Annotated in this window: 99 protein-coding genes, 4 tRNA genes and 4 pseudogenes (1 of these 107 cut by a window edge); 44 read left to right on the top strand and 63 right to left on the bottom strand. The window is 62.0% G+C overall.

All coding sequences use genetic code 11. The annotated features are described in order from the left end of the window. The 6 genes from kdpF to ACZ6YA_RS18185 form a co-directional block, all read right to left on the bottom strand. On the bottom strand, window positions 1-30 hold the start of the coding sequence (gene kdpF, locus ACZ6YA_RS18210; protein WP_033696222.1) for a K(+)-transporting ATPase subunit F. The gene continues 60 nt to the left of window position 1, outside the view; only the first 30 of its 90 coding nucleotides appear in the window; the start codon lies at window positions 28-30; its stop codon lies off the left edge, out of view. 228 nt (window positions 31-258) lie between these two features. Then, a complete protein-coding gene (locus ACZ6YA_RS18205) occupies window positions 259-1,305 on the bottom strand; it encodes an AI-2E family transporter (protein WP_465898481.1) in 1,047 nt (348 codons plus the stop codon). 12 nt (window positions 1,306-1,317) lie between these two features. Then, window positions 1,318-2,112: a DUF4892 domain-containing protein gene (locus tag ACZ6YA_RS18200; RefSeq protein ID WP_465898480.1), complete on the bottom strand. Its 795-nt coding sequence runs from the start codon at window positions 2,110-2,112 to the stop codon at window positions 1,318-1,320. Between the two features lie 108 nt (window positions 2,113-2,220). Further along, on the bottom strand, window positions 2,221-3,075 hold the full coding sequence (locus ACZ6YA_RS18195; RefSeq protein ID WP_465898479.1) for an alpha/beta hydrolase: 855 nt from the start codon (window positions 3,073-3,075) through the stop codon (window positions 2,221-2,223). Then, the gene (locus ACZ6YA_RS18190; RefSeq protein WP_465898478.1) at window positions 3,072-3,860 is read right to left on the bottom strand and encodes an alpha/beta fold hydrolase; all 789 of its coding nucleotides are present in this window, start codon (window positions 3,858-3,860) and stop codon (window positions 3,072-3,074) included. The genes ACZ6YA_RS18195 and ACZ6YA_RS18190 overlap by 4 nt, the downstream gene beginning before the upstream one ends. A gap of 92 nt (window positions 3,861-3,952) precedes the next feature. After that, entirely contained in the window at window positions 3,953-4,339 is a 387-nt protein-coding gene (locus ACZ6YA_RS18185) for a hypothetical protein (RefSeq protein ID WP_465898477.1), read from the bottom strand. Between the two features lie 353 nt (window positions 4,340-4,692). Between ACZ6YA_RS18185 and ACZ6YA_RS18180 the strand changes: the two genes are divergently transcribed. Next, window positions 4,693-5,364 carry an Ig-like domain-containing protein gene (locus tag ACZ6YA_RS18180; RefSeq protein WP_465898476.1) on the top strand — a complete coding sequence of 224 codons (672 nt, stop codon included), beginning with the start codon at window positions 4,693-4,695 and terminating at the stop codon, window positions 5,362-5,364. 197 nt (window positions 5,365-5,561) lie between these two features. Here the strand turns inward: ACZ6YA_RS18180 and sixA are convergent, their stop codons facing one another. The 3 genes from sixA to ACZ6YA_RS18165 are packed head-to-tail and all read right to left on the bottom strand — an operon-like array spanning window position 5,562 to window position 7,414. Beyond that, window positions 5,562-6,020: a phosphohistidine phosphatase SixA gene (sixA, locus tag ACZ6YA_RS18175; RefSeq protein WP_465898475.1), complete on the bottom strand. Its 459-nt coding sequence runs from the start codon at window positions 6,018-6,020 to the stop codon at window positions 5,562-5,564. Next, complete coding sequence (locus ACZ6YA_RS18170; protein WP_465898474.1) at window positions 6,017-6,364, bottom strand: DUF4389 domain-containing protein; 348 nt, start codon at window positions 6,362-6,364, stop codon at window positions 6,017-6,019. Before ACZ6YA_RS18170 ends, sixA begins: the two co-directional genes overlap by 4 nt. Before the next feature lie 24 nt (window positions 6,365-6,388). Further along, the gene (locus ACZ6YA_RS18165) at window positions 6,389-7,414 is read right to left on the bottom strand and encodes an NAD(P)H-dependent glycerol-3-phosphate dehydrogenase (protein ID WP_465898473.1); all 1,026 of its coding nucleotides are present in this window, start codon (window positions 7,412-7,414) and stop codon (window positions 6,389-6,391) included. A gap of 115 nt (window positions 7,415-7,529) precedes the next feature. Between ACZ6YA_RS18165 and ACZ6YA_RS18160 the strand changes: the two genes are divergently transcribed. The 5 genes from ACZ6YA_RS18160 to fabB all read left to right on the top strand — a co-directional run bounded on the left by ACZ6YA_RS18160 (window position 7,530) and on the right by fabB (window position 14,444). Continuing rightward, complete coding sequence (locus tag ACZ6YA_RS18160; protein WP_465898472.1) at window positions 7,530-9,677, top strand: TonB-dependent receptor plug domain-containing protein; 2,148 nt, start codon at window positions 7,530-7,532, stop codon at window positions 9,675-9,677. Continuing rightward, complete coding sequence (locus ACZ6YA_RS18155) at window positions 9,677-10,567, top strand: ABC transporter substrate-binding protein (protein WP_465898471.1); 891 nt, start codon at window positions 9,677-9,679, stop codon at window positions 10,565-10,567. The genes ACZ6YA_RS18160 and ACZ6YA_RS18155 overlap by 1 nt, the downstream gene beginning before the upstream one ends. Then, the gene (locus ACZ6YA_RS18150) at window positions 10,564-12,495 is read left to right on the top strand and encodes an ATP-binding protein (protein ID WP_465898470.1); all 1,932 of its coding nucleotides are present in this window, start codon (window positions 10,564-10,566) and stop codon (window positions 12,493-12,495) included. Before ACZ6YA_RS18155 ends, ACZ6YA_RS18150 begins: the two co-directional genes overlap by 4 nt. A gap of 201 nt (window positions 12,496-12,696) precedes the next feature. Then, window positions 12,697-13,212: a 3-hydroxyacyl-[acyl-carrier-protein] dehydratase FabA gene (gene fabA / locus ACZ6YA_RS18145; protein ID WP_241807037.1), complete on the top strand. Its 516-nt coding sequence runs from the start codon at window positions 12,697-12,699 to the stop codon at window positions 13,210-13,212. A gap of 11 nt (window positions 13,213-13,223) precedes the next feature. After that, the gene (fabB, locus tag ACZ6YA_RS18140) at window positions 13,224-14,444 is read left to right on the top strand and encodes a beta-ketoacyl-ACP synthase I (RefSeq protein ID WP_401083027.1); all 1,221 of its coding nucleotides are present in this window, start codon (window positions 13,224-13,226) and stop codon (window positions 14,442-14,444) included. Window positions 14,445-14,514: 70 nt separating this feature from the next. Here the strand turns inward: fabB and prpD are convergent, their stop codons facing one another. The 6 genes from prpD to ACZ6YA_RS18110 all read right to left on the bottom strand — a co-directional run bounded on the left by prpD (window position 14,515) and on the right by ACZ6YA_RS18110 (window position 22,903). Continuing rightward, window positions 14,515-15,999, bottom strand: a complete 1,485-nt coding sequence (gene prpD / locus ACZ6YA_RS18135) for a 2-methylcitrate dehydratase (protein ID WP_465898469.1) — start codon at window positions 15,997-15,999, stop codon at window positions 14,515-14,517. Between the two features lie 165 nt (window positions 16,000-16,164). Further along, complete coding sequence (gene prpF, locus ACZ6YA_RS18130) at window positions 16,165-17,355, bottom strand: 2-methylaconitate cis-trans isomerase PrpF (protein ID WP_465898468.1); 1,191 nt, start codon at window positions 17,353-17,355, stop codon at window positions 16,165-16,167. A gap of 11 nt (window positions 17,356-17,366) precedes the next feature. Continuing rightward, on the bottom strand, window positions 17,367-19,955 hold the full coding sequence (acnD, locus tag ACZ6YA_RS18125; RefSeq protein ID WP_465898467.1) for a Fe/S-dependent 2-methylisocitrate dehydratase AcnD: 2,589 nt from the start codon (window positions 19,953-19,955) through the stop codon (window positions 17,367-17,369). A gap of 156 nt (window positions 19,956-20,111) precedes the next feature. Continuing rightward, window positions 20,112-21,239 carry a bifunctional 2-methylcitrate synthase/citrate synthase gene (gene prpC, locus ACZ6YA_RS18120; RefSeq protein ID WP_465898466.1) on the bottom strand — a complete coding sequence of 376 codons (1,128 nt, stop codon included), beginning with the start codon at window positions 21,237-21,239 and terminating at the stop codon, window positions 20,112-20,114. A 60-nt stretch (window positions 21,240-21,299) separates the two neighbouring features. Further along, complete coding sequence (gene prpB, locus ACZ6YA_RS18115; RefSeq protein WP_465898465.1) at window positions 21,300-22,190, bottom strand: methylisocitrate lyase; 891 nt, start codon at window positions 22,188-22,190, stop codon at window positions 21,300-21,302. Further along, window positions 22,187-22,903: a GntR family transcriptional regulator gene (locus tag ACZ6YA_RS18110; RefSeq protein WP_465898464.1), complete on the bottom strand. Its 717-nt coding sequence runs from the start codon at window positions 22,901-22,903 to the stop codon at window positions 22,187-22,189. The genes prpB and ACZ6YA_RS18110 overlap by 4 nt, the downstream gene beginning before the upstream one ends. A gap of 293 nt (window positions 22,904-23,196) precedes the next feature. Between ACZ6YA_RS18110 and rloA the strand changes: the two genes are divergently transcribed. From rloA to ACZ6YA_RS18085, 5 genes are all read left to right on the top strand, one after another. Then, entirely contained in the window at window positions 23,197-23,733 is a 537-nt protein-coding gene (gene rloA / locus ACZ6YA_RS18105) for a retropepsin-like aspartic peptidase RloA (RefSeq protein ID WP_465898463.1), read from the top strand. A gap of 5 nt (window positions 23,734-23,738) precedes the next feature. Beyond that, window positions 23,739-25,274: an osmotic stress tolerance membrane protein RloB gene (gene rloB, locus ACZ6YA_RS18100; RefSeq protein WP_465898462.1), complete on the top strand. Its 1,536-nt coding sequence runs from the start codon at window positions 23,739-23,741 to the stop codon at window positions 25,272-25,274. Next, window positions 25,274-26,254, top strand: a complete 981-nt coding sequence (locus ACZ6YA_RS18095) for an alpha-L-glutamate ligase-like protein (RefSeq protein WP_465898461.1) — start codon at window positions 25,274-25,276, stop codon at window positions 26,252-26,254. Before rloB ends, ACZ6YA_RS18095 begins: the two co-directional genes overlap by 1 nt. Window positions 26,255-26,467: 213 nt before the next feature. After that, window positions 26,468-27,811, top strand: a complete 1,344-nt coding sequence (gene pabB, locus ACZ6YA_RS18090) for an aminodeoxychorismate synthase component I (protein WP_465898460.1) — start codon at window positions 26,468-26,470, stop codon at window positions 27,809-27,811. Between the two features lie 125 nt (window positions 27,812-27,936). Next, window positions 27,937-28,671, top strand: a complete 735-nt coding sequence (locus tag ACZ6YA_RS18085) for a phosphoadenylyl-sulfate reductase (RefSeq protein ID WP_465898459.1) — start codon at window positions 27,937-27,939, stop codon at window positions 28,669-28,671. Window positions 28,672-28,725: 54 nt separating this feature from the next. Here the strand turns inward: ACZ6YA_RS18085 and cysB are convergent, their stop codons facing one another. From cysB to ACZ6YA_RS18070, 3 genes are all read right to left on the bottom strand, one after another. Next, on the bottom strand, window positions 28,726-29,700 hold the full coding sequence (gene cysB / locus ACZ6YA_RS18080) for an HTH-type transcriptional regulator CysB (protein WP_400799623.1): 975 nt from the start codon (window positions 29,698-29,700) through the stop codon (window positions 28,726-28,728). 129 nt (window positions 29,701-29,829) lie between these two features. Further along, on the bottom strand, window positions 29,830-30,327 hold the full coding sequence (locus ACZ6YA_RS18075) for a universal stress protein (protein ID WP_465898458.1): 498 nt from the start codon (window positions 30,325-30,327) through the stop codon (window positions 29,830-29,832). 104 nt (window positions 30,328-30,431) lie between these two features. After that, on the bottom strand, window positions 30,432-31,379 hold the full coding sequence (locus ACZ6YA_RS18070) for a putative 2-dehydropantoate 2-reductase (protein WP_465898457.1): 948 nt from the start codon (window positions 31,377-31,379) through the stop codon (window positions 30,432-30,434). A gap of 314 nt (window positions 31,380-31,693) precedes the next feature. On the opposite strand from ACZ6YA_RS18070, the gene ACZ6YA_RS18065 reads away from it, so the two are divergent. Then, window positions 31,694-32,770 carry a 3-deoxy-7-phosphoheptulonate synthase gene (locus ACZ6YA_RS18065; protein ID WP_465898456.1) on the top strand — a complete coding sequence of 359 codons (1,077 nt, stop codon included), beginning with the start codon at window positions 31,694-31,696 and terminating at the stop codon, window positions 32,768-32,770. A 62-nt stretch (window positions 32,771-32,832) separates the two neighbouring features. On the opposite strand, the gene ACZ6YA_RS18060 is transcribed toward ACZ6YA_RS18065, so the two are convergent. Continuing rightward, the gene (locus tag ACZ6YA_RS18060) at window positions 32,833-33,114 is read right to left on the bottom strand and encodes a GNAT family N-acetyltransferase (protein WP_008095521.1); all 282 of its coding nucleotides are present in this window, start codon (window positions 33,112-33,114) and stop codon (window positions 32,833-32,835) included. 507 nt (window positions 33,115-33,621) lie between these two features. Between ACZ6YA_RS18060 and oprI the strand changes: the two genes are divergently transcribed. Then, on the top strand, window positions 33,622-33,873 hold the full coding sequence (oprI, locus tag ACZ6YA_RS18055) for an outer membrane lipoprotei OprI (protein ID WP_003259780.1): 252 nt from the start codon (window positions 33,622-33,624) through the stop codon (window positions 33,871-33,873). A gap of 135 nt (window positions 33,874-34,008) precedes the next feature. On the opposite strand, the gene ACZ6YA_RS18050 is transcribed toward oprI, so the two are convergent. The 3 genes from ACZ6YA_RS18050 to ACZ6YA_RS18040 form a co-directional block, all read right to left on the bottom strand. Further along, on the bottom strand, window positions 34,009-34,986 hold the full coding sequence (locus ACZ6YA_RS18050; protein WP_465898455.1) for a L,D-transpeptidase family protein: 978 nt from the start codon (window positions 34,984-34,986) through the stop codon (window positions 34,009-34,011). 132 nt (window positions 34,987-35,118) lie between these two features. Continuing rightward, complete coding sequence (locus ACZ6YA_RS18045; RefSeq protein ID WP_403132609.1) at window positions 35,119-35,400, bottom strand: hypothetical protein; 282 nt, start codon at window positions 35,398-35,400, stop codon at window positions 35,119-35,121. A gap of 58 nt (window positions 35,401-35,458) precedes the next feature. Beyond that, the gene (locus ACZ6YA_RS18040; RefSeq protein WP_465898454.1) at window positions 35,459-36,064 is read right to left on the bottom strand and encodes an arylesterase; all 606 of its coding nucleotides are present in this window, start codon (window positions 36,062-36,064) and stop codon (window positions 35,459-35,461) included. A 10-nt stretch (window positions 36,065-36,074) separates the two neighbouring features. Here ACZ6YA_RS18040 and ACZ6YA_RS18035 point away from each other — a divergent pair, with 10 nt between their 5' ends. From ACZ6YA_RS18035 to greB, 3 genes are all read left to right on the top strand, one after another. Then, window positions 36,075-36,758 carry an ABC transporter ATP-binding protein gene (locus tag ACZ6YA_RS18035; RefSeq protein WP_465898453.1) on the top strand — a complete coding sequence of 228 codons (684 nt, stop codon included), beginning with the start codon at window positions 36,075-36,077 and terminating at the stop codon, window positions 36,756-36,758. Beyond that, window positions 36,759-39,266, top strand: a complete 2,508-nt coding sequence (locus tag ACZ6YA_RS18030; protein WP_465898452.1) for an ABC transporter permease — start codon at window positions 36,759-36,761, stop codon at window positions 39,264-39,266. It begins immediately after the preceding gene. A gap of 324 nt (window positions 39,267-39,590) precedes the next feature. Then, on the top strand, window positions 39,591-40,094 hold the full coding sequence (gene greB / locus ACZ6YA_RS18025) for a transcription elongation factor GreB (protein WP_465898538.1): 504 nt from the start codon (window positions 39,591-39,593) through the stop codon (window positions 40,092-40,094). Between the two features lie 79 nt (window positions 40,095-40,173). Here the strand turns inward: greB and ACZ6YA_RS18020 are convergent, their stop codons facing one another. The 3 genes from ACZ6YA_RS18020 to ACZ6YA_RS18010 form a co-directional block, all read right to left on the bottom strand. Further along, window positions 40,174-40,482 carry a hypothetical protein gene (locus ACZ6YA_RS18020; RefSeq protein ID WP_465898451.1) on the bottom strand — a complete coding sequence of 103 codons (309 nt, stop codon included), beginning with the start codon at window positions 40,480-40,482 and terminating at the stop codon, window positions 40,174-40,176. A gap of 216 nt (window positions 40,483-40,698) precedes the next feature. Further along, window positions 40,699-41,133, bottom strand: a complete 435-nt coding sequence (locus ACZ6YA_RS18015) for a DoxX family protein (protein WP_465898450.1) — start codon at window positions 41,131-41,133, stop codon at window positions 40,699-40,701. Between the two features lie 113 nt (window positions 41,134-41,246). Continuing rightward, window positions 41,247-42,653 carry an MltF family protein gene (locus ACZ6YA_RS18010; protein WP_465898449.1) on the bottom strand — a complete coding sequence of 469 codons (1,407 nt, stop codon included), beginning with the start codon at window positions 42,651-42,653 and terminating at the stop codon, window positions 41,247-41,249. Between the two features lie 129 nt (window positions 42,654-42,782). On the opposite strand from ACZ6YA_RS18010, the gene ACZ6YA_RS18005 reads away from it, so the two are divergent. The 3 genes from ACZ6YA_RS18005 to ACZ6YA_RS17995 all read left to right on the top strand — a co-directional run bounded on the left by ACZ6YA_RS18005 (window position 42,783) and on the right by ACZ6YA_RS17995 (window position 45,618). Continuing rightward, window positions 42,783-43,580, top strand: coding sequence for a TatD family hydrolase (locus ACZ6YA_RS18005; RefSeq protein WP_465898448.1), 798 nt, complete (start codon window positions 42,783-42,785; stop codon window positions 43,578-43,580). Between the two features lie 115 nt (window positions 43,581-43,695). Next, window positions 43,696-45,174: a methyl-accepting chemotaxis protein gene (locus ACZ6YA_RS18000; RefSeq protein ID WP_465898447.1), complete on the top strand. Its 1,479-nt coding sequence runs from the start codon at window positions 43,696-43,698 to the stop codon at window positions 45,172-45,174. Between the two features lie 75 nt (window positions 45,175-45,249). Continuing rightward, window positions 45,250-45,618, top strand: coding sequence for an Mpo1-like protein (locus ACZ6YA_RS17995; RefSeq protein WP_465898446.1), 369 nt, complete (start codon window positions 45,250-45,252; stop codon window positions 45,616-45,618). A 3-nt stretch (window positions 45,619-45,621) separates the two neighbouring features. Here the strand turns inward: ACZ6YA_RS17995 and ACZ6YA_RS17990 are convergent, their stop codons facing one another. The 3 genes from ACZ6YA_RS17990 to ACZ6YA_RS17980 form a co-directional block, all read right to left on the bottom strand. Continuing rightward, window positions 45,622-46,419: an acyl-CoA thioesterase gene (locus ACZ6YA_RS17990; RefSeq protein ID WP_465898445.1), complete on the bottom strand. Its 798-nt coding sequence runs from the start codon at window positions 46,417-46,419 to the stop codon at window positions 45,622-45,624. Between the two features lie 76 nt (window positions 46,420-46,495). Beyond that, entirely contained in the window at window positions 46,496-47,275 is a 780-nt protein-coding gene (locus ACZ6YA_RS17985) for a CHAD domain-containing protein (protein WP_465898444.1), read from the bottom strand. A 14-nt stretch (window positions 47,276-47,289) separates the two neighbouring features. Next, window positions 47,290-47,568 (bottom strand): hypothetical protein, encoded by a 279-nt coding sequence (locus ACZ6YA_RS17980; RefSeq protein ID WP_346615432.1) that lies wholly within the window; start codon window positions 47,566-47,568, stop codon window positions 47,290-47,292. A 154-nt stretch (window positions 47,569-47,722) separates the two neighbouring features. Between ACZ6YA_RS17980 and ACZ6YA_RS17975 the strand changes: the two genes are divergently transcribed. Then, window positions 47,723-48,763, top strand: a complete 1,041-nt coding sequence (locus ACZ6YA_RS17975; RefSeq protein ID WP_465898443.1) for a patatin-like phospholipase family protein — start codon at window positions 47,723-47,725, stop codon at window positions 48,761-48,763. Window positions 48,764-48,916: 153 nt separating this feature from the next. Here ACZ6YA_RS17975 and ACZ6YA_RS17970 read toward each other — a convergent pair whose 3' ends face one another. The 11 genes from ACZ6YA_RS17970 to ACZ6YA_RS17920 form a co-directional block, all read right to left on the bottom strand. Then, window positions 48,917-50,788: a SurA N-terminal domain-containing protein gene (locus ACZ6YA_RS17970; protein WP_465898442.1), complete on the bottom strand. Its 1,872-nt coding sequence runs from the start codon at window positions 50,786-50,788 to the stop codon at window positions 48,917-48,919. A gap of 183 nt (window positions 50,789-50,971) precedes the next feature. Next, complete coding sequence (gene hupB, locus ACZ6YA_RS17965; RefSeq protein ID WP_054883552.1) at window positions 50,972-51,244, bottom strand: nucleoid-associated protein HU-beta; 273 nt, start codon at window positions 51,242-51,244, stop codon at window positions 50,972-50,974. Window positions 51,245-51,397: 153 nt separating this feature from the next. Then, on the bottom strand, window positions 51,398-53,794 hold the full coding sequence (gene lon, locus ACZ6YA_RS17960; RefSeq protein ID WP_465898441.1) for an endopeptidase La: 2,397 nt from the start codon (window positions 53,792-53,794) through the stop codon (window positions 51,398-51,400). 153 nt (window positions 53,795-53,947) lie between these two features. After that, a complete protein-coding gene (gene clpX / locus ACZ6YA_RS17955) occupies window positions 53,948-55,231 on the bottom strand; it encodes an ATP-dependent Clp protease ATP-binding subunit ClpX (RefSeq protein ID WP_110744985.1) in 1,284 nt (427 codons plus the stop codon). A 108-nt stretch (window positions 55,232-55,339) separates the two neighbouring features. Beyond that, window positions 55,340-55,981, bottom strand: a complete 642-nt coding sequence (clpP, locus tag ACZ6YA_RS17950; protein ID WP_400799566.1) for an ATP-dependent Clp endopeptidase proteolytic subunit ClpP — start codon at window positions 55,979-55,981, stop codon at window positions 55,340-55,342. Window positions 55,982-56,072: 91 nt separating this feature from the next. Then, entirely contained in the window at window positions 56,073-57,386 is a 1,314-nt protein-coding gene (gene tig, locus ACZ6YA_RS17945) for a trigger factor (protein WP_465898440.1), read from the bottom strand. A 246-nt stretch (window positions 57,387-57,632) separates the two neighbouring features. Continuing rightward, entirely contained in the window at window positions 57,633-57,932 is a 300-nt protein-coding gene (locus ACZ6YA_RS17940) for a DUF6388 family protein (protein ID WP_465898439.1), read from the bottom strand. 160 nt (window positions 57,933-58,092) lie between these two features. Further along, a tRNA-His gene (locus tag ACZ6YA_RS17935) sits at window positions 58,093-58,168 on the bottom strand. 36 nt (window positions 58,169-58,204) lie between these two features. Continuing rightward, window positions 58,205-58,289: transfer RNA gene (locus ACZ6YA_RS17930), tRNA-Leu, on the bottom strand. Between the two features lie 53 nt (window positions 58,290-58,342). Continuing rightward, window positions 58,343-58,418 (bottom strand) — tRNA-His (locus ACZ6YA_RS17925). A gap of 38 nt (window positions 58,419-58,456) precedes the next feature. Continuing rightward, a tRNA-Arg gene (locus tag ACZ6YA_RS17920) sits at window positions 58,457-58,533 on the bottom strand. Window positions 58,534-58,792: 259 nt separating this feature from the next. Here ACZ6YA_RS17920 and folD point away from each other — a divergent pair. Next, window positions 58,793-59,647 carry a bifunctional methylenetetrahydrofolate dehydrogenase/methenyltetrahydrofolate cyclohydrolase FolD gene (gene folD / locus ACZ6YA_RS17915; protein WP_465898438.1) on the top strand — a complete coding sequence of 285 codons (855 nt, stop codon included), beginning with the start codon at window positions 58,793-58,795 and terminating at the stop codon, window positions 59,645-59,647. Window positions 59,648-59,784: 137 nt separating this feature from the next. Next, window positions 59,785-64,578 carry a dermonecrotic toxin domain-containing protein gene (locus ACZ6YA_RS17910; RefSeq protein WP_465898437.1) on the top strand — a complete coding sequence of 1,598 codons (4,794 nt, stop codon included), beginning with the start codon at window positions 59,785-59,787 and terminating at the stop codon, window positions 64,576-64,578. A 62-nt stretch (window positions 64,579-64,640) separates the two neighbouring features. Here the strand turns inward: ACZ6YA_RS17910 and ACZ6YA_RS17905 are convergent, their stop codons facing one another. The 6 genes from ACZ6YA_RS17905 to ACZ6YA_RS17880 are packed head-to-tail and all read right to left on the bottom strand — an operon-like array spanning window position 64,641 to window position 70,559. After that, a complete protein-coding gene (locus ACZ6YA_RS17905; protein ID WP_465898436.1) occupies window positions 64,641-66,380 on the bottom strand; it encodes an ABC transporter substrate-binding protein in 1,740 nt (579 codons plus the stop codon). A gap of 38 nt (window positions 66,381-66,418) precedes the next feature. After that, the gene (locus ACZ6YA_RS17900) at window positions 66,419-66,691 is read right to left on the bottom strand and encodes a DUF2160 domain-containing protein (protein ID WP_465898435.1); all 273 of its coding nucleotides are present in this window, start codon (window positions 66,689-66,691) and stop codon (window positions 66,419-66,421) included. A gap of 12 nt (window positions 66,692-66,703) precedes the next feature. Beyond that, window positions 66,704-67,504 carry a carbohydrate ABC transporter permease gene (locus tag ACZ6YA_RS17895; protein WP_465898434.1) on the bottom strand — a complete coding sequence of 267 codons (801 nt, stop codon included), beginning with the start codon at window positions 67,502-67,504 and terminating at the stop codon, window positions 66,704-66,706. Window positions 67,505-67,507: 3 nt separating this feature from the next. Beyond that, window positions 67,508-68,371, bottom strand: a complete 864-nt coding sequence (locus tag ACZ6YA_RS17890; RefSeq protein WP_063914002.1) for a carbohydrate ABC transporter permease — start codon at window positions 68,369-68,371, stop codon at window positions 67,508-67,510. Further along, window positions 68,368-69,465 (bottom strand): ABC transporter ATP-binding protein, encoded by a 1,098-nt coding sequence (locus tag ACZ6YA_RS17885; RefSeq protein ID WP_465898433.1) that lies wholly within the window; start codon window positions 69,463-69,465, stop codon window positions 68,368-68,370. Before ACZ6YA_RS17885 ends, ACZ6YA_RS17890 begins: the two co-directional genes overlap by 4 nt. Beyond that, window positions 69,465-70,559 (bottom strand): ABC transporter ATP-binding protein, encoded by a 1,095-nt coding sequence (locus ACZ6YA_RS17880; RefSeq protein WP_465898432.1) that lies wholly within the window; start codon window positions 70,557-70,559, stop codon window positions 69,465-69,467. Before ACZ6YA_RS17880 ends, ACZ6YA_RS17885 begins: the two co-directional genes overlap by 1 nt. A 224-nt stretch (window positions 70,560-70,783) precedes the next feature. On the opposite strand from ACZ6YA_RS17880, the gene ACZ6YA_RS17875 reads away from it, so the two are divergent. The 7 genes from ACZ6YA_RS17875 to ACZ6YA_RS17845 all read left to right on the top strand — a co-directional run bounded on the left by ACZ6YA_RS17875 (window position 70,784) and on the right by ACZ6YA_RS17845 (window position 78,563). Beyond that, a complete protein-coding gene (locus tag ACZ6YA_RS17875; protein ID WP_465898431.1) occupies window positions 70,784-72,541 on the top strand; it encodes a sigma-54-dependent Fis family transcriptional regulator in 1,758 nt (585 codons plus the stop codon). 149 nt (window positions 72,542-72,690) lie between these two features. Beyond that, the gene (locus ACZ6YA_RS17870) at window positions 72,691-73,743 is read left to right on the top strand and encodes an ornithine cyclodeaminase (RefSeq protein ID WP_465898430.1); all 1,053 of its coding nucleotides are present in this window, start codon (window positions 72,691-72,693) and stop codon (window positions 73,741-73,743) included. 169 nt (window positions 73,744-73,912) lie between these two features. Continuing rightward, complete coding sequence (locus ACZ6YA_RS17865) at window positions 73,913-74,386, top strand: Lrp/AsnC family transcriptional regulator (protein ID WP_465898429.1); 474 nt, start codon at window positions 73,913-73,915, stop codon at window positions 74,384-74,386. Window positions 74,387-74,673: 287 nt separating this feature from the next. Continuing rightward, complete coding sequence (locus ACZ6YA_RS17860) at window positions 74,674-75,984, top strand: C4-dicarboxylate transporter DctA (RefSeq protein WP_465898428.1); 1,311 nt, start codon at window positions 74,674-74,676, stop codon at window positions 75,982-75,984. A gap of 44 nt (window positions 75,985-76,028) precedes the next feature. After that, window positions 76,029-76,733, top strand: a complete 705-nt coding sequence (locus ACZ6YA_RS17855; protein WP_465898427.1) for a FadR/GntR family transcriptional regulator — start codon at window positions 76,029-76,031, stop codon at window positions 76,731-76,733. A gap of 16 nt (window positions 76,734-76,749) precedes the next feature. Next, entirely contained in the window at window positions 76,750-77,424 is a 675-nt protein-coding gene (locus ACZ6YA_RS17850) for a GntR family transcriptional regulator (protein WP_465898426.1), read from the top strand. A gap of 77 nt (window positions 77,425-77,501) precedes the next feature. After that, window positions 77,502-78,563, top strand: a complete 1,062-nt coding sequence (locus ACZ6YA_RS17845) for a hypothetical protein (protein WP_465898425.1) — start codon at window positions 77,502-77,504, stop codon at window positions 78,561-78,563. A gap of 6 nt (window positions 78,564-78,569) precedes the next feature. Here ACZ6YA_RS17845 and ACZ6YA_RS17840 read toward each other — a convergent pair whose 3' ends face one another. Next, on the bottom strand, window positions 78,570-78,998 hold the full coding sequence (locus ACZ6YA_RS17840; protein ID WP_465898424.1) for a PACE efflux transporter: 429 nt from the start codon (window positions 78,996-78,998) through the stop codon (window positions 78,570-78,572). 102 nt (window positions 78,999-79,100) lie between these two features. Here ACZ6YA_RS17840 and ACZ6YA_RS17835 point away from each other — a divergent pair, with 102 nt between their 5' ends. From ACZ6YA_RS17835 to ACZ6YA_RS17820, 4 genes and pseudogenes are all read left to right on the top strand, one after another. After that, window positions 79,101-79,979 carry a LysR family transcriptional regulator gene (locus tag ACZ6YA_RS17835; RefSeq protein ID WP_465898423.1) on the top strand — a complete coding sequence of 293 codons (879 nt, stop codon included), beginning with the start codon at window positions 79,101-79,103 and terminating at the stop codon, window positions 79,977-79,979. A gap of 144 nt (window positions 79,980-80,123) precedes the next feature. After that, a pseudogene (gene mcpA / locus ACZ6YA_RS17830) lies at window positions 80,124-81,152 on the top strand (methyl-accepting chemotaxis protein McpA); the annotation flags it as partial. Window positions 81,153-81,269: 117 nt separating this feature from the next. After that, window positions 81,270-82,010, top strand: a complete 741-nt coding sequence (locus ACZ6YA_RS17825; RefSeq protein WP_400799720.1) for a methyl-accepting chemotaxis protein — start codon at window positions 81,270-81,272, stop codon at window positions 82,008-82,010. A gap of 135 nt (window positions 82,011-82,145) precedes the next feature. Further along, on the top strand, window positions 82,146-82,931 hold the full coding sequence (locus ACZ6YA_RS17820; protein WP_465898422.1) for a sulfite exporter TauE/SafE family protein: 786 nt from the start codon (window positions 82,146-82,148) through the stop codon (window positions 82,929-82,931). A 6-nt stretch (window positions 82,932-82,937) separates the two neighbouring features. On the opposite strand, the gene ACZ6YA_RS17815 is transcribed toward ACZ6YA_RS17820, so the two are convergent. Then, window positions 82,938-83,477: a histidine phosphatase family protein gene (locus ACZ6YA_RS17815; RefSeq protein ID WP_465898421.1), complete on the bottom strand. Its 540-nt coding sequence runs from the start codon at window positions 83,475-83,477 to the stop codon at window positions 82,938-82,940. 140 nt (window positions 83,478-83,617) lie between these two features. On the opposite strand from ACZ6YA_RS17815, the gene ACZ6YA_RS17810 reads away from it, so the two are divergent. Beyond that, complete coding sequence (locus ACZ6YA_RS17810) at window positions 83,618-84,205, top strand: biliverdin-producing heme oxygenase (protein WP_465898420.1); 588 nt, start codon at window positions 83,618-83,620, stop codon at window positions 84,203-84,205. A 21-nt stretch (window positions 84,206-84,226) separates the two neighbouring features. Here the strand turns inward: ACZ6YA_RS17810 and ACZ6YA_RS17805 are convergent, their stop codons facing one another. The 5 genes and pseudogenes from ACZ6YA_RS17805 to ACZ6YA_RS17785 all read right to left on the bottom strand — a co-directional run bounded on the left by ACZ6YA_RS17805 (window position 84,227) and on the right by ACZ6YA_RS17785 (window position 88,737). Then, a complete protein-coding gene (locus ACZ6YA_RS17805; protein ID WP_465898419.1) occupies window positions 84,227-84,559 on the bottom strand; it encodes a DUF3325 domain-containing protein in 333 nt (110 codons plus the stop codon). Next, window positions 84,556-85,200: pseudogene (locus ACZ6YA_RS17800) on the bottom strand (PepSY domain-containing protein); the annotation flags it as partial. The pseudogene ACZ6YA_RS17800 and the gene ACZ6YA_RS17805, both read right to left, overlap by 4 nt. Then, a complete protein-coding gene (locus ACZ6YA_RS17795) occupies window positions 85,128-86,048 on the bottom strand; it encodes a PepSY-associated TM helix domain-containing protein (protein WP_465898537.1) in 921 nt (306 codons plus the stop codon). The gene ACZ6YA_RS17795 and the pseudogene ACZ6YA_RS17800, both read right to left, overlap by 73 nt. Window positions 86,049-86,068: 20 nt before the next feature. Continuing rightward, complete coding sequence (locus tag ACZ6YA_RS17790) at window positions 86,069-86,356, bottom strand: iron transporter (protein WP_465898418.1); 288 nt, start codon at window positions 86,354-86,356, stop codon at window positions 86,069-86,071. Window positions 86,357-86,496: 140 nt separating this feature from the next. After that, window positions 86,497-88,737: a TonB-dependent siderophore receptor gene (locus tag ACZ6YA_RS17785; protein WP_465898417.1), complete on the bottom strand. Its 2,241-nt coding sequence runs from the start codon at window positions 88,735-88,737 to the stop codon at window positions 86,497-86,499. A 271-nt stretch (window positions 88,738-89,008) separates the two neighbouring features. On the opposite strand from ACZ6YA_RS17785, the gene parS reads away from it, so the two are divergent. After that, window positions 89,009-89,485 (top strand): type II RES/Xre toxin-antitoxin system antitoxin, encoded by a 477-nt coding sequence (parS, locus tag ACZ6YA_RS17780; RefSeq protein WP_465898416.1) that lies wholly within the window; start codon window positions 89,009-89,011, stop codon window positions 89,483-89,485. Continuing rightward, the gene (locus tag ACZ6YA_RS17775; protein ID WP_465898415.1) at window positions 89,485-89,961 is read left to right on the top strand and encodes an RES family NAD+ phosphorylase; all 477 of its coding nucleotides are present in this window, start codon (window positions 89,485-89,487) and stop codon (window positions 89,959-89,961) included. Before parS ends, ACZ6YA_RS17775 begins: the two co-directional genes overlap by 1 nt. A 54-nt stretch (window positions 89,962-90,015) precedes the next feature. On the opposite strand, the gene ACZ6YA_RS17770 is transcribed toward ACZ6YA_RS17775, so the two are convergent. Further along, the gene (locus ACZ6YA_RS17770) at window positions 90,016-90,873 is read right to left on the bottom strand and encodes a LysR substrate-binding domain-containing protein (protein ID WP_465898414.1); all 858 of its coding nucleotides are present in this window, start codon (window positions 90,871-90,873) and stop codon (window positions 90,016-90,018) included. Window positions 90,874-91,120: 247 nt separating this feature from the next. Here ACZ6YA_RS17770 and ACZ6YA_RS17765 point away from each other — a divergent pair, with 247 nt between their 5' ends. The 6 genes from ACZ6YA_RS17765 to ACZ6YA_RS17740 all read left to right on the top strand — a co-directional run bounded on the left by ACZ6YA_RS17765 (window position 91,121) and on the right by ACZ6YA_RS17740 (window position 96,191). Next, a complete protein-coding gene (locus tag ACZ6YA_RS17765) occupies window positions 91,121-92,785 on the top strand; it encodes a choline dehydrogenase (protein ID WP_465898413.1) in 1,665 nt (554 codons plus the stop codon). Window positions 92,786-92,804: 19 nt separating this feature from the next. Continuing rightward, window positions 92,805-93,074, top strand: coding sequence for a cupin domain-containing protein (locus tag ACZ6YA_RS17760; protein ID WP_465898412.1), 270 nt, complete (start codon window positions 92,805-92,807; stop codon window positions 93,072-93,074). A 91-nt stretch (window positions 93,075-93,165) separates the two neighbouring features. After that, the gene (locus ACZ6YA_RS17755; RefSeq protein ID WP_465898411.1) at window positions 93,166-94,059 is read left to right on the top strand and encodes a glycine betaine ABC transporter substrate-binding protein; all 894 of its coding nucleotides are present in this window, start codon (window positions 93,166-93,168) and stop codon (window positions 94,057-94,059) included. Further along, window positions 94,056-95,381 carry an MFS transporter gene (locus ACZ6YA_RS17750; RefSeq protein ID WP_465898410.1) on the top strand — a complete coding sequence of 442 codons (1,326 nt, stop codon included), beginning with the start codon at window positions 94,056-94,058 and terminating at the stop codon, window positions 95,379-95,381. Before ACZ6YA_RS17755 ends, ACZ6YA_RS17750 begins: the two co-directional genes overlap by 4 nt. Before the next feature lie 188 nt (window positions 95,382-95,569). Then, a complete protein-coding gene (locus ACZ6YA_RS17745; RefSeq protein WP_465898409.1) occupies window positions 95,570-95,890 on the top strand; it encodes a transcriptional regulator in 321 nt (106 codons plus the stop codon). Further along, window positions 95,877-96,191 carry a helix-turn-helix domain-containing protein gene (locus tag ACZ6YA_RS17740; RefSeq protein ID WP_400799488.1) on the top strand — a complete coding sequence of 105 codons (315 nt, stop codon included), beginning with the start codon at window positions 95,877-95,879 and terminating at the stop codon, window positions 96,189-96,191. The genes ACZ6YA_RS17745 and ACZ6YA_RS17740 overlap by 14 nt, the downstream gene beginning before the upstream one ends. Before the next feature lie 147 nt (window positions 96,192-96,338). Here ACZ6YA_RS17740 and ACZ6YA_RS17735 read toward each other — a convergent pair. The 8 genes and pseudogenes from ACZ6YA_RS17735 to ACZ6YA_RS17700 form a co-directional block, all read right to left on the bottom strand. After that, window positions 96,339-97,956 (bottom strand): annotated as a pseudogene (locus ACZ6YA_RS17735) (type VI lipase adapter Tla3 domain-containing protein). Window positions 97,957-97,997: 41 nt separating this feature from the next. After that, window positions 97,998-98,267, bottom strand: coding sequence for a PAAR domain-containing protein (locus ACZ6YA_RS17730; RefSeq protein ID WP_465898408.1), 270 nt, complete (start codon window positions 98,265-98,267; stop codon window positions 97,998-98,000). Window positions 98,268-98,270: 3 nt separating this feature from the next. Beyond that, window positions 98,271-99,824 carry a type VI lipase adapter Tla3 domain-containing protein gene (locus tag ACZ6YA_RS17725; protein WP_465898407.1) on the bottom strand — a complete coding sequence of 518 codons (1,554 nt, stop codon included), beginning with the start codon at window positions 99,822-99,824 and terminating at the stop codon, window positions 98,271-98,273. A 109-nt stretch (window positions 99,825-99,933) separates the two neighbouring features. Then, a pseudogene (locus tag ACZ6YA_RS17720) lies at window positions 99,934-100,197 on the bottom strand (PAAR domain-containing protein); the annotation flags it as partial. A gap of 2 nt (window positions 100,198-100,199) precedes the next feature. Next, complete coding sequence (locus tag ACZ6YA_RS17715; protein WP_465898406.1) at window positions 100,200-101,882, bottom strand: type VI lipase adapter Tla3 domain-containing protein; 1,683 nt, start codon at window positions 101,880-101,882, stop codon at window positions 100,200-100,202. Then, window positions 101,879-103,903 carry a T6SS effector phospholipase Tle3 domain-containing protein gene (locus tag ACZ6YA_RS17710; protein WP_465898405.1) on the bottom strand — a complete coding sequence of 675 codons (2,025 nt, stop codon included), beginning with the start codon at window positions 103,901-103,903 and terminating at the stop codon, window positions 101,879-101,881. The genes ACZ6YA_RS17715 and ACZ6YA_RS17710 overlap by 4 nt, the downstream gene beginning before the upstream one ends. Next, window positions 103,900-106,446: a type VI secretion system Vgr family protein gene (locus tag ACZ6YA_RS17705; protein ID WP_465898404.1), complete on the bottom strand. Its 2,547-nt coding sequence runs from the start codon at window positions 106,444-106,446 to the stop codon at window positions 103,900-103,902. The genes ACZ6YA_RS17710 and ACZ6YA_RS17705 overlap by 4 nt, the downstream gene beginning before the upstream one ends. Window positions 106,447-106,574: 128 nt before the next feature. After that, the gene (locus tag ACZ6YA_RS17700) at window positions 106,575-107,852 is read right to left on the bottom strand and encodes a Y-family DNA polymerase (protein ID WP_465898403.1); all 1,278 of its coding nucleotides are present in this window, start codon (window positions 107,850-107,852) and stop codon (window positions 106,575-106,577) included. Window positions 107,853-107,987: 135 nt separating this feature from the next. Here ACZ6YA_RS17700 and ACZ6YA_RS17695 point away from each other — a divergent pair, with 135 nt between their 5' ends. Next, window positions 107,988-109,193, top strand: coding sequence for an MFS transporter (locus tag ACZ6YA_RS17695; RefSeq protein ID WP_465898402.1), 1,206 nt, complete (start codon window positions 107,988-107,990; stop codon window positions 109,191-109,193). Here ACZ6YA_RS17695 and ACZ6YA_RS17690 read toward each other — a convergent pair. Next, window positions 109,188-109,619 carry a LexA family protein gene (locus ACZ6YA_RS17690; protein WP_465898401.1) on the bottom strand — a complete coding sequence of 144 codons (432 nt, stop codon included), beginning with the start codon at window positions 109,617-109,619 and terminating at the stop codon, window positions 109,188-109,190. The genes ACZ6YA_RS17695 and ACZ6YA_RS17690 overlap by 6 nt on opposite strands. A gap of 102 nt (window positions 109,620-109,721) precedes the next feature. Between ACZ6YA_RS17690 and ACZ6YA_RS17685 the strand changes: the two genes are divergently transcribed. Continuing rightward, a complete protein-coding gene (locus ACZ6YA_RS17685; RefSeq protein ID WP_465898400.1) occupies window positions 109,722-110,411 on the top strand; it encodes an SOS response-associated peptidase family protein in 690 nt (229 codons plus the stop codon). 123 nt (window positions 110,412-110,534) lie between these two features. On the opposite strand, the gene ACZ6YA_RS17680 is transcribed toward ACZ6YA_RS17685, so the two are convergent. Next, window positions 110,535-112,352, bottom strand: a complete 1,818-nt coding sequence (locus ACZ6YA_RS17680) for an ABC transporter ATP-binding protein/permease (RefSeq protein WP_465898399.1) — start codon at window positions 112,350-112,352, stop codon at window positions 110,535-110,537. Window positions 112,353-112,621: the final 269 nt, after the last annotated feature.

The raw sequence follows: 112,621 nt of genomic DNA, 5'->3' as shown, positions 1-112,621 counted from the left end.
AAGCAGTGACAGACCGTCGAGCATGTACATGAGTGAAACTCCCCGTTGTGCGGTTTGGACCGCTTTGAGGGAATTGTCCGAGGGAGGGGTGTAAAGGGGCGAGATTGAGGGATGGGGGTGGGTATAAAGAATGCGTAAAAATCAAGGTTTGGGAGGGTCTGTGCCGGCCTCTTCGCGGGTCACGCCCGCTCCCTCAATGGTCCTGCATACATCAATAATTGTGGGAACGGGCTTGCCCCGCGAAAGGGCCAGTACAGGTCAGGGCTGAGCCTGTACCGAATTGCGGCTCCAGTCCAACAGCAGGCTGTAACCGACAGCCAGCAAGGTCGGCCCGATGAACAGACCAATGAAGCCAAAGGCAATCAAGCCGCCGAACACCCCGAGCAGCACGATCACCAACGGCAGGTTTCCACCCCGGCTGATCAGATACGGCTTGAGCACGTTGTCCACGCCACTGATGACGAAGGTGCCCCAGATACCCAGAAACACCGCCATGCCATACTCGCCTTGCCACACCAGCCAGGCAGTCGCAGGAATCCACGCCAGCGGCGGCCCCATGGGGATCAGACTGAGCATGAAGGTCACCAGGCCCAACACGATCGCACCAGGGACGCCGGCAATCAGGAAACCGATGAGGGCCAGCAGGGCCTGCGCCGCTGCAGTACCGATCACGCCGTTGACTACCCGTTGCACGGTGCCCGCCACCAGCTCCAGGTAATACTCGGCGCGGTCGCCCACCAGGCGGTTGAGCAAACGCAGCACGAACGCTGACAGACGCGGCCCGTCGCGGTAGAAGAAGAATACGAAGATCAGGCTGAGAGTGAGTTCCAGCACACCGCTGCCAATCTGCGCACTGCGCGCCAGCAGCCAGTTGCCCACCTGGCCAAAGTAAGGCTTGGCCGAAGCGATCAATGCGGCGCCCTGCTGATCCAGCGATTGCCACCAGCGCACCAGGCGCTCACCCACCAGCGGAATCCCCCCCAGCCAGTCCGGTGCATCGGGCAGCCCGTCCACCTGCACATCGCGCACAAAGGCCGTGGCGTCGCGGATATGGTCCGCCAGGTTGAAGCCCAACCACACCAGCGGCAAGGCCACGATCAAAATCCAGGCCGTGGTCAGCAGGCTAGCCGCCAGCGTTTCGCGCCCGCCCAGTGCACGGGTGAGCAGGCGCATCAGCGGCCAGCTGGCGAAGGCCAGAATAGCCCCCCACAGCAGCGCAGAAATGAACGGTGCCATTACCCACAGGGCAGCGCCGAGCAAGGTCAGCAGGATGATCTGGATCAGCAAGCGATCATTGTTGGCCATGGTGGCGCTCACTCAACGGATCAGTTCCAGGTGCAGGCCGTCGGTGGCAGCGGTGCCGACTTCGAGCCGGTTGCTGCGCACCCCCGCCTTGACCAATTGCTCGCGCCAGGCCTCGGCTTCTTTGCCGCTGAGGCTGGCACGCAGGGTGCTGTCCAGGTTAAGGCTGCGGCCCAGCAAGGTGACCCATGCCGGCTGCGGGGTGTTCAAATCAGGGTAGTCGAGCTTGCCAGTGTCGCGCATTTCGCGCAGGACCGTGGCAGCGGTCGGCAGTAGCTCACCGAGCGGGCTGCCGGCGACGAACTCTTCAACATGCAGGTAAGCACGGCGGTTGCCGCGCGTAACGCTGTACAACGCCACCAGGGTATCGGCCTCTTCGGCGGAGCGGCGCAAGAGAATGAAGGCCTGTTGCTCGTCACCACCATTGAGGCGGGCATTGGCGAATACATCGTTGGCCCACAGGCTGGCTTCACCACAATCACGGCCCTGGCACCAGAACAGCGGGTAACCGCCATCACGCTGAAGCTCTTCCCTTGCGCTGGTGAAGGCGTCACGCGCGGTGCGTTCTACCGGCAGTTCATAGGTGACGGAGCTGACCTGACCGCGGCTTTCGACCTTGTCATCGACGCGCAGGCGGCCGCTGATCTTGCGCAGCGGGCCCATGGGGTAGATGCGTTCCTGCTCGACTGCCGGGCGCTGGTCGACCACCTTGGCGTCCACGGGGACCGGCAAGCTTCCGGCCCACAGCAACGGGCTGGCGAGCAGCAGGCAGGCACCCACGGCGGTGCGGATGGAAACGGGCGCGCTCATCGGCGGCCCAGGCGGCGACCGGCGCCGAGGTGAAGCTCCAGGATGTCTGGCAATTGCATGGTTGTCTCCCTTTCAACCCGCCAAGCCTCGACACTTGTCCGGTGCAAGTCAAGCAAAGGCAAAGAAGCTATTGATACAGTCTGCGACAAGGGCAGCACCGTGCTCATCGTTCAGATGCAAGTGATGACCGCCAGGCAGCACCGTCTGCTGGAAGGTTAGCGGCTGCAGCAATTCGGTGTGCCGCGCCAGCATACCATCGGCCGCCACCACCAGGCAGGCCGGGCAACTCACCCGACGCACGTAGGCCATGGCCTGTGCTTGGGAAAGGCGCACCGGTGATGGCAGGGTCAGGCGGCTGTCGCTGCGCCAACTGTAGCCGCCGGGCACTGGCATCAACCCACGCTGGGCGAGCAGCTCGGCGGCGTCACGGCTGACCGCGACCATGCCCTTCATGCGCGCCTGCACACCCTCTTCCAGGGTTTTGTAGACCGTCTTGCGCTTTCCATCCAGGCGCAACTGCGCCTGCAGCGCCATCCCTAGGCGCTCGCCGGCATCTTCCTCGGCGCCGGTCGGAGGAATCACGCCGTCGATCAGTACCAGATGGCTGACTCTATCCGGCAAAGCGCCAGCCAGTTGCACCGAGATGATGGCCCCCAGCGAATGCCCCAACAACGCGAACCGTTTCCAGCCCAGCTGTTCGGCAACCCGCAGCACATCGTGGGCGTAGTCGGCCAGTGCATAACTGGCGCCTGCGGGACGGTGCTCCGAATAACCATGCCCGGCCAAGTCGAGGGCGACAATGCGCAGGCCTTTCAACTTGGGCGCCAGGCGGGCGAAGCTGTTGGCGTTGTCCAGCCAGCCGTGCAGGGCGATCACCGGCAGCCCGTCTTCGGGGCCGAACAGGTGGGCGGCCAACTCGATATGCCCCAGGCTCAGGCGAATCTCCTCGACGTGCGCGCTCATGCCTGGCTCCAGCGGTCGAACAGGCCCTTGATCAGGCTGGCGGTGTCGGTGGGTCGCTCCAGCGGAAACATGTGCCCGCCCGGCACACTGTGGTATTCACCCCTGGGCATGCCACGCACGGCCAGGGTGTGATGGCGACGGATCACCTGGCTGCGGTCGCCACGCACCATGGCCAGCGGCACCTGAAGCAGGCGTGCCGGGGCCGGGCTGGTATGCGGGATGCTGCGGTAGATGCTGATTTCGGTGGCCGGGTCAAAGCGCAGGCGCAAGCCCTGCTCGGCGTCCTCGAGCCCGTGCTCCACATAGGCCTCCAGGCATTCGGGATCAAAATGCCGGAACAGGCTCTTACTGGCGAAGTAGTCGCGGGCGCTGTCGCGGTCGGCGAAAGCTTCGCGCCGGCCCAGGGTGCGGCCCGCCGGTGTGATGCGGTCGATGAAGCCGAAACGCTTGGCGGTGCGCAGCAACCATTGATCGGCACGGGTCAGCACCGGTGAGTCGAGCATGACCACGCCTCGATAGTACTCGGGGCAACGCAAGGCGGCATGTAAATGCAGGACGCCACCCAGGGAGTGGCCGACCCCCCACACTGGAGCATCCTGTTGGGCCAGGTGGTGAAGAAGTTCATCAACCAGATTCTGCCAGTTTTCGTTCACTGGAAAGCGCGGGTCGTGAGCGTGCTGGGGCAGGTGCTGCACCTGGTAGTCCGGCGCCAAGGCAGCAAACAGCTTGCCGTAGGTGGCCGACGGGAAGCCGTTGGCATGGGCGAAGAAGATCTGCTGCGACATGGCGCCGGGTCCGGAGGGGAATGATGGCCCATTGTCAGCGCTCACAGTTCGCACGGCAACGTCCGGATAGGTCATGGGCAAGGGCGATCAGGTCATGCCAACTTATCGAAACTAGCCAGCGAGCGGCGCAAACAGGCCTGCATGTAGGCCAGCTGTCCTTCCAGCGCCTCACGCGCCAAGCGCTGGTCGTGGTAATCGAGCTCCAGGCGGCGCAGCGCCAGACAGCTGGTTTGCAAGAGGTGGGAAGCGCGCAGGCAGGCATCCTGCAGCTTGCGCAATTCTTCATCCACATGCTGATGACTTGTAGCGCTCTGCCGGTTCAGATGGCGAATGTTACCCAGCAGAAAATGAAACTTGGCGTCGACAGAGTCGCGCAACACGCTGTACTGGGCGTAATCCAGACTCTCACCACCCTGCACTTTATCCAACGATGGCTGCAGGTCCAGCGAGCGCAGCAACTCCGGTATCAGCCCAATCATTTGACACTCCCTGCCAGTTTCATCCGTCGTTAATTACGGGGCAACGCTAGCAATAGATCCAATGGCCGACAACTGACAAAAATGCCAGTTGCCAACCGCTCAGGGCGCAGGAAACAGGAGCAAACTCAGCAGGCTCATCAGCCCGGCCACCAGCCACTCACTTCCCAGCAGCTCAGCCTCAAACATGGATATTCAGTGGTGACAACTAGCAGAAATGCCAGTTGTCACCGTTAGGGCACTGATCTACGTTATTAATACTGACAATACTTAAGCAGCATTACCTGATAGTGCCCGCCAGGCTCTATCTTCCAACCCCTACTTTACTTGCGCTTCACAAACAAGCAGGCAGACACATGAACAGCCAAACGAATACCGGCACACGCACCTCCTCACCGCTTTCTTTCAAAGTCGGGGAGGAACTGGTCTTTGGCGAGGACATGACCTTCGCGGCCACCAACTACATAGTTGCCGCGGGACGTAAACCGGCCTTTCCTCCTACTGGCGCTCAGTTCACCCGTACCGCACAGGGTGGGAAACCGTCCTATACGTACAGGTCAAGCGATGAAGCTATTGCAACAGTTGGCCAGACCACAGGCCAGGTGACTGTCTGGAGTAATGGCAGCGTTACAATGACCGTAACCGATGCCTTAGGCGCCATCGACAGCTATCAACTGACCGTCCGCAACGTCATGACGATCTCCTATACCAGTGATTACTTAGCATGGGGCGCAGCCGCTCAGCGGGCTATAACGTTAGGCGGGCAGCTTCCTTCCCTGACCCAATTACAAACACTTTATAAGATCTACGCTTTAGAAAACCCTGACGTTGCTTCTCTATTAGCATGGTACAACGCAAGATCCTCAAGCAATGGAGGGAAATACTTATTTGGTGTTTGGACTCTCACCCCTGGCAGCGCCGGCAGCTATTACTACATGAACATCTCCGGGACCCCAACTAACCAAGGCATCCTCTACGGCCCGCATGCTGCCGGCAACACTCGACCAGTCCTTGTATTGCGAAACTAAGAGATGCCCCTCGCTTGCGAAGCAGGAGCAATCTGACCCTTACATTTCAATATCGCTCCCCAAGGACAGGGCTTACCCAGCTTCAGAAAAATCGATATTTCAAGACGCCAAGCAAACACCTGCTACACCCAATGAGAACTAGCCTTTATTCTCAGGCTAATTCTCTGCTCTGCCGCAAAGAGCTTGCAGGCATGCCTTTATGGCGCGTGATGGAGGTTGCGCAGCGTCATCAACCCAGCCAGTGGCCAGTCCCCTTCCAGTTCTGCCAGGCTGGCGGTGCCCAGCGGCGCAGGCTGCTGAACGTGCCCATGTTCAAGCATACTCACCAGCGACCCCACCAGCGGCTGATGGCTCACCAGCAGCACATGCTCCAGCCCAAGGCGCTCGAGCTGATTGATCACCTGCTGGGCATTACTCTCCGGCGTCAACCAGGGCACGGTGCGCATCGGCTCAGCGAAGCCCAGGGTGTCATGTACCAGGGTCGCCGTCTGCTGGGCACGCACGTAGGGGCTGGCATAGATCGCCTGCAACGGCTGACCCAGCAGATGCGCCGCACTGTGCAGCACCTGCTCGCGCCCATGGGCCGTCAGGCGCCGCTCGGCGTCGGTATTGGCCCGTGGCTCCGCCTCGCCATGGCGCAGCACCCACAGCTTCACAGCTTGGGCTCCTGGTCACGTACCGGATGCGGCGCCGGGGCCACGGCGTGCGGTGCTTCGCCTTCCGGCGCGCGGGGGGCAGGCCAATCAGCGAATGGCCAAGGCTTGGTGTCAGTGTGGAAGGTGCCGAAGCGACCGATCTGTGCCAGGTACTGGCTCAGGCTATCGCCAAAGTTCATCAGGCTCGCGCTCGGCGCGCCGTAGATCAGGCGGTAGACGAGCTGCACCAGCACCAGGCCGCCGAGCAACAGCTCAGCCAGTTGCCAGACCACCAGGAATACCAGCATCCACAGCACACGCAGGATGATCGACTCACGCTGGGCGTGCTCGGGGGTATCGTTCATGTTTCGCTCCTTGATCTGCTCAGCTCAGTTGAAACCGCTGGTGGAAATGAAGTCGACGTCGGTCTTGGGCTCGGCGCGCATCAGGCGCTCGATCACCTGGTTCAACGTGCGGCCTTCGAACAGGATGGCATGCAGGCCAGCCACCAGTGGCATGTAAACCTGTACTTCTTCGGCCTTGGCCTTGAGCACTTTGAGCGTATTGACCCCTTCGGCCACTTCGCCCAGGCGACTGACCGCCTGCTCCAGGCTCAGGCCCTGGCCCAGGGCGTGCCCCACTTGATAGTTGCGGCTTTTAGGCGAGGAACAGGTGACGATCAAATCGCCGACCCCCGCCAGGCCGAGGAAGGTCATCGGGTTGGCACCCTGACTCACGGCGAAGCGGGTCATCTCGGCCAGCGCCCGGGTGATCAGCATGCTCTTGGTGTTCTCGCCCATGCCCAGCGCCACTGCCATGCCGGCGATGATCGCGTAGACGTTCTTCAGCGCCCCGCCCAGCTCGACGCCGAAGCGGTCGCTGCTGGCGTAGACGCGGAAGGTGCTGCCGTGCAAAACGGCCTGCACGCGCTGGCACAGGTCTTCATCTTCGCTGGCGACCACCGTGGCGGTCAGCGCATGCTCGGCAATCTCGCGGGCCAGGTTGGGCCCAGACAGCACGCCGATGCGCGCCTCGGGCGCGATCTCTTCGAGAATCTGGCTCATCAGCTTGAAGCTCTGCGCTTCGATGCCCTTGGTCAGGCTGACCAGGCATTTGCCACGCAGCAGGTCGGCATGCGGGGCCAGCACACTGCGCAGTGCACTCGAAGGCAGGGCGACGAACACCAGGTCGCTGGACTGCAAGGTGGCCAGCAGGTCATTGACCGGTTCGACGCCATCATGCACACGGATGCCCTTGAGGTAGCGTGGGTTCTCGCGATTGACACGCATGGCCTCGGCCTGCTCGGGGTCGCGCATCCATTGGCGCACCGGCACGCCGTTCTGCGCCAGCAGGTTGGCCACGGCGGTGCCGAAGCTTCCGCCACCCAGAACTGCAACAGGTTGCTGTTCAGTCATATTCAATCCGTTAAAGCCATAAATTAAGTGGCGACCGGGCCATTATACGGCGCACTTGCGACAGAACCAGTGTCCGTGCCGCAGATCACTGGCAAAACCTTCACGGTCAGTTAACATGCCTGTCTCAACTCTGATACAAGGCCGTATCGTGTTCCCTGGCACGCCCCCCTACCCTCGCCTGCTGCTATTGACCGCATTGCTCGGTGGTCCGGCGATGGCCGACGACCTGTTCCTCGACAACACCGACCTGCCGCAGGTTCTGACCGCCACCCGGCTGAAACAATCCCCGGCGGCCGTGCCAGGCAGCATGACCGTGATCGACAGCGACCTGATCCACGCCAGCGGCGCCCGAGACATCCCCGAGCTGCTGCGCCTGGTGCCAGGCATGATGATCGGCTACGGCGCCGGCAACCAGCCGACCGTCAACTACCACGGCACCAACGTCAACGAAGCGCGGCGCATGCAAGTGCTGATCGATGGCCGCTCGGTGTACCGCGCGGGCCTGGCCACGGTGGACTGGAGTGACATCCCGGTGGCGCTGGAGGATATCGAGCGTATCGAGGTGTTTCGCGGCCCAAATACCGTCAGCTACGGCGCTAACGCGCTGATGGCGGTGGTCAACATCCTCACCCGCAACCCCGCTGACAGCCACGGCACCCGCATGAAGTTGACCCGAGGCCAGGACGGCATCGATGATTACTACCTCAGCCAAGGTTTCGGCTGGGAGGGGGGGGACCTGCGCTTGTCGGTGTCAGGGCAGAAAGATGACGGTTTCGATGAAAACCAATACGGCCAGGACTACCGCGACAGCCGCCGCCTGAACCGCTTCAACCTGAGCGTCAGCCATAACCTGGCGCTGAATCAGACGTTGGAATGGCAGCTGGCGGCCAAGGAAGGCAGCAACCAGCGGCCCTATACGTATCAGCCCGTTTTCCCCTTCGTCACGACAAATGGTGACAACGCCGATGTCAATGCCAAGGATTATGCAGGCTCGGTGCGCTGGAACATCGATTTCAACCCGGAGCACAGTCTTTACGTACAGGGTTCGGCTCAGCACTTCGACCGCCAGCAGGTCTGGCGCGCGTGCGACGCGGCGCTGTCGTTCAGCCCAGAGCTTACCCGGCTGTGGCAGCTGAACCCGAATTTCGCCGAGCTGGTCGCACGTGGCGCCAACAATCCACCCAGCAGCAGCAATCCCGAAGAACAGGCACTGGTCGATGCAATCAAGGACCAGTGGAACAACCAGGGCGGCCGTAATGTGGTCTGCGGCGACGTTGATCAGAGCACTCGGGAAACCCGCTACGACCTGGAAATCCAGGACACCCTGAGCCTGACCGACAGTTTGCGCCTGCTCAGCGGCATGAACTACCGCTATGATCGCGCCGATTCGCAGACTTACTTTGACGGCAGCCTCGACGACCAGACCTGGCGCCTGTTCGGCCAACTGGAGTGGCGCGCCGACGAACACTGGATCGTGCAGGGCGGTGCGATGTTCGAGGACTCGCAGTTGTCCGGCAGCTCGCTGACCCCGCGCATGGCGGTCAACTACCTGATCACGCCGCGCCACGGCCTGCGTGCAGTGTACTCGGAAGCCGTGCGTTCGCCGGACATGTTCGAGAACAACGTCAACTGGAGCTACACGGTCAAGAACCTGACGCCCTCCGCGTTCGGCCAGCAGAACGGCGAGTACTTCGTCAAGACTCGTGGCCCGGGCAATCTCGTCCAGGAACGCATGCGCTCCCGCGAGCTGGGCTATAACGGCCAGTTCAGCGACTTCGACCTGAACATGGATGTAAAGCTGTTCTACGACGAGATCACCGGGATGATCAGCGAACCGTTGAAAAACAACCAGTACATCGCCAGCAACGCGAACAAGGCTCGCTTCAGCGGCAGTGAAGCGCAGCTGGACTGGCGCCCGACCCGCAGTGACCGCCTGCGCTTCACCTACGCCTACGTCGATGCCTGGGCCAGCAACCGTGCCGATAGCACCAACACGGCGCGCAACAGTGGCTCGGCGGGTTGGATGCGCGAATGGGGCCAGGGCTGGTCAAGCGCGCTGTTCTACTACGGCGACAATGCGCTCAACCAGTATCGCTTCGAGCGCCTCGACCTGCGCCTGGCCAAGCGGTTTCGTATCCAGGGCAGCAACCTGGAACTGGCCGCTTTGTGGCAGCAGCGTCTGGATGACGAACCCACGACCGCCGTTCAGAACCGTTACGACAGCCGGCATCGCCTGAGCGTGAGCGCGGAGCTGGAGTTCTGATGGCACGATTGCTGCGGCTGCTGCTGTTCTGCCTATGGCCACTCGGTTCGCTGTCTGCCAGCGAAATCCTGTTGGTCGGTGGCGAGGATCAGCCCGGCATCCGCAGCTTTGTCGCGGCGCTGGAAAGCCGCCGCAGCCACGACCAGGTGCGATTCCAGACCGTCAGCGAACTGCCCCGCCCCGGCCAACTCAACGCGGACACACGCCTGGTGCTGCTGGACAGCGCCGCGCTGGAATGGCGTCTGGACGAAACCAGCGGGCCGCCAGCGCTGGCCATGCGTATAAGCCGCGTGCAGGCCGAGCAGCGTCTGGGAAAGGCCCGCCCCGGCTACTTGACCTTGCTGTGGAGTGATGCGCCGCTGGCTCGGCAGCTGCGCCTGGCCCGCTATCTGTTGCCTCAGGCACAGCGCATTGGCGTGCTGTACGGTGAAAACAGCTATTTTCTGCTCGATGAACTGCGTCAGGCGGCCCGCCCGCTGGGTCTGGAAGTCATTGCCCAAGACTGGCCGGACCAGCGTGACAGCCGCCCTCTGCAGCATGTGCTGGGCAGCAGCGACGTGCTGCTCGGCCTCGATGACCCCTACCTGTACAACTCCAAGACCGCAAAGAATCTGCTGCTCAGCAGCTATGGCCGGCAGATGGCGCTGATAGGCCCCAACGCCGGCTTCGTTCGCGCCGGCGCCCTGGCCAGCACCTACAGCGACCAGGACGACTGGTTGGCGGTGCTCGACCAGTTGCTCGACCATCCGCCGTCGCGCTGGCCACGCAGCCTGTACCCGGCACGTTTCGGGGTCAGCGGCAACCAGCAGGTGGCACGCGCCCTTGGCCTTGAACCTATCGATCCGACCGCCACTGCCAAAGCCCTGGCCGAAGGAGAACCCACCCCATGAGCAAACGCCTGAGCTGGGACATCCACACCCGCACCCAAATCATCAGCCTGGGCCCCGCGCTGCTGCTGACCCTGCTGCTGATCAGCTTCTTCACATTCGTGCGTATCCAGGACTTGCGCCAAGAGCTCAATCACACCGGGCAACTGATCGCCAATCAGCTGGCCCCGGCCTCCGAATATGGGGTGATCTCAGGCAACAATGAAGTGCTCGAAGGCCTGATGCGGGCCACATTGAGCATCCCCCACGTGCGCTTCCTGGAGGTTCAGGACAGCCGCAACAACATCCTGGTGTATGTCGAGCAGTCCGGCGAAAGCGCCAACCGAGCGCAACGGGTGGAGGTGTTCCAGGCGCCGATCCGCCTGCAACAGATCCGGCTGGACAACGACTTCCTGCAGCAAGGCACTGCGCCACCCCCCTCGATTGGCGACGACTATCTGGGGCGGGTGATCGTCGGGATGTCGGATGACGCCTTCAGCCAGCGCCAGCAGGAAATCGTGATCAAGGCCGGCATCCTGGCCCTGTTTGCCCTGCTGTTCACCTTCCTCCTCGCCCGCCGCCTGGCCATGAGCCTGGCCAAGCCGATCAGCGACATGGGGCACGCGGTCAAGGCCATCCAACAGGGCGAGTACAACGCACCGTTGCCGGTCGTCGATGACAGCGAGCTGGGCCACCTTGCACGCCACATCAACAACCTCGCCAGCGCCCTGGAACAGGCCAGTGCCGAACAGAAGCAAGCCATGGCCCAGTTGATTCAGGCACGTGAGGAAGCCGAGCAGGCCAACGGCGCCAAATCGGAATTTCTGGCAATGATGAGCCATGAGCTGCGCACGCCCATGAATGGCGTGCTGGGCATGCTGCAGTTGCTGGAAACCACCCCGCTGACCGGTGAACAGGCCGAGTACACGGCAGTAGCCAGCGAATCCACTGGGCACTTGCTCAAGGTGATTAACGACATTCTTGATTTCTCGCGAATCGAACGCACCACGTTGCAGCTGGAACACATCGACTTCAACCTCGGCGAGTTGATCGTCAGCAGCGTGCAGCCGTTCCAGCACAGCGCCCAGCAGCAGGGCCTGGAATTGCACGTGCACCTGCCAGTCGCAAGCGATCAGGTGCACGTGATGGGCGACCCGACGCGCATTCGCCAGATCATGCTCAACCTGGTTGGCAATGCCTTGAAATTCACCGAGCGCGGCCAGGTGCAGGTCGAAGCCCGCTGGCAGGTGCTCGACAGGCAGACGCTGTGGTTTACCTGCAGCGTGCGCGACACCGGCATCGGTATCGACAGCGAGCGCCTGGAAATGATGTTCGTCGCCTTCCAACAGGCCGACAGCTCGATCTCGCGGCGCTATGGGGGGACCGGCCTGGGCTTGTCCATCGCCCGCACCCTGGCTGAACGCATGGGCGGCAAGTTGCGTGGCGAAAGCCGCGAAGGGTTGGGCTCGACCTTTACCCTGGAGATGCCGCTGGCACTGGCCAACAGCGTGCCGGCGGTATTGCCCGGTGCCACGCCAGCCCAAGGGCTGCTGGCGGAAGGTGAACGCATCCTGCTGGTCGAGGACAATCCCGTCAATCAAAGCGTTATCGAGGCCATGCTGCGCAGCCTGGGGCTGGAGGTCAGCGTGGCACACGATGGCGTTCAGGCCGTGGATCAAGTTCGCCAACAGCACTTTGCCGCGGTCCTGATGGACTGCCGCCTGCCACACGTGGATGGCTACGAAGCCACCCGGCGCATTCGCCTGCTGCCCAACGGTGGCCAGCTACCGATCATCGCCTTGACCGCCAATGCCCTGCAAGGCGACCGTGAGCGCTGCATCGCCGCTGGCATGAACGACTACTTGAGCAAACCCTTCCGCCGCACCGAGTTGCAGCGGGTATTACAGCGCTGGCTACCTGGCCGGACAGCCGCGACTGGCGATAAATGCTAAAGTGCGGCAGTCTTAAGGACTGGACAGGACCTTCGTCGGACCTGAAAATAGACGTTTCAGTGCACACCTGTACTTCTTTCGCCAGGTGCGCTGTGACTTTCACCACAACGCAATAGTCTACCTGTAGGCTGCCACCCGGAGAGATGCCGGGTTGGCCGGGAAGATTCATCCCCTGCCACAGGGGGTTATTGAGGAGCTCGCATGACCAAACAACACGCCTTTACTCGGGAAGACCTGCTGCGCTGCAGTCGCGGTGAGCTGTTCGGCCCAGGTAATGCGCAACTGCCCGCGCCGAACATGCTGATGGTCGATCGCATCACCCATATCAGCGAAGAAGGCGGCAAGTACGGCAAAGGTGAATTGGTCGCCGAGCTGGATATCACCCCGGACCTGTGGTTCTTCGCCTGCCACTTCGAAGGCGACCCGGTGATGCCGGGCTGCCTGGGCCTCGACGCCATGTGGCAACTGGTGGGCTTCTTCCTCGGCTGGCAGGGTCTGCCAGGCCGTGGCCGCGCCCTGGGTTCTGGTGAAGTGAAATTCTTCGGCCAGGTATTGCCTACCGCGAAGAAAGTCACCTACAACATTCATATCAAGCGCGTCCTCAAGGGCAAGCTGAACATGGCCATCGCCGATGGCTCGGTCAGCGTTGACGGCCGCGAGATCTACACGGCCGACGCCCTGCGGGTCGGCGTGTTCACCTCCACTGACAATTTCTAAGGGTTATTCGCATGCGCCGCGTCGTTATCACTGGTCTGGGCATCGTATCGTGCCTGGGCAATGACAAAGCTACCGTCACCGAAAACCTGCGCAACAGCCGTCCGGGCATCCGTTACAACCCGGAATACAAGGAACAGGGGCTGCGTAGCCAGGTTTCCGGCTCCATCGACCTCAACCTCGAAGAACTGATCGACCGCAAGGTCTATCGCTTCGTCGGCCACGCTGCGGCGTACGCCTACCTGGCGATGCAAGACGCGATCAAGGACGCCGGCCTGACTGAAGAGCAGGTTTCCAACCCGCGCACCGGCCTGGTGGCTGGCTCCGGCGGCGCCTCGACCCTGAACCAGATGGAAGCGCTGGACACCCTGCGCGAGAAGGGCGTCAAGCGCGTCGGCCCATACCGCGTCACCCGCACCATGGGCAGCACCGTGTCGGCGTGCCTGGCCACCCCGTTCAAGATCAAGGGCCTGAACTACTCGATCTCGTCGGCCTGTGCCACCTCGGCTCACTGCATCGGTACCGCGCTGGAGCAAATCCAGTGGGGCAAGCAGGACATCGTGTTCGCCGGTGGCGGTGAAGAAGAGCACTGGAGCCAGTCGTTCCTGTTCGATGCCATGGGCGCCCTGTCGACCAAGCGCAACGAAACACCGGAACTGGCCTCGCGCGCCTACGACGCCGACCGTGATGGCTTCGTCATCGCGGGCGGCGGCGGCATGGTGGTGGTCGAGGAGCTGGAGCACGCCCTGGCCCGCGGCGCCAAGATCTACGCCGAAATCGTCGGCTACGGTGCCACGTCCGACGGTTACGACATGGTTGCGCCAAGCGGCGAAGGCGCCATCCGCTGCATGCAGCAGGCGCTGGCCACCGTCGACACGCCGATCGACTACCTGAACACCCACGGCACTTCGACCCCAGTCGGGGACGTTGCCGAGATCAAGGGCGTTCGCGCAGTGTTCGGCGACAAGGCGCCGAAGATCAGCTCGACCAAGAGCCTGTCGGGCCACTCGCTGGGCGCCGCTGGCGTGCACGAGGCGATCTACTGCCTGCTGATGATGGAAAACAACTTCATCGCTGGCTCCGCCAACATCGACGAGCTGGACCCGGAGGTCGCCGACCTGCCAATCCTGCGCAAAACTGAAGAAAACGCCAAGATCGACACGGTCATGAGCAACAGCTTCGGCTTTGGCGGCACCAACGCCACCCTGGTGCTCAAGCGCTGGGAAGGCAAGTAAGGCCCTGCAGCGACACTGAAAACGCCCCGACTGGTTCGGGGCGTTTTTTTGCCTGCATGCCAGGCATGAATCAGATCATGAACAAGTCCACAAACCGGTGCACCGCCGTGTTCTCAAGCTGCTGTTGATCCTTGCACAACGCGAAAATATCGACACAACGCTGGCGCGCAAACCGCGTCGCCAAGTTCTCCCTGAACTTCGCCTCCAACAACGCAATGCCCTCCCCGCGCCGGCGCCGGTGGCCGATCGGGTACTCCACCACCACCTGCTCGGTACTGCTGCCATCCTTGAAGAACACCTGCAGGCCATTGGCAATCGAGCGCTTGTCCGCTTCCAGGTATTCACGTGTGAATCGCGGCTCCTCGACCACCTCCATTTTCTCGCGCAGGCGGTCGATGCTCGGATGTGCCGCATGAAAGGCGTCTTCGTAGTGCTCGGCCACCAAATGACCAAATATCAGCGGCACCGCCACCATGTACTGCAGACAATGATCACGGTCTGCGGCATTGGCCAGCGGGCCTGCCTTGGAGATGATGCGGATCGCCGACTCTTGGGTGGTGATGACGATACGGTCGACCTCATGCAACCGGTTACGCACCTGCGGATACAGGCTCACCGCAGCCTCACAGGCGGTCTGGGCATGAAATTCGGCCGGGAAGCTGATTTTGAACAGCACATTTTCCATCACATAGCTGCCCAAGGGTTGCGGCAGGCTCAGCGCTTGCTGGGCGGACGGTTTGAGTGCCAGGTCCTTGTTGGTATGACTGAACGACACGTCGTAGAAGCCCCACTGCTGTGCAGTAAGTACCCCTGGCACGCCCATCTCGCCACGCAGCGCGATGTCGGCCAGACGCACACCTCGGCTTGAGGCATCACCGGCAGCCCAGGACTTGCGCGAGCCGGCATTCGGCGCATGACGGTAGGTACGCAGCGCCTGGCCATCGACGAAGGCATGGGACAAAGCCGAGAGCAGTTGCTCTCGATCGGCACCCATCAGCTTGGAGCAGACCGCCGTGGACGCGACCTTGACCAGTATTACGTGATCGAGGCCGACGCGGTTGAATGAATTTTCCAGCGCCAGCACACCCTGGATCTCATGCGCCATGACCATGGCCTCGAGCACCTCGCGCATCAATAGCGGAGCTTCACCCTTGGCCACCCGTTTTTGCGATAAGTGATCAGCCACCGCCAGAATGCCGCCCAGGTTATCCGAAGGGTGGGCCCACTCAGCGGCCAGCCAGGTATCGTTGTAGTCCAGCCAACGCACGGTGCAGCCGATGTCCCAGGCCGCTTTCACCGGATCAAGGCGGTAGCTGGTGCCTGGCACACGGGCACCATTGGGCACCACGGTGCCCTCCACCAGTGGGCCGAGGTGCTTGGTGCATTCAGGGAAGCGCAGTGCCAGGAGGCCGCAGCCCAGGGTATCCATCAGGCAATTGCGCGCGGTGTCAAAAGCCTCCGGTGACTCGACCTGGTAAGTGAGGACGTAGTCAGCGAGGGTTTGCAGCACCTCGTCGTAGTCGGGGCGCTCGTTCAAGTCCACGTTGGCGCTCATAGTCAGCTCCTGTGCATTGGGGCTGCGTTGCAGCCCTTCGCGGGGCAAGCCCGCTCCCACAGTTATCGCACAAGCCTTGAGGTCGGCGCTGTACTGTGGGAGCGGGCTTGCCCCGCGAAGGGCACAACTCGGCCCCGTCAACGAAAGCCCAGCGCCGGTCGTGCGTCAGAAGCTATCGCCGGGCACCCTCACCCAGCCTTCCATCAGCACGCGAGCACTACGGCTCATGATTGCCTTGGTTACCGTCCACTTGCCATTCAATTGGCTAGCCTGAGCCCCCACCCGCAAGGTGCCCGAGGGATGACCGAAACGCACGGCACTGCGCTCGCCCCCGCCTGCGGCGAGGTTGACCAGCGTGCCCGGAATGGCTGCAGCGGTGCCGATGGCCACCGCAGCGGTACCCATCATCGCGTGGTGCAGCTTGCCCATGGACAATGCACGCACGAGCAAGTCGATGTCAGCCTTCGCGACCGCCTTGCCACTGGACGCAGTGTAGGTGCTCGGCGGCGCAACGAAAGCCACCTTTGGCGTATGCTGACGCCCGGCAGCCTGGTCGACATGCTCGATCAGGCCCATGCGCACGGCGCCGTAGGCACGGATGGTTTCGAAACGCGCCAGGGCCTGGGCATCGCCGTTGATGGCGTCCTGCAGCTCGCTGCCGGTGTAACCGATATCGGCAGCATTGACGAAAACGGTCGGAATACCCGCATTGATCAAGGTAGCTTTGAACGTGCCGATACCGGGCACCTCCAGGTCGTCCACCAGGTTGCCAGTGGGGAACATCGCTCCGCCCCCGCCGTCTTCATCGGCGGCCGGATCGAGAAATTCAAGCTGTACCTCAGCCGCGGGGAATGTCACCCCATCGAGCTCGAAGTCGCCGGTTTCCTGGACCTCACCCTCGGTGATCGGCACATGAGCGATGATGGTCTTGCCGATATTGGCCTGCCAGATACGCACGGTGGCCACGCCGTTGCGCGGAATACGCGAGGGATCGACCAGGCCGCTGCTGATGGCGAACGCGCCGACGGCAGCGGACAGGTTGCCGCAGTTGCCGCTCCAGTCGACGAAGGCCTTATCGATGGCGACCTGGCCAAACAGGTAGTCCACATCATGGCCGGGCTTGCGGCTTGGCGACAGGATTACCGTCTTGCTGGTGCTGGAGGTGGCGCCGCCCATGCCGTCGATCTGCTTGGCATACGGGTCGGGGCTGCCGATTACCCGCAGCAGCAGGGCATCGCGGGTCGGCCCCGGTACCTGAGCCGCTTCGGGCAAATCCTGCAGACGGAAAAACACGCCCTTACTGGTACCGCCTCGGATATACGTGGCGGGAATTCTGACTTGTGCTGCATGTGCCATGGTCTGCTCCATCAAGCGGTGGCTTCGAGGAAGTCCTGGGCAAAGCGCTGCAGCACCCCACCCGCCTCGTAAATCGACACTTCTTCAGCGGTATCCAGGCGGCAGGTCACCGGCACCTCGACCCGCTCGCCGTCGCGACGGGTGACTACCAGCGTCAGCGTTGCTCGCGGCTTGCGTTCACCAAGCACGTCGTAGGTCTCGCTGCCATCCAGGCCCAGGGTCTTGCGGTCGGTGCCTGGTTTGAACTCCAGCGGCAACACGCCCATGCCCACCAGGTTGGTGCGGTGAATGCGCTCGAAGCCTTCGGCCACGATCGCCTCGACACCCGCCAGACGCACACCTTTGGCTGCCCAGTCTCGCGACGAGCCCTGGCCGTAGTCGGCACCGGCAACGATGATCAGCGGCTGCTTGCGCTGCATGTAGGTTTCGATGGCTTCCCACATGCGTGTCACCTGGCCTTCAGGCTCGATGCGCGCCAGCGAGCCCTGCCGCACGCTGCCGTCGTCCTTGCGCACCATTTCGTTGAACAGCTTGGGGTTGGCGAAGGTGGCGCGCTGCGCGGTCAGGTGGTCGCCGCGGTGGGTGGCGTAGGAGTTGAAGTCCTCTTCCGGTAAACCCATTTTCGCCAGGTACTCGCCAGCGGCACTGTCGAGCATGATGGCGTTGGAGGGCGACAGATGGTCGGTGGTGATGTTGTCTGGCAGCACCGCCAGCGGGCGCATGCCACGCAACGTACGTTCACCGGCCAGGGCGCCCTCCCAGTACGGCGGGCGGCGGATGTAGGTGCTCATCGGGCGCCAGTCGTACAGCGGCGTGACTTTCGGCCCACGGTCTTCCTCGATGGCAAACATCGGGATGTAGACCTTGCGGAACTGCTCCGGCTTGACCGCCGCGCGCACCACGGCGTCGATTTCTGCGTCGCTGGGCCAGATATCCTTGAGGCGAATTTCCTTGCCATCGACCACGCCCAGCACATCTTTCTCGATGTCGAAGCGGATGGTACCGGCGATGGCATAGGCCACCACCAGCGGCGGCGAGGCGAGAAACGCCTGCTTGGCGTAAGGGTGGATGCGCCCGTCAAAGTTGCGGTTGCCCGAAAGCACCGCGGTGGCGTAGAGGTCGCGGTCGATGATTTCCTGCTGGATCAGCGGATCCAGCGCACCGGACATGCCGTTGCAGGTCGTGCAGGCGAAGGCGACGATGCCAAAGCCCAGCTGCTCCAGCTCCTGCTCCAGCCCGGCTTCTTCCAGGTACAGCTGCACGGCCTTGGAACCCGGCGCCAGCGACGACTTGACCCACGGTTTGCGCGCCAGGCCCAATCGGTTGGCGTTGCGCGCCAAGAGGCCTGCGGCAATCACGTTGCGCGGGTTGCTGGTGTTGGTGCAACTGGTGATGGCGGCAATGATCACCGCGCCATCCGGCATCTGCCCCGGCACCGCCTCCCACGCACCGGCGATGCCCTTGGCCGCCAGATCACTCGTGGCCACGCGGGCGTGAGGGTTGGACGGGCCAGCCATGTTGCGCACCACGCTCGACAGGTCGAAATGCAACACACGCTCGTACTCGGCCTGGGCCAGGGCGTCAGCCCACAGGCCGGTGGCCTTGGCATAGGTTTCCACCAGCTGGACCTGTTGCTCTTCACGACCGGTCAACTTGAGGTAGTCGATGGTTTGCTGGTCGATGGCGAACATCGCGGCAGTCGCGCCATATTCCGGCGCCATGTTGGAGATGGTCGCGCGGTCGCCGAGGGTCAGTGCGCGGGCACCTTCACCATAGAACTCCAGATAGGCGCCCACCACCTTCTCTTTGCGCAGGAACTCGGTCAGAGCCAGTACCAGGTCGGTGGCAGTGATGTTCGGCGCCAGCTTGCCGCCCAGCTCGACGCCGACGATCTCCGGCAGGCGCATCCACGAGGCGCGACCGAGCATGACGTTCTCGGCTTCCAGGCCGCCGACGCCGATGGCGATCACGCCCAGGGCGTCGACATGCGGGGTATGGCTGTCGGTGCCGACGCAAGTGTCCGGGTAGGCCACCCCGCGGTCGTTGTGGATCACCGGCGACATCTTCTCCAGGTTGATCTGGTGCATGATGCCGTTGCCGGGCTGGATCACGTCGACGTTCTTGAACGCCTTCTTGGTCCAGTTGATGAAGTGGAAGCGGTCCTCGTTACGACGGTCTTCAATGGCGCGGTTCTTGTCAAACGCCTGCGGGTCGAAACCACCGCACTCGACGGCCAACGAGTGGTCGACGATCAGCTGTACCGGCACCACCGGGTTGACCGCAGCCGGGTCGCCCCCTTTGTCGGCGATGGCGTCGCGCAGGCCGGCGAGGTCCACCAGCGCGGTCTGACCTAGGATGTCGTGGCACACCACGCGGGCCGGGAACCAGGGGAAGTCGAGGTCGCGCTTGCGCTCGATCAGTTGGCCGAGCGAGGCGTCCAGGGTGGCCGGGTCGCAGCGACGCACCAGGTTTTCGGCGAGCACGCGGGAGGTGTACGGCAGGCTGTCATAAGCGCCGGGCTTGATGGCCTCGACCGCAGCGCGGGCATCGAAATAGTCCAGGGCAGTGCCTGGCAGGTGTTTGCGATATGCAGTGTTCATAATCAGCTCGGTCACGGTAATCGGAAGTGAGCCGTCCTTGTGGGAGCGGGCTTGCCCCGCGAATGCGTCAGCAGCTCCACATCGGCTGCCTGGCCCGACGCATTCGCGGGACAAGCCCGCTCCCACAGGGAAACAGGCGGCCTCTCTTTAATTGTTTCAGCGCTGCGCTATCGACACGAACTGGCGCTGCTCGACGCCTACATACTCGGCGCTCGGACGGATGATGCGGTTGTTGGCACGCTGCTCGAACACGTGGGCGGCCCAGCCGGTGAGGCGCGAACAGACGAAGATCGGGGTGAACAGCTTGGTCGGGATGCCCATGAAGTGGTACGCCGAGGCGTGGTAGAAGTCGGCATTGGGGAACAGACGCTTCTGCTCCCACATGGTCTTGTCGATGGCTTCGGAAACCGGGTACAGCACCTTGTCACCCACTTCGTCGGCAAGCTGCTTGGCCCAGCCCTTGATCACCTCGTTGCGTGGATCGGACTCTTTATAGATGGCATGGCCAAAGCCCATGATCTTGTCCTTGCGCTCAAGCATGCGCAGCAACTCGGCAGTGGCCTCCTGAGGGCTCTGGAAGCGCTCGATCAACTCCATGGCCGCCTCGTTGGCACCGCCGTGCAGCGGCCCGCGCAGCGAGCCGATGGCGGCGGTGACGCAGGAGTACAGGTCAGACAGGGTCGAGGCGCACACCCGGGCGGTGAACGTCGAGGCGTTGAACTCGTGCTCGGCGTAGAGGATCAAGGACACGTTCATTACCTTGACGTGCAGCGCGCTAGGCTGCTTGCCGTGCAGCAGGTGCAGGAAATGACCGCCCAGGGTGTCTTCGTCGGTGCTGCAGTCGATGCGCACGCCATGGTGGGTGAAGCGGTACCAGTAGCACATCACTGCCGGGAACAGCGCCAGCAGGCGATCGGTCTTGTCGCGCTGGGCCTCGAAGGTCAACTCCGGCTCCAGGGTGCCGAGCACCGAACAGCCGGTGCGCATCACGTCCATCGGGTGGGCGTCGCGCGGGATGCGTTCGAGTACTTCTTTCAGTGCCTGCGGCAGGTCGCGCAGGCCCTTGAGCTTGCGTTTGTAATCGGCCAGCTCGTTATTGCTCGGCAACTCGCCATATAGCAGCAGGTAGGCCACTTCTTCGAATTCGGCGCCAGCCGCCAGGTCGCGCACGTCATAACCGCGGTAGGTCAGGCCGGCACCGGCCTGGCCGACGGTCGACAGCGCGGTCTGGCCGGCCACCTGGCCACGCAGGCCTGCGCCACTGAGTACTTTTGCTTCGGCCATGGTGTTTCTCCTTTCTTGAATTTGTTATGGATAGCTTCAGGCTGATTCGGTTGCGCGCGATTAACCTTTCTTCTGCGCAAACAGCGCGTCGAGGCTCTGCTCGAACGCGTGGTAACCGATTGCATCGTAGAGCTCCATGCGGGTCTGCATGGTGTCGATCACGTTCTTCTGCGTACCGTCGCGACGCAGCGCGGTGTAGACATTGTCGGCCGCCTTGTTCATGGCGCGGAAGGCCGACAGCGGGTAGAGCACCAGCGACACGTCGACCGCCGCCAGTTCGTCGGTGGTGTACAACGGCGTGGCACCGAACTCGGTGATATTGGCCAGGATCGGCGCCTTGACCCGATCGGCGAAGGTCTTGTACATCTGCAGTTCGGTGATGGCTTCCGGGAAGATCATGTCGGCACCCGCCTCAACGCAGGCGGCGGCGCGGTCCAGGGCAGCGTTCAGGCCCTCCACCGCCAACGCATCGGTGCGCGCCATGATCACGAAGCTGTCATCAAGGCGGGCATCCACGGCGGCCTTGATGCGATCGACCATCTCCTGCTGCGAGACGATCTCCTTGTTCGGCCGGTGCCCGCAGCGCTTGGCGCCCACCTGGTCTTCGATGTGGATCGCGGCGGCGCCGAATTTGCACATAGAACGCACGGTACGTGCAACGTTGAACGCCGAGGCGCCGAAGCCGGTGTCGACATCCACCAGCAGCGGCAGGTCACAGACGTCGGTGATACGGCGCACGTCGGTCAGCACGTCATCCAGGCCGGTAATACCCAGGTCCGGCAGGCCCAGCGAGCCCGCGGCGACACCCCCACCGGACAGGTAGATCGCCTTGAAACCGGCGCGCTTGGCCAGCAGCGCGTGGTTGGCATTGATCGCGCCAACTACCTGCAGGGGATGTTCGGCGGCAACGGCGTCGCGAAAACGCTGACCAGGGGTGCTCTTGACAGTCATTTCTCACCTCGAAGGCTATTGTTGTTGGCGTCCAGGTAGTGACGCTCGATATTGCGCTTGGACGCGCCGATATGGCGGCGCATCAGGAGTTCGGCCAGCTCGCCGTCACGCTCGGCGATGGCATCGAGAATGCGGTGGTGTTCGGCAAAGGCCTGACGAGGGCGGTTGGGCGTGGCGGAAAACTGGATGCGGTACATGCGCACCAGTTGGTACAGCTCACCGCAGAGCATCTTGACCAGGGTCTGGTTGCCGCTGCCCTGGATGATCCGGTAATGGAAGTCATAGTCGCCTTCCTGCTGGTAATAGCCCAGCCCGGCCTGGAATGCAGCGTCGCGCTCATGGGTGTCGAGCACCCGGCGCAGCTCGTCGATGTCACCCTGGCTCATGCGCTCGGCGGCCAGGCGGCAGGCCATGCCTTCCAGGGATTCGCGAATTTCGTACAGTTCGATCAGCTCGGCATGGTTGAGCGACACTACCCGCGCGCCGACATGCGGCACACGCACCAGCAAGCGCTGACCTTCCAGTCGATGGATGGCCTCGCGCAGTGGACCACGGCTGATGCCGTAGGTGCGCGCCAGCTCCGGCTCGGAGATCTTGCTGCCGGGCGCGATCTCACCCTTGACGATCGCCGCCTGGATGCGCCGAAAAACGTGCTCGGATAGTGTTTCCGTATCATCTGACGCAGCCGGAGAGGGAGTGCTGAGGTCCAGCATATTGTCGACACCTTGCTAATCTCTTGAGCAGAAACTAGCGAATCAAGCCAGATCAGTCAAAGACAAAATCAATATTGTCGACAATCGTCTAAGAACGAACTTACCCGGCCGATACGCTGTCTGATCGCGATGCGCTGGCGTCAAGACATCGGCGTGATAGAATGCCGCGCCTCCAACGGAGTATGGATAGCGTATCTGTCATCTTTTCATGTTGTTGACAGAAAACCGAGGAAGCTTGCGCAGTACCTGCCAGTCGCCTTGCCCCGAACCTTGCACAGCACCGCGCCAGGACTATGAGACTTACACCCGTTTTATTGCTGCTTTGCCTCACCCTGCTGCCGGCCCTTGGCCAGGCGGCGGGCAAGACCGTGTACGGTCTCAATGAATACGCCCAGCTGGGCGACCTCGACCTCGAAGTGGCCGCCAAGCTCGACACCGGCGCCAAGACCGCCTCGCTCAGCGCCCGCGACATCAAGCGCTTCAAGCGCAACGGCGAAAGTTGGGTACGCTTCTACCTGGCCATCGACGCCGCCCATTCGCACCCGATCGAACGCCCGCTGGCCCGGGTCAGCAAAATCAAGCGTCGCGCCGGCGACTATGACGCCGAATCGGGCAAGGCCTACACCGCCCGCCCGGTCATCGAACTCGAAATCTGCATGGGCCAGGCCCTGCGCACCATCGAAGTCAACCTCACCGACCGCAGTGCGTTCCAGTTCCCGCTGCTGATCGGTTCCGAGGCGCTCAAGCATTTCGACGCGCTGGTCGACCCAAGCCTTAAATACGCGGCCGGCAAACCTGCCTGTGCCACCGACGCTCCCAAAGCAGAGTAACCCCGATGCGCTCTCTTACCCTCCATCTGAAAGTCCTGATCACCGTACTGGTGTTGCTGGGCGTGGCGGTCACCGCTTATCAGATCTTCTTCCTCGGCATCCCGGTGACCGAGGACGAAACCGATGACCTGTGGAACATCGACGCCAAGGTCGAGTTCGTCGCCAGCACCAAGGACCCGGTCAAGATCCAGATGTTCGTGCCGCCGCTGAACCGCGACTTCGTCAGCCTCAACGAGAGCTTCATCTCCAACAACTATGGGGTGAGCGTCAACCGCGCCGATGGCAACCGCAAGGTGACCTGGTCGGCCCGTCGCGCCAGCGGCAACCAGACGCTGTACTACCGCCTGGTACTGACCAAGCGCTACAGCAACGAAAAGACCGCGATCAAAGGCCCGACCTTCCGTGACAGCCTGGCGGTCGAAGGCCCCGAGAAGATCGCCGCCGAAGCCTTGATGGCACCTATTCGCCAGCATTCGGCCGACGTCGAGACCTTCGTCAGCGAGACCATCAAGCGGGTCAACAACCTCAACGACGACAACGTCAAGCTGCTGCTGGCCGGCGACACCTCGTCGATGAAAAAAGCCCAGGTCATCGACCTGCTGCTGTCGATCGCCCACGTGCCGCTGGAAAAGGTCCACACCATCCGCCTGGTAGCCGACACCCCGCAGTCCCCGGAGTTGTGGCTGCGCAGCTTCAACGGCAACGACTGGCTGTACTTCAACCCGGACACCGGCGAGCAGGGCCTGCCCAGCGACCGCCTGCTGTGGTGGACCGGTGACGACAACCTGATCACCGTCGATGGCGGCAAGAAAGCCAACGTCACCTTCAGCATGAACAACAGCGAGATGAACGCCATCCGCCTGGCCAAGCTGACCGACGAGAACACCGACGCCGACTTCCTCGAATACTCGCTGTACGGCCTGCCACTGCAGACCCAGCAGACCTTCATGATCATGGTGATGATCCCGATCGGCGTGCTGGTGATCCTGGTGCTGCGCAACCTGATCGGCATCCAGACCCTGGGTACCTTCACCCCGGTACTGATCGCCCTGGCCTTCCGCGAAACCCAGCTGGGCTTCGGCATCGTGCTGTTCACAGTGATCACCGCGCTGGGCCTGTCGCTACGCTCGTACCTGGAGCACCTGAAGCTGCAAATGCTGCCGCGCCTGTCGGTGGTGCTGACCTTCGTCGTGGTGCTGATTGCCGCCATCAGCCTGTTCAGCCACAAGCTGGGCCTGGAGCGCGGCCTGTCGGTGGCGCTGTTCCCGATGGTGATCCTGACCATGACCATTGAACGCCTGTCCATCACCTGGGAAGAACGTGGCGGCGGCCATGCCATGAAAGTCGCCATCGGCACCCTGTTCGCCGCGTCGCTGGCGCACCTGCTGATGATGGTGCCGGAGCTGGTGTACTTCGTCTTCACCTTCCCTGCCGTGCTGCTGGTTCTGGTTGGCTTCATGCTGGCGATGGGTCGTTACCGCGGCTACCGCCTGACCGAACTGGTGCGCTTCAAGGCATTCCTGAAGAAGGCTGACGCCTGATGTTTGGCCTGATCAAGACGTGGAAAGCCCTGGAGGCCCGGGGCATCATGGGGATCAATCGGCGCAACGCGGACTATGTGCTGAAGTACAACAAGCGCAGCCTGTACCCGATCGTAGACGACAAGATCATCACCAAGGAACGCGCGCTCGCCGCCGGCATTCACGTGCCGGAGATGTACGGCATCATCGAGACCGAGAAGCAGATCGAAAAGCTTCACGAGATCATCGGCGGGCGCAACGACTTCGTCATCAAGCCGGCCCAGGGTGCCGGCGGTGACGGCATCCTGGTCATCGCCGACCGCTTCGAAGACCGCTATCGCACGGTCTCGGGCAAGATCATCAGCCACGAGGAAATCGAGCACCAGGTCTCCAGCATCCTCACCGGCCTGTATTCGCTGGGCGGGCACCGCGACCGCGCGCTGATCGAGTACCGCGTGACACCCGACCAGATCTTCAAGAGCATCAGCTACGAAGGCGTGCCGGACATCCGTATCATCGTGCTGATGGGCTACCCGGTGATGGCCATGCTGCGCCTGCCGACCCGCCAGTCCGGCGGCAAGGCCAACCTGCACCAGGGCGCCATCGGTGTGGGTGTGGACCTGGCCACCGGGGTGACGCTGCGCGGCACCTGGCTGAACAACATCATCAGCAAGCACCCGGACACCACCAATGCGGTGGACGGCGTGCAACTGCCGAACTGGGATGGCTTCATGAAGCTCGCGGCCGGCTGCTATGAACTGTGCGGCCTCGGCTACATCGGCGTGGACATGGTCCTGGACCAGGACAAGGGGCCATTGATTCTCGAACTCAATGCCCGCCCCGGCCTGAACATCCAGATCGCCAACGACACTGGGTTGACCCAGCGCACCCACGCCATCGAGGCGCACATCGAGGCGCTGGCCAAAGACGGCCTGACCGAGGATGCGGAGCAGCGGGTGAAGGTGGCCCAGAGCCTGTTCGGCCACGTGCATCCACGTTGATAGTTTGGGGCTGCCGTGCAGCCCTTCGCGGGCAAGCCCGCTCCCACATGTATCGCACAAGCATTGAGGTCGGTGCAGTACCTGTGGGAGCGGGCTTGCCCGCGAAGGGCCGCACGGCGGCCCCAAAGCGTTTAAAGTCGCGCCCAGCGCTAGTCGCATTTCCTACACGGGTCTACAATCGCCCTCCTCGCTTTTACATCGCCGTCCAAACTGATGCCGACCTGCACGCTTTACGCCCTGCCCTACCAACCCGACCCCGCCGCCTATTTCGCCCGCCTGCGCCAGGCGCCCGGTGCGATCTTGCTCGACAGCGCCCGCCCCGGCGCCGAACGCGGCCGCTTCGACCTGCTAAGCGCCTGGCCCGTGCAGCACCTGCAAGCAATGCCTGACGAAGATGGCCGGGTTTTCCTGCAACGCCTGCGCGCCTGCCTGAAACGCTTGGGCAATGCACAGCTTCCTGAAGGCATCGAACTGCCCTTCGCTGGCGGCCTGATCGGTTACCTCAGCTACGACTTCGGTCGACGCCTGGAGCACCTGCCCAGCCTGGCCGTCGACGACCTCGACCTACCCGATGCCCAGCTCGGGCTCTACGCTTGGGCGCTGGTGACCGACCACCAGCTAAGCACCAGCCAACTCGTGTTCCACCCCAGCCTGAAAGCCGCTGAACGCGAACGCCTGATTGCCCTGTTCGAAGCGCCTGATAGCTGCGCAGGTGGTGACTTCAAGCTGCTCGCCGCGATGCAAGGCGACCTGCAGCCCGAGCAGTATCAGGCCGCATTCGACCAAGTGCAGCGTTATATCCAGGCCGGCGACTGCTACCAGATCAACCTCACGCAACGCTTCCGCGCCCCCTGCCACGGCGACCCCTGGCGTGCCTACCAGGCCCTGCGCGAAGCCTGCCCGACACCGTTCTCCGGCTACCAGCAACTGGCCGATGGCAGTGCCCTGCTGAGCTTCTCGCCCGAACGCTTCGTCCGCGCCAGCCAAGGCCAGGTGCAGACCCGCCCAATCAAGGGCACGCGCCCACGCTCGGCCGACCCGGCCATCGACGCACGCAATGCCGAGGAACTGCGCCATAGCGCCAAGGACCGCTCGGAAAACCTGATGATCGTCGACCTGCTGCGCAACGACCTGGGCCGCACCTGCCAGATCGGCACGGTCAAGGTACCTGAGCTGTTCAGCCTGGAAAGCTACCCCAATGTCCACCACCTGGTCAGCTGCATCACAGGGCAACTGGCCTGCGACAAGGATGCCCTTGACCTGATCGGCGACAGCTTCCCGGGTGGTTCTATCACCGGCGCGCCGAAGATCCGCGCCATGCAGATCATCGACGAACTGGAGCCCAGCCGCCGCGCCCTGTATTGCGGCTCGCTGCTGTACATCGACGTACGCGGCGAAATGGACAGCTCCATCGCCATCCGAAGCCTGCTGATCAAGGATGGCCAGGCCAGTTGCTGGGGCGGCGGCGCGGTGGTGGCGGACTCCGACTGGCAGTCGGAATACGAAGAGTCGATCGCCAAGGTGCGGGTGCTGATGGAAACCCTGCAGCGCCTCTGAGCCTGTGGGAGCGGGCCCGCCCGTGAAGAGGAAACCGCCGATATCAGCCCGTCTATCCCGCCATTTTTTGTTACCATCACCTCATTACGAGCGCACAGCGCCACAGCCAAGATGGAAACCGCCTGATGAGCCAACCCTTCGACGTCGCCGCCCTGGCCGCGACCTACGCCAGCAAGTCCCCGCAGGACATCCTCAAGCTTGCCTTCGAGCACTTCGGCGACGACCTGTGGATTTCCTTCAGCGGCGCCGAGGATGTGGTGCTGGTCGACATGGCCTGGAAGCTGAACAAGCAGGTCAAGGTCTTCAGCCTCGATACCGGCCGCTTGCACCCCGAGACCTATCGCTTCATCGATCAGGTCCGCGAGCAGTACAACCTGCCGATCGAGATCCTCAGCCCAGATCGCGCCAAGCTCGACCCGTTCGTTAAGGAAAAGGGCCTGTTCAGCTTCTACAAGGACGGCCACGGCGAGTGCTGCGGCATCCGCAAGATCGAGCCGCTGCGGCGCAAGCTCACCACCGTCAGCGCCTGGGCCACCGGTCAGCGCCGCGACCAGAGCCCAGGCACCCGCAGCCAAGTGGCCGCACTGGAACTCGATGGCGCCTTCTCCACGCCCGAGCACCCCCTGTACAAGTTCAACCCACTGGCGCAGATGACCAGCGCCGAAGTCTGGGGCTACATCCGCATGCTCGAACTGCCGTTCAACAGCCTGCACGAGCGCGGCTTCATCAGCATCGGCTGCGAGCCGTGCACCCGCCCAGTGCTGCCAAACCAGCACGAGCGCGAAGGTCGCTGGTGGTGGGAAGAGTCGACCCAGAAGGAATGCGGGCTGCATGCCGGCAACCTGATCAGCAAGGCCTGATTCGCAGACAAAGAAAAACCGGCCCGAGGGCCGGTTTTTTCATACCTGCCGCACTCAGTGCACCGGCAGCTCGACGCCTGCGAACAGCTCTTCAAGCTCCTGCTTGTTATGGCACTGGATGGCCTTGGCCATCACTTCTCGGGTCAGGTGCGGCGCGAACTTCTCGATGAAATCGCACATGAAGCCGCGCAGGAAGGTGCCACGGCGGAAGCCGATCTTGGTGATGCTGGCTTCGAACAATTCGCTGGCATCCAGGGCCACCAGGTCGCTGTCGAGCTTGGCATCAACCGCCATCCCAGCCACGATGCCCACACCCAGACCCAGGCGTACGTAAGTCTTGATCACGTCGGCGTCGGCGGCGGTGAATACCACCTTCGGCGTCAGGCCGCGGTGATTGAACGCTTCGTCCAGCTTGGAACGCCCGGTGAAACCAAACACGTAAGTAACGATCGGGTATTCGGCGACCGCTTCCAGCGTCAACTTCGGCAGCTTGGCCAGCGGGTGGCCCTGCGGCACCACTACGCAGCGATTCCACTTGTAGCACGGCATCATGATCAGGTCGCCAAACAGCTCCAGGGCCTCGGTGGCGATGGCAAAGTCGACGGTGCCATCGGCAGCCATTTCGGCGATCTGCATGGGCGAGCCCTGGTGCATGTGCAAGGCCACTTCCGGGTACTGCTTGATGAAGCTGCTGATCACCGGAGGCAACGCATAACGTGCCTGGGTGTGGGTGGTGGCGATGGACAGCGTGCCCTTCTTCTCGTTGGAGAATTCCTGGGCGATCTGCTTGATGCTCTCGACCTTGCGCAGGATTTCGCCGGCGGTATTGATGATGCGCTCACCTGCCGGGGTGACGCGAGTCAAGTGCTTGCCGCTACGGGCAAAGACTTCAACACCCAGTTCATCCTCGAGCAGACGAATCTGCTTGCTGATCCCCGGCTGAGAGGTATACAGACTCTGCGCCGTCGCGGAGACGTTGAGGTCGTGGTGCGCCACTTCCCAGATGTAGCGCAGTTGTTGAAGCTTCATAGGTTTCCCTCGAATCAGCGGTAAGTCGGCGGCAGCAGGCAGCGACGAGATATAACTATATTAGTGGTTAACGAAATAAAACTAGAACTATTTTGTTACACGCCGCTCAGATATAGCCCATTGCCAGCTTCACGTTTTCCTACGACCGAGATGCTGCGAGAGTGGCACCATGTACACCGGCACTGGCGATAACTGCAGCAGGCGAACCGCGGTTCGGCCAATCGGCACATCCACCCCGGCGCCGGCACTATGGCTGCCGAAGATCAGCAAATCGACACTCAACCGTTGCGCCTGCTCCAGAATGACCTGGGCCGGATCGCCCTGGCGCACCCGCACCGCCTTGATCACTGCAAGGTCCGCATCCTCGCCCAACTCCTCGCGAAAATTCTCCAGCACCCGCTGTTCGATGTTCGCCATCACCGTGTTGACGCCCTCGCTGTGCAGCTCATCCAGCGTCTGTTCGTCGAGGTAGCTTTGCAGGAGAGATTCGGCGAACTGCCCCATGGGCTCCACTGCATGAATCAGATACAACTCCGCGCCGAAGGTACGTGCCAGGGCGAGCGCATGCTGCATGACAAATGGGGCATAAACACCGAGGTCGGTGGCGTACAGCATGGAGCGGATCATTCGACCTCCTCGACTGCCGTTGCGGCAGAGCAAGCTTCAGCTTAGCAGCGCGCCACAGCCTCGCCTGGCCGTCTGGCGCACTGCTGCTGCGGGCTGCAGAGGTTTCAGCCGACGCGGTTGGCGCGATCGATGAAGGCCAGCGCCTGGTAGAGCATCTGCATGCGCGGCAGCGTGCACCCGACCGCGCGCGCCCGTGCCAACGGCTCGGCATAGATGGCCTGCAATTCCAGCGGACGCTGCTCGGCGTGGTCGTGGTACATGCTTGGCCAGTAGTCGGGCATCTGCTCAGTGACGCGGAACAGGTGTTCGGCATACCCGGCGGGCAGCGTATGGCCACAGGCTGCAGCGCCCTGTACCACTTCGGCCATCAGCGCCTGGATCAACTCGCGGGTATCGATGTCGGCCATCAGCGGCGTGGTACTGGCAGACAGCAACACCGAAAGACCGTTGTAGGGCACGTTCCACACCAGCTTCTGCCAGCGCGCCTGGCCGAGGTTGTCCATGGCCTGCGAATCGACCCCTGCGGCGCGCAGCAGCTCAGCGCCCTCTTCGACAATCGCGGCACCGCCATCGCTGGCAGGCCCGCTGTGATAGCCCAGGTTGACCGCGCCCAGCGCCTGGTGGCGGATCACGCCAGGGCTCAACCGGTTGACACAGATGAAGCACAGGCCGCCGAGCAAATGAAGGCTGTCGGGTAATGCTGGGCGCAATTGGTCTTCCACGCCGAGGCCATTCTGCAGCAGCACCACCTTGGCATCAGGTGCGGCCGCCTGGACGATCAGCGGCGCCAGCTCGGCATTGCTGGTGGCCTTGGCTCCGACCAGCAGCCAATCGCAGGGCGGCATGTCGGCGGCGCTCGAATAAGCTTGTACCGGCATCTGCAGGGTGCCGTGCACCGCACTTTCCAGCTTCAAGCCTTGCTCGCTTACCACGGCGTATTCGCTGCGCAGTAGAAAATGCACATCGAAACCGGCGCGGGCCAGCAGCAGGCCATAGAAGCCTCCAATGGCACCACTGCCGATGATACCGATGCGCGGTTTGCTAGGGGTCATGTTGGGCTCCTGATTGGACGTCGATGGGCTTTTTTACAGGGGTTCGAGGGGGCTTGTCTTGGTTTCTTGGGTGCTGCGGATATCGCGCGCCGCCCGCGCGGCGCATCGCGGGGCAAGCCCGCTCCCACATTTGTTGCAACGTACCTATGCCTGTGAGGCCATGGTTGCCCGCCCGGGTACAGGGCTTAAGACTGCGGTGCCCATTGTCGCAACCCCAGTAACGCGCTAAGGTTCGGCTCCCCGCTGCGAACATTCTGCTGCTGGGCCGCACGGGGATTGCTGGCGGCCGGCACCGTGACCTGACGAGTAACACGATGGCTGATTTACCGATCGACGACCTTAACGTTGCCTCCAACGAGACCCTGATCACCCCCGATCAGCTCAAGAAGGAGATCCCCCTCAGCGCCAAAGCCCTGCAGACCGTGACTGCCGGCCGCGAAGTGGTGCGCAATATCCTCGACGGCAAGGACCATCGCCTGTTCGTCGTGGTCGGGCCCTGCTCCATCCACGACATCAAAGCCGCCCACGAATACGCCGAGCGCCTCAAGGTCCTGGCCGAAGAAGTGTCCGATACGCTGTACCTGGTGATGCGCGTGTACTTCGAGAAGCCGCGCACCACGGTCGGCTGGAAAGGCCTGATCAACGACCCGTACCTGGATGACTCGTTCAAGATCCAGGATGGCCTGCACATTGGCCGTCAACTGCTGCTGGACCTGGCCGAAAAAGGCCTGCCGACCGCCACCGAAGCGCTCGACCCGATCTCCCCGCAGTACCTGCAGGATCTGATCAGCTGGTCAGCGATCGGTGCGCGCACCACCGAATCCCAGACCCACCGGGAAATGGCCTCGGGCCTGTCCTCGGCGGTCGGCTTCAAGAACGGCACCGATGGCGGCTTGACCGTGGCCATCAACGCCCTGCAGTCGGTGTCCAAGCCGCACCGCTTCCTCGGCATCAACCAGGAAGGCGGCGTGTCGATCGTCACCACCAAGGGCAACCCGTACGGCCACGTGGTGCTGCGCGGTGGCAACGGCAAGCCGAACTACGATTCGGTCAGCGTTGCTTTGTGCGAACAGGACCTGGCCAAAGCCAAGATCAAGGCCAACATCATGGTCGACTGCAGCCACGCCAACTCCAACAAGGACCCGGCCCTGCAGCCGCTGGTGATGGAGAACGTCGCCAACCAGATCCTCGAAGGCAACCAGTCGATCATCGGCCTGATGGTCGAAAGCCACCTGAACTGGGGCGCTCAATCGATTCCGAAGAATTTGGACGAATTGCAGTATGGCGTTTCGGTCACCGACGCCTGCATCGACTGGACCGCCACCGAGAAGACCTTGCGCAGCATGCACGCCAAGCTCAAGGACGTGCTGCCCAAGCGCCAGCGCGGCTGAACGTTGCGCCGAAAAAAACGCCGGGCAATGCCCGGCGTTTTTGCATCAGATTCTGAGAGCGTTCACGCCTTGCTCGAATGGCGCTGCTGGCGCTCCATGTAGCGCTCTACATACGAGCAAGAAGGGATCACCGTGTAGCCCATCTGGTCGGCGTACTCCAGGGCCTTTTCGGTCAGCGCTGCAGCGATCCCACGGCCACGCAGGGCGTTGGGCACGAAGGTGCGATAGATATCCAGCGTCTGCTTGCCCAGGTCCATGTAAGTCAAGTAGGCACGATGACCGTCCACATTGGTCTCGAACTGATGACCAGCCTGGTCATGGTGGATGGTCAGCGCTTCACTCATCACTACTCCTCGCAGGTCTTTCGGCAGACCTTTACCTTAACCGATGGTGGTTTATCCGGCGAAGGAACCTCAACGCCACCTCTTGCCCCTTGGACCTCGGGCCGATTGCAATGGTTCTGCCGGGCCGGGCATCACAAATAGTAGGCGCGCCAGCCAGGATTGCTCAAGGTGGCTGCAGTTAAAAAGTAGCGGGGGTCAGGGGTGAGTGCCGCGCCCTGCCTGCCCCGCAACAACAGCCGGATGTTCTTGGGCTTAAGACGCTGAACGACAGTTAAAGTCACCACTAGTTCAACAAAAAGTTCCCCAACTACAGTCGGTTGCGTTTCCTACACAGCCTTTTCACAATCCCTATACAATTTTCGTCGACCAGCCCTGGAGCGACATTTTTTTTGCAGTTCTTGCGCTCAGTCAGTTTACTTACTACAAGTAATGGGTACTATGTACGCCGGCCAGTTTCTCTTTCCTGAGAGATGGCTATTTAATAGAAAGTCCTTGAAGGGGAACACGATGAACAACGTTCTGAAATTCTCTGCTCTGGCTCTGGCCGCAGTTCTGGCTACCGGTTGCAGCAGCGTATCCAAAGAAACCGAAGCTCGTCTGACTGCGACTGAAGACGCAGCAGCTCGCGCTCAAGCTCGTGCTGACGAAGCCTACCGTAAGGCTGACGACGCACTGGCAGCCGCTCAGAAGGCTCAGCAGACCGCTGACGAAGCCAACGAGCGCGCTCTGCGTATGCTGGACAAAGCCAGCCGCAAATAATCCTCACGGATTGTTAAGAAGCCGATCCACTTGTGGATCGGCTTTTTTATTGCCCCGACAAAAGCAACCGGCACAAATCAAAAAGCCTGCGCCAGGCGTAAACCTGGGCAGGCCTCGTACGTACTAGTGGAACGCTTACTGCAGTTCTGGCGGGATGCTCGACACCATCGGCGCACTACCCTGGTTATCGGCCGGCACGGCAATTTCTACCGGCATGCCATCTTCGGCAGCGACCACGTCACGCACCATGTCCCAGTTCATGCGCAGGTTGTTGGCCAGGTCTTCGCGCTTGAGCAACGCGTTGATCACGGCGGTGTGCTTGTCGACCACCGACGGGTTGCCATTGTCATCCAGCGGCGTGTGCGCCTCGAGATAAACCTTGCCAGCACTGATGCCGAACTTGTACGGCTCGTTGATGATACGCACCGGCGTGCCCACCGGAACCATCTTCGACAGCTCCAGCACATTGTTGTTGAGCATGCGGAAGCAACCATGGCTGGTGCGCATGCCGATGCCGAACTTCTTGTTCGAACCGTGAATCAGGTAACCCGGTACGCCCAGGGTGAACTTGAACGGCCCCAGCGGGTTGTCTGGCCCTGCCGGTACCACGGTAGGCAAAATGTCGCCGTCGGCGGCATGCTCGGCACGGATCGAGGCCGGCGGCGTCCAGGTTGGGTTCGGGGTCTTGGCGGTGATTTTGGTGTTGGCGATGGGCGAGCCCCAGCCTTCACGACCGATGCCCAGCGGGAAGGTGTGCACCACGTTCTGCCCTTTCGGGAAGTAGTACAGGCGGTATTCGGCAAGGTTGATGACGATGCCCTCTCGCGGTCCCGGCGGCAGCACGTAACGGGTAGGCAGAATGATCTCGGTACCGGCACCCGGCAGCCAGGGGTCGACACCCGGGTTGGCGGCAATCATTTCCAGGTAGCCGAGGTCATTGGCGGTGCCGATGTCGGCAAAGGTGTCCTCGTACTTGGCCTTGATCACCTGCACCTGGCCAACGACATCTTCACCGGGCGCCGGCAGCGGCAGCTCCAGGGCGACGGCGGGGCCAGCGACCAGCAGGCCGGCCAGGGTCAGGCAACGGGTGACGGCAGGAAAGCGCGGCAACATCCGGTAAATCCTTCGAAAGGTGGGTCAAGAGGATCGATTGTACACCCGCCCCAAGCCAAGCGGGAGGGATTGGCGGCCTACATGCGTTTCAGATGATGAAAGGCGCCCGCAGTTCCTGAGCGAAAGGCGTCCTCACAGCTCAGGCCACACCGGCCGCATGCCGCGCCGCTGGGCATCGAGAATCGCCCGGCACAGGTCGCACAAGCGACCATCACGGTAGATCGCGCGCTGCACGCCGGACCAACGAGGTTGCGCCGGCAACAGGCCTCCGCACAGGGTACGATCAACCGGTACGCCCAATTCGAGTTGACGAGCGACCAGGTGGACGCGGATTTCCTGGCAAGCGAACAGGTCGAGCTGCTCATCGGGCTCGATCAATTGGTAGGCATGCAAGGACCAGGCAGGACGCGGCATCGGGGGCTCTCGAAACGGGGGGCGCAACATTAGCCGAAAGCCGGCCCCGTTTAAAGCATCAGAGCAAGGGTTTTATCGCCGGCCAGGCATTTTCCAGCAACCGCTGCTGGGCGCCCTGTGCCGGATGGATACCATCGGCCTGCATCATCTCCGGCACACCCCCAACGCCCTCCAGGAAAAACGGCACCAATGCCACCTGCTTGTCCGCTGCCAACTGCTCATACACCTTGGCGAATGCGCTGGTGTAGCGCACGCCATAATTAGGGGGCAGGCGCATCCCCAGCAGCAGCACCTTGGCCCCTGACTCACGCGAACGCTCGATCATCGAAGCAAGATTTTGTTGCAATTGCTCTGGCGGCTGTCCACGCAGCCCGTCGTTGCCGCCCAGCTCCAGCACCACAAGGTTTGGCTTATGCGCTGCAAGCAGCGCTGGCAGCCGCGCCTGGCCCCCTGCACTGGTGTCGCCGCTGATCGAGGCATTGATCACCTGATCGTCGAAACCTTCGTCCTTGAGCCGGGTCTGCAACAAAGAGACCCACCCCTGGCGGGTATCCAGGCCAAAACCGGCGCTGATACTATCGCCAACGACCAGCAGTGTTCCCGCCGCCGCGCTCTGGGCCAGGCAATACAGGGCCAGACCGGCAATCAACCACCACACTCGCATTGGATTCTCCATGGGCCCCAGCATTCTCGTTGCGCAGCACCTTAGCAAAGTGGTCCCCAGTGCGGAAGGTGATCTGACCATCCTGCACGCGCTCTCCCTCGACCTTGCCGAGGGCGACAGCCTGGCCATCGTCGGCGCCTCCGGCTCGGGTAAATCGACGCTGCTCGGGCTACTGGCCGGCCTCGATCGCCCCAGCGCCGGCAAGGTGATCCTCGCCGGGCACGATTTGGGCCCACTGGACGAGGACCAGCGCGCCCGTGTGCGGGCCGAGCATGTTGGCTTCGTGTTCCAGTCCTTCCAGTTGCTCGACAGTCTTAATGCACTGGAAAACGTAATGCTGCCACTGGAGCTGGATGGCCGTCGCGATGCCCGTGAACAAGCACGAACCCTGCTCGAGCGGGTCGGTCTGGGCAAACGCCTCACCCATACCCCGCGCCAATTGTCCGGAGGCGAACAACAACGGGTGGCGATCGCCCGCGCCTTCGCCGCCCAGCCAGCAGTGCTGTTTGCCGACGAACCTACCGGCAACCTCGACAGCCACACGGGTGAACGCATCAGCGACCTCTTGTTCGAGCTGAACAAGGAACGCGGCACCACGCTGGTGCTGGTCACCCATGACGAACGCCTGGCCCGCCGCTGCCGACGTCTGATCCGCCTGGAGGCCGGCCACCTGGTGGCGCCGGTGGAGGCCTAGATGACCCGCATGCCGCTATCTCGCCTGTGCGGCCTGGCCTTGCGCCAGTTGCTGCGCGACATTCGCGCCAGTGAAGTGCGCGTGCTGTTCTTCGCCCTGCTGGTGGCCGTCGCCGCCAGCACCGCAATCGGCTACTTCGGCGCACGCCTCAACGGTGCGATGCAATTGCGCGCCAGTGAGTTCCTCGGCGCCGATCTGGTCCTGCAAGGCAGCGCACCTGCGCGCGAAGAACAGATCAGCGCCGGCCAGGCGCTGGGTTTGCGTCACGCCCAGGTCGTCGAGTTCACCAGCGTGGTGGGTGGGGACGCCGGCATCCAACTGTCTAGCATCAAGGCCGCCGACACCGCCTATCCGCTGCGCGGCCAGGTGCGCAGTGCGGCCGCGCCGTATGCCGAGGAAACATCGGGAGGCGGCCCGGCGCCGGGCGAGGCCTGGGTAGAGCCACGCCTGTTGGCCGCCCTCGGCCTGAGCATCGGCGACAGCATCGACGTCGGCATGAAGACCCTGCGCATGAGCCGCGTGCTGACCTACGAGCCGGACCGCGCCAACAACTTCTACAGCCTGACCCCACGGGTGATGATGAACCTGGCCGACCTGCAGGCCACGGGGGTCATCCAGCCCGGCAGCCGGGTCAGCTACCGCGACCTCTGGCGCGGTGAGGCGCAAGCGCTGGCGCAATACCGTGAGGGGCTGGAAAAGAACCTTGCGGCCAATCAGCGCTTGCTCGACACCCGCGATGGCAACCGGCAGATCGGCGGCGCCCTGGGCAAGGCCGAGCGTTACCTGAACATGGCCAGCCTGGTGGCGGTGCTGCTGGCGGGCGTCGCAGTGGCCCTGTCGGCCAGCCGCTATGCCGCGCGCCGCCTGGACGCCAGCGCCCTGCTGCGCTGCCTGGGTCTGTCGCGCCATCAGGCTCTGGGCCTGTACTGCCTGCAACTGGCGATGCTCGGCCTGGTTGCCGCGATGGCAGGCGCCTTGCTCGGCTGGCTGGCGCAACTGGGCCTGTTCCGGCTGCTGCATGGGTTGCTGCCCAGCGTCGTGCCCCCCGGTGGGATCGTGCCGGCACTGGCCGGCATTGCCACCGGCCTGGTCGCCCTGGCTGGCTTCGCTCTCCCCCCACTCGCCGCCCTCGGCCAGGTGCCGCCGCTACGCGTGCTGCGCCGCGACCTGCTGCCGGTGCCACCGAGCAGCTGGCTGACGTATGGCGCCGCCCTGCTGGCGCTGGGCTTGATCATGTGGCGCCTGAGCCTGGATCTGCTGCTGACCTTCGCCCTGCTCGGCGGCGGGTTGATCGCCGCGTTGGTACTGGGCGGCCTGCTGCTGCTCGGGCTGCGCAGCCTGCGGCGGTTACTGGCAGGCGCACCGCTCACCTGGCGCCTTGGCCTTGGCCAGTTGCTTCGTCACCCCATGGCGGCCGCCGGCCAGGCCCTGGCCTTTGGCCTGATCCTGCTGGCCATGGCGCTAGTCGCCCTGCTGCGCGCGGAACTGCTCGACAATTGGCAGGCCCAGTTGCCCAAGGACGCGCCGAATCATTTTGCACTGAATATTCTGCCCGACGATCGCGAACCGTTCGCCCAGCGCCTGCGCGAGGTGAATGCCGCCTCGGCGCCCCTGTACCCAGTGACGCCCGGCCGGCTGATCCAAATCAACGAGCAACCCGTGCAACAGCTCGTCAGCAAGGACTCTGCCGGCGAGCGCGCGGTACAACGCGACCTCAGCCTGACCTGGGCCGCCGAACTGCCATCCGGCAATGCCCTGACAGCAGGTAACTGGTGGCAGACACTACCGACCGGCGATGAAATACCCGGTGTTTCAGTCGAGGCCGAATTGGCCACCAGCCTGAAAGTGCAACTGGGCGACCTGCTGACTTTCGACATCGGCGGCGAGCAACGCCAGGCGCGGGTCAGCAGCCTGCGCAGCGTGCACTGGGACAGCTTTCAACCGAACTTCTACATGATTTTCCAACCTGGCACGCTTCAGGGCTTGCCAACCACCTACCTGACCAGCTTCTACCTGGCACCGGGTCACGACCTGGATGTAGTGGCCCTGTCGCGGGCATTCCCGGCGGTGACCATTCTGCAAGTCGATGCCTTGCTGGAACAACTGCGCAGCATCCTCGCCCAGGTCACCCTGGCGGTCGAATATGTGCTGTTGTTCGTACTGGCGGCAGGGCTGGCGGTGTTGTTCGCGGGCCTGCAGGCAACGCTGGATGAGCGCATTCGTCAAGGTGCCTTGCTGCGTGCGCTGGGCGCTGCGCGGCCGCTACTGGTGAAAGCGCGGCGTATCGAGTTCGGCCTGTTGGGCGCGGCCAGTGGCGCCCTGGCAGCACTGGGCTGCGAACTGATCACCCTGGTGCTGTATCGCTACGCGTTCGACCTGCAGTGGAGTCCGCACCCCTGGCTGCTGGTGCTGCCACTGGTCGGTGCGCTACTGGTCGGCGGGGCCGGCGTGCTGGGAACGCGGCGGGCGCTCAATGCCAGCCCGTTGGCAGTGCTGCGGGAGTGCTAGGCTCTGTTCGGGATAATGACTTCAGGGATGGTCGCCTTGTTCGGGCTGCTGGCCTGCTCCATGACTCTGCGGTTCTACTCGCGCCACATCATCAGAGGCTTACGCATCCTGCGTATTCAAGAAAAGACCATGCCCTCCCCGTATACCTTTATGCAAATCGATGAAATCCGCCAAGCCCGAAGTCGTTGGTGGTTGAGCAGGTTATTCAAGAAAATCGCTGCTTTTGGCACATCACCTAGTGCCTGATTTTGAAGCCAGTCAAACTTGAATTTCAAGCGCAACGCTATCTTTACCGAAAGCAAGGGCACCACTCACGGGAAAAACATGGCTACAAATCTTATCACTGAAGCAGGCTATCAATCCTTGAAGGATGAACTGGATTGGCTGTGGCGGGAGGAGCGACCAGAGATCACCAGAAAAGTAACCTGGGCAGCGTCCTTAGGTGATCGAAGTGAAAATGCCGATTACCAGTACAACAAAAAAAGGCTAAGAGAGATAGATCGACGCGTCCGCTATCTGCGAAAACGCATCGAGGATCTTCGAGTCGTTCCTTACGCAAAAACCCAAGAAGGCAAAGTGTTTTTCGGGGCGTGGGTAACCATTATCAATGATGCTGATGAGCGTAAGAGATTCCGCATCGTGGGTGGGGATGAGATATATGGGAACAAGGAATTTATCTCAGTCGATTCACCGATGGCACGCGCATGCATTGGCAAGTCAATCGGGGATGAGATTGTAGTACGCACCCCCACAGGTGATGCTTACTGGGATGTCACCGACATTGAGTACGAAGTGGCCGAGGCCGCATCACGTTTTATCAAGCCCTAAAGCTTTTCATCTATCAGCCAACCTTGCTTTCATGAATCACGCTGCGCAGATGGCTGATAGCTGAGGACGACGTGCCTGATCAGCGTAGGGTAATCAGCCCCTGTCGCGCGATGCGCGTGAGGTGGCCAATCACTTCGGCAGCATCTTGCAGGGCGGGCGCCTGGATCACGGCAAGGTCGAAACGGTCGTTGCCAAACTGCTCCAGGCGGCACGCGGTTTCGGCAAACTGGATGAGAAAGGCGCGGGCATGGCCTTTGCGGCGTGACAAGCCTTCGAGGTGACGCAAAAGGGTGGGCTGATGCTGACCACCGAGCAGGATGCGCGGTGTGCGGGTGGCCTGGCTGGCAGGCAGTGGGCTCAAGCAGACACTGGTACGTGGACAACTCATGGAGTTTTTCTCCGCCTCGCGAATCCCGCTGGGCAGCGGTGGGAGGCGTCACCGAACCAGCGCTTTAGCGGTATTTCGGATAACCCATGGTTGGGCTGCCCTGCGCCCCGCAAGTAGCTGTTTAAATCGGCGCAGGCGGTATGCTAGAGCTACTGGCCGCAAGCTGCAAGCCCCAAGTGATCAGCTTGGGGCTTGCAGCTTGCTGCGCAGCTTGTATCAGCGAGCGATCAGGCGGTCCAGGGAGAAACGGCCCGCTCCTTCGATCAGCACCGCCACGGTACCGGCCATCAGGGCCAGGGCGAACTCATAACCATTGTTGGACATGAACAAGCCGTTGCCGATGTGCACCGAGAAGATCGCCACCACCAAGGTAACGGTCAATGCCAGCGCCGCCGGGCGAGCCAGCAGCCCAATCACCAGGGCCAGGCCACCGAAGAACTCGGCGCTACCGGACAGCAGGGCCATGAAGTAACCCGGCGCCAGGCCAATGCTCTCCATCCACTGGCCGGTGCCTTCCAGCCCGTAGCCGCCGAATAGGCCGAAGAGTTTCTGCGCACCGTGCGCCATGAAGATGATGCCGACCAGGATGCGAACCACGCTCAGGCCATGGCCAGCACGGGTGGAGAGGATTTTGGTAATTGCGTTGTTCATTGCGTGACTTCCTTGAAGCTGGAATGTTGTGTTGGGATGGGCGCCATCATAATCAATCTGATAGATATGAAAATCGCAAAAAACCCAACATAACAATCGATAAAATCGATTTGTCAGCGCTTGGCAACTCGCTCCAGGGTGGTCCGTTCACGGTTGAACGCCAGGAAGTACTTGTTCACGCTGTTGACGAAGTTGACCGGCCCCATGCCCACCTGCTCCATGGCCACGCGCTCGGTCTGGAAGAACCATTGGTTGCCGTTCAGGCCACGCTTGCGCGCTTCGGCGCGCATGGCTTGCACGCGCTCCGGCCCCAGGTTGTAAGCCGCCAACACAAAGGCCATGCGCTCACGCTCGTTGATCTTGGGGCTGGCGAAGAACTTGCGGCGGATCAGCGCCAGGTAACGGGCACTGGCCTGGACATTGCCATCGACCGTGGCGGTATTGCTCACCCCCACCCGCTGGGCCGCCGATGGGGTGATCTGCATCAGGCCGTGCGCCCCGCCACTGCCACGTGCCGCCGGGTTGAGCGTCGACTCTTTGAAAGCCAGTGCAGCCAGGTTGAGCCAGTCGATCTGTTGCGCCTCGCCATGCTTTTGCAGCACCGCACGCAGCGAGCTCAGGCGCTGACGGTTCTTTTGCGCAAGTGGATTGTGCACGCGGTACTGGCGCCGGTAGATGCGCTCGAACGCCGCATCCTGGTTCTCCGGCGCACGATAACCCTGCAAGAAACGGTCGACGGTCGCCAGCAGCATGCTTGCATCACGCCGCACGTACCAGCGCATGGCTTGCGGCTGGCCCAGTTGCAGGCGGCTATCAAGGCGCAGGCGCGGCATCACTCGCGCCCAACGCTGGGCGATCGGCCGCTCCACCACGGTCAGGTGATAGATGCCGGCCTGGACCATCTCCAGCACGTCCTCCACTGCCAGAGTCGAATCGACCCATTCGATCTTCACCGGCGGGCGCTTGCGCAGTGCCAGTTGCTGATTGATCTGCTGGATGGCTGCACCGGCGGCGCTGGCACTGGTGAGCGCGACGGTTCGCCCGGACAACTGCTCGACACGGGTATAGCTGCGTTCGCCCTTGCGCCCGACCAGCCATAACGGCACCTGGTCCAGCACCGGCGCACTGCTGCCAACCCCGCCCACCAACGACGGGTCGAGCAACTCGCCTGGGGCAGCCAAGTCGCCCTCTCCACGCTGCAAAGCCCCAAGCAGCTGCTCCTTGGCACGCGGGATAAGCTTGATGCGCACTTGCTGGCCGTCACCGGCGCGGGCATTGAGGTAATGCTCGAGCGCGCGCAACCGGTAGTACTCGATGCCCACTGGCTCGCCCTTGATCTCGCCGGAACTGTTGCGACTCTGGTTGACCAATACCCGCAGCACCTTGCTGCTGCGAATCTGTTCGAGGTCACGTGTCTTGCTCGCCGGTACGTGTTGCTGCGGCCCAGGCAGGCGTGCATACGCGGGGCCGACAGTCATCAGCCCTAGCATCAGCAACAGGGGGAGCAGGTATCGCAGCATGCGAAAATGTATCCGAATGGTTCGTGATAAATGACGGTAAAAGACCACAGCAACTGACTGAAGTTCTTGGTTTTTTCCGAATATCGCGCTTTTTGCTATGCTGGCCGTTCCGCGGCACGAGGTAGCACCATGCAACTGATCGATATCGGCGTCAACCTGACTAACAGCAGTTTCCATGACCAACAAGCCAGCATTGTCGAGCGCGCCATCGAAGCCGGCGTGGTGCAGATGGTCCTCACCGGCACCAGCCTGGCCGGCAGCGAACAGGCACTGGAACTGTGCCAACAGCTCGACCCCGACAGTCAGCACCTGTTCACCACGGCTGGTGTGCACCCGCACGATGCCAAGGCCTGGGATGCCAATAGCGAGCGACAACTGCGCCAGTTGCTGTGCGAATCGCGGGTACGCGCCGTGGGCGAATGCGGGCTGGACTTCAACCGTGACTTCTCCCCTCGCCCGCTTCAGGAGAAAGCGCTGGAAGCCCAGCTGGCGCTGGCTGCAGAGTTGCGCCTACCGGTATTCCTGCACGAGCGCGATGCCAGCGAGCGCTTGCTGGCGATTCTGCGCGATTACCGCGACCAACTACCGGCCGCTGTCGTGCACTGCTTTACCGGCGAGCGCGAGGCGCTGTTCGCCTACCTGGACATCGATTTGCACATCGGCATCACCGGCTGGATCTGCGATGAGCGCCGCGGTACGCACCTACACCCACTGGTAGGCAATATCCCAACTGGGCGCCTGATGCTGGAAAGCGACGCACCTTACCTGCTGCCGCGCAGCTTGCGGCCGAAACCGAAGAACGGGCGCAACGAGCCGGCTTTTCTGCCCGAAGTACTCCGCGAGGTGGCCTTGCACCGGAATGAAAGCGTTGAAACCACCGCAGCGCATACCACCGCCACCGCCCGAGCATTCTTTCAGCTTCCCTGAGCCAGGACCGGCATAAAACCCTTTGTTGATACACATCAAAGCCTCCCTGGCGTGCGCGGGCACAATGATGGCACCTTGCCAATAATGTTTCCGCTCAACTCAGAGAAGACCTACCATGGGTGCCTGGCTTAGCAATATCTCCCTGAAGTACAAATTCTGGGCCGTCAACGCGGTGGCCTTCGTCACGACCTTGATGCTGGTGCTCTACGCCGTAAACCTTGAGCAGCAAGCCCGCGCCGAAGCCGCGCAGGCCCAGGCGCAATCTCAGGCCGAGCTGCTGGCCGCCTGGCCCGCCCAGCAGGCCCTGCCGCACCAGGCCAACGTGATCGCCTTGCAACCCGGGCAAACGCCGATTTATGCCGGCCAAGCCCTTGATGTCTTGCGCGATGCACAGGGCTGGGTCGACCTGCCGGCCGCCTGGGTCTTGGGGGATAACCCGCTGCGCGGCGCCCAGGTTCTGCGCCATGGTGATCAACAGGTGGCGGTCCTGGCCCAGGCGCCTAGCCTGCGCCAGGTGTTCCTAGTGCGTTTCAACAATTACGCCATCTGCGTACTGATCCTGATGCTGGCGATGCTCTGCGCCTCGCAACTACTGATCCGCTTCCTGCTGAGCCAGCTCAACACGCTCAAGGACGTGATGCTGCACGTGGAAAAGACCGGCGACTTGTCGGCCCGCGTGCCATTGGCCTGCGGTGACGAGGTGGGTCAGATGGCCGGCGCCTTCAACGCCATGCAGTCGACCTACCACCGCGTGGTCAGCACCGTGGCGCGCACCGCCGCGCAACTCGACTCGGGCGCCGCGCGCCTGGCGTTGAGCATGAACGAAGTACGCCATGGCATGCTCGGCCAGCAGAGCGAAACCGACCAGGCGGCCACGGCCATCAATGAAATGTCCGCCACCGTGCACCATATCGCCCAGCATGCTGGCGCTACCCGCGACCAGTCGCAGACCGCCGACACCCTCGCAGGCAGCGGCAAGGACGTGGTCAACCGAGTCCAGGACTCGATTGCGGGGCTGTCCAACGGCGTACAGCAAACCGCCGAAATGATCCGCCAGCTGGCCGAAGACAGCCAGAAGATCAATGGCGTGGTCAATGTGATTCACAGTATCGCCGAGCAGACCAACCTGCTGGCGCTCAATGCCGCCATCGAGGCCGCACGCGCTGGCGACCTCGGCCGTGGCTTTGCCGTGGTCGCCGATGAAGTGCGCAGCCTGGCCAAACGTGTGCAGACTTCTACCGACGAAATCACCGCCATGGTCGCCGAGCTGCAGGCCGGCACCCGCGATGCGGTGGAGTTCATGCAGGAAAGCTCGTACAAGGCCGACGACTGCGTGCGCCAGGCCCAGGAAGCCGGCGCTGCGCTGGCCGACATCACCGGCGCGGTGGCGCAAATGCGCGAGAGCAACACCCAGATCGCTGTCGCCGCCGAGCAGCAAAGCCAGGTCGCTGAAGAAATGAACCGCGCGGTGGTGAGCATTCGCGATGTCACCGAAAGAACCGTACAGCAGACGGTTGATTCGGCGACCACCAGCAGCGAGCTGGCGACGCTGGCTGGCGAACTGAACACGGCCATTGGCCAGCTCAAGCTATAGTCATCATAGCCAGCCTCGATTGGCTGCGATCACAGGGCCGCACTAAGCTTTGGGCATGACTGCGAGGAAATGCCCATGAGCAAACGACTGCCCAACTTGCCCGCCTGGCAATGGCGCGGCTACCACCACAACCACCGGCACCCGACCAACCTGGTGCTGCACCTGATTGCCGTGCCGCTGTTCATCCTCGGCGCCCTGCTGATACTGTCAGGCCTGTTCGCCCTGGACCTGGGCCAGATCGCCGTCGGCGTCATTGCCCTGATCGCAGGTTTAGGCCTGCAGCGCCAGGGCCACCGCCTGGAAGCCGAGCAGCCAGAGCCGTTCGCCAACCGCAAGGACGCCATACAGCGCCTGCTGACAGAACAGTTCATCACCTTTCCACGCTTCGTGCTCAGCGGTGCCTGGTGGCGTGCGTGGCGCGAGCGCCACAAGCATCGGCATTGAAACCTAGGCAAACACCGTGACTGTCTGCCTGCTCAATGCCAGCAATTCCCCTTCAGCCGTCCACAGGGCAGCGGCGGCATGGCCGTAACCGTCCCGGGCATGCTCGGTTTCGACGCAGTAGCGGCACCAGTCCAGCGTCGACAGTTTCGCAATTGGCTGGATGAATTCGATGGTCCAGGTCAGCGTGCTGCCTGCCGCTGGCTGCTTCAGATAAGGCATCAAGCTGGGCGGCCAGGCATCTACCAGGGCCAGCAGGTGAGATTCGTTGACCGGCTCTTCAGCCACGTCTCGCAAACGCACCCAGCCGCCCATTTGCCGTGATTGATTGCCACTGAACGGCAAACCGCCAACCGCCCAGCGCAGGGCGACATGGCGCATGAACTCCGGGGTCACGCCTTTGATGTACGGCAACTCCGGAGCCGCATCCTCGAGCGCTTTCATCTCCATGGCCGGCAGTGCCGGAACATCGACCACCGACGGCCTCCCGGCACCGAAATTACCCTGCACCAAGGTCACCACCTGGCCATCCTGCAGTGCTCGGCCAAGCAGTGTGCTGACCGCTTTACCCTCACGCAGCACTTCGACTTCGAATCGGGTGGGCACATCCGGCGCGGCCGGTGCGACGAAGCTGATTGCCAGGGAACGCACGGGGCGGTTATCGGAGAGTTTCAGGCGCATGGCCTCGTAGACCATGGCGGCCATCAGCCCGCCAAAAGCGGCGCGCCCCTGGGCCCAGTCGGCCGGGATGCTGACGGCCTCAGGGTTTTCTCGGACGGCGTCGAGCAGTTGATTGAAATTCATGGGCCGGCTCCTGCGACAGCGAAAGGTGTCAGCCAATACTATCCAGCAAGCCGCGCTCGATCAGCCCGCATATCGGTCATTTGTCAGGCTTGCGCCGCGCCAGCGCGTTATGCAGCGCCTCCAGCGTGAGATCGGACTTACGCTCCGCCTCATGCAGCTCCTGCTCCCAATCGACTTTGCAGGGTGAGAGATCCGAATGGGTTTGTGCCTGCAACAACCATTGCAAACGGTCATGCCAGTCACCCAAATCGCCCTGGGCTTTTTTCAGCAAGCGCCGTAGCGGCTTTCCGGCATGATCCAACTGAGGGTATGCCTCGTCGCCATAGCGCACCCGCTTTATCAGCAAGCGCAAGCGATGGCGATCATGGGCGGGATCCTGCAACGCGTGGTTCAACTTGCGCCACTGCTTGACCAGGCGTTTGTCGACGCGTTTACCCAACGCGCTGACCAGCCCTTCGCGCTCTGCCGCGCGCAAAAACAGCGGGAACGCATCGACGATCGTCAGCACCCTCCCCAGCTGCAGGCTGGACGCGACGCTGGCAAAGGTAGCGGTGCGCCCTTGCAGGCGCCGCTGCCCGGCGTCAGCAAAACCACGGTTGATCAACTCGGCGCCCAATACCTCACGATCACGCAGCGGTGTGGTCAGGGTACCGAGCGCCTTGGCAGCCTCTTCCAACTGCTCGACCCCAGGCAATCCTCTCAACGGCCGCAGCAGACTGCGCAGCCGCCGCACGCTGGTGCGCAGGTCATGCAATGCCTCGCTATCGGTATCGGCGGCCAGGCGTTCGCGACAGGCCAGCAGGCGTACCTGCGAGCCCAGCACCTGGGCAACTACATGGTCGAGCATGGCAGACATACAGCGCTCCTCGGTCAGCGCCCGGCGCGCGACTCACGAATGTAGAAACGCGCCTTTTCGGCTTTTTTGCTGCAACCCTCGAAGCCTTCGAACTGTTGCTGGGTCTTGGCGCCGGTCAGCAGCGACAAGGCCTTTGAATAGCTGACAGTACCGGCAAACCCTTCGGCCTTGGCCAGGTCGAGCTCCTTCCAGGCGGCATCCAGCTGCGTCGCACAGCTGTCACGGTAAGCCGTCTTGCCCGCGCAGCCGGCAAGGGCCAGGGCAATCAGAGGAAGGCAGATCCAGGCTTTCATCGGTGGTACCTCAACAGATTGAAATAGAGTGGCTGTTCGACGCGCGGGCAGCTGAAAAGTGCCGCGCCTGGCGTGTTTTGCCTAGAGTCTACATTGAAGCACAGGCAGCGCCCGGTGCATTGTAAGAGCATGCTGGCAGAGGCCGAGGAAGATCATGAGTAAACGTGTAGCACTGGTGTTGGGATCGGGCGGCGCGCGGGGCTACGCCCATATCGGCGTGATCGAGGAAATCGAGCGACGCGGCTACGACATCGCATGCATCGCCGGCTGCTCAATGGGCGCGGTGATCGGCGGTATCTACGCAGCGGGCAAACTCGAGGAGTACCGCAACTGGATCGAAAGCCTGGACTACCTGGATGTGCTGCGCCTGGTCGACGTCAGCTTCCGGCTCGGCGCCATTCGCGGCGACAAGGTATTCGGCCAGATCCGCAAGATCGTTGGCGAGATCAATATCGAGCAGCTGCGCATTCCTTACACGGCAGTGGCCACCGACCTGACCCACCAGCAGGAGATCTGGTTCCAGGAAGGTTGCCTGCACCAGGCCATGCGCGCCTCGGCGGCTATTCCGAGCCTGTTCACGCCAGTCGTGCAAGGCAACCGCATGCTGGTCGATGGCGGCATTCTCAACCCACTGCCAATCGTGCCGGTGGTTTCCAGCCACTGCGACATGATCATTGCAGTGAACCTCAACTCCACCAACCAGAAGCAGTACCAGTTGCCGGTGATCGAACGGCCTGCAGCTTTCAAGATGCGCTTCGACGCGCTGCTCAGCTCGCTGGGCTCGCGCCTGCCGTTTCGACGCAAGCCGGCCGAAGAACTGATGCGCATCGAGCAGGTGATAACCGCCGAAGGCCTGGCGCCACCCAATCCCTGGCTGGCCGATACAGCCGACCCTGTCGGCCAGCAACCGGCGGCGGCCCCGGAGAGCGAAGGCGCGCCGAAATCGGCCACCGGGTCGTTCATCATCGACAACGTCGGGCCGGCTTCGCTGCTGGACCTGATCAACCAGAGCTTCGAGGTGATGCAGACGTCGCTGGCGCAGTACAAGATCGCCGGCTACCCACCGGATGTGCTGATCAACGTGCCCAAGCGGGTGTGCCGGTTTTTCGAGTTCTACAAAGCGCCGGAGCTGATTGCGCTGGGGCGGGAGATTGCGCGCGATACGCTGGATAACTATGAGGGGGAGAAAAGGTAGGGGTGTTTCGTCAATATTGGCCTCTATTCGCGGCTAAAGCCGCTGCCACAGGAATTTCACTACCATCTGTGGGAGCTTTAGCCGCGAAGAGGCCGGTACAGGCAAAACGAAACAGGCCGCATCAAGCGGCCTGTTTCGTTAGCAGACAGTTACTCAGTAGCGTGTAATGTCCGCACTGCCTTCCAGCTGCTTGCGATAGGCCGCAAAGTCCTGCTGGCCAGCACGCGAAGCGAGGTAGCGGCGGATCTGCTGCTTCTCTTCGTCGCTGGCGGCGGCGCCTTCATTGACGCCCTTGAGCTGCAGCACGACCAGGCTGCCGTCGGCCAGGACCACGCTGCCGTACACCGGCTTGTCCTTGGCTTGCGGCTTGGCCAAGCGGAACAGCGCCTGCAGCTCGGCCGGGTCGATACCGTCCTGGCCTCGAGTGACTGCCTCGTAGGCCTTCCAGCTCTGCCCATCGTGGGCAGTACCGGCAGCAATGGAACCGTCACGCAAGCCAGCGATCAGCTTGTCCGCCTTGGTCTTGAGTTCGGCGGTCGCCTTCTCCTTGGCCAGGTGTTCGCTGATGTTCTTGGCCACGGCTTCCAGTGGCAGTTGCTCTGGCTTGCGGTGCTCCTTGACGCGCAGCACCACGGTGGTTTCCGGGTCCAGCTCGATGGCGGTGCTGTTGGCAGCCTCCTCGAGCACTTCTTCAGAGAACGCAGCCTGAACAACTGCACGGTTGGCAGTTATGCCTTCGCCACCTTCACGACCGAACGGCGCCGAGGTGTGTACCTTGAGGTTCAGGTCCTGAGCCGGCTGGGCCAGGTCGGCAGCCTCGTAGGCAGCATCCTGCAGCTGCTTGCTGGCATCGACATAGCGCTGCTCGACCAGCGGAGTCTTCAGGTCACGCGTCAGCTTGTCCTTGAGGCTGGCAAAGCTCGGCACTTCTGGTGCCTGCTTGCCCAGCAACTTGATCAGGTGGTAGCCGAACTCGGTGCGTACCGGGGCCGAAACCTGGCCGTCCTCAAGCTTGTAGAGGGCGTCCTCGAAGGCCGGGTCATACACACCTGGCCCTGCGAAACCAAGGTCGCCACCGCTGTTGGCGGAACCTGGGTCCTGGGAGAACTCTTTGGCCAGTTTGGCAAAGTCTTCTCCCTTGGCCAGACGTTGCTCGACTTCTTCGGCGCGGGCCTTGGCCTGGGCATCGTTGGTCTTATCGTTGACCTCGATGAGGATGTGCGCGGCGTGGCGCTGCTCGGCGAGGTTGGCGATGTCTTTCTCGTACTGGGCCTTGAGCTCGTCGTCGCTGACCTTGACCTGATCGAAGAACGCCGACTTTTTAAGCTCGACGTAGTCGATGACCACTTGATCGGGGGTCATGAACTCCTTGGCGTGCTGATCGTAGTGTGCCTTGACCTCGTCATCGCTGACCTTGACCGCAGCCGGGTTGGCCTTGAAGGTCATCGAGGCGAAATCGCGGGTCTGGCTTTCCAGGCGCGCGAAGGCGTCGACCTGCTTATCGGTGACAAAGCTGCTACCGGCGATACCGGTGCGCACCTGGCCGATCAGCATTTCTTCGGCGAGCATTTCGCGGAACTGCATACGGCCATAGCCCATCTGGCGAATGACCTGGTCGAAGCGGTCGGCGCTGAATTTGCCATCGACCTGGAATTCCGGCGTCTGCAGGATCACTTGGTCCAGCGCAGCCTCGGAGAAGGCGAACTTGGCGTCTTCGGCACCCTGCAGCAGCAGCTTGCGATCGATCAGCCCTTTGAGCGCGGCGTCGCGCAGCAGTTTTTCGTCCAGCAATGCCGGGTCGAAGTCCTTACCCAGCTGTTGCATCAGCTGGCGGCGCTGCATGTCGGTGGCCTGGCTCAGCTCGTTCTGGCTGATGGTCTGGCCGTTTACCTTGGCGGCATCCTGGCTATGGGTGGCGGCCTGAAAAATGGCTTCAAAGCCGGTCAACGCCATCAGTACGACGATGAGGCCGATGATGGTCTTGGCAATCCAACCTTGTGAATTGTCCCTGATATTTTGCAGCATGCGTCCCCCAGAAACGGCTGTACCACTGCGTCGACAACCGCGGAGCGTGGGTAGAATCCTGATAAAAGAAAGGCGCATCCGAGGATGCGCCTTTTCTTAGCAAACGTGTCAGGCGGGAACGTTTGCGTCCCGCCTTCAGCGTGCTCGAACCTGGCAAGGCCCGGTCCGGCTGAAAGAGACGACTTAGTTGACGGCGTCTTTCAGGCCTTTGCCAGCCTTGAAACCTGGAACCTTGGCGGCAGCGATCTTGATCGCCTTGCCAGTTTGCGGGTTGCGACCGGTGCGCTCGGCGCGCTCTTTGACCGAGAAGGTACCGAAGCCAACCAGCACGACGTCGTCGCCTGCTTTCAGGGCACCGGTCACGGAGTCGATCACAGCGTCCAGTGCTTTGCCGGCGGCAGCTTTGGAAATGTCAGCCGATACAGCGATAGCGTCAATCAGTTCCGACTTGTTCACTCGAAGTCCCCTTAATTTCTCTATTGAGTTTGTTTCTAAGTATGTAATGAAAAGCTTATGAAACGTTTACTGGGTGGCTTACTGACAATAGCGTGCCGCTTTATAGCAAGGCCCCGAAAAAACTGTCAAGGAAAGCCCCCCAGCCAAAAACTACTAATGCGTGCTGATTCTTTCCTTAGCATCGCCGTCGCGCTTCTCATCTTTCGCGACAATCTCAGGAGCCACATCTGGCAAGGGCTCCGGGGCGTATTGCAGCGCAATTTGCAGGACTTCGTCAATCCATTTGACCGGTTTGATCTGAAGATCCTGTTTGATATTTTCCGGAATCTCCTTCAGATCGCGAACATTCTCCTCCGGAATGATCACGGTCTTGATTCCGCCACGGTGCGCCGCCAGCAGTTTTTCCTTCAAACCACCAATGGCCAACACCTGGCCACGCAGGGTGATTTCACCGGTCATGGCGACGTCCGCGCGTACTGGAATCTGCGTCAGCGCGGACACCAGCGCGGTGCACATACCAATGCCGGCGCTCGGGCCGTCCTTCGGCGTGGCGCCTTCGGGCATGTGGATGTGCACGTCGTGCTTCTCATGGAAGTCGGCGGCAATCCCCAGGCTGCGAGCACGGCTGCGGACCACGGTCTGTGCGGCAGTGATCGATTCGACCATGACGTCACCCAGCGAGCCGGTCTTGATCAACTGGCCCTTGCCAGGGATGACTACCGACTCGATGGTCAGCAGCTCACCGCCCACTTGAGTCCAGGCCAGGCCTGTCACCTGGCCGATCTGATCCTGCTGCTCGGCGAGGCCGTAGCGGAACTTGCGCACGCCCAGCAGGTGTTCGAGCTGCTCGCTGGCAACCTTGACCTTGACCTGCTTCTGCCCGGTATGTTCCTTGACCACCTTGCGGCAGACCTTGGCAATCTGCCGTTCCAGGCCGCGCACACCGGCTTCGCGCGTGTAGTAACGAATGATGTCACGAATCGCCGAGACGTCGATCTCCAGCTCTTCCTTCTTCAAACCGTTGGCCTTGACCTGCTTGGGTGTCAGGTATTTGACCGCGATGTTGATCTTCTCGTCCTCGGTGTAGCCCGGCAGGCGGATGACTTCCATGCGGTCGAGCAGCGCCGGCGGGATGTTCATCGAGTTCGAGGTGCACAGGAACATCACGTCCGAGAGGTCGTAGTCGACCTCAAGGTAATGGTCGTTGAAATTGTGGTTCTGCTCGGGGTCAAGCACTTCCAGCAGCGCCGAGGCCGGGTCGCCGCGCATGTCGCTGCCCATCTTGTCGATCTCGTCGAGCAGGAACAGCGGGTTGCGCACACCCACTTTGGTCATCTTCTGGATCAGGCGGCCAGGCATCGAACCGATGTAGGTACGGCGATGGCCACGGATCTCGGCCTCGTCACGCACACCACCCAGGGCCATGCGCACGAACTTGCGGTTGGTTGCCGCGGCGATAGACTCGGCCAGGGAGGTCTTGCCCACGCCAGGCGGCCCAACCAGGCACAGCACAGGACCACGGATCTTTTTCACCCGCTTCTGCACGGCGAGGTACTCAAGGATGCGTTCCTTGACTTCTTCCAGGCCGTAATGGTCGGCATCGAGGATTTCCTCGGCCTTGGTGAGGTCCAGGCGTACCTTGCTCTGGGCCTTCCAAGGCACCTGCACCAGCCAATCGAGGTAGGAACGCACCACGGTGGCCTCAGCTGACATCGGCGACATCTGCTTGAGCTTGTTCAGCTCGGCCTGAGCCTTGGCCAATGCGTCTTTCGGCAGGCCAGCAGCTTCGATGCGCTTTTTCAGCTCCTCGACTTCGTTATGGCCTTCGTCGCCATCGCCGAGTTCTTTCTGAATGGCCTTCATCTGCTCATTCAGGTAGTACTCGCGCTGGCTGCGCTCCATCTGTTTCTTGACTCGGCCACGGATACGCTTTTCGACCTGCAACAGGTCGATTTCGCCATCCAGCATCGCCAACACGTGCTCAACACGGGTCGACAGGTCAACGATCTCGAGAATTTCCTGCTTCTGCTCGATCTTCAGCGCCATGTGCGCGGCCATGGTATCGACCAGGCGCCCAGGCTCTTCGATGCTGTTCAGCGAGGACAGCACTTCAGCGGGGACTTTCTTGCCCAGCTGCACATACTGCTCGAATTGCGACAGCAACGTGCGCACGAAGACTTCCGATTCGCGCTCGGCAGTATCGGTTTCGTCAATCAGGGAGACTTCGGCACGGGTGTGCCCTTCTACTTCGGTAAAGCGTTCGACGGCACCACGCTGCTCACCCTCGACCAGCACCTTGACGGTGCCATCGGGCAGCTTCAGCAGCTGCAGCACGGTTGCGACAGTACCGACGCGGTACAGGGCGTCTTCGCCCGGATCATCGTCGGCAGGGTTCTTCTGGGCCAGCAGCAGGATCTGCTTCTCGCCAGTCATCGCAGCCTCAAGGGCCTCGATGGACTTCTCACGCCCCACAAACAGCGGGATAACCATGTGCGGATAAACAACGACATCGCGCAATGGCAAAAGAGGCAAGTCGAGGGTGGTCTTCATGATTTCGCCTCTACAGCGGCCATAAGGCCGGAAACCGGTGGAAATGATGCTTGGACCTAATGTGGGGGCACGCTTGGGAAATTACAAGCGCTTGCGCAGGAAAAGCAGAAAGGGGCCCGTAGGCCCCTTTCTTGCTTGCTACCACTACCCAACTTAGGCGTCGGGCGCGGCCTTGGCTTGCGGCTCGCTGTTCTCGTAGATCATCAGCGGCTGCGAAGTGCCTTCGATGACGCTCTCGTCGATCACCACTTTGCTGACATCCTTCTGCGAAGGGATCTCATACATGGTGTCGAGCAGCACGCCTTCGAGGATCGAACGCAGGCCACGGGCGCCGGTTTTGCGCTCCAGAGCCTTGCGTGCGACGGCCTTGAGGGCATCGCTGCGGAACTCGAGGTCCACGCTTTCCATCTCGAATAGCTTGGCGTACTGCTTGGTGAGGGCGTTCTTCGGCTCGGTGAGGATCTGCATCAACGCAGCCTCATCCAGCTCATCGAGGGTCGCCAGCACCGGCAGGCGGCCGACAAACTCGGGGATAAGGCCAAACTTGACCAGATCGTCCGGCTCGACTTCGCGCAGCGATTCGCCGACCTTCTTGCCTTCTTCCTTGCTGCGGACTTCGGCGCCAAAACCGATCCCACCCTTGGTGGAGCGGTTCTGGATGACCTTTTCCAAGCCCGAGAAAGCGCCACCGCAGATGAACAGGATGTTGCGGGTATCAACCTGCAGAAACTCCTGTTGCGGGTGCTTGCGGCCCCCTTGCGGCGGAACGGAGGCAACAGTGCCCTCGATCAGCTTCAACAGCGCCTGCTGCACCCCTTCACCCGAAACGTCACGGGTGATCGACGGGTTGTCCGACTTGCGCGAGATCTTGTCGATCTCGTCGATGTAGACAATGCCCATCTGGGCCTTTTCCACGTCGTAGTCGCACTTCTGCAGCAGTTTCTGAATGATGTTCTCGACATCCTCACCCACGTAACCGGCTTCGGTCAGGGTGGTCGCGTCGGCAATGGTAAACGGCACGTTCAACAGGCGTGCGAGGGTTTCAGCGAGCAGCGTCTTGCCCGAGCCAGTTGGCCCGATGAGCAGGATGTTGCTCTTGCCGAGTTCGACCTCGTCACCCTTCTTGTCACGCTGATTCAGGCGCTTGTAGTGGTTGTACACCGCTACGGCGAGCACCTTCTTCGCGCGCTCCTGACCAATCACGTACTGGTCCAGGATGCCGCTGATTTCTTTCGGCGAAGGCAATTTGTGCGCGCTGCTTTCGGCCTGGGCTTCCTGCACCTCCTCTCGGATGATGTCGTTGCACAGGTCGACGCACTCGTCGCAGATAAATACCGAGGGCCCGGCAATCAGTTTGCGTACTTCGTGCTGGCTTTTGCCGCAGAAGGAGCAATAAAGCAATTTGCCGCTGTCCTCGCCGTTACGGGTGTCAGTCATTCGATCGATCCAATCCGGTAGGCTTGCAACACAAGATGAAGGCAATTGCGGGCTTTTTCAAGTCCGCAGGTAGGCGCTTTCGGCACCTACCTGCTCTGGCGCCTGGGTTCAGGAGACCAGTTGCCGCTTGTCGTATACCGAGTCGATCAGGCCGTACTCGGCCGCGCGCGAGGCGCTCATGAAGTTGTCACGCTCAGTATCACGCTGGATGGTCTCGAGGTCCTGGCCAGTGTGGTAGGCCAGCAGCTCGTTGAGACGCGCCTTGATGCTGAGGATTTCCTGGGCGTGGATCTGGATGTCGGTAGCCTGACCCTGGAAGCCGCCAAGCGGCTGGTGGATCATGACGCGCGAGTTTGGCAGGCAGTGACGCTTGCCCTTGGCACCTGCGGTCAACAGGAAGGCGCCCATGCTGCAGGCCTGGCCGATGCAGATGGTCGAGACATCCGGCTTGATGAATTGCATGGTGTCGTAGATCGACATGCCAGCAGTCACCGAGCCGCCTGGGGAGTTGATGTAGAGATGGATATCCTTGTCCGGGTTTTCCGCTTCGAGGAACAGCATCTGCGCTACGACGAGGTTGGCCATGTAGTCTTCAACCGGGCCAACCAGGAAGATCACTCGCTCCTTCAACAGGCGCGAATAGATGTCATAGGCACGTTCGCCACGGGCGGACTGCTCGATAACCATCGGGACCAGGCCGCCTGCGGCCTGGATGTCAGAGCTCTGCTGAATATAAGAATTGCGGGACATGTCCTGCGCTCACTCCCAAATAGTCATGGCTTGAATACACACAAGCCAGCGCGAAGGCTGGCTTGTGGGGGCTTCCTACGAGAAAACCGTATTACTCAGCTTCGGCAGGCGCCTGCGCTGGCTTTACTGCTTCTTCGTACGAGACCGACTTGTCGGTCACAGTCGCTTTCTGCAGAACAGTATCTACAACTTGTTCTTCCAGCACAACCGAACGCACTTCGTTCAGCTGCTGGTCGTTCTTGTAGTACCAGGAGATGACCTGCTCAGGCTCTTGGTAAGCCGAAGCCATTTCTTCGATCATCTCGCGAACCTTGGCGTCGTCCGGCTTCAGCTCGAACTGCTTGACCACCTCGGCGACGATCAGGCCCAGCACCACGCGGCGCTTGGCTTGCTCTTCGAACAGCTCGGCCGGCAGTTGCTCCGGCTTGATGTTGCCACCGAACTGCTGAACAGCCTGCACGCGCAGACGGTTGACTTCGTTTTCCAGCAGGGCTTTGGGCACTTCGATCGGGTTGGCGGCCAGCAGACCATCCATGACCTGGTTCTTCACCTTGGTCTTGATCGCCTGGCGCAGTTCACGCTCCATGTTCTTGCGAACTTCGGTGCGGAAGCCTTCCAGGGTGGACTCTTTGATGCCGAACTGAGCGAAGAACTCTTCGTTCAGCTCTGGCAGCACAGGGGCCGAAACACTGTTGACAGTGATGGTGAACTCGGCAGCTTTGCCAGCCAGGTCCAGGTTCTGGTAGTCCTCAGGGAAGGTCACGTTGACAACGCGCTCTTCGCCCGCCTTGGCGCCTACCAGGCCGTCTTCGAAACCTGGGATCATGCGACCCGAGCCCAGCACCAGCTGAGTGCCCTTGGCCGAACCACCGGCGAAGGCTTCACCGTCGATCTTGCCGACGAAGTCGATGTTGACCTGGTCGTCTTTCTCGGCAGCACGCTCGACAGCCTCGAAGCGCACGTTCTGCTTGCGCAGCACTTCCAGCATGTTGTCCAGGTCGGCGTCAGCCACTTCGGCGCTCAGGCGCTCGACGTTGATCGACTCCAGGCCGGCAACGGCGAATTCTGGGAACACTTCGAAGATGGCGACGAACTCCAGGTCCTTGCCCTTTTCGAAGGACTTCGGCTCGACAGCCGGAGCACCCGCCGGGTTCAGCTTCTGCTCGACGATGGCTTCGTAGAAGGAAGCCTGGACCAGGTCACCGAAAGCCTCTTGACGAGCATCGGCTTCGAAACGCTGGCGGATCACGCTCATCGGCACTTTGCCTGGGCGGAAGCCCGCGACTTTGGCGCGCTTGGCAGTCTGCTGCAGACGCTTGTTGACTTCGTTCTCGACGCGCTCGGCCGGAACGGCGATGGTCATGCGGCGCTCGAGAGCGGAAGTGTTTTCAACAGAAACTTGCATGGATATTCCTCGTTGCACAGACGTTAGCCGGCGATAGCCCGACTCCAGAATCAAGGGCAAGCATTCTAGTGAGTCACGCAGCAGAAGTCACCCCACTCGGGACGACGGGAAACCACGCCGGTCGATTAGCTTGCAAGGCCCGCACGGCGTGCCGCCGAGCCTGTTCATTTAAGTAGGCTGCGCAGCGCCGCCGGCGCCACGCAACCGAAATACCTTGTCAAACAACTGCAGTCCGTGAAAACACCCTTACTCGGGGTCGATTTCGTTGAACTGGCAGTATTCTTCCCACTCCAGGCCCAGTGCTTCGGCCACTTCGCGATGAGTCTCCAGGCGCATGGCCTGCAGTTGCTCAGGGCTTTCGGCGATCAGTTGCAGCGCCAACTCCCAAGGCTGAATACCCTGCTCGTCGGCTGCATCTTCGAATGCCCACTCGATCTGCTGAACCTGCTCACGGGCATCCAGCTCGCGAATCTCTTCGAGCAATTGCGGATTGGCATCAGCGAAGCGCTGCAGCGCCAACGCCTGGCGAGCTTCTTTTGCAATCATGGGGTTAATTCCTCTACCTGCCTACAGGCTGGTGTTTCAACCAGCTGAAATCTATCAGCTTTTATTGGGGTGTCACTAGAGGATTGCAAGGGCTGGAATACCCACAAACCCAAAACCAAAAAAGGCGCCCGATCTCACGACCAAGGCGCCTTCATAAATATGGGGTGGACGATGGGAATCGAACCCACGACAACCGGAATCACAATCCGGCGCTCTACCAACTGAGCTACGCCCACCATAATGCAGTGTTGCGGTACAACCTTACAGAAGCATGGTGCGGACGAAGAGACTCGAACTCTTACAGCTTGCGCCGCTGGAACCTAAATCCAGTGTGTCTACCAATTTCACCACGTCCGCGTAACGCTTAAAGCAAAGGCGCCGGATCTACATCGAGGCGCCTTTGCAGAATATGGGGTGGACGATGGGAATCGAACCCACGACAACCGGAATCACAATCCGGCGCTCTACCAACTGAGCTACGCCCACCATATCGCTTTACAGACCTACTTGACCAAGCTGCCTAATGGCGCACCCGGCAGGACTCGAACCTGCGACCATCCGCTTAGAAGGCGGATGCTCTATCCAGCTGAGCTACGGGCGCATAAGCATAAAGCCTAACCGAACGAGCAATAAACAAACCACTCATTCTGCCCGACCTCGCCAACCAGTGCTAGGCTGTGCCCGACAAGTGCGGCGAATCTTATAGACGAGCCATAAGAGCGTCAACACCTTTTTCTAAAAAATTCAAAATATTTAAGGGGTTAGAGGATTTGCCCGACCACGCGCCTTTGCCCTCGGGCCGTGTCGTGCGAGAATGCGCCCTCTTTATTGTTCCTTTCTCGATGGTTAATCACGCGTCTATGACTGCACACCTAATCGATGGCAAGGCGATCGCCGCCAACCTGCGCAAGCAGATCGCTCAACGTGTCGCGGAGCGTCGCCAGCAAGGCCTGCGCACGCCGGGCCTGGCGGTGATCCTGGTCGGCACCGACCCCGCCTCCCAAGTCTATGTCTCGCACAAGCGCAAGGACTGCGAAGAGGTCGGCTTCATTTCGCAGGCCTTCGACCTGCCCAGTGACACCACGCAGCAGGCCCTGACCGAGCTGATCGACCGTCTCAACGACGACCCGGCTGTCGACGGCATCCTCCTGCAACTGCCGCTGCCGGCGCACCTCGATGCCTCGCTGCTGCTCGAGCGCATTCGTCCGGACAAGGACGTCGACGGTTTCCACCCGTACAACATCGGCCGCCTGGCCCAGCGCATCCCCCTGCTGCGCCCGTGCACGCCGAAAGGCATCATGACCTTGCTGGAAAGCACCGGTCAGGACCTGTACGGCATGGACGCAGTGATCGTCGGCGCCTCCAACATCGTTGGCCGGCCGATGGCGATGGAGCTGCTGCTCGCCGGGTGCACCGTGACTGTATGCCATCGCTTCACCAAGGACCTGGCTGGCCACGTCGGGCGTGCCGACCTGGTGGTCGTTGCCGCCGGCAAGCCGGGGTTGGTCAAGGGTGAGTGGATTAAGGAAGGTGCCATCGTCATCGATGTCGGCATCAACCGTCAGGATGACGGCAAGCTGGTCGGCGACGTGACCTACGAGACCGCCCTGCCGCGCGCTGGCTGGATCACGCCGGTGCCAGGTGGCGTAGGGCCGATGACCCGGGCATGCCTGCTGGAAAACACGCTGTATGCGGCAGAAGAGCTGCACGGGTAATACCCAGCGCGGTTAGCATGAACGGCACCTCTGGCAGGTGCCGTTTTCTTTTCCGTGGGCTGGGTAGTTTCCTGCTACCACCGCAGCCTCTCGCGACACACTAGCCTGGCGGCCTTTCTCTTAAAGGACTGCCGCCCATGCCCTACAATCTCCCCCCCGTCAGCGCGCTCGTCGATGCTCGTCTACCCACCTGGCTGCGCCGAGCCACGCGCAGCGAAATCGCCAAGCTAGAGCAACGCGTTCTCGCCAGCCAGCGAGCTGCTCTCCAGGTACGCAACCAACTGGCGAACGTTGCACCGCTGGAAACCTTTGGCAAACAACTGCTCGAAGCGGCACTGCCGCAATGGTACCCCGCGCAGGCGCTACCTTCTGCCGAGCAAGGTTGGCTGTGGGACAGCGCACAGAAGCGCGACATGAGTTGGCTTGAGGCGGCCCTGCTCAATTACCCCGCGGGCACCGAGGTACGCCTGGCGCAGTCGCGTCATGGCCATTTACTGCCGGTCGATGGCAAACCGTTCGTCGACGGCGTACGCACGCTCGACATCGGCGGACGCTACCAACAGCAGTTGCACCACCACTACGATAACGACAACTTCCGTGCACTGCTCGCTGCACACGACCGCACGGCGTTTGCAACAGAGTTGGTCATCGCCGACCTGCGCGGCCTGCTCGATCCCAGCCGTGTCGCACTGGGCGAGGCGCTGACCAGCAAACCGACAACTCTGCAATGCAATGCACTACGCATATTTGGCACAGTGATACATGGTCCCCTGCTAGTACGGCCGCAACCTCAGGGCCGCGAGCAAGCCTGCCTGCTTTACTTGCCGGGCGATGCAACACCACTTCGGGGCTATCCGACCGCCCAACATGCAGCACAAGCGCTCACCCGGCTGCTGCGCAACGAACGCTTTCGCACGAGCTTCAGCAGGTATCTGGCGGAGGTGGACAAGCCGAGATTCTTCCAGCGCCTGGGCGAAACGCTATTCCCACGTTATCCGTACCGCCAACTTCAGCCTGAGACACCGGTGCTCAAAAAAGGAGACACGGTCAGCTGGATCGAACGGATGTTCCCCCCAGTCGGTGCAATCTGGCAGGAGACGCTCGACAACAATGCGCGCCTACCCATGGAGCTGGTGGAGTGGACAGGCGACTGCTTCGCGGCGCGCGCCAGGCTCTCGGTGCGAAAAATGCTGGCGGATGCCCGGTCACTCGCGGTGCCCACGGCTCAACGCGATGCCGAAACATTGCAGGCGCAAATCGAGCACTGGCTCAGCGTGGGGTTGACCGTCCTCAATCTAGCCAGTTTGCCAGTGGAAATACTGCAATTGCCCATGCTGATCGTCGGTGGGGCGCAGTTGGTTGGCGAGTTCCTGGACGGCGTCCATGCGGCCAATGACGCCAACGCCGATGCGGCCCTGCAGCATTTGTTCGCCATCATCCAGAGCCTGGTTCAGTTCGCTGCGATAGGCGCCGCCAGTGGTTTCAGCGAGCCACCAGGGGCCCTGAACGACTGGCTGGCGGTAAAGAGTTCATCAGGTACCCGACTGTGGAGCGGCGATATCACGCCTTTTGCGCGTACGCCCCCCTGGCCTGAGGGGACGCCCCTGCCTGCAAGCGGGTTACATAACTGGGCTGCGAACGACTGGGTTCATTCGGGTGACCAGGCCTTCATGCTGGAACGCACGGGCGAAGGCGGCTGGCGCTTGCAAGCCGCACCCGGTATCCGCCACCAACCCAGGTTGCGCGGCAGCAATGGGCAGGGCGCCTGGTTGCTTGAACATGAGAGGCCTACCAGTTGGGATACCCCCACACTGGTGCGCAGGCTCGGGCCAGCCGCCGAGGGGCTGGATGACACCACCTTGTTGCGCGCCTTGAGTGCGAGCGGCTATGACGCCAGCCTGTTGCGCCGCCTGCATGCAGAACACCTGCCTGCGCCTGCCCTGCTGCTGGACATCCTGGAGGCATACGGCGCGCGCCAAGGCCTTGCGCCACGTCCCTCGCTGCCGGGAGACGCCATACTGGCCCGAGACTTCCCCGGACTGAGCGCGCGGGCACGCTGGCAAATCCTGTATGAGGCCAAGCGCATAGACCTGCAAGTCCTCAAGGAGCGGGACCGGCTACCGTTGAGCATTGCCGAATCGGCCCGTTTGTATCAGCGCGAGGCAAGAATCAATGAGGCGCTACAAGCGTTCCATCAAGGTCAGACCGAGCATTCGGACCGCGATATTGTCACGCTTGCCCTCGCCCCCCGACTGAACGGCTGGGACCCGGCTCTCAGGCTCGAACTGCGTCACCGATGGGAAGAGGGTCAGTTACTGGCGTCAGGCGGCCCTGACCGAGCGCCTGCAATCACGGTGGTGCGTGATGCCCAGGGTTACCGCCCCGTGCAGAACGGCACAGTATCGATAGACCGGGTTGACGTGTTCCACGCCCTGTATGACGCATTGCCGGCCGACCTACGCACGCGTCTTGGCCTCGCGGGGCGCACCCCAGAGGCTCTGCGCGATGCGCTGTTCGCGCTGGCCTGCGGAAACCGCGACGAGGTGGCCCGTGCCTTGGGGATGGCGCGACTGCGCAGGCTGGTCACGCTTCCCAGCCGTCTTGAAGACGGCAGGATGGGCTACCTGCTGAGCGGTAGAGGGCCAGGCCGGTTGCCCGAGGATGAAATGTTCGATCGTCTTTACCCCAATGACCCGCACAATGACCGCGAGCAACTACGCCAGCGCCTGCGCGACCAGGCCGGCAACAGCCCCGGCGCATTTGCGCGTTTGCTCCAGGCCCGCCAGGCGGACTTCGAACGCCTTGAAGACAACCTGCGCACCTGGCTGGATGCTACGGCCCATGACCCGGTCGAAACATTCGACCTGCGTCGCACCGCCCGCAGTGATGCAGCACAGCGCATACGGCGTGCCTGGCGCGGCCAGAACAGCTCACACGCCGCAGGCACCACTGGCCTGTACTCGCTGGAATTAGACGCTGAACATCTGGCGGAGCTTCCTGTCCTGACAACGCCTCTGGAACAGGTACGCAGGCTTGAAGTCACTCACCTTCAGTCGCCAGACGAAAGCAACCTCAACACGTTCGTGCAGGCCTTTCCCAACCTTCGTCATCTCACGCTGGCCCACGACCGGCTCAACGACCTGCCGCTGGCGCTCGGCGAACTCCGCGAACTGCGCTCGCTCGACCTCACTGGCAATCGACTGCACATCAATACCGAACAGAACCTCGGGGTGCTGACTCGGTTGTCGAGGCTCGAGCGACTGCTGCTGACCAGTTGCGTCCAGGATATGGAGGCTTCTAGCCTGCAGCGGCTGTCATCCCTGCAGAACCTGTGGCTGCTGGTGGCAGACGAAAACTATCTCGCCTGGGGCGCGGAGCATTTCCAGGCCCTGCAGCAGTGGCCATCCCTGCGCCACCTGAGCCTGGCGCTGAACCACATCACCCTCACCGAACCCAGCCGCGCGGCCCTGAACGGCCTCAACCGCCTGCAGACGCTGTTCATGGCCGACAACCCCCTCGAACTCGCGCCGGACCTTACGGGCTGGCGGCAATTGCGCCGCTTGGACCTGGAAGACACCGCCCTGACCGACTGGCCCACGGGTTTGGAGGCATTGCTGCAGAGGCGCCCCTTGCAACTACGCGAACTTGATCTCAGCAGCAACTTGCTGACCAATGCCCCTGACCTGAGCTCAAGCGCATTCGCCGAGGCCCTGCGCGCAGGCGAAGAAATTGAATACAACCTCAATTACAACCCGTTTTCCCAACAGGCGTTGCAACACTTGGCCGGTGCCGGCCTGACAGCGACCGAAACCCAGCCGGAATGGAACGCCTGGCACCCGGACTGGCCTGAAAGCCTGCAGTTTCACGTCGCTGAAACCGATCAAGACCCGCATTGGCAGCCCCTGTACAGCCTGTTCGAACGTCTGCAGAGTACGCCCGACTACATCCGTCACCCGCTCGCCATGAATCGTCGCATGCAACATGTTCTGAGCACCATCGCAGGCCTGGAACCCGGGCTTCGGGACGTTCCAGGCTGGGGGCGCGCGGCCTTGCAGCAACAGGTCAACGACCTGCTGCAAGATGCCGGACAGCAGTGTGTCGACCAGGCCGAGCTGTTGTTCCAGCAGGTCGAGACTCAGACCACGGTATGGCGCAGCGTGGCGAGCTCAAGCGTGGATGTCGATGACGCGCAGGTAGCGATCGACACCGCTACCTCGCTGCTTCGCCAGCAGCGCCTGGATTTGCGCGTCGGCGAACTTTTCAATGCCCGGGCGGCCAGACGCCGGGCGCTCGCCGCCATGCAGGATCCGGTGACAGACACCCCTGCACCGGCACTGGATGCGGATGATGACTTGGGCGACGCGCAACTGACCCACCCAGACTTTCTGCTCGACGAGGTGGAAATGATACTGGACGCCCGAATGCGACTCAGGCAGCGCCTGGCCCTGCCCTCGCAGCCCGAGCAGATCATGTTCGGTCACCTGGCGCAGCTGTCGCCCGACACGCTGGACCGTTTGGCATCGGGCGTCGAAAAGTACGCCGACACCGAACATCTTGCCGCATGGGCAACCGAGCAGGCCTTCTGGCAAGCTTGGATGAGGCGTTTGTACAGTGAACGTTTTACCGCGCTGGCCAATCAATGGGCGGGGGCATCCGAGTACTTCGATGCCTTTAGTGAATCAGGACCTGCCGGCATCGCCCATAGCGGCCCGCCAGTACCGGCGCTGTTCATCGATGCACTGCAAGCGGCCCAGCCTGAGATTGCCTGGCGCCACGATGGCGTCCTGCAGCGGGTCGACCTGGTATCGGGACGCTATCCCGACGAGCAGGCCTTCTATATTGACGCGTCTCGCCTGCTGTTGCAGACCCGCACACGGGCCGAAGCGGCGCTGATTGCCCAGTTGACTCAATTGACCTTGAAGCGGGCCTGACCACTCCGGCACGTTCAGCCTTGGCCGCGTCAGTCCAAAGCGGCCAAGGTGCTACCCGCGGATCACTTGCGCGCCGCCTCCCACGACTTCAACAGTTCGTCGTAGCTGACGGTCTCGCCCTTGGGCTTCTCGTTGGCCAGCTTCGGCTTCGGCGCACCCGGTTGGTCGAACCAGTACTGCGCATCCTTCTCCGGGTTGAGCTTCGGCGCACAGGTGGCCTGGGCATTGGAGCGCTGCAGCCGCTCCATCATCCGGTCCTGGTCGCGGGCCAGACCGTCCAGCGCTTCCTGCGGAGTTTTCTCGCCACTGGCCACTTCGGCGATATGGCTCCACCACAACTGCGCCAACCGTGGATAGTCAGGTACATTCGTGCCGGTCGGGGTCCATTGCACCCGTGCCGGGCTGCGATAGAACTCCACCAGACCGCCAAGTTTAGGTGCCAGGTCGGTCATGGCCTGGGAGTTGATGTCCGACTCGCGGATCGGCGTCAGGCCAACGATGGTCTTCTTCAACGATACGGTCTTGGAGGTGACGAACTGCGCGTACAGCCAGGCGGCCAAGCGCTGCTTCTCGGGGGTCGACTTGAAGAAGGTCCAGGACCCGGTGTCCTGGTAACCGAGCTTCATCCCCTCCTCCCAGTAAGGCCCCTTGGGCGACGGTGCCATGCGCCATTTCGGCGTGCCGTCGGCATTGACCACCGGCAAGCCCGGCTTGGTCATGTCGGCGGTGAAGGCGGTGTACCAGAAAATTTGCTGGGCTATGTTGCCCTGCGCCGGGACTGGGCCGGCCTCGGAGAAGGTCATGCCCTGCGCTTCCTTGGGTGCATAGGCGCGCATCCAATCGACGTACTTCTGCGTGGCATACACGGCTGCCGGGCCGTTGGTATCACCACCACGGGTCACGCTGGACCCTACCGGGTGGCAATCCTCCACGCGGATGCCCCACTCATCCACCGGCAGGCCATTGGGCAGCCCCTTGTCGCCGCCGCCGGCCATGGAGAACCAGGCATCGGTGAAGCGCCAGCCCAGCGAAGGGTCCTTCTTGCCGTAGTCCATATGGCCGTAGACCCGCTTGCCGTCGATCTCCTTGACGTCTTCTGTGAAGAACTTGGCGATGTCCTCGTAAGCCGACCAGTTCACCGGCACGCCTAGCTCGTACCCGTACTTCTCCTTGAATTTGGCCTTGAGTTCGGGCCGCTCGAACCAGTCGGCGCGGAACCAGTAGAGGTTGGCGAACTGCTGGTCAGGCAGCTGATAGACCTTGCCGTCCGGTGCGGTGGTGAAGGAAATGCCGATGAAGTCCTTCAGGTCCAGGGTCGGTGAGGTGTAGGCCTTGCCTTCATTGGCCATCAGGTCGGTGATCGACTCCACCTTGCCATAGCGAAAATGCGTACCGATCAGGTCGGAATCGTTGACCCAACCGTCATAGATATTCTTGTCCGACTGCATCTGCGTCTGCAGCTTTTCCACCACATCGCCTTCCTGCAGCAGGTCGTGGGTCAGCTGAATGCCGGTGATTTCGCTGAAAGCCTTGGCCAGCACTTTGGACTCGTATTCATGGGTGGTGATGGTTTCCGACACCACGTTGATCTTCATCCCGCGAAACGGCTCGGCCGCCTTGATGAACCACTCAAGCTCGGCCAGTTGCTGCTCGGGCGTCAGGGTCGAGGGCTTGAACTCGCTGCCGATCCATTTTTTCGCCGCATCCTGGTATTGATCGGCCCATGCCGTGCCCTGTACGCCGGCCAGCACCAGCAACGCGGCCAGGGTCAAATGTCGCCGATTGTGTTTGTTATGGAACATTGTGATCTCCCGATTGAGTTATTCCCCGGAGCCGTTGCTCAGCCCCAGCGCAGCACCACCACGAGCCAGCCCAGCGACAGCAGCGAGGCCATCCACAACGGCCAGTCGCTGACGCCGACCACCAGCAGGTGCAGGTAGGCGCTGACCAACAGGCCGATGAACAACCGGTCGCCACGGCTGGTGACGATCGGCAGGAAGCCGCGCCGCTCCACGCAGGGGCGGCGCAGTTCGAACAGGGTCATGCACAACAGCAGTACTCCGACGGCGGCGAAGAACAGCGCCGTGGGCAAGGTCCAGGCCATCCATTCCATGCGTAACCCCCCTTACACCCGGCCAAGGGCAAAGCCCTTGGCCACATGGTTGCGGACGAACCAGATCACCAGCATGCCCGGCAGTATGGTCAGCACCCCGGCCGCCGCCAGCACGCCCCAGTCGATCCCCGAGGCGGACACCGTGCGGGTCATCACGGCTGCAATCGGCTTGGCGTTCACCGACGTCAGGGTGCGCGCCAGCAGTAACTCGACCCACGAAAACATGAAGCAGAAAAATGCCGTGACGCCGATGCCGGAGCCAATCAGCGGAATGAAGATCTTCACGAAGAATCGCGGGAAGCTGTAGCCATCGATGTATGCGGTTTCGTCGATCTCCTTCGGCACTCCCGACATGAACCCTTCGAGAATCCACACCGCCAACGGCACGTTGAACAGGCAATGGGCCAGGGCCACGGCGATGTGGGTATCGAACAGCCCGATGGACGAGTACAGCTGGAAGAATGGCAGCAGGAACACCGCTGGCGGTGCCATGCGGTTGGTCAACAGCCAGAAGAACAGGTGACGGTCACCGAGAAAGCGATAACGCGAGAAGGCATAGGCCGCCGGCAACGCCACCAGCAGCGAAATCAGCGTGTTCAAACACACGTAGTACAGCGAGTTAATGTAACCGTTGTACCAGCTGGCATCGGTGAAGATCACCCGGTAGTTGTCAAGGGTGAACGCCTGCGGCCACAGGGTCAGGCCGCCGAGTATTTCACTGTTGCTCTTGAACGACATGTTCAGCAGCCAGTAGATCGGCACCAGCAAAAAGAAGAAGTACAGCAGCAGGACCAGCGTCTTTCGCGTGCTCATGGCCTAGTCCTTGTCGGCGTGGGTCATGGCGGTATAGAACAGCCACGACACCAGCAGGATGATCAGGAAGTACACCAGCGAAAACGCCGCCGCCGGCCCCAGGTCGAACTGCCCCACGGCCATGCGCGTGAGGGTCTGGCTGAGGAACGTGGTGGCGTTGCCGGGCCCGCCGCCGGTGAGCACGAACGGCTCGGTGTAGATCATGAAGCTGTCCATGAAGCGCAGCATCACCGCGATCAGCAGCACGTTCTTCAGCTTGGGCAACTGAATGTGCCGGAACACCGCCCAGGCCGAAGCACGGTCGATGCGCGCGGCCTGGTAGTACACGTCGGGGATGGCACGCAGGCCCGAGTAGCACAGCAGTGCCACCAATGAGGTCCAGTGCCAGACATCCATCACCAGCACCGTCAGCCAAGCATCGAATGGGTCGCCCGCGTAGTTGTAGCTGACCCCGAGCTTGGCCAACGTGGCGCCGAGCAGGCCGATATCGGCACGACCGAAGATCTGCCAGATGGTGCCGACCACGTTCCACGGGATCAGCAACGGGATGGCCATGACGATCAGGCACACCGAGGCCATGCGTCCCTTGGTCGGCATGGTCAGGGCAATGGCGATACCCAAAGGGATTTCAATCAGCAGCACGCAAGCGGAATAGATGAACTGGCGCAGCAATGCGTCGTGCAGCGCCGGGTCGCGCAGCACCTGGCGGTACCAGTCGGCACCGACGAAGTAGCGGTTGGACTGGTCGAAAATATCCTGCACCGAGTAGTTGACCACGGTCATCATCGGCACCACGGCACTGAAGGCCACCAGCAGGAACACCGGCAGCACCAGCCACCAGGCCTTGTTGTTCGGCACCTTGTTCATGCTCCGGCCTCCAGCAGCACGTCATCGACATACAGCATCAGCCACTGCGTCGGCAGGCTGACCCAAGCCTGCCCCGCCGGCACAGCTCGGTCCTCGCCCAGGCGCGCCTTGAGCGAAATACCGCCGAGCATCAGGGTGACGATTCGGTAGGTGCCCAGGTCCTCGATATCCAGCACCTGCGCCGGGTACGTATCATCGAAAGGGCTGTCCCACAGTTGTACGAACTCCGGGCGGATCCCCACTTGCAGGCGCCCGCCCCCGGTTGCCGCCAGCCGCTCGCGCAAGCCCTCGGGCAAGGGCAGGTGAATATCGCCGAAGGCCACGCCTTGCACCTCGGCGCGCACGTCGATCAGGTTCATCCCGAGGCTACCGATGAAGTAGCCGACGAAGGTATGCCGCGGCCGCTCGAACAACTCGCGCGGGGTGCCGAACTGGACGATGCGCCCCCCGTGCATCACCGCGATCTTGTCGGCGAAGGTGGAGGCCTCCAGCTGATCGTGGGTGACGTAGATCATGGTGATGTTGAACTGCTCGTGGATCTGCTTGAGCTTGCGCCGCAACTTCCACTTCAGGTGCGGGTCGATCACCGTCAACGGCTCATCGAACAGGATCGCCGACACATCGTCGCGCACCAGGCCACGGCCCATGGAGACTTTCTGTTTTTCGTCGGCGCTGAGGTTGCGTGCCTTCTTCTTCAACACGGCGGACAGGTCGAGCACCTCGGCGATTTCCTCCACCCGGCTGCGCACGCGGCCCTCGTCCAGGCCTTGGTTGCGCAAGGGGAACGCCAGGTTGTCGAACACCGTCATGGTGTCGTACACCACCGGAAACTGGAACACCTGGGCGATGTTTCGCTGTTGCGGCGTCAGGTCGTTGACCGGCTTGCCGTCGAACAGGACCTGGCCATGGGACGGCGTCAGCAGGCCCGAGATGATATTGAGCAAGGTCGACTTGCCACACCCCGAAGGCCCGAGCAACGCATAGGCACCGCCCTGCTCCCAGACGTGTTCCAGCTCATGCAGGGCGTAGTCGCCCTCGGCGCTGGGCTGCCGGCTGTAGCTGTGCGCCAGTTGGCGCAAACGAATCTCGGCCATCAGGTACTCCTCGCCTGACGCAGGCCTGGTGCCTGCACCAGTGCCCCGGCGCTGTCGAAGATGAACAGCTTGTGGGTGGGGATGAACACCCGGATCGGCGTGTCCACCTGATACTCGTGCACTCCCGGCAAATGCAGGACCATCCGCCAGTGTTCGTTACGTACGTGCAGGAAGGTCTCCGAACCACTGATTTCAGCCAATTCCACCAGCACCGCCAGTTCCAGGTCATCGTCGTGGGTCGGCACCAGGGTTATGTGGCTTGGGCGCACACCGAAGCGGTAGTCGCCATCGCCCAAGCGCTGCAGGTCGGCATTGCGGGCAAAGTGCACGGCCTGAGCCAGGCTCACCTCGTTGCCGTTGATGCGCCCGGGCACCAGGTTGATCGGCGGCTCGGAAAACAGCTCGGCGGCCAGCACGCTGCAGGGTCGCTGGTACACCTCGGCAGTGGGGCCGCTCTGGATGATGCAACCCTCATGCAGGATCGTTGTGGTGCCGCCCAGGGCCAGCGCTTCGTTGGGTTCGGTAGTGGCATACACAGCGATGCAGTTGCGTGCCGCGAACAGCTCGCGCAACTCCTGGCGCAACTCTTCGCGCAGCTTGTAATCAAGGTTGACCAGCGGCTCGTCGAACAGGATCAACCCGGCATCCTTGACCAGCGCCCGGGCCATTGCCGTGCGCTGCTGCTGGCCACCGGACAGTTCCAGCGGCAAGCGTTGCAGGTAGGGTTCGATGCGCAGCATCTCGGCGGTTTCCTGTACCCGCCTGCGAATTTCCGCATCGCCCAGACGTGCCTGGCGCAACGGTGAGGCGATGTTCTCGAAGACGCTCAGGGTCGGGTAATTGATGAATTGCTGATAAACCATCGACACGTTGCGCCGGCGTACCGGCACACCCGTGACGTCCTCCCCTGCCATCAGCACGCGCCCACCGTCCGGGCGATCTAACCCGGCCATCAGGCGCATCAGGCTGGTCTTGCCAGCCAGTGTCCGGCCCAGCAGCACATTGAACGAACCGGGCTCGAAACGCAGAGACGCATCGATGATCCAGGCCTGGCCATCGACGCTGCGGCTGACCTGCTCCAACACCAGGGACATGGCGTGGCCTTCTTGTGATTGTTGTGCGCCAGCCACAGCCAGTTCCGTGCCAGTTGCTCGCCGAGGCTCTGGTGTGGGGCTTCAACGGTGCACACCCGCTCCCGCCCCGTTCGCAACTGGACAGTTTCGCTGAACACTTGAACAGCTGCCGGTTTGACAATGAACAACCCTGGACAACACTGAACAGCGGTCGTCTGAAAACAACAATCACACAGGACTGGCCCATGGCCGCATCCGCTTCGACCCATGCCCAACTGATCCAGGCCTCCTGGGCCCGCTGCCGCGAACAGGGCCTGCAGCCGCAGAGCGCGCCGGATTTCGACTGCCTCACACACGCCGAGCTCAACGCCCTGCTGGAACGGCGCGAAGCGCTGCTGCGCCTCACCCGTGAACAAGTGCTGCCGCAATACGCTCACCTGCTGGGCAACGCCAGCTACCTGGTGATGCTGGCCGACGCCAGCGGCTGTGTGCTCGATACCTGGGGCTCGCGGCGCTTCGTCGCAGCGCAGCAACAGCATGGTTTCAACCCCGGTGCCCACTGGCACGAACGCGGCGTGGGGACCAATGCCCTGGGCACTGCGCTGGTCTGCGCCGAGCCGATCCATGTCGGCCAGGAAGAGCACTTCCTGCGCCAGAACCGCTACCTGTCCAGCGCAGCGGCACCGCTGTTCGATGGCGATCGGCAACTGGTCGGGGTGCTCGATGTGGCCAGCGACGGCTACCTGCCGGCGACCCAGACCCTCGGCCTGGTGCGCATGATGGGCCAGAGCCTGGAGAACCGCCTGATCCTCGCGCAACATGCCGACCGGCATGCGCAGCTACTCTTCAACAGCGCCTGCGACAACCTCGACAGCCCCTGGGCCGGGTTACTGGTGTTCGATGAACGCGGCCAGGTGCTCGCCGCCAATCACCGCGCCGACAGCCTGCTGGGCGCCAATCCGCTGCGGCAAAATATCGAGCAGCTGTTCCAGATGCCGCTGCGCCAGTTGCTCGCCCAGGCACAGCAGCAGCCCTTCCCCTTGCAAGCGGCCGGGCGCAACCGTTTCCATTGCCAATGGCAGGCACCTCGGCACAGCCCCACGCGACCGGTACAGGGCGGGGCTGACCCGCGTTTGGAGAAAGCCCTGGCCCAGGCCAGCCTGTTGCTGGAAAAAGACATCCCGGTATTGGTCCAGGGTGAAACCGGGGTCGGCAAGGAGGTCTTCGTCGAAACCTTGCACCGCGCCAGCAGCCGCGCCCAGCAGCCGCTGATCGCGGTCAACTGCGCGGCGATCCCCGCCGAGCTGGTCGAATCGGAGTTGTTCGGCTATGACAAAGGCGCCTTCACCGGTGCTCATCACAAGGGCAACCCAGGGCTGATCCGCAAGGCCGACCAGGGCATCCTGTTCCTCGACGAAATCGGTGACATGCCGCTGCCGACCCAGGCGCGCCTGCTACGCGTGCTGCAATCGCGGAGCATCCAGCCACTGGGCAGCGGTGAGCCGGTAATGGTGGATATCCGCGTGGTCTCGGCCAGCAACCGCGACCTCGCTGAAGAAGTACGCGCCGGGCGTTTTCGCCAGGATCTCTACTACCGCATCGCCGCCATGGCCGTGGTGTTACCACCGTTGCGTGAACGCCGTGACCGCCGACAATTGATCGAGCTTATTCATGCGCGTTATCGCGATCCTCACCAGCCAAAGTATTTGTCGCACGCCATCATCGACCTGCTCGACCGTCACCCTTGGCCGGGCAATGTGCGCGAGCTGGTCAGCGTGGTACAGGTGGCGCTGGCGTTGGCGGGTGAGGCGCCGGTCAGCGTCGAGCACCTGCCGGCTGCCTTTCTGGCCGAGGCACATGAGCTTCCCGTGGTGATGAACGACAGGAGCGCTGAGGCGGACTTGCACGGCCTGCTCGAACGCGCCAATGGCAACCTTTCTGCCGTGGCAAGAGCACTGGGCATCAGCCGGACAACGCTCTACAAGCGCCTGCGCGAGCAATGATCGCAAGCCCGCAGCCGAATCGGCTGTCGCCCTTGTGAAATCGACCGGAGCGGCTGCCCGCCGCAGCCACTTCAGCCAACATCTACCCCCTTGCCCGTCGACAATATCCCTATAGCCCACTCAGGAATCACCGCTGCAGGGAGAACACCATGACCCGCTTCATCGATGTGCAAGACCTCGCCCGCCTGGTCAATCGCAAGGGCCTGGCCACCTGCATGGTGGAGATGGCCGAGTACATCCGCCAGGACTACCTGCGCTGGCACGATTTCGTGAAATGCCCACGCCTGGCCAACCATTCCAGCGACGGCGTGATCGAACTGATGCCGGTTTCCGACGCCAGCCTGTACGCTTTCAAGTACGTCAACGGGCATCCGAAGAACACTCGCCATGGGCTGCCCACGGTAATGGCTTTTGGTGCCTTGAGCGACGTAGATTCCGGTGCGCCGCTGCTGCTCAGCGAAATGACCCTGACCACGGCCCTGCGCACCGCCGCCACCTCGGCCCTGGCCGCGCGCTACCTGGCGCGCGAAGACAGCCGCAGCATGGCGCTGATCGGCAACGGCTCGCAGAGTGAATTCCAGGCCATCGCCTTCAAGATGCTGTTGGGCATCGATGAGATCCGCCTGTATGACACCGACCCGGCAGCCACGGCGAAGCTGGTGGCCAACCTCTCGGGCCGCCCCGGGCTCAAGCTGATCGTTGCCAACTCGGTCGCCGAGGCGGTGCGTGGCGCTGATATCGTCACCACTGTTACGGCAGACAAGGCTTACGCGACGATCCTTACGCCAAACATGATCGAGCCAGGCATGCACCTGAATGCTGTCGGCGGGGACTGCCCCGGCAAGACCGAGCTGCACCGCGAGATCGTCAAGCGCGCGCGGGTGATCGTCGAATACGAACCGCAAAGCCGGATTGAAGGCGAGATTCAACAGATGCCGGCGAAATCGCCGGTCACCGAGTTCTGGCAAGTGGTCGCTGGGCGTGTTCAAGGCCGTGAAAGTGCCGAGCAGGTGACCTTGTTCGACTCGGTCGGCTTCGCGTTAGAAGACTACTCGGCGCTGCGTTACGTGCTGGATACCGCGCGGGCATTGGGAATTGGGAAGGATATTGCGTTGGTGCCAGCTCTGCAGGATCCGAAGGACTTGTTTGCGCTGCTGCAACCGCGTGTGGTGGGCGTGCGAACAGCCAGCGCCTGCGCCTGACTGGGTCTGCTTCGCAGCCCATTCGCGGGGCAAGCCCGCTCCCACAGAATTACCACTGATCTTGAGGACAGTGGTGATCCTGTGGGAGCGGGCTTGTCCCGCGAATGGGCCACATGCGTTATAAAAGCGCCTACCCTATCCATGCCCCGTCTTCAAAGAAGCACAGCGCATGGACACCAAAGACACGCTGGACCGCATCGACCAGGCGATCATCGACGTCCTGCGCGTCGATGGCCGCATCACCTTCGAAAAACTCTCGACCCTGGTCCACCTCACCCCACGCCCGTGCCTGGAGCGCGTGCGCAAGCTTGAGCGGCGTGGCGTGATCCTCGGTTACGGCGCCATCATCGACCTGCAGAAAGTATCTCCGGGCCTATCGCTGCTGGTGCTGGTGGCGCTGTCCGGCCAGAGCGGTCGGGTCGCGCAAAAGGCCTTCGAAGCCACCATGCTGGCCTGCGCGGACGTTCATGAATGCCAACTGATCAGTGGCCATTTCGACTACAGCCTGCGCGTGCGCTGTCGCGACATGGAACACTACCGAGTACTGAGCGAAAGCTGGATGAACGACGCCGCGCTGCACATTGACAAATTGGTCGCTCACCCGGAACTGGCCGCGGTCAAGCGTATGGCGCTGCAGCCCTGACTCGCCACAGGTTGGCAGGCCAATTGCACCGATAGCGCGAGGTTCGGACAGAAGCGCCTGGCGACATGCGGTGGCAATGCACAGCACGCACCGAACTAGAGCTTGCCCAGATGAATTGCCCCACAACTGGTCAGACCGGTAAGGCCAAAATCCCTTGCAATGTCGGATTTTTCGCGCTTTTATGGTTCCGCGCTGAACAAACCGGTAAGACCACAACAATAATGAAGTCCTGCGCTCTTTCGCCCCGTGCGGCACCGAAGCAAGGACACCGATCAGAGATCACTCCCATGCTCAAATGGTGCTCGCGTTCGATCTTCCTGCAAGTCGTGCTCGGCCTTGCCCTCGGCATCGCCTGCGGCCTCAGCTTCCCCGACCTTTCCCTGCAACTCAAACCCCTCGGCGATGGCTTCATCAAGCTGATCAAGATGCTCATCGGCCTGATTGTCTTCTGCGTGGTGGTCAGCGGCATCTCCGGTGCCGGCGACCTGAAAAAAGTCGGGCGCATCGGCCTGAAATCGGTGATCTACTTCGAAGTGCTGACCACCATCGCCCTGGTGATCGGCCTGGTGTTCGCCTTCAGCAGCGGCATCGGCAGCGGTGCCAACATTCACCTGGACCAGCTGTCCGCAGCCGACGCCAATGGCCTGGCCGAACGCGGCCAGCATATCCATGGCGCCACCGCGTTCTTCATGGACCTGATTCCAACTTCGGTGGTCGGGGCCTTCGCCGACAACAACATCTTGCAGGTGCTGCTCTTCTCGGTGCTGTTCGGCAGCGCGCTGAACCTGGTGGGCGATTCGGCCGCCGGCATTTCGCGACTGATCAACGAACTCAGCCACGTGATCTTCCGCATCATGGGCATGATCGTGCGCCTGGCACCCATTGGCGTGTTCGGCGCCATCGCCTTCACCACCAGCAAATATGGCCTGGAATCCCTGCAGCACCTGGGCGGCCTGGTGGCGTTGTTCTACCTGACCTGCGCCGGCTTCGTGCTGATCGTCCTCGGCACCGTGATGCGCATTTCCGGCCTCAAGCTGCTGCCGTTCATCAAGTACCTGCGTGAAGAGCTGACCATCGTCCTCGGCACCGCCTCCTCCGACGCCGTGCTGCCGCAGATCATGCGCAAGCTCGAACACCTGGGTATCGGCAGCTCCACCGTCGGCCTGGTGATCCCCACCGGCTATTCGTTCAACCTCGACGGTTTCTCCATCTACCTGACCCTGGCCATCGTGTTCATTGCCAACGCCACCGGCACGCCGCTGGCGATGACCGACCTGTTGACCATCCTGTTGGTGTCGCTGGTGACTTCCAAGGGGGCTCACGGCATCCCAGGCTCGGCGCTGGTGATCCTCGCCGCCACGCTGACCGCCGTGCCGGCGATCCCGGTGGTGGGCCTGGTGCTGGTATTGGCGGTGGACTGGTTCATGGGTATTGGCCGGGCGCTGACCAACCTGATCGGCAACTGCGTCGCTACCGTGGCCATTGCCCGCTGGGAAAAAGACATCGACCTGGAACGTGCACAGAACGTGCTCGATAACAAACCCGGCTTCGCCCCTGCGTCGCGCAAACAGCCCAACGCCCATCAACAGGAATTCTGAGCCCACGAGGCCGGCGCTGGCGCCGGCCCTTTCAGGAGCGAACCGTGATCAGCTCATCAACCGTCGTCACCTCAGTGGTGGAAAAACTGCGCCAAGCCCTGGCCCGTGGCCAGTGGCGCTCCGGCGACATGCTGCCCGGCCAGCGTGAACTGGCCGAACAACTGGGCATCAGCCGCCCCAGCCTGCGCGAAGCGGTGACCGTGCTGGAAACCCTTGGCCTGGTGCGCTCGCTGCCGGGCAAGGGCGTGCTGGTGCTCGACCCCGAAACGGCGCAGCTCGAACCTACCGTCGACAACAGCGCCGCTGCGAGCCTGGCCGATGTGCTGGAGCTGCGCTACACCCTCGAACCGTTCATCGTCGGCCTGGTGGCGCAATCGGCCAACAACCAGGACATCGGCCAATTACGCCTGACCCTGATGGACATGCGCGAAGCCCTGGACGCCGATGACAGCGAAGCCGGGGCCAAGGCTTACATCGCTTTCCACGAAGCGCTGTTCGCCCTGACCACCAACCCGATCTTCCAGAGCGTTGTGCAGCAGACCGGCAACGCCCTCAAGCAGAGCGCCGAAATGCTGCGCAACTCCCCCGAACACCTGGCCGCGCGGCTCAAGGAAAACGAAGCGGTGGTGCGCGCCATCCGCGACCGCAACAGCGCCCAGGCCAGCACCCAGATGCGCCAGCACATCCTCGCCGAAGGCCAGCGCATGGGCATCGAACTGAACATCCCCGACGACCATCCGCGCCCATAACCCGAGGACAGTGCCCATGACCGCCTGCGCCCCCCGCCTGCCGGCCCTGCTCGCCACCGGTGAAACCCGCCTGTCGGCCGAGCAGATCTACCCGCGGCTGTTCGATGCCATTCTCGAACAACGCCTGCCGCCCGGCAGCCTGCTGCCCGAACAGGCACTAGGCAACGCCTTTGGCGTCAGCCGCACAGTGATCCGCCGAGTACTCGGGCGCCTGTCGGACCAGCAAGTGGTGGTGCAGCGCCCCAGCCACACGGCACACCTGGCCGCGCCCGACCCGCAACAGGCGCGGCAAGTGCTCAGTGCCCGGCGCCTGGCCGAAACCACTTTGATCAGCCTGGCAGCGCAACGCGCACGGCCAGCGCAGATTCGCCAGTTGCGTTCCCTGGTCGAGCGTGAGCGCCAGCATCATGAGCGCGGCGAGCGCTGCGCGGCCATCCGCCTGGGCGGCGAGTTTCACCTCAAGCTCGCCCAGGTGGCCGCCAACGCGCCGCTGGAACGGTTTCTCAATGGCCTGGTGCCGATGACTTCGCTGATCATCGCCCGCTACGAATCACCCTGCTGCGACCACTGCGCCTGGGAAGAACACGCCGCGATCATTGACGCCGTCGAGGCCGGTAACGGCACCGCCGCCCTGGCGCTGATGCACGAACACCTGGACCGCCTGGAAGAAAAGCTCGACCTGGGGCAGTGACGCGATGGGCTGCACGGCAGCCCGCCAACGCCACCCTTATACTCCGGTAAACATCCCCAGCCCCGGAAGGCGGTCGCGTGAACCGGCGCATCCTTTTGCTGCTGTGCCTTCTGCTGGCCCTCGCTGCCTGCGCCGGCAAGCGCCCGCCTGCCCCGCCGCCGCCCGCCATACTCACCCCCGCCGCCTGGCAACGCATCGACCAGGAACTGATCGACGCCTCGGTCGGCGCGGCCGGTTCAGCCAATGACTACGCACGCCGCTCGATGCGGGTGTGGAAAGAGCAGGTGCAACAACGTACCGAAAGCGATTTCATCCCGTGGTTCACCGGCTACTGGACCCAGCAATGGCTGACCCTCAAGGTGGCCTGGTACAAGCTCGACAGCGGCGAGGGCCGCGAGCCTGCGGAAAAACGCCTGGCGCTGTACCTGCAGGAGCAGTATCAGGAACGGGTGATCGAACCGGTGGCCGAGCAGATCAACCCCGAAGGTATCCGCGACCGGGCTTGCGAGCTGTACCTGCAGCTGTTCGGCCAACAACTGCCAGCCATCATCCAGCGCTACAACGCCCCTGCCGACCAGCTCAGCCAACGCCTCAACCGCATCCCCGCGATCAACCTGGGGCCACCGGCTGCGCGCAACGCCAGCCTCTATCAATTGCTCAAGGCCAAGCCGCTCGACCAGCAACCTGCCTGGGCGGCCCTGCGCGAGCACCTGCACCAGCAAGCCGCCAAAGGCCCCGGCAAGACCGACGTGGGCCTGTCGTCAGTAGCCACCCGTGCCAGCGAAAAGCTCGGTGCCACCCTGGCCCCACGTGGCATCGCCAGCGCTGTGGCAAGCGCGGTGGGCAAGGTGGCCGGGGCGATGATTTCGATAGCGGCGGCGGGATATGGCATGGTCACCCATGACCGCGAGCAGCCGGAAATGGTCGAGCAGCTGCGGGTGATCCTCAACGTGGCGCTGAACCAGGAGTGGCAGGAGCTGATGGAGAACCGCCAGAGCGGCGCCATGGCCGGGGTCTACTACCTGTCGGGGCAGGTCGAGGACAGCTTGCTGGCCAGTGCGCCAAGGCCGCAGCAAGAGCAATCGCCGCCGATCCAGCCCGCGCGACAAGAGCCTTTGCTTATTCGACTGCCGCCTTAGTGCGGATCAGGCCGTGGCCAGGGCCGATGTCGGTAAACCGAAGATCCGGTCGAACGCCCAGTTGTAGGCAAAGGTGTAGCACGGCACCAGAATGATGAACGCCAGGTCCACCAGGAACGCCTCGACCAGGCTCATGTCTAGCCACCAGGCGATCAGCGGGATCAGGTAAACCACCAAGGTCAACTGGAAGCCGATGGCATGCGCCACCCGCCGCGCCACGCTGCGGCCACGCTTGGCCTGGCGGCTCTCCCAGTGTTCGAACAGGCTGTTGTAGATCAGGTTCCAGAGCATGGCGATGGTGGTGATCATTACCGCCAGCGGGCCGGTATGCGAGGCTTGGGTGTCCGACAGGTAGGCCAGCCCCAGGGTCGACATGCACAGGCCGATCAATTCGTAGAAGGTCACGTAGACCAGTTTGCGTTTCATTCCCTGCACGGGATTTTCCTCAGGTGTCAAAAAGCCAAGGCGCAGGAGAATGCTTCAAACTTCTTGACAGAAAAAGTCGGCAGCTTTCAAATTTTCTGACAGGAGGCTCTCATGAATTTTTCCAGCGACAACATCCAGCTGTTTCTCGCCGTACTCGACCGCGGCTCGTTTTCCGCCGCTGCGCGCACCCTTGGCCGAGTGCCCTCGGCGGTCAGCATGGCGATCGGCAACCTTGAAGCCGAGCTGGGTTATGCCTTGTTCGAGCGCGGCGCGCGTGAGGTTCAAGCTACCGCTCAGGCCCGGGCCCTCGAACCGCACGCCAGGCTAATCGCCGAACAACTTGGGCTGCTACAGGTTCACGCCCTGGAATTGTCACAAGGGTTGGAAAGCAACCTGACCCTCGCCGTTGTCCCCGACATCGACCACCGCCCGCTGCTGACCGCCATCGCCGGGCTCGGTGAGCGCTATCCCTTGCTGGACATCCAGCTGCTCAGCGCGCCGCAAGAAGAAGCACTGCAGCTGCTCGACGACGGCCGCGCCGACCTGTGCCTGGCCTTCGCCGGCCTGCAGGTCGATGCCCGCCGAGGGTTTCAGCACATTGGCATGGAATCGCTGGTGGCTACCTTGTCACCCGCCCATCCGGCGTTACTCGGTGGGCGTATTCACTATCTGGAAGACCTGATCAACGTGCGCCAGATCCTGGTGTGCAGCCGCGACCTGCCAATGGCCGACCCACGCGCACTCATTGGTGCCACGCACTGGTCCACCGACAGTTTCGATTTCGCCCTGCAAATGGTCGAAGCCGGCCTTGGCTGGGGTGACCTGCCGCTGACCCGGGTGGCACCGCTGATCGACACCGGGCGCCTGGTACGCCTGCACTTTCGCAACACCCGCAACGCGCTTGAATTGCCGATTCATGCCTTTTGGCGCAAACAGCAACCGTTGGGTCAGGCCGCACGTTGGCTGATCGAACAGCTAGCCAAACGCTAGCGCACCGTCCGTCGAAAGCGCTTCGGTTCGCAGCGCTGAGCGCTTCAATTTTCCAGGCCAATTGCCGATATCAGAGTGGACAGGCCCCGCCATCGCGCCACGAGCGCGCGGCGCCCTACCCTCCCTGGCTCAAGGTCTCGAAACATGAACCTGAAATTCCGCCACAAGATCCTGCTCAGCGCCTGCGGCGTCGTGGTGCTGGCATTTGCCCTGTTCACGCTCTACAACGATTACCTGCAACGCAACACCCTGCGCCAGAACATCGAATCGTCGGTGCAACAGTCCGGCGCGCTGACAGCCAGCAGTGTGCAGAACTGGATGAGCGGGCGCATCCTGGTGCTGGAAAACCTGGCTCAGGACATCGCCCAGCAAGGCGCTGGAGACACTCTGCCAGGCTTGATCGAGCAGCCTTCCTACACGCGAAACTTCCTGTTCACCTACCTCGGTCAGGCCAACGGTGTATTCACCCAGCGCCCCGACACACAGATGCCGGCCGGCTACGACCCACGCCAGCGGCCCTGGTACGGCAGCGCGGCAAGCGCCGGGCAGACCGTGCTCACCGCCCCCTACCAGGGCGCCGTCGGTGGCCTGATGGTGACTATCGCCACGCCGGTCAAGAGCAAGCAGAACGGCGAGCTTATCGGCGTGGTCGGCGGCGACGTGACCCTCGATACCCTGGTCCAGATCATCAACTCGGTCGACTTCGGCGGCATTGGCCACGCCTTCCTCGCCGACAGCAGCGGCCAGGTCATCGTCAGCCCCGACAAAGATCAGGTGATGAAGAACCTCAAGGACATCTACCCAGGCTCCGGGCTGCGCGTCTCTGCCGAGCTGCAGGATGTCTCCCTCAATGGTCAGCAGCGGCTGATTGCCTTTACCCCGGTGACCGGCCTGCCTTCAGCTCAGTGGTACATCGGCCTGTCGATCGACAAGGACAAGGCCTACGCCGCACTCAGCCAGTTCCGCACCTCGGCGATCATTGCCATGCTCATCGCCGTTGCCGCCATCGCCGGCCTGCTGGGCCTGCTGATCCCGGTGCTGATGCGCCCGCTGACCACCATGGGTCGCGCCATGCGTGACATTGCCGAGGGTGAAGGCGACTTGACCCGCCGCCTGGACGTGCAGAACAAGGACGAGTTCGGCGAACTGGCCACCTCGTTCAACCGCTTCGTCGAACGTATTCACACCTCGATCAGCGAAGTGTCCTCGGCCACACGGCTGGTGCACGACCTGTCTGAAAAAGTGGTCTACGCCTCGAATGCGTCGATCACCGGCTCCGAAGAGCAGAGCATGCGCACCAACAGCGTGGCGGCGGCGATCAACCAGCTGGGCGCCGCCACCCAGGAAATCGCCCGCAACGCCGCCGACGCCTCGCAACATGCCAGCGGTGCCAGCGAGCAAGCCAATGGCGGGCGGCAAGTGGTCGATGAGGCGATCAGCGCCATGACTGCCCTGTCGCAGCGCATCAGCGAGTCGTGCGAGCAGATCGAAACGCTCAATGCCAGCACCGACGAAATCGGCAAGATTCTCGACGTGATCAAGGGCATCTCCCAGCAGACCAACCTGCTGGCACTCAATGCCGCCATCGAGGCCGCCCGTGCCGGTGAGGCCGGGCGTGGCTTTGCCGTGGTCGCCGACGAGGTGCGCAACCTGGCGCACCGCACCCAGGAGTCCGCCGAGGAGATCCACCGCATGATCACCAGTCTGCAGGTCGGTTCTCGCGAAGCGGTGCACACCATGAACACCAGCCAGGTGTCCAGCGAACAGACCGTGCAAGTGGCCAACCAGGCCGGCGTGCGGCTGGCCAGCGTGACCCAGCGCATCGGCGAAATCGATGGCATGAACCAGTCGGTGGCCACGGCGACCGAAGAGCAGACTGCAGTGGTCGAGAGCCTGAACCTCGACATCACCCAGATCAACGCTTTGAACCAGCAAGGGGTGGAGAACCTCAACCAGACGCTGCAGCATTGCGATGCGCTGGCGCAGCAGGCGGGACGCTTGAAGCAGCTGGTGGGCAGCTTCAGGATCTGAGTAGAGCCCCATCGCCGGCGTGTCGGCGATGGGGTGGTTATAACCTAATAACGAACAAGTCTATTTGGCTATAAAAAACTATCTATATGCTGGCACCCATCCGATAACGGGCAAAGCTGGGCGGTCGAGTAGCGTATGGATGTAGGTTCTTTCGGTTTCACCCTTGCCGGATTGGTGGTGGGTTTCATCGTCGGCATGACCGGCGTCGGTGGCGGCTCGCTGATGACGCCGATCCTGTTGTGGTTTGGCATCAATCCGGCCACCGCCGTCGGCACCGACCTGCTCTACGCCGCCATCACCAAGGCCAGTGGCGTCTGGGTACATGGCCGCAACAAGAACATCGACTGGAAGATCACTGGTTGGCTGAGCCTGGGCAGCGTCCCGGCTGCAGCACTGACGCTATGGTTCCTCAGCACCCTGCACACCGACACCTCGGCGCTCAACGGCATCATCAAGCAAGGCCTGGCAGTGGTGTTGATCCTCACCGCCCTGGCGATCCTGTTCAAGTCGCGCTTGCAGGCCTTCGCCAATCGCCATGCCGGTGACCATTACCACCTCAGCGACCGCAGCCTGAACACCTTGACCGTAATTACTGGTGTGGTCCTGGGTGTGATGGTCACGCTCACCTCGATCGGTGCTGGCGCGCTAGGCACCGTGGCGCTGTTCCTGCTGTACCCGTTCCTGGTCACCCGCCGCCTGGTCGGCACCGAGATTGCCCACGCCGTGCCATTGACGCTGGTGGCAGGCCTGGGGCACGCCGGGATGGGCAACATGGATTGGTCGCTGCTGGGTTACTTGCTGCTGGGTTCGCTGCCGGGCATCTACCTGGGCAGTCACCTTACCGGGCGGATTTCCGACCGGGTGCTGCGCCCTTGCCTGGCCACGATGCTGCTGTTGATTGGCTACAAGCTGGCGTTTTGAGACACGCTAGCTCAGGCGCAAGCGCCACTGCCCGGTAAAGCTCAGTTCCAGGCGCGACAGCGGCAGCACATCGATGCTTCGCTGGGCGCTGAGCGGGCAACCCAGCACCTGCACCAGCACCGCGCGAATCACCATCGGATGCGTCACCGCCTGCCACTCGCCCGGCGTATCGAATGCCGTCAGCCAGCCCGCCATGCGCTGGCACAGTGCCGCGAACGACTCGCCGCCATGGGGCGCGCTGTGGGGATCCTGCAGCCACGAGGCCAACGCCTCAGGTTGCTCAACCTGCAGCTGCTTGAGGGCAAGCCCCTGCCAGTTGCCAAGGTCGCAATCGGCCAACGCCGGCTCGACCTGCGCCTGGGCCGAAAACCACGCCGCCGTTTCCCCTGCGCGCCGCTCAGGCGCGCTGAGCATGCGCACCTCGGGCAGCACCGCGAATGGCTGGTCATCCAGTGGCAAAATCCCGTCGAGGGGACGGTGCAGCCGCCCGGTCTTCTGGGCCTGGGTCAGGGCATGGCAGATGAACGTCAGGCGTATGGCTTTCACCAGGAGGCGTCCTTGCGAGGATGGGCCGACCGGTTTATCACGCCAAGCGTTTTTTTTCCGCAAGAAAGTCGCAGCGGGCGAGGAACACTGCGCTACGATGACCACTCCTACTTAGGCGAAATGCCACTAGAGCCCACCCGATGCCCGCTAGCGCCCCCTCCCCCAGCCCTTTATTGCTCGCCCTGCGTGAGGGCACTCGTGACTGCCACAAATCACTGGAAGCGCGCTTGCCGTTCTTTGACCCGGGCTTCGATGTCGCCGCCTACCGCCGACTGATCCAGGCCTACTACGGGTTTCACGCCCCGCTGGAAGCACGCCTGGGCGAGTATCAGGAGCCCAAACGCGCCAAGACACCCGCGCTCACTGTGGACCTGCAAGCCCTGCAATTGAACGCTGCCGACATCGAATCGCTGCCTTTGTGCCAGGCTCTGCCGACCATCAACAACGAAGCCAGCGCTCTGGGGGTGATGTATGTACTTGAAGGCTCGACCCTAGGCGGCCAGGTGCTGAAGCGGGCGATGGCCGAACGCTTCGCAATCCACCCTGCAAACGGCACAGGTTTTTTCGACGTTTACGGCGCACTGACCGGCCGCTACTGGCGCAGCTTCCTCGATCGGCTCGATCAGGCATCGACTATGCCTGCGGCGCAAGCGACCACGGTACAGGCTGCCATCGAAACCTTCGAGTCCTTCGAACACTGGCTCGAACAACGCCAGGTACTGAATTAGCGTGTGGGCGCCTGCATGCACTCAGGCAAACACCTGCAGCACACACCACAACGGCACCAGCCCTGCCAGCCCCACTGCAACGCGTGGCCAATAGGGCAACAACGTCACCAGCCCCAACCCCGCCAGCGACATCACCGCGAACCAGGCCACCGGCCCCATCGCCCAGCCCCATGCCTGAGCGCAAAGCAGCAGGCTGACCAGCAGCGCCAACCATCCTGCTGCGCGCAAGATAACGCGCAACAGCGGTGGGCAGGCCCTGTTCCATGCCTGCTTGTAATGCCGCTCCAACCCCTGGCACAGTCCGAGCATCCCGGCATAAGCGAATAGCACCCCACCTGTGACAAACATCATCATGCTCCCGCCTCCACGCTTCGTCCTGCCCTGGCTTTGATCGGCGCCGGCACTGCCTGCCGCACGCGCCACGCCACCACGCCGAGCATTACGCCCAGCACCAATGCGCAAGCCACGACGCCCAGGCGCAGGGCATCACCCATCCCACCGAACAACCCGAGGCCAATGCACAGCAGTGCGGTCAGCCCCAGCTGCTCGACCCACGCCCGGCGCGCCGGCCTTACTCCCGCATGCAGCAGCGCCACCAGCCATACGCCAAAGAACGCACGCACCTCCCAGGCTTCGCGCTGCGCCAGCTCGGCCGGTAGCAACCGGCTGGCCCACAGCAAGCCTACGCAGGCCAGCAACAGCCCGCTGACGAAGCCGACATTGCACACCTCGGCCACCCGATACCAACGTCGCGCCGCTGCGTCCGCGCTGGACGTGGCGTACTTGCGCCCCCGCTTGACGCAGAACAGCACGAGGCCACTGGCGATCATCACGCAGCTGATCACCCCGCAGACAAAGTACAGCCAGCGCATCGGGTAACCACCGAACTGGGCAAAATGTAGGCCGACCATGACCCGCTGAGTCAAGGGCGCCGCGCGCCATTGGGTGACGTCGCTGAGCAATTCGCCGCTGACGCCGTCAAAGTCGCCTGGCCCTTGGACAAGGCAATGCGATTGCCAAGCTCTGGGCGAATTTCGATGCGTGCCCCGGCGGTGTTGGGGTTGCGAATGTTGAAGCCGGCGATCGGCCCCAGGCGAGCCTCGGCCTGGGCCAGCAGCGGCAGCACATCGGTCAGCTCACCCGGCTTTTTTACCAGGCTCCGCGGTTGCTCGACGCGCGCGTTGCCCTGGGCCTGGAAGTAGGCACGGTTGTCACCGGCAAACAGCGCATCGACCCCCGCCGGGATATAGATGAGCATGAAAATCACCAGGCCGGTGTAGGTGATCATCAGGTGGAACGGCAGCAACAGCACCGCGCTGGCGTTGTGGAAGTCCAGCCAGGAGCGCTGGCCTTTGTTTGGCCGGAAGGTGAAGAACTCCTTGAAGATCTTCTTGTGGATGACGATGCCGGTGACCAGCGCCGCGAGCATCACCAGCGCCAGCGCGCCGACCACGAAGATGCCCCAGTTGCGTGGCAGGTCGAGGGTGAAGTGGAAGCGGAAGAAGAAATTACCGCCGACGCTGTCACGTACCTCGATGGCCTCGCCGGTGAGCGAGTCGAGCTGCACGCTTTCGCCATGGCGGCGGTCGCCGGTGGACACGCGCAAACCCGGTGAGCGCTCGGTGGGCAGGCTGACGCCCCAGTTGCCGGCGTGCGGCTCATGTTGCTGCAAGTAGGCGATGGCGCGCTGCGCGGCCTCGGCCTGGGACACTTGATGGGCCGGGATCTCCGGCTGCATCCAGTGGTTGAGTTCCTTGTCGAACACCGCCAGGGTGCCGGTGACGAAGATGGCGAACAGCAGCCAACCGAAGATCAGCCCGCCCCAGGTGTGCAGCCAGGCCATCGATTGCGTGAAGGTGTTCTTCATGCCAGCCACTCCATTACCTGCGGCCAGAAGCCGACCAGCGCCAACGGCGCGGCCACCGCCAGCGGCGCCCAGGCGCGCAAGGCGTCACGGCTGGCGAAGGCCCAGAGGATGGCGGCGGTGTAGAAGATGAAGGCCGGCAAGGTCGCGGCGATGACCGCGTCGGCAGGGGCCAGCGGCAGCAATCGGGCCAGGCAGGCGCTGGCGGCATAGCTGAAGGCGTAGCCGCCGAGCAGCGCGGCGCCGCTGCGGGAGAGGATCTGCAGCCAGGCGGTTTTGTTGTGCATTGAGGTTTCCTCGGGGCTGCTTTGCAGCCCATTCGCGGGGCAAGCCCGCTCCCACAAATTCTCCACCGCACTTGAGGTCAATGGAGATCCTGTGGGAGCGGGCTTGCCCCGCGAATGGGCCGCAAGGCGGACCCTCGCAATCAGAACGAGATATTCAGCGAAGCGAACACCGCCCTGCCCGGCTGGTTATAGGTATTGGCCCCCGAACTGCTGGCATTCCCACCCCGGTAGATCTGCTTGTCGAACACGTTGTTCACACCCACCCGCACGTCATAGTTGGCGTTGAACTTGTACCCGGCACTCACGTCCACCAGCCCATAGGCCTCGACATCCTGTTGCGCCTCGACGTCGTAGTCTTCCTGGGTCCGGTAGTTGTAGCTCGGCGACTTCTGCTTGCCGTAATAAGTGCCCGCCACCTGGAACGACAGCTTGTCGGTAGCGCGCCAGTCCAGGGTGCTGTTGACCGTGTACTCAGGGATCACCGACAGCGGCTCACCGGTCTCGCGGTTGTCGTTGTCGAGCATCCAGGTCAGGTTGGTGTTCCAGTCCAGGGTCGGCGTCAGCTCGACGAACAGGTTGCCCTCGATGCCTTCCACCCGCGCCTCGCCTGCGTTCTCCCACTGGGTCACGCGGCGGCCGCTGTTGATGGTGTAGAGCACATCGGTGTCGCCGATGATCTTGTTCTTGTAGTCGTTGCGGAAGTAGGTCGCGCTGGTACGCCAGGTGCCACGGTCATACAGCAGGCCGATCTCCTTGTTGACGCTGATTTCCGGCTTCAGGTCGGCGTTGCCCTGCAGGTAGCAGCCGCCCGAGTTGGTTTGCTGCACGCTGCAGCCGTTGCCACGGCTGTAGAGCAGGTAGTTGGGGTTGGACTGGTACAGGTTCGGCACCTTGTACGCCCGGGCGATACCGCCCTTGAGCGACAGCGCGTCGGTGAGCTTGTGCGACAGGTTGAGGCTCGGGCTGAAGTTGTCGCCGAAGGTTTCGTGGTGGTCGAAGCGCAGGCCTGGGGTCACTGTGGTGTCACCGAGGATGATGTTGTCCTCAACGAACAGCGCGTAGCTCTTGGCAGTCATCTTCGAGTTGCTGCGGTCGAAGCCGCTGATCACGTCGCTGCCACCGCCACTGGGATCGAAGCTCTGCGGGCGGAACGAGCCCTGGTCGTTGAGCGACTCGTACAGGTACTCGCCGCCCAGGGTCAGCACATGCTCGGTGCTGCCCATGGCGAACGGCAGGTTCACCTCGCTGCTCAGGCGGGTATTGCGCAGCCGCGACATGGCCGCGCCGCTGTCGTTGATCGCGCCCTCCGGGCCACCGGCCAGGCCTTCGTTGAGGCGCCAGTTGCGCACGTACTCATAGGCCAGGCTGGTCTTGCTGGTGCCCCAGGTGAAATCGCCCAGGTGGGTCAGGTCGTAGGTGTTGCGCTGCATGACGTTGGTTTCGTGGCCATACAGGCTGTTGATCAGGTCGGGGTTGCCGCCACCGTTGCTGTTCATGGTGTCGCCGGCGTAGATGTTGCCCTGGCGGCTGTAGCCGGCGCTGGCTTCAAGGCGGTGCTCTTCGTTGAGTTTCCAGCTCAGCAGGCCGTTGATGTCTTTGTTGCGCACGCCCTCGCGACCGGCGACCAGCGCACTGTTGGCGTGGTCGGCGTTGATGTCGAGGTCGTCGGCATCGGTCTTGGCCAGGCCGCCGTACAGGCGGAAACCGAGGTTGTCGGTGAGGCCGCCGCCAAGGTTGAAGTTGGCGCGCCGGCTGACACCCTCAGCGCTGTCTTCCGGCATCTGCGTGAAGAGGTTGAGGTTGCCCTTGAATTCTTCGGTAGGGCGCTTGGTGATGATGTTGACTACCCCGCCCATCGCACCCGAGCCATAGCGCGCGGCAGCCGGGCCACGCAGGATCTCGATGCGCTCGACCGCTTCGGCCGGCACCCAGTTGGTTTCGCCGCGGGTATCGCGGTCGCCGTTCCAGCCGTAGCGCACGGCGTTACGGGCGCTGGACGGCTTGCCATCAATGAGGATCAGGGTGTTTTCCGGGCCCATGCCGCGCAGGTCGATCTGCCGGTTGTTGCCGCGCGCGCCGCTGGCGCTGTTGCCGGTCAGGTTGACCCCAGGCTCGCGGCGGATCAGCTCGGACAGGTCATTGGCCGGTGGGTGGCGCTTGATGTCTTCGGCGGTGATGACCGACGAGCCCAGCGCCTGGCGCGCTTCGCGCTCGGCAGTGACCAGCGTGTCCTGGATCACCAGCGCGCTCTCGGCGACCGGCACCTCCAGCACCTCCCCGGCGCGCCGCTCCTCGGTTTCAGCCGCGGTCGCCATCATGGCCGGCGACGCCAGCGCGACGAACGCCAGGGCCAGGCTATTGGGTGAGGTTCTGCACTGCATCGACACATCTCCTGCTATCGGTAAGCGAAAAGGCACATCCCTGCCAGGAAGCCGGGGGCCCTCGCCCACCGGCCTCGCAAACACTGCTTGGGGGCCAACAGGGTTGGTAAATATAGTGATTCTCAATTGTGGTTAAATCTTATTTACGAAACTTACATGTTTGTAACGGAACTTTTCAGAAGCGACTGCCAGCTAAAGGTGGTATCCAGACCGCAAACTGAGGCATATACTTCATTTGACGCTAACAACACCATCAAATGAAGGAGGCGTGATGCGCACCTCAACAGCACAATGGCCTCATGAAAAAAAGAAAGAAGACTTGCGTAATGTAGGCGTGGATGAGTTCTGGGCGTTCAGCGCCAGCCGCTACGCGCTCAACGAGTCGGACCGGCTTTTGCAGATCAAACGTGGCTTCTCAGCTCATCTTTTCCGCGCTGTGCGCTACACCTTCAACCTGGAAGAGACCAATCTCGCACTGCTGCTCAATGCTTCGATTTCCACGCTTGAGCGCCGTGTGCGGGAACACGAAGTGCTCGATACCGTCGCTTCGGAGCGTTTGGACCGCATCGCGTCGGTGTCTCATCAGGCAGAAGAAGTTTTCGAAAACCGGGATGCCGCCGCGCAGTGGATGTCGAAGCCCAACACGGCCCTCGGCGGCAACACGCCCATTCTGCTGTGCGAAACGGAAATTGGTGCCAAACAGGTGCGCCGTATTCTGCAGGCATTGGAATGGGGTGGGGTTGCCTGATGCGGGCGTGGCGAATTGCAAAGGAGAAGCGAGCAACCGACCTGAGCGGCAAAGGCGCAGCGATTGAAGGGGGGCGATGGAACGAGCAGGACGTGCCCGCCGTTTACATAGGACTTACACCGGCAATCTGTTGCCTGGAAACCTTCGTCCATGCGGTCGGCCAGCCAACCTTTCCGTTGAAGCTCACCTGCTTTGAGCTGCCAGCCGACCCTTCCCTGTACCTTGAAGTTGAAGCATCCGATTTACCAGAGGGATGGGCCAGTTTGCCGGCGGACCGTCCTAGTATGGGATTCGGTACCGCTTGGCTGAAATCCAGGACTCATCTGGGGCTGATTGTCCCCTCCGCCATTTTGCCGCTGGAGCGAAATATCGTCATCAACCCGGATCACCCGGCAGTCAGCCAGATCCAGGTCGTTGAAATCTACGATTTCATGTATGACCCACGAATGTTTCAAGTTGGCACTCACTCCCACTGACTTAGCGTCTTGATTGGCGGCGTTGGCGTTGGCGATGCGGTTGAGCGTCTGAGCCTACCGGGCAATCACTTGCCTGCGCAGTTCCTCGGTAAAGAACCTGACGGCGGCAGTGGACTCCCCCAGGCCCTGTCGCAACTCGATGATGACATTGCCCAGGGCTGGCAGGCCTGCCTCTCCGGTCTGCAGGATCTGCCACCCTGGCTGAATCAACGGCGTGGACGTCGCCGCAATCGCCAGCCCGCTTTCCACGGCCAATTGCACGCCGGTCACCCCCGTGCACTCGAAGGCCACCTCGTAGTCGATCAGGTTAGCACTCAGCGCCGAGAGAATATGGCGCCGATACCCGCACCCATGGGGATAGAGTGCCAAGGGTATCGGTTCGCTGCGATCCAGCGTGAAACCAGCCGCGCCGACCCACTGAAGCGGATCGCAGCGCAACACTTCGCCGATACCGTCCGCTGCCCGCTGAGTCACCAGTGCCAGGTCCAACTCGCCAGCCTCCAGGGCGGCGAACAGGTTCTGGCTGATGTCGTTACGGATCTTCAGGCTCACCTTTGGATAACGCTGGGTGAACTGCTGGATGACCGGTGGCAGGAAAACGCCCGCATAGTCATCCGGAATACCAAAACGAACGGTGCCGCACACCTCCCCGCTACCCATCTGCGCCATGGCCTCATCGCTCAGCGCCAGCATCTTGCGTGCGTACTGCAACAGCCATTCACCCCGGGCCGTGAGCACTGTGCTCTGGTGCCCCCGCTCGACCAGGCGCTCGCCAACCAATGCTTCCAGCTTCTTCAACTGGATGCTCACGGCGGCCTGGGTCTTGTGCAGGCGCTGCGACGCCACCGAAAGGTTCTTGCACTCGGCGATGGTCTTGAAGCTGTGAAGCAACGCAAGGTCAAGAAGACGCACGAAAAGCACCTCGGAGGAACTGCTGCAGGCATTAGGCAGGCGCGCAAAACCTGATGTCAAACCCATCCACGCCACACGCCTGCCCGGCAGCGACCTGCGACTCTCGGCATAAAAGTTGTTTATGCCCGTCTTATTTTTTATTCGATACCCCCCTGCTCCCGCCGTGGATAGATTGGCTGCGTCGAGTGCGTGCCCTGCCACCACCGACGCCCCTGACTGGCTTGGCCGTGTGTGCTGGAGAACGACAATGAAAGCCGAATTCGATTATGTAATTGCTGGCGCTGGCTCGGCGGGTTGCGTGCTGGCGCGCAGGCTTTCCGATGCGGGCCATCAGGTCCTGTTGCTGGAAGTGGGCCCCTCCGACAAATCCTGGATCATCCGCATGCCCGCCGGGTTGCGCTCGGCGTTCAAGCCGACCTCGAAATACAACTGGTGGTACTACACCGAAGAACAGGCCCACCTCAACCAGCGCAAGATCCAGCAGCCACGTGGGCGTGTGCTCGGCGGCTCGTCATCGATCAACGGCATGACCTGGCTGCGCGGGCATCCGCTGGATTACGACGGCTGGCAGGCGCAAGGTGCCGATGGCTGGGGCTGGGCCGATTGCGCGCCCTATTTCAAGAAGATCGAGTCGAGCGCGATCGGCGGCACGCATCGGGGTGACAACGGCCCTATCCGCGCCCAGCGGCAAGAACGGCTCAGTCCGCTCAATGCCGTGTTTCTTGAAGCGGGACAGCAAGCAGGCTTCAACTTGACCGACGACGTGAATGGCTATCGTCAGGAAGGGGTTTCGCGCTTTGAAATGAGCGTGCGTGATGGCATCCGCAACAGCGCCGCCTATGGCTATATCCACGCGATGGGCGCACATCCCAATCTGACCCTCTGGTTGGGCTGTGAAGTGCAGCAAATCAACATCGAAAGCCGCAACGCCACGGGTTTTCGCGTCATCTACCAAGGCCGTGTGATCGAGGTGCGTGCACGCCGTGAGTGCATCGTCTGCTGCGGCGTGTTCGGCTCTGCGCAGCTGTTGATGTTGTCAGGTATCGGCCCCGCCGATCATCTGCGCGAGCACGGCATTTTCCCGAAGGTGGACCTGCCAGGGGTGGGTGAAAACCTGCAAGACCACCTGGAATGCCATATCCAGATGGAGACCAAGGAGCCGCTCTCGCTTAACCGCGAACTGCAGTACCACCGCATGCTGTGGGCCGGTCTTCAGTGGTTCGGCTTCAAGAAAGGCGTGGCTGCGGTCAACCAATGTCACGTCGGCGCCTTTCTCAACAGCTCGCCGAGCACGCCCCACCCTGATATCCAGTTCCATTTCTTCCCCGTGTTCTTCGACAAGAACTGGATACCCGTCAGCACCACCTACGGCTACCGCATTGGCGTCGGCCCGATGCGCCCGACCAGCCGTGGCTCGGTGAAGCTACGCAGCGCCAAAGTGTCGGATCCATTACGCATCGACCCGAACTACATGGCCACCGAAGAAGATTGGCGGGTGATGCGCGAGGCCATGCGCCTGGGCATCGAGGTAGCCGAACAGCCAGCCTTCAAACGCTTCAACCACCGCGAGGACACCCCCGGCCGACACATCCGTACCGGCAAGGCCCTCGATGCCTTCATCCGCGAAGACGCCGCCAGTGCCTACCACCCCTGCGGCACCTGCAAGATGGGCAGCGCCGACGACCCCATGGCCGTGGTCGACAACCACCTGCGCGTAATAGGCATTCAAGGGTTACGCGTAATCGACGCATCGGTGTTCCCAACTGTACCGAGTGCCAACATCAATGCCGCCACCATCATGCTGGCAGAAAAGGCCAGCGACCTGGTGCTGGGCAAGCCGGCATTGCCACCCGAAGCGCTGCCCTACCACAGCCAACTCACCCCAGGCGCCCTCTACAAAGTATCTGCCTGAGCGCTACAGGAGAACCTCCATGACCACCATCATCAAACGCCGCGCATCCCCTGCAGAGCAGGCCAGCAGCCAGGGCTGGGCATTGTGGGAGAGCGGCGACACCGACCGTTTTGCGTATCAGTATGACCAGGACGTGCAGTTCGTCGTGCAACGCGGCGAAGCGGTCATCCATAGCCATGGCAATCCACCCGTAGCCATCAACGTCGGCGACCACGTGACCATTCACAAAGGCGTGGATGGCTTATGGGCCATCAGCGTACCAGTGGTGAACCGTTACCAGTATCTGTGAGGTTTTTCCCAGTCCCGGCCAACGCATAACAACAAAGGACAGCGCCAATCATCAATCTGCCAAACCCAACTACAAGAAATGGAGATGCCCGATGATCCCGAACATTTTCGCTACCCGCACCGCTTGCCGCTGGGCAGCGGGCCTTGCGCTCGTCTCGCTGGCCACGTTGGGCCAGGCCGAGGAAAAGACACCCGTGGTGGTCGGCTGGGTCAACTGGGCCGACGCCGAAATCACCACCAAACTGGCCAAGCTGGCCCTGGAAGACCAACTGCAACAGCCCGTAAAACTGGTAATGGCCGACATCGGCATCCAGTTCCAGGCCCTGGCCGCCGGCAAGGTCGACATGATTCCCATGGCCTGGCTCACCTACAGTCACAAGCCCTTCTGGGACAAGTACAAAGACAAGCTCGAAGACCTTGGCGTGTTGTACGAAGGCCGTCTAGGCCTGGCGGTGCCTGCCAGCATTGCGGGAAGTGAAGTCAAGAGCATCGAGGACTTGAACAAGCCAGAGGTCCGCGCAAAGTTCGCTGGCAAGATTCTCACTTCGGAAGTGGGCAACGGCCAGTACAAGACCGCCACTCGCGCCATAGCCGACTACAAGCTCGACGGCTACAAGTTGGTCGCCTCGTCCGAAACCGGCATGCTCAACCAGTTCGACCGCCAGCTCAAACGTGACCAGTGGGCATTGCTCAATGCCTGGAGCCCACATTGGATGTTCTCCACCTGGCCGCTGCGCTATCTGGACGATCCGAAGGAGGTGTACGGCAAGGCCGAGCAGATCCACGCCGTGGCGCGCCAGGGCTTCAGCCAGGATTTCCCGCAGGTGGCCACGTTCTTCGCCCACTACAAGCTTCCCCTCAAGGACCTTGAGGGGATGATGAAGCAAGCGCGGGAAACCTCTGCCGACCAGGTCGTCGCCGCTTACTACGCCGCGCACAAACCGACCTTCACCGCCATGTTCCAGCCCGCGGCAAGCCAGCCATGAGTGCTCAGACGTCCATTGAAGACGTACCCCTGAACCCGTTTCATCGACGCCTCACGATCCGCTCGGGGGGAGGTTCGTTCGTCGACGGCTATGTCTTGAGCATCGTCGGCGTGGTGATGCTGCAGATGTCCGCAGCGTTACAGCTCGATGGCTTCTGGGAGGGCATGATCGCGGCATCGGCGCTGCTGGGAATCTTCTGCGGCGGGTTCATTGGCGGCTGGCTGACGGATGTATTCGGCCGCAAACGCATGTTCTTCGTCGGCCCAGTGATCTTCGTCCTCGCCTCTGTCGCGCAATGCTGGGCAGAAAGCGCGCTGGCGCTGTTCCTGTGGCGACTGCTGATCGGCATCGCGGTGGGCATCGAGTACCCCGTGGCGACGGCCATGCTGGTCGAGTTCCTGCCCAGGCGACATCGCGGGCCAAGGTTGGCGGCGCTGGCGCTGCTGTGGTTCGTGGGTGCGGCCTGCGCCTACGTGGTGGGCGAATCGATCCTGCGCAGCGGCGCCGAACACGCCTGGCGCTGGGTGCTGGCCAGTGGCGCGGTATTGGGCGCGGTGCTGTTCCTGCTGCGCCTGGGTACGCCTGAATCACCCCGCTGGCTGCTGAGCAAAGGGCGACAGCAGGAAGCGCAGAAGATCATCAAGCAGATTTATGGGCCCGACTTTTCTCTCGCCAATCTGCCGGAGCAGGCGCAGGCGCGCAAGCTGCCACTGCGTGCCCTGCTGCACTCCGGCTACGGTAAACGGATGCTGTTCGTGGTGGTGTTCTGGACCTGCTCGATCGTCCCGGTGTTCGCCGTCTACGCTTTCGCGCCCAAAGTGCTGGCGGCGCTCAAACTGACGGGAGACTTCGGCTCGATCAGCTCGGTGGCGATCACCCTGTTCTTCGTCATCGGCTGCCTGATTGCCACGCGCCTGATCAATACCGTGGGGCGGCGCAACATGCTGATCTGCAGTTTCCTGTTTTCCGGTCTGGCCTTGCTGGGGCTGGGTGCCTATAACGCCAGTTCCGGTGGGATGATCCTGCTGTTCTTTTCGCTGTATGCACTGTTTATCGGCGGCGCTCAGGTGCTGACGCTGGTTTACCCGAACGAGATCTTTCCCACGGAAATGCGCTCGATGGCGGTTGGGATCGGCACCTCCTTCTCTCGCGTCGGGGCGGCTGCCGGAACGTACCTGGTGCCGGCATCGCTCAGCGGGATTGGGGTGGCCAACACGATGTATGCGGCGGCGGCGATTACGTTGGTCGGGCTGGTGGTTTCATGGCTGTATGCGCCGGAGACGAATGCGCTAAGCCTGCAGGATGCGGCTGCGCTTGATTGACGAGCGTTGTGGGGGGAACTGTCTTGCCCGAGGCTTCTAAGCCTCGGGCCATTTCTATGGCCGCAGACTTGCCTCCTCTTCAATTTCGGAACAATCCGCCTCTTCAGCAACCACTCGATACAACCTTGTACTTCTTGATATTCACCCTACCCAGCAAAATATCTACGTCAAAGACGTAGGGATGCAGTATGCTGACGATCATTGAGGCACCACTTTTCTCAAGACAATGGCCCGATTACTGGACCACAGAAGAGCACGGGGCATTCATGTCCTACCTTGCAAATGAACCTGGTGCCGGCGCAGTGATTCCCGGTTCAGGTGGATGCCGCAAGCTGCGCTGGAGCCTGGAAGGCAAAGGCAAGCGAGGAGCGGTGCGGGTGATCTACATGTCCCAGCTTGCCGACGGTTCGTTGGTTGCCCTGCTGATTTATTGTAAAAGCGCCGCTGAGAACATACCCGCGCACGTGCTGCGCAAGATTGCGAAGGAGCTCAACCATGCCCCTGACTGAAAAAGAACTGATGCTGCGCGATGCTACCCGCAACATTGGCGAAGAATTGCTGGAGTCCATCCGCGATGTGAAAGCGGGCCGCTATGGCGCAGTGCACCAGGTGGAGGTCACCGAAGCAGCCGAGGCTCGGAGCAGGACTGGGCTTTCTCAACTGAAGTTCGCCGAGTTACTGGGCGTATCGGTGCGTACACTTCAAGAGTGGGAGCAAGGGCGGCGCATGCCATCGGGGGCTGCTCGGTCGCTTCTGCATATCGCGGCTTCTCGCCCGGATGTGTTTCGTGAGGTTCTTCAGGCTCGTTGATCGGCTTTCGATCCTCATCTCACTTCACTCCGCTACCTGAAAGGGCCGCACTGGCGGCCCTTTCTGCACGCTCGTACCCCTATTCCATTCCTTGAAGCACAGTGAATCGCCTCTGGTTTTCACTGGCGCAGATCGGATGGTTCATGGCTAGGATCGTCCGACACTTGGCAGGCCATACTTGAAGGGGTCGGCGCCACGGTTCTGCTGGTTCTTCGCTTTGCGGGCCTCATCTGGCGGGCTGATCATCTGCACGGTGAGGCTGCCGTCGCTGCCGGCGTACACCACGGCACTGGCACCGCCGTCATGGTAGCTGGCGATGGTGGCCAGGTTGATTTCCACCAGCGCGCTGCTGACCCCGGTACTGCCCAGGCGTCGACCGATATCATAGCCCTCGTCGACATTGCCCACGTCCAGGCCTTGGCCATCGGTGTTGAGGCTGTGCAAAGCATTGGTCAGGGCGATTTCTGCTTCAGTGTTGTTGGTGGTGTCGTAGAACACGCGCACCGGTTTTTGCCCAGCGGGCAAGGTGTCGAGGGCCTTGAGCCAGCCCGCCTGCAGGGCCTTGGCCTGCAACGCGGGTTTGAGGCGCTTGCCGTGTTCGTCCTGCATTGAGACCTTGATCGGACGGTGCAGGTAGCCCAGCACCGGTGCGGCGTCGAACTCTTTCAGTTGGTGTTCGGCCCAACGTACGGGCAGCCAGGGGGACGGTTCGAAATGGCCCGGGCCGCGGTTGTCGATGGTTTTCCACAAGTTGGGTAGTTGCGCTTGCCAGTAGGCGGTGGACATGGTGGTCGGGCCCATCAGGATGTTAACGCCTTTGGCATGTTCGGCGGCTTCATACCACTCCATGAATGCCTTGCTTCGATCCCAATAAAACGCCCACAACTTGCCAAAGTCAGTTTTTTTGTCCTGATTGTCCTCGGCGTCACGAGTGACGAAGGGGCGAATGTAGCGGTCCACTCGGTCCGAGCGCGTGACTAGCAGGCCAGTCGCGTTTTCGTAGATCGTCGGGACCACGTGGCCATTCTGCAATCCCGGTGTGCCGGGTTTGCGATAGCCATTTCGTATCACATCACCGTCTCGGCTTGCGATCAAAGCCTGTGGCACCTTGGGGTTATCGTCAAGAAACGTGAACAGTCGCTCGATCATGCCTTGCGCATGAGTTGTGCTTTGATCGTCTTGCCACAGAAATTGGGTAACACCCAGGGTCGCAGCATTACGCCCTGTAGTGATTAGGCCCGACGCAGTGAAGTCGGCATCATAAGGAGCAGGCGGCCCTAGCGCAAACACCGGGATTGGCCAGTAGGCCACTGCTTCACCTGCCGAATTCTTGAATGCGATGCGGGCTTTGATACGTGCGGAGTTTTCCCTGGATGTTAATGATGGGTTGTAGTCTTTCGCGTCCTGCGGGTAGATTGAAGCGAAGTTGTCGTTTTTCTTTTTGATGAACTGCCAGATCTTGGACTGGCCATCTGTGTGAATTCCAAGTCCAACTCCCCGAATTTCCAGGGCGTAAGTTCGCGCTTGCGTGGCCTTCTGCTCGGCGTTTTTGGCCTCTATCTGGTTGCGATATTTCGCAAGCTCTGCCTTCTCACTTGCCAGGGCATTGCCCCACCAGTGAGTGCTAAATATCACCAGCAGCGAGCCGACAATTGCGGCAATGCCCCAGGCCATGACGGGTTTCATGTCGCGAAGTAGCATGTCGCATTCCTGTGCTTTTTTGGACAATCCAGCAGCGCCAGAGCACAAGTTGCACTCCGGCGATCCGCTGATGAGGTTCGAGGTCGGGCGGTCTGAAACTCGTGACTACTCGACGCTCACAGTCAGCGCATGGCTGGCCACGCCGTGGCACCCGCATGCCAGCCGATGGCCTTGCAGCACCACAGGCTTACCGTTCATTCGCCGGCTTGGATGCCCTTCGACAAAGGCGAAGACCCCTAGGTGGAGCGGGCAACTGGCCTTGTCGCCCAGCACCGCTGGCGTTTTGCCGTTGACGGTGTGGGTGCCAGCCAGTTGACATGACAGCACGCTGCCCCCACTGCTGGTGAGGTCGCCCAGGCAGATCGGATGGTTCATTGCCTAGGATCGTCCGACACTTGGCAGGCCATACTTGAAGGGGTCGGCGCCACGGTTTTGCTGGTTCTTCGCTTTGCGGGCCTCATCTGGCGGGCTGATCATCTGCACGGTGAGGCTGCCGTCGCTGCCGGCGTACACCACGGCACTGGCACCGCCATCGTGGTAGCTGGCGATGGTGGCCAGGTTGATTTCCACCAGCGCGCTGCTGACCCCGGTATTGCCCAGGCGCCGACCGATGTCATAGCCCTCGTCGACATTGCCCACTTCCAGGCTGTGGCCATCGGTATTGAGACTGTGCAAAGCGTTGGTCAGGGCGATTTCTGCTTCGGCGTTGTTGGTGGTGTCGTAGAACACGCGCACCGGTTTTTGCCCAGCGGGCAAGGTGTCGAGGGCCTTGAGCCAGCCCGCCTGCAAGACCTTGGCCTGCAATGCGGGTTTGAGGCGCTTGCCGTGTTCGTCCTGCATCGAGACCTTGATTGGCCGGTGCAGGTAGCCCAACACTGGCGCTGCGTCGAACTCCTTCAGTTGGTGTTCGGCCCAACGAACGGGCAGCCAGGGGGAAGGTTCGAAATGGCCTGGGCCGCGGTTGTCGATGGTTTTCCACAAGGTGGGTAGTTGCGCTTGCCAGTAGGCGGCGGACATGGTGCTGGGTGGTAATAGCACTTTATTGCCTTTGGCATGCTCGGCGGCTACATACCAATCGCCAAAGGCCTTGCTCCGGTCCCAATAAAACGCCCACAACTTCCCAAAGTCAGTTTTTTTGTCCTGATTGTCCTCGGCGTCACGGGTCACGAAGGGACGAATGTAGCGGTCCACTCGGTCCGAACGTGTGACCAGCAGGCCAGTCATGCTTTCGTAGATCGTCGGAACCACGTGGCCATTTTGCAATCCCGGCGTGGCGGGTTTGCGATAGCCGTTTCGCGTCACGTCACCGTCTTCGCTTGCGATCAAGGCTTGTGGCACTTTCGGGTTATCGTCAAAAAACGTGAACAGTCGCTCGATCATGCCTTGAGCATGTGTCGTGCTTTCATTGTCTTGCCACAAAAACTGGGTAACGCCCAAGGTCGCGGCGTTACGGCCTGAGTTGATCAGGCCTGCTGCACTGTAGGCGCTGTCGTAGGGGGCGGGCGGTCCCAGCGCAAACACCGGGATTGGCCAGTACGCTACTGCCTCACCTGCCGAGTTTTTGAATGCGATACGGACTTTGATGTTTGCGGAGTTTTCCCTGGATGTTAATGACGGGTTGTAGTCTTTCGCGTCTTGCGGGTAGATCGAAGCGAAGTTGTCGTTCTTCTTTTTGATGAACTGCCAGATTTTGGACTGGCCATCTGTGTAAATTCCAAGTCCGACTCCCCGAATTTCCAAGGCGTAGGTGCGGACTTGGGTGGCTTGTTGTTCGGCGTTTCTGAGTTCCATCTGGTTGCGATAATTGGCAAACTCTGCCTTCTCGTTTGCCAGGGCATTGCCCCACCAGTGAATGGCGAAGATCATCAGTAGCGGGCCGACAATAGCGGCAATGCCCCAGGCCATGACGGGTTTCTTGTCGCGTATTACCATGTCGCATTCCTGTGCTTTTTTAGGCAATCCAGCAGAGCCAGAGCAAGCTGCACTCCGGCGATCCGCTGATGAGGTTCGAGGTCGGGCAGTCTGCAACTCGTGACGACTCGACGCTCACAGTCAGCGCATGGCTGGCCACGCCGTGGCACCCGCATGCCAGCCGATGGCCTTGCAGCACCACAGGCTTACCGTTCATTCGCCGGCTTGGATGCCCTTCGACAAAGGCAAAGACCCCTAGGTGGAGTGGGCAACTGGCCTTGTCGCCCAGCACCGCTGGCGTTTTGCCGTTGAAGGTGTGGGTGCCAGCCAGTTGGCATGACAGCACGCTGCCCCCGCTGCTGGTGGGGTCGCCCAGGCAGATCGGATGGTTCATGGCTAGGATCGTCCGACACTTGGCAGGCCATACTTAAAGGGGTCGGCGCCACGGTTCTGCTGGTTCTTCGCTTTGCGCGCTTCATCTGGCGGGCTGATCATCTGCACGGTGAGGCTGCCGTCGCTGCCGGCGTACACCACGGCACTGGCACCGCCATCGTGGTAGCTGGCGATGGTGGCCAGGTTGATTTCCACCAGCGCGCTGCTGACCCCGGTATTGCCCAGGCGTCGACCGATGTCGTAGCCCTCGTCGACATTGCCCACTTCCAGGCTGTGGCCATCGGTATTGAGACTGTGCAAAGCGTTGGTCAGGGCGATTTCTGCTTCGGCGTTGTTGGTGGTGTCGTAGAACACGCGCACCGGTTTTTGCCCAGCGGGCAAGGTGTCGAGGGCCTTGAGCCAACCCGCCTGCAAGGCCTTGGCCTGCAATGTGGGTTTGAGGCGCTTGCCGTGTTCGTCCTGCATCGAGACCTTGATCGGACGGTGCAGGTAGCCCAGCACTGGCGCGGCGTCGAACTCTTTCAACTGGTGTTCGGCCCAACGCACGGGCAGCCAGGGGGACGGTTCGAAATGGCCTGGGCCGCGGTTGTCGATAGTTTTCCACAAGTTAGGTAGTTGCGATTGCCAGTAGGCGGTGGACATGGTGTAGGAGAGTGCTGGCGCTTTAGCGCCTTTGGCATGTTCGTCGGCTTTATACCAGTCTAGAAATGTCTTGCTCCGGTCCCAATAAAACGCCCACAACTTGCCAAAGTCAGTTTTTTTGTCCTGATTGTCCTCGGCGTCACGGGTGACGAAGGGGCGAATGTAGCGGTCCACTCGGTCCGAGCGCGTGACCAGCAGGCCAGTCGCGTTTTCGTAGATCGTCGGAACCACGTGGCCATTTTGCAATCCCGGTGTGCCCGGTTTGCGATAAGGGTCACGCGCCACGTCACCGTCCTGGCTCGCGATCAAGGCCTGTGGCACCTTGGGGTTATCGTCAAAAAACGTGAACAATCGCTCGACCATGCCTTGAGCATGGGTGGTGTTTTCATCGTCTTGCCATAGAAATTGGGTAACGCCTAAGGTCGCAGCATTACGCCCTTCATTGATCAGGCCTGCTGCTCTGTACCCTTTTGCGTAAGGGTCGGGCGGACCTAGCGCAAACACCGGGATAGGCCAGTATGCCACTGATTCACCCGCCGAATTTTTGAATGCGATACGGGCTTTGATGCCTGCGGAGTTTCTCCTGGAGGTTAATGACGGATTGTAGTCTTTCGCGTCCTGCGGATAGATCGAAGCGAAGTTGTCGTTTTTCTTCTTGATAATCTGCCAGATTTTGGACTGGCCATCTCTGTAAATTCCAAGTCCGACTCCACGAATTTCCAAGGCGTAGGTGCGGACTTGGGTGGCCTGTTGTTCGGCGTTTCTGAGCTCCATCTGGTTTCGATAATTGGCAAATTCTGCCTTCTCACTTGCCAGGGCTTTGCCCCACCAGTGAGTACCAAAGATCAGCAGCAGCGAGCCGACAATAGCGGCAACGCCCCAGGCCATGACGGGTTTCATGTCGCGAAGTACCATGTTGGATTCCTGTGCTTTGAGTTCAACAATCCAGATGAAGCTGAGCCAGAGCGCAATTAACACTCCGGCGATCAGCTGATAAGGTTTCAGCTTTGGCCGTGACTTAGGGGAGGGCGGGTAATCCTTCATCGATCGGCTCCACTATCAGCTGCTTTGGCTACCAAAGATGGTGGCGTCAGCGAGACGATGCTTGAAGGCGGGAATAGGCCAAATTGATAATAATCACTACTGGCATTAATTAAGTTTTGAGCTTCCTCGCTCAGTCGCGACCAAGCCGGTAATTCTTTGATTATCCCAAAGTACTGTTTATCCATCTTCCAATCCGCAATCGCAATCAACACCTCCCGCATATCCGGGTCATCAAGGCTGTGCGCCTGGCCAATAGCAATGTCCATCGCCGTCACCCAGCGCTGGTTTTCCGGGCTGCGCAAAACGGCCGAGTGGTAGCTGTTAGGGTCCATTTCTTTGGGATCTACGGACATCCTGGCCTGAATCTCATTAGGCGTCTCTTCGCGGTAAATGACGTAGTAGTCCTGATAATTCAATGCAGGATTGCCATACTCGAGCTGATGGCGCATGGCTGCAGTTTGGTCGCCGGGCTCTTTGCCGCTATTCCATCGGGCACGTTCTTTTTCCAGGTCGACCAGGAAAGGGCTGGTACGTACTTTGAACCATTTGAATTCGGCCACCGGGTTACCCAGCGCGGAGCGGATACTTACGTCATCGGGGCTGTCCAGGCCTGCCTGGGTGGGGGTGCCGGTTACCGCCTCGCCGCCGAACATTTGAGGCTCGTGGGGTGGGCTCAGAGGTTCGGCATTGATCAGAAGTTCCTTACCTTTTGCTATTGGCGCTTGCGAGGCCACGGCGCCGGCTGACCACCCGCCAGGGTAGCGGGGTTCCCCTTTGGCACGCAGCACCGTTTGTTGTATGGCGTCGCCGACCAGTACCGGCTTACCGTCGCGATGACGCTTGGTCCACAGGCGCTGGTAAAACCGCACGGACTGCAACGCCGCCATCGCCGGTTTGCCGTCCGGCAAGGTATTGGGCACCCCATACGTACCGATGCCATGCACGTCGTCCAGGGCGACCGTGGTGTCGTCCGGGCAGAAGTACAGGTAAACCTTGCCGCGATTATCACGCTCGGGAAAAACGGTGTAGTTGCCCACCGTGTCCCTGCGCGAGCCCTGTATGGGTGACCACCTGGGGCCCGTGCGACCGCCGTAGGTCTTGCTGTCCCTGAGTGCGGACAGCGGCGGCTGGGCGTGGGGTGCCTGGGTGACTGCGGTGGCGATGTTGATCAATGTGGCGAGTGTGTCATGGCCTTTGGGTGTGGCCTTGGGCAGCACACTGTAAGGCGTGTCCACCATGATCACGGTGTCGGCACAGCGTTGGCCCTTGTCGATCAACAAGGCCTGGGCCAGCAGGGTAATCAAGGTGCCTTGACTGTGGCCCATGATGGTAATGGTTTCATCAGGCGATACACGACGGATCTCACTGACCAGCATGGCCAGTCGCGTCGCCGCCAGCACAAAGTACCGGCGATGAGGCCCTTTACCCATGAACTGAGTGTTGGATAACGTGCCTTGCACTATTTGACGGACAAACTTGGCAAAGCCTTGGCCGTACATCTCCAGCAGGTTGTTGGTGGCATTTGCGAAGAACCCGCCGCCCTTGGCAAAGTGCCGGTCCAAGCGGTTTTCGAACACGTCCTGGTATTGGTCGCGCAGTTTGGTCGGGTCGTTATTCTGATCGCGCTTTATCTCGCCTGGCTCGGCGCGGTAACCCCAGTAGAACGGGATCATCAGGCTGCGGGTTTTGGGGTCGTCCGCGTCTCGCTGATAAAGGAAAGTGTCTGGATCGTCGAGTGTGGCTTTGTGATCCTCATCGAGTTCTTTAAGCGGGATTTTTTTTGCAGCACTGTAGTCAGCCCCATACCGCCCCGCCTTCAGATCAGGCCGATCCAGACGCTCATTCACTCCTTGGCACAACCCCGTCTCCACCGACTCGTATGAAGCCCCCGGGTCATTCACGCCGTGCAAGAAGATCACCACCCCTGGCAGGTCGGCGGGCACCTCCATTTTGCGTTCGGTACTGAAGTTGGGTACCAGCCGGGTGATGCTTTCAGCCACGGTATATTGATCGCCACTCATTGGCTGCCTCCTTTGCTGCGCAAGGCAGCCACTTGCGCCTGGTGCATCGCCTCGCGCTCGACGTGTTCGGTGAGCCCGCTGGCGTCGGTCAGGCCTTGCACAATGCTGCCGTCTTCAAGCTTGATCTGGTAGGCGTGGTCAACGGCCATTCGCACGCTGTCGTCGGCGTGCCCCGGGTAGTGGAAGGCCAGGCGTTGCGCCGCCGGGTCGCGGGTAAATGCCGGCACCTGGGCGCTGTCGGTTTTGGGGCCGACCCAGTCATGCTCGCTGGCATGGACGATCACCTTGCCCTGGCTGCCGATTTCGACACCGCCACCGATCTTGATATAGCTGCCATCATCGGCCACCAGGCGAATGGTGGGTGCGGTGACGACCACTTCGCCTTCTGCGGCCGACAGGTGCAGGTTCTTTTGCGCGTTGGCGGTGATGTCGTCTTCCTGGGCCTGGACCAGCACTTTGCCGCGGTTGGCAATGGCACTGATGCCCTCATCCTGGGCGAAGGCAGTGATGCCCTTGCCGGCTTGCAGGCGCATGGCGGCGCCGCTGGTCAGCTGCAGATGGTCCTGGGCGGTGGTGTCGTGGTTCGCACCGGCATAGTGGATTTGCGAGCGCGGTGTGGCACTGGCAATACCCGCCTCGGCCGCAACGGCCATGACCGGCTCGCCGGGGCTGTTGCTGTCGGGCGCTGGCCACTGTTTCAGCGCCTGGCTCAAGGCATCCATGCCCTCGCTGTGCACCGCTGCCCCGCCGCGCGCGGCGGCGGTTTGCCCGAGGCTTTTGAACAGCTCCCCACACTCGGCCAGCAGCTTGAGCAGCTCTTCGCGGTCCAGCTGCGCGCCCTTGGCGTCCTGCCGTGCATAGGTGGTCAGCAACAGCCCTTGGGCAGCGCGCACGGCAATCGCGGCGTCGGTGCGCAATTCGGCGCCGTTGCCACGGGCCTTGGCCTGGCCGTCGGTGCGTGGCTCGGTGAGTTTACCCAGGTTGAGCGCTGTGGCCTGGTGCGTGGTGCCGACGCGGGCACGCAAAGCCCCCGGTGTGTCATCGAACAACAGCTCGTTGAAACCGCGGCCCTTGTGCTCCTGGGTCTGGATGCCGGACAGCGCGCGGTTGCCTGGCAGGCCGGAGGCTTTACTGAAGCGCGGCGGCGTTTGCTCGGCGTTGTACAGCACCGAGGTCACCACGGGGCGGTCGATATCGCCTGCCAGGAAGGTAACCAGCACTTCCTGGCCGATACGGGGCAAGAACTGATGGCCGAAGCCACTGCCCGCGCTGGGCATCGCCACCCGCACCCAGGTGGTACCTTGCGGCAGGCTGTCGCCGCGCTGCCAGTGGAAGCGCACCTGGATCCGCGCCAGCTCGTCGGTGAAGACTTCTTCGCCCTCCGGCCCGACCACGATCGCACTGAGCGGCCCGTTGATCGTGGGGCGCGGTACGGTGATCGGGTGGCGGTAAGGGATGCGTTGGCGAATACAGACAAACTGGTTGTCGTAACCCGCAGGCTCATCCGAGAAATAGTTGTTGCGCCCCCGGTGCTCGACCGACAGGAGCAGGAACTGGCGGGCTTCTGCCGCACCGCCATCATGGTCGAAGTGCTGGGTCAGTTCAAAGGTGTAGCCTGGACGCATGGCCCGGCAGTTGCTGGTGCCGGTGAAGGTCTTGGCCTGGGCTTCAATGACCTCCAGGTGGCGACGGACCAGCGCCTCGCCCTCTTCAGGCAGGCGATGGCTGTAGGCGCCGAGAAAATCGTACACCTCGTAGGGCGCGACATCGCCCTGTTCATTGAGGCTGCCCATGTGGATGGGCAGCGGATTTCTTGGCTGCTTGTAATCGAACGTCTGGATGGCCATCTTGCCCGATTGCAATACCCGGTGGCTGCGCCATTGGGTGATCGCGTCACTGGTCTCGGTGACAAAGGCGCTGTGGTAGCGGATTTGCGGTTGTTCGGGCAACACCTGCAGCGCCTGGGATTCATCCGTGATGATCAGGCTGTGCCCGTCCGGGCCGTGATCGAAGTAGAAGAACAGGCCGTCCTGCTCCAGCAAGCGCAACACGAAATCCAGGTCGGTTTCGCGATACTGGGTGATGTAGCTGTGGGATTTGAGCGGCTTCTGCAGGCGAAACTCGAAGGTGCCCAGCCCGCTGTAATGCTCAAAAACCGTGCGGATGACCGTTTCAATGGTCTGCTCTTGAAAGATCCGCGAATCAATGCGGCGCGACAGCATCCACAGCCAGGGGCTCAGGGTCGCGCTGTAACGCGCCAGGCCGCCGTCGCTGCCCAGCAGGTTGAACCGGGTGATGTGGCCATGGATATAACGTACGCCGCCGTCGGCCAGCTCGATGTCCAGATGGGCAGGTTGGCCGATCAATGACTTGAGTTCGAGCCTGGCATCCTGGCTGATCAACGCCAGCTCGAAGCTGAACAGCGTGGATAACCCTTCATTGCCGCTGAAATGTTCCAGCAACAACGCCTGGTCATCGCGGATGGGGGTGGTGAGTGTGATCAGTCGGCGGTTTTGTGGTGAAAAAATCTTCGTCAATTCCATCAACGATATTACTCCCTGTAAAAACTAGCGGCGGAAAGTATCACAGGCTTCGGGAGGGTCACACCCATCGAGGCAAATCAGAGTTCGACAAAGTGTGACGATCGTTCCATTCGCAGCACTTTGCTCATTCAACCCCCAGCCACCCGCCACAACCCAGCCATCTGTGTCGTATACCCCGCACTCATCAACTCCCGCCGCATCGCCCACTCCGCCGCCGCCGGCACTGCCGCGCTGCGCAGCGTGCCCCGGCCCCAGCGCTCGTTGACCCCATCGATCACCCCCATCACCCGCTCCGCCTTCACCGTCTGCGTCGGCGCAAACAGGTCGTCCGTCACCTCGCCCCGCTGGCACAGGTCCATCAACAGCACCTCCGCCTTGCTGTAGCGAAACCCCTCGCGGTACACCCGCGCCACCGCCTCCAGCGCCATGCGCGTGAGCAGTCGTTCGTCATCGGTGGGGTATGGCAACTGCACTACCACGCCGTTGGCGTACTTGGCCTCGTCGGGGTTAAACATGCCGGTGCGGATGCTCACGCGCATGCGCCGCGCCAGCGAGCGCTGCTTGCGCAGTTTTTCGGCGGCGCGCATCACGTAGGTGGCCACTGCTTCCTTGATTGGCGCCAGCTCGGTCAGGCGCTGGCCGAACATGCGGCTGCAGCAGATTTCCTGGCGCGGCGGCTCCACTTCCTCCAGTTGCAGGCAAGGTGTGCCGGCCAGCTCGCGGGCGGTTTTTTCCACCACCACGCTGAACTGCTTGCGCAGGCTCCAGGGGTCGGCGTGCGCCAGGTCCCAGGCGCTGCGGATATCGAGGCCGCGTAAATGCGCGGTCATGCGGGCGCCGATGCCCCATACCTCGGACACCTCGCACTTCTTCAACACCCAGTTGCGCTTCACCGGGTCGCGCAGGTCGACCACCCCGCCACTGTGCGAGGCCCAGCGCTTGGCGGCGTGGTTGGCCAGTTTGGCCAAGGTCTTGGTACTGGCGATGCCGACGCCGACCGGGATGCCGGTGTGCTTGAGCACCCGGGCACGGATGTCGCGGCCCAGGCGGTCGAGGTCGCCGGGCATGCCGCTGAGGTCGGCAAAGGCTTCATCGATGGAGTACACCTCCACGGCCGGGACCATACCTTCGATCACCGTCATCACCCGTTGGCTCATGTCGCCGTATAGCGCGTAGTTGGACGAAAACGCCACGACGCCATGCTGACGCAGCAGGTCTTTCACCTGAAAGTACGGCTGGCCCATCTTCACCAGCGGCTTGGCCTCGGCGCTGCGGGCGATGACGCAGCCGTCGTTGTTGCTCAACACCACGATGGGCGTGCGCAGCAAGTCGGGGCGGAAAACACGCTCGCAGCTGGCGTAGAAACTGTTGCAATCGATCAGGGCAAAAACAGGTAACGGTTTCATCTGGCGGCATCACCAATACTGTACTTATATACAGTTAATCACGCCAGCGCGCCGCTGCCCCTAGCCACTCATCCGATTTGCATCCTGCGCGCCGGCTCCTACAGTTCGAACGTGGCAACACTGTCGAGGCCCGCGATGCGCAGCGTCGAAAAAACCGAACACACCCCCACGGTCAAGGCGCTGCCGAAGATTCCCCGCAGCGTCTGGGCGCTGGGTTTCGTATCGCTGTTCATGGACATTTCCTCGGAGATGATCCACGCCCTCTTGCCGCTGTACATGGTCACCGTGCTCGGCACCTCGGTGGTGGCGGTAGGCATTATCGAGGGCGTCGCCGAAGCCACCGCGTCGATCACCAAGGTGTTCTCCGGCGCCCTCAGCGACCGGCTGGGCAAGCGCAAGCTGCTGACGGTGCTGGGCTATGGCCTGGGCGCGCTGACCAAACCGGTGTTCCCGATGGCCTCGGGGCTGGACTGGCTGATCGGCGCGCGTTTCGTCGACCGTATCGGCAAAGGCATTCGCGGGGCGCCGCGGGACGCGCTGGTGGCCGACGTGACCCCGCCCGCGCTGCGCGGCGCGGCATTCGGCCTGCGCCAGGCGCTGGATACGGTCGGCGCCTTCCTCGGGCCGTTGCTGGCGATTGGGCTGATGTGGCTGACGGCAAGTCATTTCCAGACCGTGTTCTGGGTGGCAGTGATTCCCGCGTTCATTGCCGTGTACATCCTCGTGGCCTTCGTGCGTGAGCCGCACACACCACCGGCGGCACGCCCCGTGCGCGCACCGCTGGCACTGCACGAGCTGGCGCGCCTGGGCCCGGCCTACTGGCGGCTGATCGGCTTGGCCATGGTCTTCACCCTGGCCCGCTTCAGCGAGGCCTTTTTGCTGCTGCGCGCCCAGGACATGGGCCTGGCACCGCTGTGGGCACCGGCGGTGCTGGTGCTGATGGCGCTGGCCTACTCGCTGTCGGCCTACCCCGCCGGGGCGCTTTCAGACCGCGTGGGCCGCCGTGGCGTACTGATGATCGGCCTTGGGCTGCTGGTCGCCGCCGACCTGTTGCTGGCACTGATGCCGGGCTGGGCCGGGTTGGCCCTCGGGGTGGCGGCCTGGGGACTGCACCTGGGTTTTACCCAGGGCATCTTCGCCGCGCTGATCGCCGACAGTGCGCCGGACAACCTGCGCGGTACCGCCTTTGGCCTGTTCAACTTGCTGACCGGGGTGGCCTTGCTGGTTGCCAGTGTAGTGGCGGGGTTGCTGTGGGATGGTGTCGGCTTCCAGGCTACCTTCCTGGTCGGCGCGGGGTTGGCTAGCGCCACGTTGGCCGGGGTGACGTTAAGACCATCATGAGTGCGGGTCGTGGGTGCGCACACTGAAGGTCACTACCCCCCAGATCATGAAGTCGTCACCCTCCATGATGTAGCGTGGCGCGAAGCGCGGGTTTTCCGAGCGCAGCACCACGTCCCCACCGACCTGCTGCAGGCGCTTGCACAGCGGCTCGCCGTTGATTGCGGCGATCACGATATGACCATGGCGTGCGTCGATCGAGCGGTCGACCAGCACCAGGTCACCGTCGAAGATGCCAGCACCTTGCATGCTGTCGCCGTCTATCCTGACCAGATACATATGCGGCGCGCGCAGATTGAACAGCTCGTCCAGCGAGATGGGTTGCTCCATGTGGTCCGCCGCCGGCGACGGGAAGCCCGCCGGCACATGAAACAGGTAGCGCGACACGGCAGCGCTGCTGCCAGAGATGGGGCCCAGGATGGTAGTCATGACACGGCCTTTGAAAATAAACTGTACGCATATACAGTAATCGGTACGCCGGGCATCCGGCAATTTAGCTGTAGGAAATTTCGACAAGCGGGGGTACATACCATGTGCGGACGCTTCGCCCAGTATCAGGGCCTGGCTGACTACCTGCGTGAACTGGACGCCGAGCAGGATGTAATCAGCGGCTACGACAACGTGCCTATCGGCCGCTACAACGTGGCACCCGGCAGCCGTGTGCTGATTCTCCACAACGCCGCCGACGGGCTGCGCATCGACCCGTGCCACTGGGGCTGGGCGCCGTTCTGGGCCACCGGCAAACGGCCGGCGCCGATCAATGCGCGGGTGGAGACCGTGACCACCGGCAAGTTCTTCAAGGCCTTGTGGCCACAAGGGCGGGCCTTGGTCATGGCCGATGGCTGGTACGAATGGGTGATCGATCCACAGGACCCCAAGCGCAAGCAGCCCTACTTCATCCGCCTGAAAAGCCGGGCACCGATGTTCATGGCGGCACTGGCCGAGGTGCATGCGGGGCTTGAGCCGAACGAGGGAGATGGGTTCGTGATCATTACCGCGGCGAGTGATGAAGGGATGGTCGATATTCATGACCGGCGACCGCTTGTGCTGGGGCCAGCGGATGCGCGGGTGTGGATCGACCTCGATGTGCCTGCCGAGGAGGCCGAGCGACTGGCGCGTGAGCGGTGCCTGCCGGTGGAGGCGTTTGAATGGTTTGCAGTGGATAAGGCGGTGGGGAATGTGCGTAATGAAGGTGCAGAGCTGATCGTGATGCAGCCCTGAAGTTGCGTTATCTGTACCGGCCTCTTCGCGGGCAAGCCCGCTCCCACACGATAGCGCCGCATTCAAGGCCGACGCTGTACCTGTGGGAGCGGGCTTGCCCGCGAAGAGGCCGGGGCAAGCAACCTAAACCTGCAGCTCAACCTCCGGCCGTTGCTCCAACAGCGACCAACCGCCCTGCCCGTCCACTTCCAGCCGATGGGTATGGAACCCGGCCAGCGTGCTGCGATGCCCGACACTTACCAGCAAGGTTTGCGGCATCTCGTTGCGCAACAGCGAATACAGCGCATGCTCAAGCCCCTCATCCATCGCCGAAGTGGACTCGTCGAGAAACACCACCTGCGGCCGGTTGAACAGCACCCGGGCAAAGGCCAGCCGCTGCTGCTCGCCGATCGACAGGATATGCGACCAGTCGCAACTGATCGCCAGCCGCTCGGCCAGGTGCGCCAGGTTGACCTGACGCAGCGCATGCTGCATGCGCGGCTCGTCGTCCAATGTGCTGTCGGCCGGGTAGGCAATGGCAGTACGCAAGTCGCCCAACGGCAAGTACGGGCGCTGGGAGAGGAACAGCGCCTGGGTGCCAGTCGGCCGCCTGACCTCGCCCTCAGCGTAGGGCCACAAACCCGCCAGGGCGCGCAGCAAGGTGGTCTTGCCGCTGCCCGAGGGGCCTTTGATCAGCAGCGCCTGCCCAGCATGCAGGCGCAAGTCGAGGTCGGCGATCAGCGCGTGACCGTCGGGGCGCAGCACCTGCAGGCCGGCGATATCCAGGGCCTGGCCCTGCTCGTGAGTGTTGACCCGCGGCAGCGCGCTGGCCTGCTGGTTGGCATCGAGAAAGCCGGTCAGACGGTCGAGGGTGGCGCGGTATTGAGCGAAGGTGTCGTAGGACTCGCGGAAGAACGACAGCGCATCCTGCACCTGGCCAAAGGCCTGGGAAGTCTGCATGACATCACCGAGCTTGATTGCACCGCTGAAGAATCGCGGCGCCTGGAGGATAAACGGGAACACCACCGCGACCTGGCTGACGCCCAGGTTAAAACCGCTGAACTTCAGGTTCCGGAACACCAGCGCCCAGGCGTTGACGATCAGCGCGCCGAAACGGCCGAGCAAGGTGCCCCGCTCCACCTGCGCACCCTGGTAGAAGGCAATATTTTCGGCGTTTTCACGTAGGCGCATCAGCGCATAACGGAAGTTGGCGGTGAGCTTTTCGTTGAGGAAGTTCAGGCGAATCAACGGCCGCCCGAGGCGGAAGGCGATCCAGGTGGCGATCAGTACATACACGTACACCGCAAATACCATCGCCCGCGGGATCTCCACGTCAGCCACCGTCAGCGGCGCCGACAGCCCCCAGAGAATACCGGTGAAGGCGACCAGCGACACCAGCGCGCTGACTGCGCCGAGGGCCAACGATACCGAGTTGGTGACGTAGGCGTTGACGTCCAGTTCGATACGTTGGTCAGGGTTGTCCACCGGCTCGGCGAGGAACTGTCCACGGTAGTAGGCATCGCCGTGCATCCAGTCGCTTGTCAGGCGTTCGGTCAACCAGACGCGCCACTGAATGCTGAAAGCCTGGGTTACATAGAACGTGAGCAACGCGCGCAGCACGTGGATCGTTGCCAGTACCGCGAACACCCCGAGCAGGTACCAGAACGCGGTCTGATCGAGCGCTTGCAGGGCACTGTAGAAGCCGTTGTACCAGAACGAGAACAATACGTTCATACGCACCGAGAACAGCGTCAGCACCAGCAGCACGGCGAACACCAACAGTGGGCGCCAGCTGCGCCTGAAGGTGAAATAAGGCCCGGCGAGCTGCCAGAACTGGCTGCCCCAGCGCGTGTAGCGCACGGCCAAGGCAGCGGCGGCGGTGAAGCCGATCAACGTGATGAACGAGGCGATTGCAAGCCAGCTCAGGCTCTCTTGCAGGGCCTGGTGCCAGTTCATGTCCATGGTGGGTGTCCGTGACGAGTGTTTCCGCGAGCGTAGCATTGCGGTGGGATTTGACTGGCAAACATGACGGACATTTCATGTAGCCAGTGCCGGCCTCTTCGCGGGGCAAGCCCGCTCCCACAGGATGTGTACCTGGCCTGAAGTCAGGGATAACTCCTGTGGGAGCGGGCTTGTCCCGGGTACAAACCGAAGACATCGTTTACATTTCAAACCGGGGACATTGTTTACAGGCTAATACGCATGATCAGGAGGTATTTGATCATGCCCTG

Source organism: Pseudomonas sp. NPDC090752 (genome assembly GCF_055584805.1).
The sequence above is the reverse complement of the archived record's forward strand: the minus strand, read 5'-3'. Positions and strand labels throughout refer to the sequence as shown.

Excerpts from the sequence above, each read along its gene's own strand:
- ACZ6YA_RS18205 (WP_465898481.1), bottom strand. The coding sequence starts at position 1,305 with ATGGCCAACAATGATCGCTTGCTGATCCAGATCATCCTGCTGACCTTG.
- ACZ6YA_RS18200 (WP_465898480.1), bottom strand. The coding sequence starts at position 2,112 with ATGAGCGCGCCCGTTTCCATCCGCACCGCCGTGGGTGCCTGCCTGCTG.
- ACZ6YA_RS18195 (WP_465898479.1), bottom strand. The coding sequence starts at position 3,075 with ATGAGCGCGCACGTCGAGGAGATTCGCCTGAGCCTGGGGCATATCGAG.
- ACZ6YA_RS18190 (WP_465898478.1), bottom strand. The coding sequence starts at position 3,860 with ATGTCGCAGCAGATCTTCTTCGCCCATGCCAACGGCTTCCCGTCGGCC.
- ACZ6YA_RS18185 (WP_465898477.1), bottom strand. The coding sequence starts at position 4,339 with ATGATTGGGCTGATACCGGAGTTGCTGCGCTCGCTGGACCTGCAGCCA.
- ACZ6YA_RS18180 (WP_465898476.1), top strand. The coding sequence starts at position 4,693 with ATGAACAGCCAAACGAATACCGGCACACGCACCTCCTCACCGCTTTCT.
- ACZ6YA_RS18170 (WP_465898474.1), bottom strand. The coding sequence starts at position 6,364 with ATGAACGATACCCCCGAGCACGCCCAGCGTGAGTCGATCATCCTGCGT.
- ACZ6YA_RS18165 (WP_465898473.1), bottom strand. The coding sequence starts at position 7,414 with ATGACTGAACAGCAACCTGTTGCAGTTCTGGGTGGCGGAAGCTTCGGC.
- ACZ6YA_RS18160 (WP_465898472.1), top strand. The coding sequence starts at position 7,530 with ATGCCTGTCTCAACTCTGATACAAGGCCGTATCGTGTTCCCTGGCACG.
- ACZ6YA_RS18155 (WP_465898471.1), top strand. The coding sequence starts at position 9,677 with ATGGCACGATTGCTGCGGCTGCTGCTGTTCTGCCTATGGCCACTCGGT.
- ACZ6YA_RS18150 (WP_465898470.1), top strand. The coding sequence starts at position 10,564 with ATGAGCAAACGCCTGAGCTGGGACATCCACACCCGCACCCAAATCATC.
- fabA (WP_241807037.1), top strand. The coding sequence starts at position 12,697 with ATGACCAAACAACACGCCTTTACTCGGGAAGACCTGCTGCGCTGCAGT.
- fabB (WP_401083027.1), top strand. The coding sequence starts at position 13,224 with ATGCGCCGCGTCGTTATCACTGGTCTGGGCATCGTATCGTGCCTGGGC.
- prpD (WP_465898469.1), bottom strand. The coding sequence starts at position 15,999 with ATGAGCGCCAACGTGGACTTGAACGAGCGCCCCGACTACGACGAGGTG.
- prpF (WP_465898468.1), bottom strand. The coding sequence starts at position 17,355 with ATGGCACATGCAGCACAAGTCAGAATTCCCGCCACGTATATCCGAGGC.
- acnD (WP_465898467.1), bottom strand. The coding sequence starts at position 19,955 with ATGAACACTGCATATCGCAAACACCTGCCAGGCACTGCCCTGGACTAT.
- prpC (WP_465898466.1), bottom strand. The coding sequence starts at position 21,239 with ATGGCCGAAGCAAAAGTACTCAGTGGCGCAGGCCTGCGTGGCCAGGTG.
- prpB (WP_465898465.1), bottom strand. The coding sequence starts at position 22,190 with ATGACTGTCAAGAGCACCCCTGGTCAGCGTTTTCGCGACGCCGTTGCC.
- ACZ6YA_RS18110 (WP_465898464.1), bottom strand. The coding sequence starts at position 22,903 with ATGCTGGACCTCAGCACTCCCTCTCCGGCTGCGTCAGATGATACGGAA.
- rloA (WP_465898463.1), top strand. The coding sequence starts at position 23,197 with ATGAGACTTACACCCGTTTTATTGCTGCTTTGCCTCACCCTGCTGCCG.
- rloB (WP_465898462.1), top strand. The coding sequence starts at position 23,739 with ATGCGCTCTCTTACCCTCCATCTGAAAGTCCTGATCACCGTACTGGTG.
- ACZ6YA_RS18095 (WP_465898461.1), top strand. The coding sequence starts at position 25,274 with ATGTTTGGCCTGATCAAGACGTGGAAAGCCCTGGAGGCCCGGGGCATC.
- pabB (WP_465898460.1), top strand. The coding sequence starts at position 26,468 with ATGCCGACCTGCACGCTTTACGCCCTGCCCTACCAACCCGACCCCGCC.
- ACZ6YA_RS18085 (WP_465898459.1), top strand. The coding sequence starts at position 27,937 with ATGAGCCAACCCTTCGACGTCGCCGCCCTGGCCGCGACCTACGCCAGC.
- cysB (WP_400799623.1), bottom strand. The coding sequence starts at position 29,700 with ATGAAGCTTCAACAACTGCGCTACATCTGGGAAGTGGCGCACCACGAC.
- ACZ6YA_RS18075 (WP_465898458.1), bottom strand. The coding sequence starts at position 30,327 with ATGATCCGCTCCATGCTGTACGCCACCGACCTCGGTGTTTATGCCCCA.
- ACZ6YA_RS18070 (WP_465898457.1), bottom strand. The coding sequence starts at position 31,379 with ATGACCCCTAGCAAACCGCGCATCGGTATCATCGGCAGTGGTGCCATT.
- ACZ6YA_RS18065 (WP_465898456.1), top strand. The coding sequence starts at position 31,694 with ATGGCTGATTTACCGATCGACGACCTTAACGTTGCCTCCAACGAGACC.
- ACZ6YA_RS18060 (WP_008095521.1), bottom strand. The coding sequence starts at position 33,114 with ATGAGTGAAGCGCTGACCATCCACCATGACCAGGCTGGTCATCAGTTC.
- oprI (WP_003259780.1), top strand. The coding sequence starts at position 33,622 with ATGAACAACGTTCTGAAATTCTCTGCTCTGGCTCTGGCCGCAGTTCTG.
- ACZ6YA_RS18050 (WP_465898455.1), bottom strand. The coding sequence starts at position 34,986 with ATGTTGCCGCGCTTTCCTGCCGTCACCCGTTGCCTGACCCTGGCCGGC.
- ACZ6YA_RS18045 (WP_403132609.1), bottom strand. The coding sequence starts at position 35,400 with ATGCCGCGTCCTGCCTGGTCCTTGCATGCCTACCAATTGATCGAGCCC.
- ACZ6YA_RS18040 (WP_465898454.1), bottom strand. The coding sequence starts at position 36,064 with ATGCGAGTGTGGTGGTTGATTGCCGGTCTGGCCCTGTATTGCCTGGCC.
- ACZ6YA_RS18035 (WP_465898453.1), top strand. The coding sequence starts at position 36,075 with ATGGGCCCCAGCATTCTCGTTGCGCAGCACCTTAGCAAAGTGGTCCCC.
- ACZ6YA_RS18030 (WP_465898452.1), top strand. The coding sequence starts at position 36,759 with ATGACCCGCATGCCGCTATCTCGCCTGTGCGGCCTGGCCTTGCGCCAG.
- greB (WP_465898538.1), top strand. The coding sequence starts at position 39,591 with ATGGCTACAAATCTTATCACTGAAGCAGGCTATCAATCCTTGAAGGAT.
- ACZ6YA_RS18020 (WP_465898451.1), bottom strand. The coding sequence starts at position 40,482 with ATGAGTTGTCCACGTACCAGTGTCTGCTTGAGCCCACTGCCTGCCAGC.
- ACZ6YA_RS18015 (WP_465898450.1), bottom strand. The coding sequence starts at position 41,133 with ATGAACAACGCAATTACCAAAATCCTCTCCACCCGTGCTGGCCATGGC.
- ACZ6YA_RS18010 (WP_465898449.1), bottom strand. The coding sequence starts at position 42,653 with ATGCTGCGATACCTGCTCCCCCTGTTGCTGATGCTAGGGCTGATGACT.
- ACZ6YA_RS18005 (WP_465898448.1), top strand. The coding sequence starts at position 42,783 with ATGCAACTGATCGATATCGGCGTCAACCTGACTAACAGCAGTTTCCAT.
- ACZ6YA_RS18000 (WP_465898447.1), top strand. The coding sequence starts at position 43,696 with ATGGGTGCCTGGCTTAGCAATATCTCCCTGAAGTACAAATTCTGGGCC.
- ACZ6YA_RS17995 (WP_465898446.1), top strand. The coding sequence starts at position 45,250 with ATGAGCAAACGACTGCCCAACTTGCCCGCCTGGCAATGGCGCGGCTAC.
- ACZ6YA_RS17990 (WP_465898445.1), bottom strand. The coding sequence starts at position 46,419 with ATGAATTTCAATCAACTGCTCGACGCCGTCCGAGAAAACCCTGAGGCC.
- ACZ6YA_RS17985 (WP_465898444.1), bottom strand. The coding sequence starts at position 47,275 with ATGTCTGCCATGCTCGACCATGTAGTTGCCCAGGTGCTGGGCTCGCAG.
- ACZ6YA_RS17980 (WP_346615432.1), bottom strand. The coding sequence starts at position 47,568 with ATGAAAGCCTGGATCTGCCTTCCTCTGATTGCCCTGGCCCTTGCCGGC.
- ACZ6YA_RS17975 (WP_465898443.1), top strand. The coding sequence starts at position 47,723 with ATGAGTAAACGTGTAGCACTGGTGTTGGGATCGGGCGGCGCGCGGGGC.
- ACZ6YA_RS17970 (WP_465898442.1), bottom strand. The coding sequence starts at position 50,788 with ATGCTGCAAAATATCAGGGACAATTCACAAGGTTGGATTGCCAAGACC.
- lon (WP_465898441.1), bottom strand. The coding sequence starts at position 53,794 with ATGAAGACCACCCTCGACTTGCCTCTTTTGCCATTGCGCGATGTCGTT.
- clpX (WP_110744985.1), bottom strand. The coding sequence starts at position 55,231 with ATGACTGACACCCGTAACGGCGAGGACAGCGGCAAATTGCTTTATTGC.
- clpP (WP_400799566.1), bottom strand. The coding sequence starts at position 55,981 with ATGTCCCGCAATTCTTATATTCAGCAGAGCTCTGACATCCAGGCCGCA.
- tig (WP_465898440.1), bottom strand. The coding sequence starts at position 57,386 with ATGCAAGTTTCTGTTGAAAACACTTCCGCTCTCGAGCGCCGCATGACC.
- ACZ6YA_RS17940 (WP_465898439.1), bottom strand. The coding sequence starts at position 57,932 with ATGATTGCAAAAGAAGCTCGCCAGGCGTTGGCGCTGCAGCGCTTCGCT.
- folD (WP_465898438.1), top strand. The coding sequence starts at position 58,793 with ATGACTGCACACCTAATCGATGGCAAGGCGATCGCCGCCAACCTGCGC.
- ACZ6YA_RS17910 (WP_465898437.1), top strand. The coding sequence starts at position 59,785 with ATGCCCTACAATCTCCCCCCCGTCAGCGCGCTCGTCGATGCTCGTCTA.
- ACZ6YA_RS17905 (WP_465898436.1), bottom strand. The coding sequence starts at position 66,380 with ATGTTCCATAACAAACACAATCGGCGACATTTGACCCTGGCCGCGTTG.
- ACZ6YA_RS17900 (WP_465898435.1), bottom strand. The coding sequence starts at position 66,691 with ATGGAATGGATGGCCTGGACCTTGCCCACGGCGCTGTTCTTCGCCGCC.
- ACZ6YA_RS17895 (WP_465898434.1), bottom strand. The coding sequence starts at position 67,504 with ATGAGCACGCGAAAGACGCTGGTCCTGCTGCTGTACTTCTTCTTTTTG.
- ACZ6YA_RS17890 (WP_063914002.1), bottom strand. The coding sequence starts at position 68,371 with ATGAACAAGGTGCCGAACAACAAGGCCTGGTGGCTGGTGCTGCCGGTG.
- ACZ6YA_RS17885 (WP_465898433.1), bottom strand. The coding sequence starts at position 69,465 with ATGGCCGAGATTCGTTTGCGCCAACTGGCGCACAGCTACAGCCGGCAG.
- ACZ6YA_RS17880 (WP_465898432.1), bottom strand. The coding sequence starts at position 70,559 with ATGTCCCTGGTGTTGGAGCAGGTCAGCCGCAGCGTCGATGGCCAGGCC.
- ACZ6YA_RS17875 (WP_465898431.1), top strand. The coding sequence starts at position 70,784 with ATGGCCGCATCCGCTTCGACCCATGCCCAACTGATCCAGGCCTCCTGG.
- ACZ6YA_RS17870 (WP_465898430.1), top strand. The coding sequence starts at position 72,691 with ATGACCCGCTTCATCGATGTGCAAGACCTCGCCCGCCTGGTCAATCGC.
- ACZ6YA_RS17865 (WP_465898429.1), top strand. The coding sequence starts at position 73,913 with ATGGACACCAAAGACACGCTGGACCGCATCGACCAGGCGATCATCGAC.
- ACZ6YA_RS17860 (WP_465898428.1), top strand. The coding sequence starts at position 74,674 with ATGCTCAAATGGTGCTCGCGTTCGATCTTCCTGCAAGTCGTGCTCGGC.
- ACZ6YA_RS17850 (WP_465898426.1), top strand. The coding sequence starts at position 76,750 with ATGACCGCCTGCGCCCCCCGCCTGCCGGCCCTGCTCGCCACCGGTGAA.
- ACZ6YA_RS17835 (WP_465898423.1), top strand. The coding sequence starts at position 79,101 with ATGAATTTTTCCAGCGACAACATCCAGCTGTTTCTCGCCGTACTCGAC.
- ACZ6YA_RS17825 (WP_400799720.1), top strand. The coding sequence starts at position 81,270 with ATGCGCACCAACAGCGTGGCGGCGGCGATCAACCAGCTGGGCGCCGCC.
- ACZ6YA_RS17820 (WP_465898422.1), top strand. The coding sequence starts at position 82,146 with ATGGATGTAGGTTCTTTCGGTTTCACCCTTGCCGGATTGGTGGTGGGT.
- ACZ6YA_RS17810 (WP_465898420.1), top strand. The coding sequence starts at position 83,618 with ATGCCCGCTAGCGCCCCCTCCCCCAGCCCTTTATTGCTCGCCCTGCGT.
- ACZ6YA_RS17805 (WP_465898419.1), bottom strand. The coding sequence starts at position 84,559 with ATGATGATGTTTGTCACAGGTGGGGTGCTATTCGCTTATGCCGGGATG.
- ACZ6YA_RS17795 (WP_465898537.1), bottom strand. The coding sequence starts at position 86,048 with ATGGCCTGGCTGCACACCTGGGGCGGGCTGATCTTCGGTTGGCTGCTG.
- ACZ6YA_RS17790 (WP_465898418.1), bottom strand. The coding sequence starts at position 86,356 with ATGCACAACAAAACCGCCTGGCTGCAGATCCTCTCCCGCAGCGGCGCC.
- ACZ6YA_RS17785 (WP_465898417.1), bottom strand. The coding sequence starts at position 88,737 with ATGCAGTGCAGAACCTCACCCAATAGCCTGGCCCTGGCGTTCGTCGCG.
- parS (WP_465898416.1), top strand. The coding sequence starts at position 89,009 with ATGCGCACCTCAACAGCACAATGGCCTCATGAAAAAAAGAAAGAAGAC.
- ACZ6YA_RS17775 (WP_465898415.1), top strand. The coding sequence starts at position 89,485 with ATGCGGGCGTGGCGAATTGCAAAGGAGAAGCGAGCAACCGACCTGAGC.
- ACZ6YA_RS17765 (WP_465898413.1), top strand. The coding sequence starts at position 91,121 with ATGAAAGCCGAATTCGATTATGTAATTGCTGGCGCTGGCTCGGCGGGT.
- ACZ6YA_RS17760 (WP_465898412.1), top strand. The coding sequence starts at position 92,805 with ATGACCACCATCATCAAACGCCGCGCATCCCCTGCAGAGCAGGCCAGC.
- ACZ6YA_RS17755 (WP_465898411.1), top strand. The coding sequence starts at position 93,166 with ATGATCCCGAACATTTTCGCTACCCGCACCGCTTGCCGCTGGGCAGCG.
- ACZ6YA_RS17750 (WP_465898410.1), top strand. The coding sequence starts at position 94,056 with ATGAGTGCTCAGACGTCCATTGAAGACGTACCCCTGAACCCGTTTCAT.
- ACZ6YA_RS17745 (WP_465898409.1), top strand. The coding sequence starts at position 95,570 with ATGCTGACGATCATTGAGGCACCACTTTTCTCAAGACAATGGCCCGAT.
- ACZ6YA_RS17740 (WP_400799488.1), top strand. The coding sequence starts at position 95,877 with ATGCCCCTGACTGAAAAAGAACTGATGCTGCGCGATGCTACCCGCAAC.
- ACZ6YA_RS17730 (WP_465898408.1), bottom strand. The coding sequence starts at position 98,267 with ATGAACCATCCGATCTGCCTGGGCGACCTCACCAGCAGTGGGGGCAGC.
- ACZ6YA_RS17725 (WP_465898407.1), bottom strand. The coding sequence starts at position 99,824 with ATGGTAATACGCGACAAGAAACCCGTCATGGCCTGGGGCATTGCCGCT.
- ACZ6YA_RS17715 (WP_465898406.1), bottom strand. The coding sequence starts at position 101,882 with ATGAAGGATTACCCGCCCTCCCCTAAGTCACGGCCAAAGCTGAAACCT.
- ACZ6YA_RS17710 (WP_465898405.1), bottom strand. The coding sequence starts at position 103,903 with ATGAGTGGCGATCAATATACCGTGGCTGAAAGCATCACCCGGCTGGTA.
- ACZ6YA_RS17705 (WP_465898404.1), bottom strand. The coding sequence starts at position 106,446 with ATGGAATTGACGAAGATTTTTTCACCACAAAACCGCCGACTGATCACA.
- ACZ6YA_RS17700 (WP_465898403.1), bottom strand. The coding sequence starts at position 107,852 with ATGAAACCGTTACCTGTTTTTGCCCTGATCGATTGCAACAGTTTCTAC.
- ACZ6YA_RS17695 (WP_465898402.1), top strand. The coding sequence starts at position 107,988 with ATGCGCAGCGTCGAAAAAACCGAACACACCCCCACGGTCAAGGCGCTG.
- ACZ6YA_RS17690 (WP_465898401.1), bottom strand. The coding sequence starts at position 109,619 with ATGACTACCATCCTGGGCCCCATCTCTGGCAGCAGCGCTGCCGTGTCG.
- ACZ6YA_RS17685 (WP_465898400.1), top strand. The coding sequence starts at position 109,722 with ATGTGCGGACGCTTCGCCCAGTATCAGGGCCTGGCTGACTACCTGCGT.
- ACZ6YA_RS17680 (WP_465898399.1), bottom strand. The coding sequence starts at position 112,352 with ATGGACATGAACTGGCACCAGGCCCTGCAAGAGAGCCTGAGCTGGCTT.